Source organism: Lysobacter yananisis, from assembly GCF_031199375.1.
In the GTDB taxonomy this organism is placed as follows: Bacteria; Pseudomonadota; Gammaproteobacteria; order Xanthomonadales; family Xanthomonadaceae; genus Lysobacter; species Lysobacter yananisis.
This window is the reverse complement of record NZ_CP133568.1, coordinates 3,326,577-3,441,919: the sequence shown is the minus strand read 5'-3', so window position 1 is coordinate 3,441,919 and position 115,343 is coordinate 3,326,577. Positions and strand designations below refer to the sequence as shown.

The following is a 115,343-nucleotide window of genomic DNA, read 5'->3' as shown; positions in this document are numbered from 1 at the left end:
CGCTTCGAGCGGCAGGCCGCGGCGACGCCGCACGCCATCGCCCTGGAACATGCCGGCGGCCGACTCGACTACGCCGCGCTCAACGCCGCCGCCAACCGGCTCGCGCACGTGCTCGGCGCGCGCGGCATCGGCGCCGGCGACCGCGTGGCGATCGCATTGCCGCGTTCGGCCGAGCTGCCGATCGCCCTGCTCGCCGTGCTCAAGAGCGGGGCCGCCTACGTGCCGGTGGACCCGGACTATCCGGCCGAGCGCATCGCCTACATGCTCGACGACGCCAAGCCGGCGGCGGTGATCGTCGACGCCGCGACCGCCGCCATCGTCGGCCCGCGCGCCGGCGCAGTGCGGCTCGACGACCCGCAGACCCGCGCGGCGATCGAACGCGCGCCCGCGCACAACCCCGGCGACGACGCCGGGTGCGCGCCGATCCAGTCTCGCGGCGCCGCTTACACCATCTACACCTCCGGCTCGACCGGCCGCCCCAAGGGCGTGACCGTCGAGCAAAGCGCGCTGGCCAATTTCCTGCGCTCGATGGCGCGCAGCCCGGGCATGGCCGCGGGCGAGCGCCTGCTCGCGCTGACGCCGATCTCGTTCGACATCGCCGGTCTGGAGCTGTACCTGCCGCTGTGGGTGGGCGGTTGCGTGCGCCTGCTCGACCGCGAGACCGCCGGCGACGCGCAGCGGCTGGCCGCGCAGATCGAACAGGCGTCGCCGCAGCTGATCCAGGCCACGCCCGCCACCTGGCAGATGCTGCGCAGCCACGGCTGGCGCGCGCGCGCGTCGATGCGCCTGCTGTGCGGCGGCGAGGCGCTGCCGCCGGACCTGGCCGACTATCTCAGCGCCGACGCCGGCGCGCTGTGGAACGTCTACGGCCCCACCGAAACCACGGTGTGGTCGCTGCTCGACCGGGTCGAGCACGGCGCGCCCGTCGGCATCGGCCGCCCGCTCGACAACACCCGCGTCTACGTGCTCGACGCGCATCTGCAGCCGGTGCCGGCGGGCGTCGCCGGCGAGCTGTACCTCGCCGGCGACGGCCTGGCGCGCGGCTATCACGAACGCGCCGCGCTGACCGCCGAGCGCTTCGTCGCCCATCCGTTCGAGCCCGGCGCGCGCATGTACCGCACCGGCGACCTCGCCCGCTTCCGCGCCGACGGCCGCCTGGATTGCCTGGGCCGGGTCGATAGCCAGGTCAAGCTGCGCGGTTTCCGCATCGAGCTCGGCGAGATCGAAGCCGTGCTCGCGCAGACGGGCTATCCGCGCAACGCGGTGCTGCTGCGCGAAGACGCGCCGGGCCACAAGCAACTGGTGGCGTACGTCGCCAGCGCCGAGACCGTCGATGCGGCCACGCTGCGCCGGCGACTGGCCGCGCACCTGCCCGACTACATGCTGCCCGCCGCGGTGGTGGCGCTCGACGCGCTGCCGCTGACGCCCAACGGCAAGCTCGACCGCAAGGCCCTGCCGGCGCCCGAGTTCGCCGCCGGCGCCGGCCGCGGCCCGCGCGACGCGCGCGAAGCGCTGCTGTGCGCGTTGTTCGCCGAAGTGTTGGGAATGGAACAGGTCGGCATCGACGACCACTTCTTCGCCCTCGGCGGCCATTCGCTGCTCGCCACCCGCCTGGTCAGCCGCATCCGCGCCGAACTGGCGGTGGAACTGCCGCTGCGCGCATTGTTCGAAGCGCCGACCGTCGAAGCCTTGGCGCAGGCGCTGCCCGGCGCGCACAGCGCGCGTCCGCCGCTGCGCCCGCAGGCGCGGCCGCCGCGGCTGCCGCTGTCCTATGCGCAGCGCCGACTGTGGTTCATCCAGCAGTTCGAGCGCCAATCCGGCCACGACAGCGCGCGCGAAGGCGCCGGCGCGGCCTACAACCTGTCCATGCCGCTGCGCCTGCGCGGCCGCCTGGACCGCGCCGCGTTCGACGCCGCCGTGGCCGACGTGCTGGCCCGCCACGAAAGCCTGCGCACGCTGTTCCCGGACCTCGACGGCGCGCCCTGCCAGCAGGTGATCGCCGCCGAAGACGCCGGCAACGCGCTCGAATTCGTGCGCGTGGACGCGCGCACGCTGGAACGCGAACTGCACGGCCGCGCGCTGCACGTGTTCGACCTCGCCGCCGAGCTGCCGCTGCGCATCAGCGTGCTCAGCGCCAGCGAAGACGAGCACGTGCTGCTGGTGGTGCTGCACCACATCGCCGGCGACGGTTCCTCGCTGGCGCCGCTGGCGCGCGATCTCGGCCGCGCCTATGCCGCGCGCCTGCGCGGGCAGGCGCCGGAGTGGGCGCCGCTGCCGGTGCAATACCCCGACTACACCCTGTGGCAGCAGCGCCTGCTCGGCAGCGAAGCCGACGCCGACAGCCTGATCGCGCAGCAGTTCGACTACTGGCGCGAACAACTCGCCGGCCTGCCCGAGCGCATCGAGCTGCCGACCGACCGGCCGCGTCCGGCCATCGCCAGCCTGCGCGGCCGGCAATGCAAGCTGCAGATCGACGCATCGCTGCACGCGCGCCTGCTGGGTCTGGCGCACCAGCACGAAGCGAGCCTGTTCATGGTGTTGCAGGCCGGCTTGTCGGCGCTGCTGCACCGGCTCGGCGCGGGCGAGGACATCGCGGTCGGCAGCGCCATCGCCGGACGCAACGACCAGGCGCTGGACGAACTGGTCGGCTTCTTCGTCAACACCCTGGTGCTGCGCACCGACCTGTCCGGCCGCCCGGACTTCGCCACCCTGCTCGGCCGCGTGCGCGCCACCGCGCTGGCCGCCTACACCCACCAGGACGCACCGTTCGAACGGCTGGTGGAACTGCTCAACCCGGTGCGCTCGACCGCGCACCACGCGCTGTTTCAGGTCGGGCTGGTGTTGCAGAACATCGAACAAGCCGTGCTTGAACTGCCGGGGCTGGAGGTATCGGACCATCCGGCCGACTTCCGCACCGCCAAGTTCGACCTGTTCTTCAGCCTCAACGAACGCCACCACGCCGACGGCGCGCCGGCCGGAATGGCCGGCACCCTCGAATACGCCAGCGACCTGTTCGACGAGTCCAGCGTGCTCGGCCTGTGGCAGCGCCTGCTGCGGCTGCTCGACGCGGCCTGCGCCGATCCGGCGCGCAGGATCGCCGACATCGACCTGCTCGACGCCGACGAACGCGCCGGCCTGCGCCAGCGCGCCAGCGACGGCGTCGCCGCGCCGGCAGCGGCCAGCATCATCGAGCTGTTCGAACGCCAGGTCGCGCGCGATCCCGACGCGCCGGCGCTGCTGTACCGCGACCAGCGCTGGAGCTATGCCGAACTCGACCGCCGCGCCAACCGCGTCGCCCATGCGCTGATCGCGCAGGGCATCGGCGCCGAGGACCGCGTCGCCATCGCCCTGCCGCGTTCGCCGGACATGGTGGTCGCCGCGCTCGGCGCGCTCAAGGCCGGCGCGGCCTATCTGCCGCTGGACCCGGATTATCCGCCGGATCGATTGGCCTACATGCTCGCCGACGCCCGGCCGGCGCTGTTGATCAGCCGGCGCGAGATCGAAGCGCGCCTGCCCGAGCACGGCGTCGCGCCGTGGCTGCTCGACGCCGCGCAGACCGTGCAGGCGCTGGCCGCGCAAGCCGTGGACGCGCCGCGCGGACGCATCGTCTCGCCGCAGCAGGCCGCCTACGTCATCTACACCTCCGGCTCCACCGGCCGGCCCAAGGGCGTGGTGGTGAGCCATGCCGGCGTGCCGAGCCTGCTGGCCGCGCAGACCGCCGCGTTCGACCTCGGACCCGGCGCGCGCGTGCTGCAGTTCGCCTCGCTGAGCTTCGACGCCGCGTTCTGGGAACTGTGCATGGCGCTGCTGTCGGGCGCCGCGCTGGTGATGGGCGACGCCGAACAGGTGCGCCCGGGCGAGGCGCTGACCGCGCTGATGCGCGAGCACGGCGTCACCCACGCGACCCTGCCGCCGGCGGCGCTGCCGGTGCTGGAACCCGATGCCGTGCCGCAGTTGCGCGACCTGATCGTCGCCGGCGAAGCCTGCGCACCGCCGCTGGTGGAGGCCTGGTCGCGCGGCCGCCGCATGACCAACGCCTACGGCCCGACCGAAACCACGGTGTGCGCGACCATGAGCGCGCCGCTGGCCGGCGCGGTCGATGCGCCGATCGGCGCGCCGATCCGCGGCGCGCGCGTGTACGTGCTCGACGCCGGCCTGCAGCCGGTGCCCGCCGGCGTGGCCGGCGAGCTGTACCTGGCCGGCGCCGGGCTGGCGCGCGGCTATCTCGGCCGCGCCGCGCTGACCGCCGAGCGCTTCGTCGCCGATCCGTTCGCGCCCGGCGAGCGCATGTACCGCAGCGGCGATCTCGCCCGCTGGAACCGCGAGGGCCAGCTCGAATTCCTCGGCCGCGTCGATCATCAGGTCAAGATCCGCGGCTTCCGCATCGAACTGGGCGAGATCGAATCGGCGCTGCAACGCCATCCGGCGGTGGCGCAATCGATCGTGGTCGCGCGCGAGGACGTGCCCGGCCACAAGCAGTTGGTCGGCTACGTGGTGCTGGAACGCGAACCCGACGCGCGCGACGAAGACCGCGAGGCGCGCCAGATCGGCGAGTGGGAAACCATCTACCAGGACCTGTACGGCGACAAGGCGCTCGACGGCGCCTACGCCTTCGGCGAGAACTTCCACGGCTGGAACAGCAGCTACGACGGCAGCGAGATCGCGCTGGAACAGATGCGCGAATGGCGCGCGCGCACGGTCGAGCGGATCCTCGAACTCAAGCCCGAGCGGGTGCTGGAAATCGGCGTCGGCAGCGGCCTGATCCTGTCGCAGGTGGCGCCGCACGTGCGCGCCTACCACGGCACCGACCTGTCGGCGGCCACGGTCGAGCGCCTGCGCGCGGAAGTCGCGCAGCAGCCGGCGCTGGCCGGCAAGGTCGCGCTGTACGCGCGTCCGGCCCACGACATGGACGGCCTCGACGCCGGCCTGGCGCCGGGCGAGCGCTTCGACGCGATCGTGATCAACTCCGTGCTGCAGTATTTCCCCAACGGCGAGTACCTGGCCGAAACCATCCGCCAGGCGATGCGCTTGCTCGCGCCCGGCGGCGCGCTGTACCTGGGCGACGTGCGCAACCTGCGCCTGCAGCGCAGCTTCGCCACCGCGATCGCCCTGCACCAGAGCGACGACGACACCGACACCGCCGCCGTGCTGCGCCGCGCCGAGCAACTGCGGCTGGCCGAGAAGGAACTGCTGGTCGCGCCGGAATTCTTCGCCGCGCTGGCCGCGGACCTCGATACGGTGTGCGCGGTCGACATCCAGACCAAGCGCAGCGGCTACGGCAACGAACTCAGCCGCCACCGCTACGAAGTCGTGCTGCGCAAGGGCCCGCTGCCGCTGCGTTCGGCGGCCGCGTGGCCGGCCGTCGCGTGGACGCCGGCGTTGCAGGACGGCGACGCGCTCGCGCTCCTGCTGCGCGAGCGCGGCGACGGCCTGCGCCTGACCGGGGTGCCGAACGATCACCTGCAGCCGGAAACCGACGCGCTGCGCGCGCTGGTCGAGGGTGAACCGGTGGCCGCCGCGCGCGCGCGCCTGCTCGGCGCCGGCGACCGCATCCAGGCGCGCAGCGAAGCGGCGATCGCCGCGGCCGCGGCGCTGGGCCTGCGCGCCGCCAGCACCTGGGCCGGCGACGGCGCCGACGACCGGCTGGAGCTGCTGTTCTGGCGCGAGGACGGCCGCACCGTGGCCGACCTGCACCGCCCGCTGGCGGTGCGCGAGCTGTCGGCCTGCAGCAACGAGCCGTCCACGTTCGACCAGTTCGCCGACCTGCGCCGGCACATCGCCGCGCAGTTGCCGGACTACATGCAGCCGCTGCTGGTGCTGCTGCCGCAGATGCCGCTGACCCCGAACGGCAAGATCGACCGCAAGGCGCTGCCGGCGCCCGACCTCGGCGCCGGCCAGCACCGCGCCGCCGGCAACGAGCGCGAGCAGACCCTGGCCGCGCTGTACGCGCAGGTGCTGGGCCTGCCGCGGGTCAGCGTCGCCGACAGCTTCTTCGACCTCGGCGGCGACAGCATCTTGTCGATCCAGCTGGTCGGCCTGGCGCGCAAGGCCGGGCTGCTGATCACCCCGCGCGAAGTGTTCCAGCACCAGAACGTGGCGGCGCTGGCGCGGATCGCGCGCGCGGCCGACGCCGATGCGCCGGCGCTGATCGACGAGCCGGTCGGCGCGCTGGCGCCGCTGCCGATCCTGCAATGGTTCCTCGACCGCGAGGCGCCGCTGGACGGCTTCAACCAGCGCGTGCTGTTGCGCGTGCCGGGTGGGCTGTCGCAGCCGCTGCTGCACGATGCGCTGGCGGCGTTGCTGCGCCATCACGACGCGCTGCGCCTGCAGCTGCGCCGCGAAGACGGCGCCTGGACGCTGCGCGTGCCGGGGCCCGAATCGGCCCGCTTCGGCCTGCGCCGCGTGGACATCGCCGGGCTCGATCCGGCCGCGCTGCAGACCGCGCTCGACGACGCGGCCGCGCAGGCCGCGCGCGCGCTCGCCGCCGACACCGGCGAACTGCTGCAGGCGGTGTGGTTCGACGCCGGCGACGATGCCGGCGGCCGCCTGCTGCTGTGCATCCACCATCTCGCCGTCGACGGCGTGTCCTGGCGCATCCTGCTGCCCGACCTGCGCGACGCGGTCGCAGCCCTCGCCGCCGGCCGCGAGCCGGAATTCGCCGCGCGCAGCCATTCGCTGCGCGCGTGGACCGCGCAGTTGCGCGAGCAGGCGAACTCGCCCGCGCGCCTGGCCGAGCTGCCGCATTGGCGCGCGCTGGCCGAAGGCATCGACCCGCCGCTGTCGCCGGTCGCGCTGGATCCGGCCCGCGACGTCGGCGCCGCCTGCGGCCACCACACCCTGACCCTGCCGGCCGCGGTCGCCGCGCCGCTGCTGACCGCGCTGCCGGCGCGCTTCCACGCCGGCATCAACGACGTGCTGCTCAGCGCCTTCGCCCTGGCCTTGGGCGACTGGCGCCGCCGCCACACCGGCCAGTCCTGCGAGCGCGTGCTGCTCGACCTGGAAAGCCACGGCCGCGACAGCGCGCACAGCGAGCTCGACCTGTCGCGCACGGTCGGCTGGTTCACCAGCCTGTATCCGCTGCGGCTGGACCTGGACGGCATCGACCAGGCCCAGGCGCTCAGCGGCGGGCGCGAGCTCGAACGCACGCTCAAGCGGGTCAAGGAACAACTGCGCGCGGTGCCCGACCACGGCCTGGGCTATGGCGCGCTGCGCTGCTTCAACCCCGACGCCGCGCAGGCCCTGGCGGCGCTGCCGCAGCCGCAGGCCAGCTTCAACTACCTCGGCCGCTTCGCCGTGGGCGGCCAGGCCGCGGGCGGCGCCAGCGACCCCGGCCGCGGCGACTGGAACGCCGCCGCCGAAACCCCGGCGCCGGCCGGCGGCGAAGCGCTGCCGATCGCCCACGCCATCGAACTCAACGCACTGACCCAGGACCGCGACGACGGCCCCGAATTCGTCGCCACTTGGTCGTGGCCGCGCGCGCTGTTCTCGCAGGAACAGATCGAAGACCTCGCCCAGACCTTCGCCCGTGCCCTGCGCGCGCTCGCCGCGCTCGCCGCCGACCCGCACAGCGGCGGCCTGAGCCCGTCGGACGTGGCCCTGGCCGCGCTCGACCAGGACCGCATCGAGCGCTTGGAACGCGACTATCGCGACGCCGGCGGCGTCGCCGACCTGCTGCCGCTGACGCCGCTGCAGCACGGTCTGCTGTTCCACACCCTGTACGAGCACGAAGGCCCCGACCCGTACGTGGTGCAAGTGCGCTTCGACCTCGACGGCCCGCTCGACCCGACCCGCCTGCGCGACGCCGCGCGCGCGCTGATGCAGCGCCATCCGCACCTGTCGGCCGCCTTCGTCCACCGCGGCCTGGAACAGCCGGTGCAGGTGATCCCGCGCGAGATCCCGCTGGACTGGCGCCGCGTCGACCTGTCCGCGCATCCGGCCGACGCGCGCGACGCCGAGGCCGCGCGCATCGCCGAACGCGACCGCGCCCGGCGCTTCGACCTGGCCGAGGCGCCGCTGCTGCGCTTCACCCTGCTCGCGCTCGGCGACGGCGCCGACGGCCGCGCCCGCCACCGCCTGCTGATCGCCAACCACCACATCCTGCTCGACGGCTGGTCGCTGCCGCTGCTGGTGCAGGAACTGTTCGCGCTGTATTCGGGTTCCGAGCCGCCCCGCGCCGGCGCCTACCGCGATTATCTGCACTGGCTGCACGCGCGCGATCCGCAACAGGCCGAAAGCGCCTGGCGCGAAGCGCTGGACGGCATCGACGAACCGACCCTGCTGCTGCCCTCGCAGCCGCACGCCTCCGGCCGCCAGGACGAGCACGAACTGCAACTGCCCGAAGGCCTGTCGCGCACCCTGGCGCAGTTGGCGCGGCGCCACGGCCTGACCTTGAACATGCTGGTGCAGGGCGCGTGGGGCCTGCTGCTCGGCCGCATGCTCGGCCGCGACGACGTGGTCATCGGCACCACGGTGTCGACCCGCCCGCCGGAACTGGGCGAGGTCGAGCGCATGATCGGCTTGTTCATCAACACCGTGCCGACCCGCCTGCGCCTGGACCCCAAGCGCAGCTTCGTCGACCTGTTGCTGGAGCTGCAGCGCCAGCAGACCGCGCTGATGGAGCACAACCACCTCGACCTGGCCCAGTTGCAACGCTACGCCGGCTTCGAGCGGCTGTTCGACACCTTGTACGTGTTCGAGAACTATCCGATCGATCACGACGGCCTGGCCAGCGCGCTGGGCGAGTTGAGCATCGCCGGCTTCGCCAGCAGCGACGCCACCCACTATCCGTTGAGCCTGCTGGTCACGCCGGGCCAGCGCCTGTCGCTGCGCTTCAACTTCGATCCGGCGCGGCTGGACGCGCTGAGCGTGGAACGCCTGGCCGGGCGCCTGTCGCGCCTGCTCGACGCGGTCGCCGCGCATCCGCAGCGCAGCCTTGAACACTTCGACCTGCTCGACGACCGCGAGCGCCGGCGGGTGCTGTACGACTGCAACGACACCGAACTCGAACTGCCCGCCGCGACCGTGCCGGAATGGTTCCAGCGACGCGTCGTCGCCGCGCCTGACGCGGTCGCCGTGGTCGAAGCCTCGCCGGCCGGCGCGCAGGCCGAGCTCAGCTACGCCGAGCTCAACCGCCGCGCCAACCGGGTGGCGCATGCGCTGATCGCGCGCGGCGTCGGCCCGGAAGACCGGATCGCGCTGGCGATTCCGCGCTCGTTCGACACCATCGTCGCCGTGCTCGGCGTGCTCAAGGCCGGTGCGGCCTATCTGCCGCTCGATGCCGATCATCCGCTCGAACGCCTGCAGTACACCCTCGCCGACGCGCGCCCGCGCTACGTGCTCGCCACCGTCGCCACCGCCGAACGCTTGCCGCAGGACGCGCCGACGCTGCTGATCGACGACGGCGCCGGCTTCGGCAACGACATCGCCCACGCCGCCGGCCACGATCCGTGCGACGCCGAACGCATGCGCGCGCTGTCGCCGCAGCATCCGGCCTACGTGATCTACACCTCCGGCTCGACCGGCCGGCCCAAGGGCGTGTGCGTCGCCCACGCCGGCATTCCCAGCCTGGTCCACAGCCAGGTCGAGCGCTTCGGCCTCGACGCCGGCAGCCGCGTGCTGCAGTTCGCCTCGATGAGCTTCGACGCGGCGGCGATGGAAATGCTGATGTGCTTCGCCGCCGGCGCCGCGCTGGTGCTGCCGCCGCCGGGCCTGCTGCTCGGCGACGCGCTCGCGCGCACCCTCGCCGGGCAGCGCATCAGCCACAGCCTGATCCCGCCGAGCGCGCTCGGCAGCCTGGACCCGGCGCAGTCGCCATGGCCGACCACGCTGATCGTCGGCGGCGAAGCCTGCCCGGCGCACGTGGCCGCGGCGTGGTCGCGCGACGGCCGCCGCCTGGTCAACGCCTACGGCCCGACCGAAATCACCATCTGCGCGGCGATGAGCCAGGCGCTGGACGAAGCCAGCCTGGCCGGTGCGGCGCCGCCGCTCGGCGTCCCGGTCGCCAACGCGCGCTTGTACGTGCTCGACGCGATGCTGCGGCCGGTGCCGGCCGGCGTCGCCGGCGAGCTGTACATCGCCGGCGCCGGCCTGGCGCGCGGCTATTTCGACCGCCCCGGGCTGAGCGCCGAGCGCTTCGTCGCCGATCCCTTCCACGTCGGCCAGCGCATGTACCGCTCCGGCGACCTGGCGCGGCGGCGCGAGGACGGCCAGCTCGACTACCTCGGCCGCGTCGACCAGCAGGTCAAGCTGCGCGGCTTCCGCATCGAACTGGGCGAAGTGCAGTCGGCGCTGGCGCAGTGCGGCTATCCGGGCAACGCGGCGATGGTGCGCGAAGACCGCCAGGGCCATCCGCAACTGGTCGCCTACCTGGTGTCGGCCGAACCGGTCGACGGCGACGCGCTGCGCAAGCGCCTGACCCAGCGCCTGCCCGAGTACATGGTGCCGGCCGCGTTCGTGGCGCTGCCCGCGCTGCCGCTGACCGCCAACGGCAGCAAGCTCGACCGCAAGGCGCTGCCGGCGCCGGAGTTCGCCGCGCAGGCGCTGTCGCGCGGCCCGGCCAACGCCACCGAGCAGCTGCTGTGCTCGCTGTTCGCCGAAGTGCTGGGGCTGGAACGGATCGGCGCGGAAGACAACTTCTTCGCCTTCGGCGGCCACTCGCTGCTGGCCACCCGCCTGATCGGCCGCATTCGCGCGACCTTCGACGTGGAACTGCCGATCCGCGCGCTGTTCGACGCGCCGACCGTGGAAACCCTGGCGCGGCGGCTGCCCTCGGGCGCGGCCGCGCGCGAACCGCTGTTGCCGCAGCCGCGGCCGGCGCGGCTGCCGCTGTCGTTCGCCCAGCAGCGGCTGTGGTTCCTGCACCGGTTCGAAGGGCCCAGCGCGACCTACAACATCCCGCTGGCGCTGCGCCTGGACGGCGAGCTGGACGGCGACGCGCTGGAAGCGGCCTTGAACGACGTGGTCGCTCGCCACGAAAGCCTGCGCACGCTGTTCCCGGCCGGCGAGGTGCCGCAGCAGCGGGTGCTGCCGGCAGCCGAGGCCGCGCTGCGCCTGCACCGCGCCCGCAGCGACGAGGCCGGCCTGCACGCGGCGCTGTCGGCTGCGGCCGCGCACCGCTTCGATCTCAGCCGCGAGCTGCCGCTGCGCGCGAGCCTGATCGAACTGGGCCCGCAACGCCACGCCTTGCTGCTGTTGCTGCACCACATCGCCGGCGACGGCGCTTCGCTGCAACCGCTCGCGCGCGACCTCAGCCACGCCTACGCCGCGCGCCGGCGCGGCCGCGCGCCGGCGTTCGCGCCGCTGCCGGTGCAGTACGCCGACTACACCCTGTGGCAACGCCGCACCCTGGGCGAGGAGACCGATCCCGAAAGCCGCCTGGCGCAGCAACTGCACTACTGGAAGCGCCAGCTGGCCGAGCTGCCCGAGCGCATCGCGCTGCCGAGCGACCGGCCGCGTCCGGCGCAATCGAGCTATCGCGGCGGCCATCTGCCGCTGTCGCTCGACGCCGCGCTGCACGCGCGGCTGGCGGCGCTGGCGCGCGGCCAGGGCGCGACCTTGTTCATGGTGCTGCAGGCGGCGCTGGCGGCGACGCTGGGCCGGCTCGGCGCCGGCGACGACGTCGCCCTGGGCACGCCCATCGCCGGCCGCAACGACGAGGCCGTGCACGATCTGGTCGGCCTGTTCCTCAACACACTGGTGCTGCGCACCGATCTGTCCGGCGATCCGGGCTTCGCCGAACTGCTCGGCCGCGTGCGCGAAACCAACCTGGCCGCGTACGAGCACCAGGACGTACCGTTCGAGCGCCTGGTCGACGCGCTGCAACCGGCGCGTTCGATGGCCCACCACCCGCTGTTCCAGGTGATGCTGTCGCTGCAGAACCACGCCAGCGGCGAGCTCGCCCTGCCCGGCCTGCGCACGCGCCCGGCCGGGTTCGACCTGGACATCGCCCAGTTCGATCTCAGCTTCGACTTCAGCGAAAGCCACGACGCGTCCGGCGCGCCGGCCGGCCTGCACGCCAGCATCGAGTACGCCAGCGACCTGTTCGAGGCCGACACCGCGCTGCGCATCGGCCGCTGCCTGCACCGCATGCTCGAAGCGGTCGCCGCCGATCCGCGCCGGCGCATCGGCGAGATCGAACTGCTCGACGCCGACGAACGCGACCGCTGGCTGCGCGACTCGCAGGGCCCGCAGATCGCGCCCTCGGGCTTGCTGTTGCCGCAGTGGTTCGAACGCCAGGCCGCGGCCACGCCGGAAGCGGTGGCGCTGGTCTGCGGCGAACAGTCGCTGAGCTTCGATCAGCTCAACCGCCGCGCCAACCGCATCGCCCACGCGCTGATCGCGCGCGGGCTCAAGGCCGACGATCGCGTCGCCCTGGCCTTGCCGCGTTCGGCCGATACGGTCTGCGCCATGCTCGGCGCGCTCAAGGCCGGCGCGGCGTACCTGCCGCTGGACACCGAGCACCTGGGCGAGCGCCTGCGCGAGCTGATCGGCGAAGCCGCGCCCGCGCTGCTGCTCGGCCACGCCTCGATCTGCGCCACGCTCGGCCACGCCGGCCCGGCGCTGCTGCTCGACCAGGACGCCGGCCGCGCCGAACTGGCATCGATGTCGGAACGCAATCCGCGCGGGCACGACGACGACGGCGCCGCGCCGCTGCATCCGCAGCAGGCCGCGTACGTGATCCATACCTCCGGCTCGACCGGCAAGCCCAAGGGCGTGGTGGTGCCGCACGCGGCCCTGGCCAATCTGTTCGAGCACCACCGCGACGGCGTGATCGCCGATGCCGCGCGCCATGCCGGCGGCGGCCGCGTACGCTTCGGCCTCACCGCCACCTTCGCCTTCGACACCTCGCTGGAAGGCCTGCTGTTCCTGTGCGCCGGCCACGAGCTGCACGTGTTCGACGACGTGCTGCGGCGCGAAGGCGAGGCCCTGCTGACCCACCTGCGGGACGCGCGCATCGATGCGCTCGACCTGACCCCGACCCACTTCGAACAGCTGCAGCGCCTGGGCCTGCTCGACAGCGGCGACGGCGACGGCGCCCGCGCCTACCCGAGCACGCTGATGCTCGGCGGCGAATCGGTCAGCGAGAGCCAGTGGCGCACCCTGCGCGGACACGCAACGGTGCGCGGCCACAACTACTACGGCCCCACCGAGTACACGGTCGATGCCGGCGGCCTGGCCCTGGACGACGGCGACGAACGCCCGAGCATCGGCCGGCCGCTGCGCAACACCCGGTTCCACGTGCTCGACGCGCGGTTGCGGCCGGTACCGGCCGGCACCGTCGGCGAGTTGTACATCGCCGGCGCGGGCCTGGCGCGCGGCTACCTCGGCCGTCCCGGCCTGAGCGCGGAACGCTTCGTCGCCGATCCGTTCGCGGCGGACCCTACCACGACCGCTGCGTTCAAGTCCGGCGCGCGCATGTACCGTTCCGGCGATCTGGCGCGCTGGCGCCGCGACGGCCAGCTCGAACTGCTCGGCCGCGCCGACCATCAGGTCAAGATCCGCGGCTTCCGCATCGAACCGGGCGAGATCGAAGCCGCGCTGGCGCAGATCGGTTTCGCCGCCAACGCGGTGATCGCGCGCGAAGACCGGCCCGGCCACAAGCAACTGGTCGCGTACCTCGCCGCGCCGGAACTGGCCGCGGCCGATCTGCTCCGGATCAAGAGCGAGCTGGCCGAACGCCTGCCCGACTACATGGTTCCGGCCGCCTTCGTCGCCCTGCCCGAACTGCCGCTGACGCCGAACGGCAAGCTCGACCGCAAGGCGCTGCCGGCGCCGCAGGCGGCCGCGGCGCCCGCGGGCGCGGACGAGAACGCCAGCGACCGCGAGAAGGTCCTGGCCGGACTGTTCCGCGAAGTGCTGGGCCTGGATACGGTCGGCCTGGACGAGGGCTTCTTCAGCCTCGGCGGCGACAGCATCAGCTCGATCCAGCTGGTCGGCCGCGCCCGCCAGGCGGGATTGCGCCTGAGCGCGCGCGAAGTGTTCCAACACCAGAGCGTGCGCGCGCTGGCCGCGGTGGCCAGCGAAGAACTCGCCGCCGCGGCCGCACCGGCGGTGGCGCCGGTCGGCGAACTGCCGGCCACGCCGATCGTGCGCGACCTGTTCGAGCAGGACGCGCCGTACGCGCAGTACCAGCAATCGATGCTGCTCAAGGTGCCGGAACTGCAGGCGCGCGCGCTGGCGCAGGCGCTGCAGGCGCTGCTCGATCACCACCACGCCCTGCGCCTGCGCGTGCTCGACCGCGAACGCCTGGAGATCGCGCCGATCGGCGCGGTGCGCGCCGACGATTGCCTGCTCGCGATCGAAGCGGCGACGCCGACAGCGGCCGAAGTCGCGGCGCAGGCGCAGGCCGCGCAGCGCCGCCTGGACCCCGCCGCCGGCCGCCTGTTGCAGGCGGTGTGGTTCCATGCCGGCGAACACTCGCGGCTGCTGCTGGTGGTCCACCATCTCGCCGTCGACGGCGTGTCGTGGCGCCTGTTGCTGCCCGACCTGCGCGCGGCCTACGAACAGGCGCTGGCGCAGGCCGACCGGATCGAACTGGAGCCGGCGCCGACCTCGCTGCGCGAATGGGCGCTGGCCCTGCCCGAGGCCGCGCAGCGCCGCCGCGAGGAACTGCCGCTGTGGCGCGACATGCTCGCCGGCGACGGCGGCGCCTGGCTGCCGCGCGCCTTCGATCCGCGCCGCGACACCATGGCGACGATGCGCACCCACGTCGCCAGCCTCGACGCGGACACCACCCGCATCCTGCTGACCCAGGCGCCGGAACGCATCAACGGCCGCATCAACGACGTGCTGCTCAGCGCCTTCCTGCTGGCCGCGCTGCAATGGCGGCGCGGACGCGGCGACAGCGAAGCGCGCGCCGCCGCGTTCGACCTGGAAGGCCACGGCCGCGAAGCGGCGGCGGTGGAAGGCCTGATCGACGGCGCCGACCTGTCGCGCACCGTCGGCTGGTTCACCAGCCTGTTCCCGCTGCGCCTGGACGCGGCCGACTTCGACCTCGACCAGGCGCTGGCCGGCGGCAAGGCGCTGGAACGCGCGCTCAAGTCGGTCAAGGAACAGTTGCGGCGGGTGCCCGACCAGGGCATCGGCTACGGCCTGCTGCGCCACCTCGACCCGTCCGCGCGCGCCGAACTGGCCGCGCTGGCGCCGCCGTCGCTGGGCTTCAACTACCTCGGCCGCTTCGCCGTCGCCGACGGCGCCGGCCGCGACGACGCCGACTGGAACCCGGTCGGCGAGGACGGCGGCTTCGGCGGCGGCGGCGACGCCGAACAAGCGCTGGCGCATCCGCTGGAACTCAACGCCCTGGTCCGCGACGAAGCCGACGGCCCGCGCCTGTACGCGAACTGGAACTGGGCCAGCGAACTGCTCGACCAAGCCGCGGTGGCGGCCTTCGCCGACGCCTGGTTCGACGCCCTGCGCCGCATCGCCGACTTCGCCCGCGACGCCGACGGCGCCGCGCTGACCCCGTCCGACGTGCCCTTGGTCGCGCTCGACCAATCCGACATCGAACTCTTGGAATCGCTCTATGCGCAACTCGAAGATTGAAGACATCCTGCCGCTGACCCCGCTGCAGCACGGCTTCCTGTTCCACGCCCTGTACGACGACAAGGTGCAGGACAGCTATGTGGTGCAGATGACCTTCGTCCTCGACGGCGCGCTCGACGCGGCCGCGTTGCGCGCCGCCGCCGACGCCTTGCTGCGCCGCCACGCCAGCCTGCGCGCGGCGTTCGTGCACGACAAGACCAAGGAACCGGTGCAGGTGATCCAGCGCGACGTGCGCGCGCCGTGGCGCGAGCTGGACCTGTCGGCGCTGCCGCCGCGCGAGCGCGAAGCGGCGCTGGCGCAGGCCATCGCCGACGACGCCCGGCAACGCTTCGACCTGGCCCGCGCGCCGCTGCTGCGCTTCGTGCTGATCCGCGAATCGGCCGAGCGCCACTACCTGATCTTCAACAGCCACCACATCCTGCTCGACGGCTGGTCCACGCCGATCGCGCTGCAGGAGCTGTTCGCGCTGTACCGCAACGGCGCCGACACCGAGGCCTTGCCGCGGGTGGTGCCGTACCGCGACTACATGCGCTGGCTCGGCGGGCGCGACCGCGACGCCGCGCGCGAGGCCTGGCGCGAGGCCTTCCTCGGCTTCGAGGAACCGACCCGGATCGCCGCCACCAGCACCGCGCCGGCGGTGCCCGACACGCTGCGCATCGACCTGCCCGACGAACTGATGCAGCGCCTGACCCGCCAGGCGCGCACGCTCGGCGTCACCCTCAACACCATCGTCCAGGCCGCCTGGGGCGTGCTGCTCGGCCGGCTGACCCATCGCCGCGACGTCGCCTTCGGCACCACCGTGTCGGGCCGCCCGCCGGAACTGGCCGGCGTCGAGCAGATGGTCGGACTGTTCATCAACACCTTGCCGCTGCGCCTGCAGTGGCGTCCCGACGAAACCGTGGCCGCGCTGCTGCAACGCCTGCAGCGCGAACAGTCGGCGCTGCTCGACCATCAACACCTCGGGCTGGCCGAGATCCAGCGCACCGCCGGCCACGGCGAACTGTTCGACACCCTGGTGATCTTCGAGAATTTCCCCGTCGGCGAAGACGGCGACGGCCCGGACGACCTGCGCGTGGCCGTGCACAGCCACAACGGCGGCGACACTTCGCACTATCCGGTCGGCCTGGCGCTGATACCGGGCCGGCCGAACCAGCCCTATCAACTCAAGCTCAGCTACCGCCCGGACCTGCTCGAACGCGAGCGGGTGCTGCGCCTGGGCCGGCGCTACCAGCGCCTGATCGAAGCCTTCGCCGCCGACGCGCAGCAACCGCTGGGCCGGATCGACCTGCTCGACGCCGACGAAACCCGGCAGGTGCTGCACGACTGGAACGCGACCGCGCACGAATGCGCGGACACCCACTTGGCCGCGCTGCTGTCGGCGCAGGCCGCGCGCACGCCCGATGCCGTCGCGCTGCGCTTCGAAGGCGAAACCCTGAGCTACGCCGAGCTGGAGGCGCGCAGCAACCGCCTCGCGCGCGCGCTGATCGCCCAGGGCGTCGGCCCGGAATCCATCGTCGGCGTGGCGCTGCCGCGTTCGCTCGAGCTGCCGGTCGCGCTGTGCGCGGTGCTCAAGAGCGGCGCGGCCTATCTGCCGCTGGACACCGACTACCCGCCCGAGCGCCTGGCCGACATGCTCGCCGACGCCGCGCCGGCCTGCGTGCTCGCCCGCGCCGACACCGCCGACGCCCTGCCGGCCGACGCGCCGCTGTGGCGGCTCGACGACGCCGCGCTGCGCGAGCGCGTGGCCGCGCTGCCGGCGCACGCCGTCGGCGACGACGAGCGCCGCACGCCGCTGCGGTCGGAGCATCCGGCCTATGTGATCTACACCTCCGGTTCGACCGGCAAGCCCAAGGGCGCGGCGATCCCGCACCGCGGCGTGGTCAACCGGCTGGAGTGGATGCAGCGCGAATACGGCCTGCAGGCCGACGACGCGGTGCTGCAGAAGACCCCGTCGAGCTTCGACGTGTCGGTGTGGGAGCTGTTCTGGCCGCTGACCCGCGGCGCGCGGCTGGTGCTGGCGCGGCCCGGCGGCCATCGCGAACCGCGTTACCTGGCCGAGCTGATCGAACGCGAGCGCATCACCACGGTGCACTTCGTCGCCTCGATGCTGGACGTGTTCGTATCCGAGGCCAGCGCCGCGCAATGCGCCAGCCTGCGTCGCATCGTCTGCGGCGGCGAAGCGCTGTCGGCCGACCTGCGCCGGCGCGTGGCCCAGCGTCTGGGACGCCCGCTGCATCACTCCTACGGCCCCACCGAAACCTCGATCGGCGTGGCCGCATGGCCGTGCCGCGAAATCGAAGACGGCCCGATCCCGATCGGCGGGCCGATCGCCAACACCCGTTTCTACGTGCTCGACAGCGCACTGCGTCCGGTCCCGCCGGAAACGCTGGGCGAGCTGTACATCGCCGGCGACTGCCTCGCGCGCGGTTATCTCGGCCGCGCCGCGCTCAGCGCCGAGCGCTTCGTCGCCGATCCGTTCGCGCGCGGCCAGCGCATGTACCGCTCCGGCGACCTGGCGCAATGGCGCGAGGACGGCGCGATCGTCCACCGCGGCCGCGCCGATCAGCAAGTCAAGGTGCGCGGCCTGCGCATCGAACTGGGCGAGATCGAAGCCGAGCTGGCCCGCGCCGGCTACCCGCGCAACGCCGCGATCGTGCGCGAGGACCGTCCGGGCCAGCGCCAGATCGTCGCTTACGTGTTCGCCGAAGCCGAAGCCGGGTTCGACGCCGACGCGCTGCGCGCGCAGCTGGCCGCGCGCCTGCCCGACTACATGCTGCCCGCGGCGCTGGTGGCGATGCCTGCGCTGCCGCAACTGCCCAACGGCAAGCTCGACCGCAAGGCGCTGCCGGCGCCGGACTACGCGCCGGCCAGCCTGCGCGAGCCGCGCGACGAACGCGAGCGCATCCTGTGCGCGCTGTACGCCGAAGTGCTGGGCGTGGAGCGCGTCGGCATCGACGACAGTTTCTTCGACCTGGGCGGACATTCGCTGCTGGCGATCCGCCTGATCGGCCTGATCCGCGCGCGCCTGCAGCTGGAGCTGCCGATCCGCGCGCTGTTCGAACACCGCAGCGTGGCCGCGCTGGCGCCGCAGCTGGACCGCAACCGCGCGCGCCGGCCGGCGCTGGCGGCGCAGCCGCGCCCGCAACTGCTGCCGCTGTCGTTCGCGCAGTACCGGCTGTGGTTCCTGCACCAACTCGAAGGCCCCAGCGCCACCTACAACATCCCGCTGGCCCTGCGCCTGCGCGGCCCGCTCGACCCCGACGCCCTGCAGGCCGCGCTCAACGACCTGCTGGCGCGCCACGAAAGCCTGCGCACGCTGTTCCCCGACGGCGACGCGCCGCGCCAGCACATCCTGGCCGCGCCCGGCGCGCACGACCGTCTCGACGACGCCGCGGCGTTCGTGTCGCTGGCGACCATCGACACCGCCGAAGCCGCCCTCGACGCCGACCTGCGCGAGGCGGCGACCTACGCCTTCGACCTGAGCTGCGAATTTCCGCTGCGTCCGACCCTGTTCCGGGTCGGCGCCGAAGACCACGTGCTGCTGCTGTTGCTGCACCACATCGCCGGCGACGGCGCTTCGATGGCGCCGCTGGCGCGCGACCTGTCGCAGGCCTATGCCGCGCGCCTGACCGGCGCGGCGCCGGACTGGGCGCCGCTGCCGGTGCAGTACGCCGACTACACCCTGTGGCAGCGGCAACTGATGGGCGGCGAGGACGACAGCGACAGTCTGCTGCGCCAGCAAATCGATTACTGGAAGCAGCGGCTCGCCGACCTGCCCGAACAGTTGTCGCTGCCGGCCGACCGGCCGCGCCCCGGCACCGCGAGCTACCGCGGCCGGACCGCCCATTTCGAGTTCGACGCCGGGCTGCACCGCCGCCTGCTGGCGCTGTCGCAACGCCACGGCGCGACCTTGTTCATGACCTTGCAGGCGGCGGTCGCCGCGCTGCTGACGCGGATGGGCTCGGGCACCGACATTCCGCTCGGCGCGCCGGTCGCCGGCCGCACCGATGCCGCATTGGAGAACCTGGTCGGCCTGTTCCTCAACACCCTGGTGTTGCGCGTGGACACCGCCGGCGATCCCAGCTTCGCCGCCCTGCTCGCGCGCGTGCGCGACACCGACCTGGCCGCCTACGAACACCAGGACCTGCCGTTCGAGCAACTGGTCGAAACCCTCAATCCGACCCGCTCGCTGTCGTACCACCCGCTGTTCCAGGTGATGGTGGTGCTGCAGAACATGAGCGTCGGCGAGCTGCGCCTGCCCGGGCTGCAGTGCGAGGCGCATCCGCTGGAAACCGACGTGGTCAAGTTCGACCTCAACTTCGCGTTCTCCGAGCGCACCGCCGCCGACGGCGCGCCCGACGGCCTGCAGGGCGCGATCGAGTACGCCACCGACCTGTTCGACGAAGCCAGCGTGCGCACGCTGTGGCGGCGTTTCGAACGCCTGCTGTGCGCGGTGGCCGAGGACGCCGAGCGCGCCATCGGCGCGATCGAGCTGATGGATCCGACCGAGCGGCAGCGCTTGCTGCACGACTGGAACGCCACCGAGCAAGCGGTCGTCGAAGCGCCGTTGCCGAGCCTGTTCGAGGCCCAGGCGGCGCGCACGCCGTCGGCGCCGGCGGCGATCTATCGCGACGAGGCCGGCGACGCGCAGCATCTGGACTTCGATGCGCTCAACCAGCGCGCCAACCGCCTGGCCAACGTGCTGATCGCCGAAGGCGCGGGCCCGGAGAGCGTGGTGGCGATCGCGCTGCCGCCATCGCCGGACCTGCTGGTCGCCCTGCTCGCCACGCTCAAGGCCGGCGCGGCGTATCTGCCGCTGGACCTGGGCAATCCGGGCGAACGGTTGGCGGCGATGCTCGACGACGCCAAGCCGGTCCGCGTGCTCACGCGCGCGGCCTTCGCCGCTCTGCTGCCCACCCACGCGCCGCTGTGCCTGCTCGACGAGCCGGCGCTGCAACAGCGCCTGGCGCGCAGCAGCGCCGCCAATCCCACCGACGCCGACCGCCTGCGGCCGCTGAAGCCGCTGCACCCGGCCTATGTGATCTACACCTCCGGCTCGACCGGCACGCCCAAGGGCGTGACGGTCTCGCACCGTTCGGCCGCGCATTACTTCGCGTGGAGCCGGCACGCGTACTTCGCCGCCAACGATGCGGCCGGCGGCAACGGTTCGGCCACCACCCTGTCGGCCGCGTTCGACGGCAGCGTCACCGTGCTGTTCGGCCCGCTGCTGGCCGGCCAGCCGCTGGCCCTGGTCGAGACCGATCAGGACTTCTCGCGCCTGCTGGCCGCGCAACCGGCCGGCGGCTATGAACTGCTCAAGCTCACTCCGGCGCACCTGAAACTGCTCAACGCCACCCTGGAACCCGGCGCTCCGGCGCCGGCGCGCACCCTGCTGCTCGGCGGCGAAGCGCTGGTGCCGGCCGACCTCGCGTTCTGGCAGCAGCGTTATCCGGACGTGCGCCTGATCAACGAATACGGCCCGACCGAGGCCACCGTCGGCTGCAGCACCTACGAGGTCGACGCCGACATGCGCGAGGCTTCCGCCGTATCGATCGGCACGCCGATCTGGAACGCGCGGCTGTACGTGCTCGACGAAAAACTGCGGCCGCAACCCTGCGGCGTGGCCGGCGAGCTGTACATCGCCGGCGCCGGCCTCGCGCGCGGCTATCTGAACCGCCCCGGCCTCAGCGCCGAGCGTTTCGTCGCCGATCCGTTCGCCGCCGGCGAGCGCATGTACCGCACCGGCGACCTCGCGCGCTGGCGCGAAGACGGCCGCCTGGACTGCCTGGGCCGCATCGACCACCAGGTCAAGATCCGCGGCTACCGCATCGAACTCGGCGAAATCGAGGCGGCGCTGGCGCAGGCCGGTTTCGCCCACAACGCGGTGATCGCGCGCGAGGACCATGCCGGCCACAAGCAACTGGTCGCCTATCTCGCGACCGACGACCTCGATGCGGCGGCGCTGCGCGCGCAGCTGGCCCAACGCCTGCCCGACTACATGATTCCGGCCGCTTTCGTCGCCCTCGACGCGCTGCCGCTGACCGGCAACGGCAAGCTCGACCGCAAGGCGCTGCCGGCGCCGCAACTGCGCAGCGCCAGCGAGCGCGCGCCGCGCGATGCCGCCGAAACGCTGCTGTGCGAACTGTTCGCCGAGATCCTGCACCTGCCGCAAGTGGGCATCGACGACAACTTCTTCGCCCTCGGCGGCGACAGCATCGGCTCGACCCAGTTGGTCGGCCGCCTGCGCCGCGCCGGCTGGTCGGCCAGCGTGCGCACCGTGTTCGAACACCAGAGCCCGGAGGCGCTGGCCCAGGTCATCCGGCCGCTGGCCGATGCCGCCAAGACCACGCTGGAGGCGGCGGTCGGCGAGTTGCCGGCCACGCCGATCATGCACTGGTTCCTGGAACAGGACGGCCCGCTGCAGCAATATCATCAGTCGGTGCTGCTGCAGATACCGGCGTTGCCCGAAGCGCAGCTGCTGGCGGCCTTGCAGGCGGTGCTCGACCACCACGACGCCTTGCGCTTGCGGCTGACGCCGGAACGCCGCTGGGACGTGCGCGCCGCCGGCGCGGTGCGCGCGAGCGATTGCCTGCAGCGCATCGAGACCGGCGACTCGCCCGAATCGGCGGACCGGCCGGCGTTCGAAGCGCGCATGCACGAACGCGCCACCGCCAGCGCGGCCGCGCTGGACCCGCGCGACGGCCGCATGCTGCAAGCGCTGTGGTTCGAACACGCGGGCCAGCCGCTGCTGTTGCTGCAGATCCACCATCTGGCCATCGACGGCATTTCCTGGCGCATCCTGCTGCAGGACATCAAGGACGCCGCCGACGCCATCGCCGCCGGCCGCGCCGTCGTCCTGCCCGCGGTGGCGACGCCGCTGCGCCACTGGGCGCTGCGATTGCCGCAGGCCGCCGCGCAACGCGCGCACGAATTGCCGCTGTGGCAATCGATGCTCGCCGGTCCCGATCCGGCGATCGGCGCGCGCGCGCTGGATCCCTCGCGCGACACCATCGCCACGCGGCGCAGCCTCAGCCTGAGCCTGGACAGCGAAGTCACCCGCACCCTGCTCACCCGCGCGCCCGAAGCCATCCACGGCCGCATCAACGACGTGCTGCTGACCGGCTTCGCCCTGGCGCTGCGCGGCTGGCGCGCGCGGCGCGGACTGGACGATCCGGACACCGTGCGTTTCGGGCTGGAAGGCCACGGCCGCGAAGAGATCGTCGCCGGCGCCGAGCTGTCGCACACCCTGGGCTGGTTCACCAGCCTGTTCCCGGTGCAACTGGCGCTGGACGCGGCCGACGCGCGCGCCGCCCTGGACGATGAGCGCGTGCTCGCGCGCTGCCTCAAGCAGGTCAAGGAACAACTGCGCCGGCTGCCCGACCACGGCATCGGCTACGGCCTGCTGCGCTATCTGCACGAAGCCGGGCGGCAGGCCCTGGCCGACCGGGCGCAACCGCAGATCGCGTTCAACTACCTCGGTCGTTTCGGCGCCGGCGACGCGGGCGAGGATTGGGGCGCCACCGACCGCGTCGCGGTGCAGGCCGGCGATCATCCCGAGCGGCCGCTGGCGCACGCGCTGGAACTCAACGCGATCACCCTGGACGGCGCCGCCGGGCCGGTGTTGAACGCGACCTGGAGCTGGGCCGGCGACGTGCTCGGCGAGGACGAGGTGCGCGAACTGGCCGAAGACTGGCACGCCGCCCTGCGCGCCATCGCCGCCTACGCCTCGCGCGCGCAGCGCGACGGATTCACCGCGTCCGATCTGCCGCTGGTCGCGCTCGACCAGGCCCAGATCGAGGCCATCGAAGCCGCGCAGCCGGCGCTGGCCGACATCCTGCCGCTGTCGCCGTTGCAACACGGCTTCCTGTTCCATGCCCTGTACGACGAACAGGCCCACGACAACTACATGATGCAGGTGGTGCTGCGCTTCGACGGCCCGCTGCGCGGCGACGCGCTGCGCAAGGCCGCGAACCGGCTGCTGCAACGCCACGCCAACCTGCGCGCCGCCTTCGTCCACGAGGGCCTGGGCGAAGCCGTGCAGGCGATCGCGCGCACGCTCGACGCGCCGTGGCGCGAGGTGGACACGGACGAAGCCGGCTTCGCCGAAGTGTTGCGCGAAGACCAGCGGCAACGCTTCGACCTGGCGCAAGCGCCGCTGCTGCGCTTCATCCTGGCGCGCACCGCGCCCGACCGGCACTACCTGGTGTTCACCAGCCACCACATCCTGCTCGACGGCTGGTCCACGCCGATCCTGATCCAGGAGCTGCTGGCGCTGTATGCGCAAGGCGAACACGCCGCATTGCCGCGGGTCACGCCGTATCGCGATTACCTCGGCTGGCTGGCGGGCCGCGACAAGCCGGCCGCGTTGGCGGCCTGGCGCGAGGCGCTGTCCGGGCTGGAAGAGCCGAGCCGGATCGCTCCGGCGAACACCATCGCGAGCACGCCCGAGCTGCTGCGTTTCCATCTGCCGCAAGACCTCAGCGCGCGTCTGGTCGAACAGGCGCGGCAATCCGGCGTGACCCTCAACACCGTGATCCAGGCGGCTTGGGGAATCCTGCTCGCGCGCCTGCTGCGCCGCGACGACGTGGTGTTCGGTATCACCTTCGCCGACCGTCCGGCCGAGCTGGCCGGCAGCGAGCAGATGGTCGGCCTGTTGATCAACACCCTGCCGCTGCGCCTGCGCCTGCGGGCCGCCGAACCCTTGCGCGACCTGCTGCGGCGCCTTCAGCAGCAACAATCGGCGCTGCTCGAACACAGCCACCTGGGCCTCAGCGAGATCCAGCGCGTGGCCGGCCTGGGCGAATTGTTCGATACCTTGATGGTGTACGAGAGCTACCCCATCGACGAAGCCGGCCTGCAGACCCAGTCGCAACAGCTCAGCGTCGGCTTCCACAGCCACCACGGCGGCGACACCTCGCATTATCCGCTCGGCTTGTCGGCGGTGCCCGGCGAGCGCATCCGCCTGGGCTTCAGCTACCGCAGCGACGTCTACGCGCCGGCGCAGCTCCAGCGTTTGGCCGACAGCTACACCCGCATCCTGGAGGCGTTCGCCGACCAGCCGCAGCGACCGTTGGCGCAGCTCGACGTGCTGCCCGCACCCGAGCGCCAGCGCCTGCTGCGCGACTGGAACCAGCGCGCCCTGCCGGTCGCCGAGCCCGACCTGGCGACGGTGCTGGAACGGCAGGCCGCGCGCAGCCCCGACGCGACCGCGCTGGTCTTCGGCGAGGAACGCCTGAGCTACGCGCAATTGCACGAGCGCGCGCAGCGGCTCGCCGCGGTGCTGCGCGCGCGCGGCATCCGCGCCGAGGATCGCGTCGCGGTCGCGCTGCCGCGTTCGAGCGAACTGATCGTCGCCCTGCTCGCCGTGCTCAAGGCCGGCGCGGCGTACCTGCCGCTGGACGTGGACTATCCGGCCGAACGCCTGGCCTACATGCTCGACGACGCCGCTCCGGCGATCGTGATCACCCGCCGCGACGCGATGCGGGCCGCGCCCGCCGACGCGCTGCTGCTCGACGACGACGCGGTGCGCGCCGCCATCGAGCGCTCGGCCATTGAGCGCGCGGCCGGCGACGGCGCGCCGCGGCCGGAACTGCGGCCGGAACTGAAGCCGGACCACCCGGCCTACGTCATCTACACCTCCGGCTCCACCGGCAAGCCCAAGGGCGTGGTGGTGAGCCATCGCCAGATCGTGCATTCGAACGCGGCGCGCTTGGACTACTACGCGGCCGCCGACGGCGACGCCGCCGAAACCGCGCTGCTGCTGCCGTCGGTGGCGTTCGACGCCTCGCTCGGCACGATCCTGCACGCGCTGAGCAGCGGCGGCACCCTGGTGCTGCCGGCGCCGGGCCAGGAACGCGAACCAACGGCGCTGGCCGAGCTCGTCGCACGGCACCAAGTGCAGGCCTGGCTCAGCGGCCCGGCGCTGTATCGCGCCGTGCTGGAGCAGGCGCCGGACCGCTTGTCGACGCTGACCCGCGTGGTGCTCGGCGGCGAATCGATCGCCCCCGCGCTGCTGTCGCAACACCGCGCGCAGGCCTCGGCCGATTGCGCGCTGTACAACGAATACGGCCCGACCGAGGCCAGCGTGTGGTCGAGCGTGGCGCGGTTGCCGGCGCGGGCCGGCGCCGACGACAGCGCCGCCGAACTGGCCTGCATCGGCGCGCCGATCGCCAACACCCGCTTGTACGTGCTGAGCCCGCAACTGCAACCGCAGCCGGTCGGCGTGGCCGGCGAGCTGTACATCGCCGGCGCTGGCCTGGCGCGCGGCTACCTCGGCCGCGCCGCGCTCAGCGCCGAGCGCTTCGTCGCCGATCCGTTCGCCGTGGGCGAACGCATGTACCGCAGCGGCGACCTGGCGCGCTGGCGCGACGACGGCCAGCTCGAATACCTCGGCCGCGACGACGGACAGGTCAAGCTGCGCGGCTTCCGCATCGAGCTCGGCGAAATCGAGGCGGCCATCGCCGCGGCCGGCTATCCGCACAACGCGGTCGCGGTGCGCGAGGACCGTCCCGGCCAGCGGCAACTGGTCGCCTATCTTGTGACCGGCGCCCTGGTGACCGGCGCCGAGGCGCTGGACGCCGAGGCGCTGCGCCGCGCCCTGGCCGCGAACCTGCCCGAACACATGGTGCCGGCCGCCTATGTCGCGCTGGACGCGTTGCCGCTCACGCCCAACGGCAAGCTCGACCGCCAGGCCCTGCCCGCGCCGGAGGCCGGCCGCGATCTGCGCCTGCCGCGCACCGCGCTGGAACAGTCGCTGTGCGACTTGTTCGCCGGCGTGCTGGGTCTGGACCGGGTCGGCATCGACGACAGTTTCTTCGCCCTCGGCGGCGACAGCATCAGCTCGATCCAGCTGGTCGGACGCGCCCGCCAGCTCGGCTTGCGCTTCAGCGCGCGCGACGTGTTCCAGCACCCCAGCGTGCAGGCGCTGGCGCGCGTCGCCGGCACCAGCGAGGCCGCCGATGTATTGCCGCAGCAGTCGCCGACCGGCGCGCTGCCGGCGACGCCGATCATGCAATGGCTGCTGGAGCGCGAAGGCTCTCACCGGCACTTCGCCCAGACCATGCTGTTGCAAGTGCCGCGGCTGCGGCACGAGCCCTTGCAGGCGGCGCTGCAGGACCTGATCGAACACCACCATGCCCTGCGCATGCGCCTGCGCGATGGCGCGCCCGAGATCGGCGAAGCCGGCAGCGTGCGCGCGGCGGACTGCCTGGACGCGGTGCCGCTGCACGGCCTGACAGCCGAGGCGCGCGAGCGCCTGATGCACGAGCGCATGCTCGCCGCGCAGCTGCGGCTGTCGCCGGACGACGGGCGCATGCTGCAAGCGGTGTGGTTCGACGACGGCGCCGATTCGCGCCTGTTCCTGGTGCTGCATCACCTGGTGGTGGACGGCGTGTCCTGGCGCATCCTGGTGCCGGACTTGCAGGCCGCATGGGAGGCGCGCGCCACCGGCCTCGCACCGGCGCTCGCGCCCGTGCCCACCTCGTTCCGCCACTGGGCCCTGGCCCTGCCCGCGGCCGCCGCCGCGCGCGCCGCGGAACTGCCGTTCTGGCAGGCGATGGTCGAAGGCGAAGATCCGTCGCTGACCCCACGCCCGCTCGACGGCGCGCGCGACACGCTGGCGACCCAGCGCCATCTCTCGCTGCGGCTGGAACCGGAAGTCACCCGGGTGTTGCTGACCCGCGCGCCGGAGCGCATGCGCGGCCGCATCAACGACGTGCTGCTGTCGGCGTTCGCGCTGGCGCTGGCGCAGTGGCGCCGTCGGCAAGGCCTGGGCGATGTAGAGCGCGTGCGCTTCGACCTGGAAGGCCACGGCCGCGAGGCCCTGACCGGCAGCGCCGCGGCCGAGAGCATCGACATCAGCCGCACCGTCGGCTGGTTCACCAGCCAGTTCCCGGTGCAGCTGTCGCTGGCCGGCATCGACCAGGCCGCGGCCGCGCACGGCGGCGCCGCGCTGGACGCCGCGCTGAAGTCGGTCAAGGAGCAATTGCGCGCCCTGCCCGACAACGGCATCGGCTACGGCTTGTTGCGCTACCACGGCGAACACGGCCGCGCCGCGCTCGGCGGCCACGCCGCCGCGCAGATCGGCTTCAACTACCTGGGCCGCTTCGCCATCGCCGAGCAAGGCCACGGCGCTTCGGACTGGGCCCAGGCCGAGGCGGCGGTTCCCAGCGCGGGCGAAGACACGCCGCTGGTGCATGCGCTGTCGCTCAACGCCACCACCGAGGACCGCCGCGACGGTTCGGTGCTGTGCGCCAACTGGAGCTGGGCCGGCGAGCTGTTCGACGAGCGCGCCATCGGCGAACTCGCCCAGCTGTGGTTCGGGCTGTTGCGGCGGATCGCGCACGACGCCGTCCACGACGAGCGGATGCTGTTCACGCCCTCGGACCTGCCGCTGATCGCGCTCGACCAGCAGCGCATCGAAGCGATCGAGGCGATCCAGCCGCCGCTGGCCGACATCCTGCCGCTGTCGCCGCTGCAGCACGGCCTGCTGTTCCACGCGCTCTACGACGACGGCGCGCCCGATGCCTATCTGGTGCAGCAGGTGTTCCGCTTCGAAGGCCGGCTGGACGCGGCGGCGATGCGGACCGCCGCCGACCGCCTGCTCGAACGCCACGCCAATCTGCGCGCGGCCTTCATCCACGACGGCCGCTCCGGCACCGTGCAGGCCATCGCCCGCGTGGTCCAGGCGCCGTGGCGTTTCGTCGACAGCGACGAGGACGGACTGCAGGCGCTGTTGCTGCTGGACAAGCAGCAACGCTTCGAACCCTCGCAGGCGCCGCAGCTGCGCTTCACCCTGGTGCGCACCGCGCCGGACCTGCACTACCTGGTGTTCACCAGCCACCACATCCTGCTCGACGGCTGGTCGATGCCGATCGTGCTGCGCGAACTGCTGGCGCTGTACCACGCGCGCGGCAGCGACGCCGGGTTGCCGCCGGCGCCCGCGTATCGCGACTACCTGGCCTGGATCGACGCGCAGGACCGCGAGGCCGCGCGCGCGGCCTGGCGCGAGGAACTCGCCGGCCTCGACGAGCCTACCCTGCTGGCGCCGCAAGCCTCGGCCGAGCCGAGCATGCCACTGACCCACCAGCACCTGTTCTCGCGCGAGCTGACCCAGTCGCTCAACGCCCAGGCGCGCCGCCACGGCCTGACCCTCAACACCTTGCTGCAGGCGGCCTGGGGCCTGCTGCTGGCGCAGACCACCGGGCGCGACGACGTCGTGTTCGGCATCACCGTGTCCGGCCGCCCGCCGGAAGTGGCCGGCGTGGAGCGCATGGTCGGCCTGCTGATCAACACCTTGCCGCTGCGCCTGCGCATCCGCCCGGAGCAGACGCTCGCGGCCTGGCTGGGCGACCTGCAGTCGCGCCAGGCGCGCCTGCTCAACGAACAGTTCCTGGACCTTCCGCAGATCCTGCGCGACAGCGAGCACGCCACGCTGTTCGACACCCTGATGGTCTACGAGAACTATCCGCTCGACCCGAACGACCGCCGCGCGCTGGAAGCCGACAGCGAACTGCGCATCGGCATGGCGCCGGGCCACGGCGGCGACCTGTCGCACTACCCGCTCAGCCTGTCGCTGCTGCCGGGCGAACGCCTGCGCCTGGACTTCAGCTACCGCCCCGACGTGTTCTCGCGAGCCGACCTCGACGGCCAGATCCGCCGCTACACGCGCCTGCTCGAAGTCCTCGCCGGCGACCTCGACCGGCCGTTGGGTCGCGTGGACCTGCTCGACGAAGGCGAGCGCGAACGCCAGCTGCAGACCGGCATCGCGCCGCTGCAGGCGCCGCCGCCCGGCGGCCTGCACGATGCGTTCGCGCAAGCCGCGGCGGCCGCGCCGCGCGAGGTCGCACTGGCCTGCAACGGCCAGACCCTGGACTTCGCCGAACTCGACGCCCGCGCCAACCGGCTGGCGCACGTGCTGATCGCCCGCGGCGTCGGCGCCGAGGACCGGGTCGCGCTGGCGCTGCTGCGCACGCCCGAGCTGATCGTCGCGGTGCTGGCCGTGCTCAAGGCCGGCGCCGCTTACCTGCCGCTGGATCTGGAGCAGCCTGCCGAGCGCCTGCGCGACATCCTCGACGACGCCCGCCCCGTACTGACGATCGGCACCGCCGCCGCGACCCGCGCGCTGGACGGCGCCGCGCCGTTGCTGTTGCTCGACGACGCCGACACCCGCGCCGCGCTCGCCACCGCGCCGCAGCGCGCGCCGGTCGACGCGGACCGGCGCCGGCCGTGGTCGCCGTTGCATCCGGCCTACGTCATCTATACCTCCGGCTCGACCGGCAAGCCCAAGGGTGTGGTGATCGGCCACGGCTCGCTGGCCAACCTGTTCCATCACCACAAGCAGCGGCTGATCGATCCCGAGACGGCCCGCGCCGGCGGCGCGCGCCGGCGCTTCGCCCTGACCGCCTCGATGGTGTTCGACACCTCGATCGAGGCACTGCTGTGGCTGGCCGCCGGCCACGAGCTGCACCTGATCGACGAGCAGGTACGCAAGGACACCCAGTGGCTGGTCGACTACGTGGTCGAGCACGGCATCCACGCGATGGACGTGACGCCCTCGCTGTTCGAGGTGCTGCTACAGGACGGTCTGCTCGAACGCGACGACAGCCAGTTGTGCTGCGTGATGCTCGGCGGCGAAGCGGTCGGCGAGGCGCAGTGGCGCACGCTGGCCGAATCGCCGCGGGTGCGAGGCTACAACCTGTACGGCCCGACCGAGTGCACGGTCGACGCCTGCTTCGCCAGCATCGACGCCGGCAGCCGCCCGGCCATCGGCGCGCCGCTGTGGAACAGCCGCGCCTACGTGCTCGATGCGCGCCTGCAACCGGTGCCGGCCGGCGTGGCCGGCGAGCTGTACCTGGCCGGCGCGTTCCTGGCGCGCGGCTACCTCGACCGTCCGCGCCTGAATGCCGAGCGCTTCGTCGCCGATCCGTTCGTCCATGGTGAACGCATGTACCGCAGCGGCGACCTCGCGCGCTGGCGCGGCGACGGCCAGCTCGAATACCTCGGCCGCGCCGACGATCAGGTCAAGATCCGCGGCTTCCGCATCGAGCCGGGCGAGATCGAGGCGCGCATCGCCGAGGCCGGCTACGCCCAGAACGCGGTGCTGGTGCGCGACGATCAACCCGGCCGCAAGCAACTGGTCGCCTATCTCGCCGCCCCCGAGGCCGGCTTCGACCTCGACGCGCTGCGCCGGCTGCTGGCCGCGCAACTGCCCGACTACATGGTGCCGGCCGCGTTCGTGCGCCTGCCGCAGCTGCCGCGCAACATCAACGGCAAGCTCGACCGCAAGGCGCTGCCGGCGCCGGACTTCGCCAGCGCCAGCGCGCGCGCGCCGCGCGACGCCAAGGAGCAGCTGTTCTGCACCCTGGTCGCCGAAGTGCTGGGGCTGGAGCGGGTCGGCATCGACGACAATTTCTTCGCCCTCGGCGGCGACAGCATCAGCTCGATCCAGTTGGTCAGCCGCGCGCGCAAGCAAGGGTTGGTGATCACCGCGCGCGATGTATTCCGCCAGCAGACCGTGGAAGTGCTGGCGGCGACGGCCGCGCCGCTGCCGCGCAGCGAAGCCGCGCCGGTGCAGGCGCCGACCGGCGCGCTGCCGGCGACGCCGATCATGCATTGGCTGCTGGACCAGCCCGAGCTGGCGCGCACGTTCAACCAGTCGATGACCCTGCCGCTCGGCGACGGTTCCAGCGAGGCCTTGGCCCAGGCGCTGCAGGACCTGCTCGACCACCATCACGCGCTGCGCCTGTGCGTGGAACGCGCCGATCGCGGCGGCGAGCGGCAACTGCGGATCGCGCCGCAAGGCGCGGTGCGCGCGCAGGATTGCCTGCGCGAGGTGTCGCTGGCGGGCCTGGATGCGGACGCACGCCGACGCGCGATCCGCGACGCCGAACGCAGCGCGCGCGACGGGCTCGACCCGCAGCGCGGCCGCATGCTGCAAGCCGTGCGCGTGCACGACGAGAGCGGCGCGCAGCTGCTGCTGACCATCCATCACCTCGCCGTCGACGGCGTGTCCTGGCGCATCCTGCTGCCCGATTTCCAGGCCGCCTGGGATGCGCGCAAGCGCGGCCTGGCGCCGCGCCTGGAGAATGCGGCGACGTCGCTGCGCCACTGGGCGCTGCAGCTGCCGGCGCTCGCCAGCGCGCGCCGCGGCGAACTGCCGCTGTGGCGGTCGATGTTCGCCGGCGCCGATCCGGCGCTGGGCGAACGGCCGCTGGATCCGCGGCGCGACACCGGCGCGACCCAGCGCACCCTGACCCTGCGCCTGGACCCGCACACCACCCAGCAACTGCTGACCGTCGCGCCGACCCAGATCCACGGCCGCATCAACGACGTGCTGTTGACCGCGTTCGCGCTGGCGCTGACCGACTGGCGCCGGCAGCGGCTCGGCGCGGCCCCGTCGTCGCTGCGTTTCGATCTGGAAGGCCACGGCCGCGAGGCGATCCTGGAAGGCGCCGACCTGTCGCGCACGGTCGGCTGGTTCACCAGCGAATTCCCGCTGCAGCTCGACCTGGCCGGCCTGGACCTGGACGATGCGCTGCGCGGCGGCCCCGCGCTCGAACAAACGCTCAAGCGGGTCAAGGAACAGCTGCGCCGCCTGCCCGACAACGGCATCGGCTACAGCCTGCTGCGTTACCTCGACGAGCACGGACGCAGCGCGCTCGCCGACGCGCCGTCGCGGCAGATCGGCTTCAACTACCTCGGCCGCCTGCCCGCGCTCGACGCCGCCGAACCGGCCGCCCACGACGATCCGCAACCCGAAGCGCCGCACGGCGACGACGCGACCTGGCCGCTGTGGCACGCGCTCGGCCTCGACGCGGTCACCGTCGACCACGCCGGCGGCCCGATGCTGCACGCGACCTGGAACTGGGCCGGCGAACTGTTCGACGACGACGCGATACGCGCGCTGGCGCAGCGTTGGTTCGAGGTGCTGCGCTGCATCGCCGAACGCGCCGGCAGCGCGCGCCCGGGCTTCACCCCGTCGGACCTGCCGCTGGTCAGGCTCGACCAGGCCCAGATCGAGGCGATCGAAGCCGGCCAGCCGCCATTGGCCGACATCCTGCCGCTGTCGCCGCTGCAACACGGCCTGCTGTTCCATGCGGTGTACGACGAAGACAGCGTCGACGCCTATCTGGTGCAGGAGGTGTACCAACTCGACGGGACGCTCGACGCCGACCTGTTGCAGACCGCGGCCGACCGCCTGCTGGAACGCCACGCCAACCTGCGCGCCTCGTTCCTGCACCATGGCCTGGCCGAAGCGGTGCAGGTGATCCCGCTCAAGCCCAAGGCGCCGTGGCGCTTCGTCGACAGCGACGAGGCCGGCGCGATCGCGCTGCTGCGCGAGGACCAGCAACAGCGCTTCGATCCGGCCAAGGGGCCGCTGCTGCGCTTCATCCTGGTGCGCACCGCGCCGGACCGCCACTACCTCGCCTTCACCAGCCACCACATGCTGCTCGACGGCTGGTCCTCGCCGATGGTGATGAAGGAGCTGATCAGCCTGTACCACGCGCGCGGCGACCGCTCGGCGCTGCCGTACGTGACGCCGTATCGCGACTACCTGGCGTGGATCGCGGCGCAGGACCGGCAGAACGCGCGCGACACCTGGCGGCGCGAACTGGCCGACCTCGACGGGCCGACCCTGCTGGCGCCGCAGGCCTCGCCGGAACCGGTGATGCCGCACACCCACCCGCACGAGTTCTCGCGCGAACTGACCCAGGCGCTGACCGCGCAGGCGCGCCGTCACGGCCTGACCATCAACACCCTGCTGCAAGCCGCATGGGGCCTGTTGCTGGCGCAGACCACCGGCCGCCAGGACGTCGTGTTCGGCATCACCGTGTCCGGCCGCCCGCCGGAACTGCCCGGCGTGGAGCGCATGGCCGGCCTGCTGATCAACACCTTGCCGCTGCGGCTGCCGCTCGACCCCGCGCAGACGCTCGGCCGCTGGCTGGCCGCGCTGCAGGACCGCCAAGGGCAATTGCTCGACGCGCAGCACCTGGGCCTCACCCAGATCCTGCTCGACAGCGGCCACGCCCAGTTGTTCGACAGCCTGATGGTGTTCGAGAACTATCTGCTCGATGCCGACGACCAGCGCCTGTCCGATCCCGACGGCCGCCTGCGCATCTCCATGGTCGACGGCCACGGCGGCGACAAGTCGCACTACCCGCTGACCTTGCTGTCGATGCCGGGCGAATGCGTGCGCCTGAATTTCAGCTACCGCCCCGACGTGTTCGGCAAGGCCGACATCCAGCGCTTCGCGCGCCGTTACCAGGCGATCCTGGAACAGCTCGCCGGCGACCTGAGCCTGCGCGTGGGCCAGCTCGACCTGCTGGAAGACAGCGAACGCATCCAGCTCGACGCCTGGAACGCCACCGAGCATGCGCTGGAGCCGGAAAGCCTGGCCGCCGCGTTCGAACGCCAGGCGCGCGCCACGCCCGACGCGCCGGCGCTGGTCGCCGACGCGCTGACCCTCAGCTACGCCGAACTCGACCGCCGCGCCGAACGCCTGGCGCGGACGTTGCTGGCGCGCGGGCTCGGCGCCGGCCAGGGCGTGGCGCTGCTGCTGCGCCGCTCGCCCGAATTGGTGATCGCCACCCTGGCCGTGCTCAAGGCCGGCGGCTGCTACGTGCCGCTGCACGAGCAGTATCCGGACGAACGCCTGGCCCTGATCCTGGCCGAGACCGACGCTGCGCTGCTGATCGCCGACGACAGCCTGGACGAACGCGATCTCGCCAGCGCCGGGCTCGCGCCGTCGCAGGTGCTGCGGACCGACCGGCCCGACGACGACGCGTCGCCGGCCGCCGACGCGCCGCTGCCGGCCGCGCATCCGCGCCAGTTGGCCTACGTGATGTTCACCTCCGGCTCCACCGGCCGTCCCAAGGGCGTGGCGGTGGAACAGGCCGACATCGTCGCCTTCGCCCGCGACCGCCGCTTCGCCCGCGAACACGAAGCGGTGCTGCTGCATTCGCCGCACGCCTTCGACGCGTCCACCTACGAGCTGTGGGTGCCGCTGCTCAACGGCGGCACCGTGGTCGTGTGCACCGGCGATTCCGGCGACGGCCGGCAGATGCAGCGGCTGATCGTCGAACACGGCGTGCGCAGCCTCTGGCTCACCGCGGGGCTGTTCCACGAATACGTCGAGTCGATGCCCGAACTGTTCGCGACGTTGCGGCAGGTGTGGGCCGGCGGCGACGTGCTTTCGGCCGACGCCATCCGCCGCCTGCAGGCGCGCTATCCCGCGCTGCGCATCGTCAACGGCTACGGCCCGACCGAGACCACCACCTTCGCGCTGACTTGCGCGGTGCCGATGCTGGCGCCGGAAGCGGCGAGCGTGCCGATCGGTTCGCCACTCGACAATATGCGCGTCTACGTGCTCGACGGCGCGCTGCGGCCGGTGCCGCCCGGCGTGCCGGGCGAGCTGTACATCGCCGGCGCCGGCCTCGCCCGCGGCTACCTCGGACGGCCCGAATTCACCGCCGAGCGCTTCGTCGCCAATCCCTACGCGCCGGCCGCGCATCGCGGCGAACGCATGTACCGCAGCGGCGATCTGGTGCGCTGGCGCGAGGACGGCCGGATCGAGTTCATCGGCCGCAGCGACCAGCAGGTCAAGCTGCGCGGCTTCCGCATCGAGCCGGGCGAGATCGAGAACGCGCTGCAGAACCATCCGGCGGTCGCGCAGGCCATCGTGCAGGTGCGCGAGGACGTGCCGGGCCACAAGCAACTGGTCGGCTACGTGGTGCTCAAGCAGGGCGGCGGCCGCCGCGACACGGCGCAGGAGACGCGCCAGGTCGACGAGTGGGAATCGCTGTACCAGGATCTCTACGACGCCGACACCGTCGACGAGGCCGCGCCGGAGTTCGGCGAGGACTTCCGCGGCTGGAACAGCAGCTACACCCAGGCGCCGATCCCGCTGGAACAGATGCGCGAATGGCGCGCGGCGACGGTGCGGCGCATCCTCGCCCTGCGCCCGCGCCGGGTGCTGGAGATCGGCGTCGGCAGCGGCCTGATCCTGGCGCCGGTGGCGCCGCAGGTGCAGGTCTACCACGGCACCGACCTGTCGCGCGCCACGGTCGAGCGGCTGCAGCGCCAGATCGCGCAACGGCCGGAACTGGCCGACAAGGTGCAGTTGCTGGCGCTGCCCGCGCATCGCACCCGCCAGGTCGTCGACGCGCTGCCGGTCGGCGAGGGCTACGACGCGATCGTGATCAACTCGGTGCTGCAGTACTTCCCCAGCAGCGATTACCTGCAAGAGGTGATCGAGCAGGCGATGCAACTGCTGGCGCCGGGCGGTGCGCTGTATCTGGGCGACGTGCGCAACCTGCAACTGCTGCGCAGCTTCGTCAACGCCGTGCAGCTGCATCAGGCGAGCGGCGACACCGACGCGAACACCCTGCGCCGGCGCATCGACCAGACCCTGCTGACCGAAAAGGAACTGCTGCTGGCGCCGGAGTTCTTCACCCAGTTGCCGCAACGCATCGCCAGCATCGCCACGGTCGACATCCAGACCAAGCGCAGCCGCCACGACAACGAACTGACCCGCCATCGCTACGAGGTAGTGCTGCGCAAGCACGGCCCCGGCGTGCGTTCGGCCGCCGATCTGCCGGCGCAGCCGTGGTCGCCGGCGCTGCTCGATCCCGGCGCCCTCGCCGCGCGCCTGGTGGAGCACCCCGAGGGCCTGCGCATCGTCGACGTGCCGCATCCGCTGCTGCAACCCGAGCTCGACGCGCTGCACCAGTTGCAGGCGGGCCGCCGCATCGCCGAGGTGCGCGCGCGCCTGCTCGCGGCGCAAAGCGGCGACCTGCCGCCGGCCGAAGTCCTGCACGCGCAGGGCGAAGCGCTGGGCTGGGAGGTCGCGGTGACGTGGTCGGATTTCGAACGCGGCCTGGAGCTGCTGTTCCTGCCCAGGCACGACGGCCAGGCGATCTGGACCGACATCCACCGCCCTGCCCACCCGCGCGACTTCGACGCCAGCGCCAACAGCCCCGGCAGCTTCGACCGCCTCGGCGAGTTGCGCGAGCACGCGCAGAAGCACCTGCCCGAGTACATGCAGCCGCTGCTGGTGCCGCTGCCGATGCTGCCGCTGACCCCGAACGGCAAGGTCGACCGCAAGGCCCTGCCCGCACCGGACTTCACCTCCAGCCAGCGCCGCGCGCCGACCACGATGCAGCAACAGGCCTTGTGCGAACTGTTCGCCGAAGTGCTGGAACTGGCCGAGGTCGGCATCGACGACGACTTCTTCGAACTCGGCGGCCACTCGCTGCTGGCCACGCGTTTGGTCGGGCGCATCCGCAACACGCTCGGGGTGGAAGTCTCGGCCCGGCTGCTGTTCGAATCGCCGACCATCGCGGCCCTGTCCGAACGCATGGCCGAACCGCTGCAGGCGCTGACCGCGCTGGAACCGATCGTGCCGATCCGTACCCAGGGCCAGTTGCCGCCGCTGTTCTGCCTGCCGCCGGGCGGCGGCCTGGGCTGGTGGTACCGCGGCCTGACCCGCTACCTCGACCCGCAACGGCCGATCTACGCCCTGCAAAGCGCGAGCCTGATCGATCCCGCCGCCGCGCTGTCGGGCAGCGTCGAAGAAGACGTCGAAGCCCACCTCGCGCAGATTCGCGCAGTACAGCCCGAAGGCCCCTACCACCTGCTCGGCTATTCCTACGGCGGCGCCACCGCGTTGGAAGTCGCGGTGCGCCTGCAACAGGCCGGCCACGAAGTCGCGCGCCTGGTGATCCTGGACTCGTGCATCCGCACCTCGATGCCCGGCTTCGACTCCGACACCGTGCCCAAGGGCGACTACCACGCCAGCATCCTGCAAGGCTTCCTGCAGAACATCGCCGGCTGCGAACTGGGCGACTTCGACCCCGAATCGCTGGACTACGAGCGCGCGACCGAGTTGCTCAAGTACAGCGTGTTCTCCGGCTTCGACGCCGCCCTGCTGCAGCGCTTCGTCGCCACCCAGAACAACGAAGCCAACCTGCTGAACTACTACCGCCCGAGCGCGAAATTCGACGGCAGCATCGTGTATTTCGTCGCCACCGAAGACCTGGGAGCCGAGGCCTACGTGCTCGAACCGGCGACGTTCAAGCACAACATCACCGGCGAACTGCGCAGCTACGACATCGACTGCCGTCACGACCAACTGACCCACCCGCAGAACCTGTCGCGGATCGGCCGCATCCTGGCGCAGGAGTACCGCCTGTGACGTGACGCGCATAACACCGCCGGAAACACGACTGCGGCACCATCGTCGCAAGCCCGTTCCCCTCCCCGCATCGCCATTCATATTCAACCGGAGTACGCCATGACCAACCCCTTCGAAGACAACAACGGCACCTTCCTCGTCCTGGTCAACGACGAGAACCAGCACTCGCTGTGGCCCGAATTCGCCGAAGTCCCCGCCGGCTGGCGCACCGTGTTCGGGCCGGAGCAGCGGCAGGCTTGCCTGGATTACGTCGAACAGAACTGGACGGATATGCGGCCGGCCAGTCTGGCGGCGCTGGACGACGCGCGGGTGGGTTGAGCGCGGCCGGCCGGCTCGCAATCCCGATCGGCTAGATTGGAAAGACGAAGGGCCTGCTTCTGGCAGGCCCTTTTTGTTGGTGGGCGCGGCCTGGGCGCGAGTACCGGCTTCGCCATCGGCATCCGGGATCGAACGGGGCGGCTCGCCTCGCAACCCTCGCCCCCAGGGAAGCTAGCCCTGGGCAACGGCGAGCCCTAGCCCAGCCTGCCGAGGCCGGGATTTGCGATGGCTTCGGCGCTTGGCCTATGATTCGCGCGCCGCGCAACCCGCGCGGCGCATCCACGCACACGTGCCCGGCGGCCTCAGGCCCGAGCGGCAGACGGCGCTTTCCCTCTCGGAGCCCGTCATGCGTCTGTCCCTTTCCGATCCGTTCGCCGCGACCATTCCCGCGGCGCCCAAGGCGCACGCACGCGCGCGGCTGGCTGCGAACACGCGCCGCGGCAGCGCGCTCGCGCTCGCCTTGTCCACCGCCTTGGCGCCGGGCCTGCGCGCCCGCGCCGCCGAAGCCGAAGCGGCGCCCGCCGCCGACGCCGCGACCGGCACGGCGGTCACCCTCGACGAAGTGGTGGTGCGCGGTCAGCGCCGCCGCGAGGCCGGCGCCGCGCTCAAGCTCGATGCGCCGGCGCTGGAAACGCCGCAGGCGGTGTCGACCGTCACCCGCGAAACCCTCGACGCGCAGGGCGTGCGCCGCCTCGGCGAAGCGCTGCGCAACGTCGCCGGCGTCACCAGCAACGACGTCTACGGCTTCTTCGACGGTTTCAACATCCGCGGCTTCAATGCCTCGGCCGACGCGACCTATCTGGACGGCCTGCTGTGGTCGAATTCGATGGCGACGACCGAACTCAGCGGCCTGGATCGCGTGGAGGTGGTCAAGGGGCCGGCTTCGGGCCTGTACGGGCAAGGACCGCTGTCGGGACTGGTCAATCTGGTCAGCAAACGGCCGCAGGAGCAGCGCTTCGTTACGCTGGATCTGGCCGCCGGCTCCTACGGCCTGCGCGAAGTCGGCATCGACGCCAACAGCCCGCTCGATCGCGACGGCCGGGTGCTCGCGCGCTTGAACGCCGTCTATCGCGACCAGGACTTCTTCGTCGATTTCTCCGGCGCGCAGCGCAAGTATCTGGCGCCGTCGCTGACCTGGAACATCGGCGACGCGACCTCGATCACCGTGCTCGGCACCTGGCAGCGCGACCGGATCAATCCGTGGTCGCCGATCCCCGCCTACGGCAGCGCGCTCGCGAATCCGCACGGCCGCCTGCCGCGGCATCTCGCGATCAACGAGCGCGACGCGCCGGCGGAGCAGAACCGCGATTACGACGCGCTGGGCTACAGCTTCGAACACCGTTTCAGCGAGCGCCTGGTACTGCGCCAGTCGGTGCGCTACTCCGAATTCCACGACCGCTGGGACCATTGGCTGTTCGTCGCCGGCGTCAGCCCGGACCTGCGCACGTTCGGGCGGTTCTACTACGGCCCGTATGAGGAACGGGGCCACGATCTGCGCTCGGACACCAACCTGTCCTGGACCATGAGCACCGGCGCGGTGGAGCACCGCTGGTTGCTGGGCTACGACTACAGCGAACGCCGGTCCAGCTACACCAACACCTTCGATCCGGGACCGTACGATCTGGACGTGTTCGCCCCGGTGTACGGCCGCAGCGGCTTGCGGCCGGCGTTCGTCGACGACACCCGCTACGACCAGGCCGCGCGCCAACGCGGCATCTATCTGCAGGATCACGCCAAGATCGGCGAACGCACCACGCTGACCTTGGGCGGGCGCTGGGACGTCGCCTCCAGCGGCGTCGGCTCCGGCCGGGTCGAAGACCGCCAGTTCAGCCCGCGCGCGGGCCTGACCTACGCCTTGCGCCCGGAGCTGGCGATGTATCTCAACCATTCGCGTTCCTTCGCGCCGCAAGGCAGCTACCGCAGTTTCGACGGCAGCGCCTTGCCGCCCGAACGCGGCGTCAACAACGAGATCGGCCTCAAGCTGGCGCCGCACGACGGCCGCATCGTCGCGATGCTGTCGATGTTCGAGCTGACCCGCCAGGACATGGCCAGCGAAGATCCGCAACATCCCAATTTCTACGTGACCCGCGGCGAGCAGCGCAGCCGCGGCCTGGAGCTGGAAGGGCAGTGGCGGCCGCGCGCCGATTGGGAATTGAGCTTCGCCTATGCCTGGACCCAGGCCGAAATCGTCCGCGATCAGGCCCTGCCCGCGGGCGCGCGCCTGGCCGGCGTGCCGCGCCACAGCGCCAATCTGTGGGCGCGCTACACCGTGCCTGCCGGCCCGCTCAGCGGCTTGGGCATCGCCCTGGGCGCGCACGCCGAGAGCGAGCGCCTGGCCAACAACTACGAACCGCTCGATCCGGTGTACCAGCGACCGTTCCGGCTCAAGGGCTACACCACCGTCGACGCCGCGCTCTCGTACGAAGCCGCGCGCTGGGATGCGCGCCTGAACTTCAAGAACCTGTTCGACAAGCGCTACATCCCCGGCGGCGCCAGCAGCGACCGCACCGCGTTCGGCGAGCCCAGGACGGTGGTGGCCAGCGTGCAGTGGAAGTTCTGAGAACCGCGGCGCTGGGGTGTTGCCCGGCTCGCCGCGCTTGCCGAGGCCACGACGTCATCGGCGCCGGCCTTGCGATTCCCGCGCAGCGAGTCCTAGCTTGTCCACGTCCGTGGAGAAACCGTTGGCGCCCACGGGTGGCCGCACAAAAAACAGGCCCAGGCGGGTTCAGCCGCCTGGGCCCGGGCCGGACGCTATCTGGCTTGCCGCGACCTTCCGACGAATCGAGTCGGATCGCGCGCTCAGTCGTCCGAGAAGCAACCCAGGGACAACTTCACGTACCAGTAGCCGCTCGACGGCTGGAATTCCTCGACCAGGATGGTCTCTTCCTGGGTGGATTCGCCCCAGCCCAGGTAGCAGCTGCGGTTCGCGTAGTAGGAGGCGGCTTCATAGGCTTGGTCGCGGTCGTGACCATAGCCCTCGCCGATGACTTGATAGTGGTGCCGGGCCGCGAGCGCGGCGCCGCTGAACACCATCGACATCAGAACGGCGGCGCCGACGGCGCGATACTTGTTCATCTTCATACATGCTCCTTGCAGGTGAAGTTCGAAGGCTGCGGAGTAAACGTGACGGACGTATTAATCCGATCGATGCAGATGGCGTAAACCGAGACCCATGCCGCTATCTGCTGCGTTTCGCCCGGATGCGGGCGCGGCTTTCGTGCCGTTGCGCCGGATCGGTCGATGACGGACGGGGCGGTCAGCGACGAACGGGATCGTGTTCTCTCCGCGCTGGAACCGTAGCACGCGCTGCGATCTCGAGGATGCCCCTATCGCTTCTTCCCGCGCGTGACCCAAAGCCGCTCAGGCCTCGCCTGCAACTCATCGTCGTGATGGGATGATGCGGACGCCAGCATGGGCGGAGGCCTTACTCGCACCTGCTGCGCACTCTGCGTCAGCTAGCGCCAATCTCGCCTCAAGTAATCCGTGGGCTCCCACCGACTCGCATCGCGGGGTCTATGCCGAGCGCGATCATGGAAAGAAGGAGTTCGAACTCATCAGCCAATTCCAGACTATTGGCCGACTCGGGCAGAAACGGCGCGGAATTCCGTATCGAATCCCTTGCGCCGACCAGGCTCGCCAACACCTGCTTCGAAACCACGTATTCGTCGGCAAGCAGAGAGGCCTTTCTGCTGATGTGCGCAAACAGCAACGAGAACGCCTCAGCATCAAAGACCTCCGCCGCTCGCAAGCGATGCACCGATCGCTCGAAAAGCTCATTGAGTTCCAGGTCGAATTCGTGCATCTCTTTGCCTTCGCTTCGGTTGCGCATAGGGTTGCCACCAGCGCGCACGGGGCCGTTTTTGGCATACTCGGCGCCATCGATTTCGCATGGACACTGAGAAGAATGACGGACGATAGAAGTTGGTACGGGCCGACAATAGCGATACTGTACTCGCTGCTTTTCGTAAGGGATCTGGAAAAGCATCTCCCGAGAACTTTGCACATGGCCCGGACAGGCTTCGGCAAGTTCTCGCCCGAAGATGTGAAGCTAGCCATCGAGAGGGTGCTGAACTCTTCGGTCGACCTAGCTGAGCTGGCCGACGGATTGGGCGACCTGCCTTATTCCAACGCAACTCTTCGTGAGTATTTCGCAAAGGTCTTGCAGAACCTCTAGGCGGGCGACAAGGCGCAACCGGGGATGGCAAGGGGACGTGCGAGGGGAAAAATTCGCAGCCCCGGACCAAACCAGGCGATCAATCCGGAAGGTGCTCCAGGACCTTCGAAAAATATCGGCGGATATCCTCGTCCGAGTGAAGGACACCTTCGAGCTTTGTCAGATCCTCCGATGAGTTGAGCGCCATCTCAATCGCGTGCCGCATCTCCTCCGGGGAAAAAATAATCCCCTCCCCATTCTTCACCTTGGCAAGAGTTCTTGGAAAGAAGCTTTCGAGATCTCTAACACCGATAAGACCATACACCAGCAAGGTAAAGATCCCTCGCCATCTTTCTTCAGTGCGCATCACCACCTCCCGTCCGTTAAATTACGGCTACAAATGAATGACTGGGCTTCATTCCCGGAACCATGCCGACTCGAAGCCACGCTCCGGATTCCGGACGAGGAAATCAGCGGAGTGGGATCTGGCGAAGTCCAGCCACGCATCGAAGCCTGGGAACTCTCGGTAATATCTAAATCTCTCGTCGGATTCCCAAGGATTTGCAAGCACCACCCTGGAACCGCCGTCTGCAACGAAATAGGCAAGCAAATCCTGCTGCACAGCCTGCGCGAAAGGCACCAGGGCCAATCCGAACATGTCCAGTGATTCCTGGGCCGCCCAAGCCAGATTGCCAGAGAATATCCATGGCGGAAGGCCCGGTATGGCTGCGACATCCGGGGGGCATGCATCCACGAGAGCTCTGTACGCGGCGGGATAGATAAATCCGACCGGCAGTTCACTAACCGCAAGGTAGTGGCGATTTTCCATGAGCCGGCCGCCTGAGCAAGGCCGAGTCGCAAAGCGGATTCGGCTTGAATGAATCGTCAGGCCTTAGCTTGCCCTGGCAGCACGTGAGAGCGCAACTCTTGATCAAGCCAATGGCTGACGCTGAAATAGCGCGGCAGCTGACCAGCCACGCTGCATGAAGCCTCGCGTTATGTCCGCCAGGTCTCCGAAGCCGTACTCGCTGGCGCCCGACATCGCGCGTGGCGCCTCCCGCATCCGCGTGTTTCGTGGGCGCGATGGAAGCGCTGTCTCAGGCCGACTTGGCCGAACCGGCATGAGGAACGCCCGAATGAGGATCGGATCCGAGTATAGGAGAAGGCCGGATTCGGGTTCGCCACGCCATACTGCCGCTAGCAACGCCTGCAGAATCAAGACGGCTCAAATAATCAGTTCGAAAGGCCCCGCAAAATCCTGGAGAAAAAGTCCCGAAGAACCTCGTCTGAATGCGGCAATCGCCCCCAAGCCTGCAGGTCTTCCGAAGATCGAAGCGCTTCCTCTATGGCAAACTTCAACTCCTCCGGAGAATAGATGATGCCAGATCCGGTTTTGACCATATGCAGAGTTTTGGCGTACTGATCATCCCAAGACCGTACAAAATTGAGCGTGTAGAGAAGCAGAATCATCGGCCCTCTCCATTTCGTGTCATCCATAATCAACTTCCCCTATCTCGATTCGAGTTTTGCGAACGCCCATCAAGCCTACACCGATCGACTCCAGGCACTGCCTCCCGACATACATTTGCCCACACGATCAAGCGCTTGCGCATGAGACAAAAAAAATCGAGTCGCCGGTCGCGCCCGACACCCAGCGCTCGGACCTCGCAGAACTCCAAATGATGGTCAGCGAAGAACAGCGCCACCTCCCGCGATTTCAGCCGGCGCCCCACCCTCACCCCGTCGCACGCAGCAAGTAAGGCCCCGTCCGACTGGCGCCGATCCGCGCAACCTCCTCAGGCACCCCAGCCGCCACGATCGCCCCACCCTCCTCGCCCGCGCCCGGCCCCATATCGATCACCCAATCGCTATCGGCCACCACCCGCATCTCGTGCTCGATCACCACCACGGTGTTGCCGCCGTCGACCAAGCCGTGCAGTTGCGCCATCAGCTTGTCGACGTCCGCCGCATGCAGGCCGGTGGTCGGTTCGTCGAGCACGTACAAGGTATGGCCGCGCTGGCTGCGGTGCAGTTCGGTCGCGAGCTTGATGCGTTGGGCTTCGCCGCCGGAGAGTTCGGTCGCCGGTTGGCCCAGGCGCAGGTAGCCCAGGCCGATGTCGCGCAGCACGGTCAGCGGGCGGGCGATGCTGTCTTCGTCGTGGAAGAACGCCAGCGCTTCGGCCACGGTCATCGCCAGCACTTGCGCGATGTTGCGTTCGCGCCAGGTCACTTCCAGGGTTTTTTCGTTGTAGCGCTGGCCGTGGCAGGTCGGGCACGGGGCGTAGACGGTCGGCATGAACAGCAGTTCGACCTGGACGAAACCTTCGCCTTCGCAGGTTTCGCAGCGGCCCTTGGCGACGTTGAAGGAAAACCGGCCGGCGTCGTAGCGACGCGACTTGGCCAGTTGGGTCTGGGCAAACAGCTTGCGCACTGGATCGAACAGGCCGGTGTAGGTGGCGAGGTTGGAGCGCGGGGTGCGGCCGATCGGTTTCTGGTCGACGTTGACCAGGCGCTTGATCGCGTCGGCGCCGCGGCCCAGGCGCCCGGCGGTGGGGCGCACTTCGCTGGGTTGCGGCGGGCCGTCGTCGCTGGCTTCGTCTTCGGGCTCGTGGCCCAGGCGCGCGCCCATCAGTTCGACCAGGGCCTGGCTGATCAGGCTGGATTTGCCCGAACCCGATACGCCGGTGACGGCGGTCAGCACGCCGAGCGGGATGCGCGCGTCGATGCCGTGCAGGTTGTTGCGGTGGATGGCGTGCAGTTCCAGCCATTGCGCCGGCGCGCGCCGCGCCTGGCCGCGCTCGCGGGTTCGTTCGCCGAACAGATAACGCGCGGTCTGCGAGTTCGCGACCTTGCGCAGGCCATCCGGCGGGCCGCTGTAGAGCACTTGCCCGCCCTCCTCGCCCGCGCCGGGGCCGACGTCGACGATCCAGTCGGCGCGCCGCATCATCTCCAGATCGTGCTCGACCACGAACACCGAGTTGCCGGTGCCCTTGAGCTGGTCCAGCGCGTGGTGCAGCGCTTCGCTGTCGGCCGGGTGCAGGCCGGCGGAGGGTTCGTCGAGCACATAGACCACGCCGAACAGATTGGAGCGGATCTGGGTCGCCAGACGCAGCCGCTGCAATTCGCCGGGCGACAGCGTCGGCGTGGTCCGGTCGAGCGCGAGGTAGCCCAGGCCCAGCGCCTGCAGCGCGGCGATGCGCTCGACCAGATCGTGGGCGATGCGTTGCGCGGCGATGCGCTTTTCCTCGGACAGGTCCGGCGTGCGGCGCACGTCGGTGCCGCCGGCATGGGCGGAACCGCCGCGGGCGACGCGGCGCGCGGTGTCGCCGCGGCTGGCGGCGCGGCTGCGGGTGGCGCCGCGCGCCGGCGCGTCGAAACGACCGGCCGCGGCCGGCGCCAGGGTCTGCGCGATCGCGTTCAACGACAGCCGCGACAGGCTGCCGATGTCGAGGCCGGCGAAGGTCACCGACAGCGCTTCGGGTTTCAACCGGCGCCCGTCGCACACCGGGCAGGCCGCGCCGGTCATGAAGCGGGCCACGCGCTTCTTCATCAGCGCGCTCTGGGTGGTGGCGAAGGTGTGCAGGATGTAGCGGCGCGCGCCGGTGAAGGTGCCCATGTAGCTGGGCTCGGCCTTGCGCCGCAGCGCGGCGCGGGTCTGCGCCGGGGTCATGCCGGCGTAGACCGGCGCGACCGGCTGCTCTTCGGTATAGAGGATCCAGTCGCGGTCTTTCTTCGGCAGTTCGCGCCAGGGGATGTCGACGTCGTAGCCCAGCGTCACCAGGATGTCGCGCAGGTTCTGCCCGTGCCACGCCGGCGGCCACGAGGCGATCGCGCGTTCGCGGATGCTCAGCGACGGGTCCGGCACCATCGAGCGCTCGGTCACTTCGTAGACGAAGCCCAAGCCATGGCAGTTCGGACACGCGCCCTGCGGCGTATTGGGCGAGAAGTCCTCGGCGTACAGCATCGGCTGGTTCGCCGGATAGGTGCCGGCGCGCGAGTACAGCATGCGCAGCAGGCTCGACAGCGTGGTGACGCTACCGACCGTGGAGCGGACGTTCGGCGTGCCGCGCTGTTGTTGCAGCGCGACCGCCGGCGGCAGGCCCTGGATCTCGTCGACGTCGGGCACGCCGACCTGATCGATCAGCCGCCGCGCATATGGCGACAGCGATTCCAGGTAACGGCGCTGGGCCTCGGCGAACAGCGTGCCGAAGGCGAGCGAGGACTTGCCCGAGCCGGACACGCCGGAGAACACCACGAACGCGTCGCGCGGGATGCGCACGTCGACGTCCTTGAGGTTGTGTTCGCGGGCGCCGCGCACGCGGACGAAGGCGGCGTCGCCGGTTTGCGGGGAACGGGAATTGGAGGCCATGGGCGGTGGCGCGACAGCGCGTTGCATCGGGGGCGCATAGTGTGGACCCAACGACGTCGACGCGGCATCGCGCCGTGCCCTTTCACGCCGCCGAACGCGCCTCGCCGGACGCGACCTGGCCCAGGATCGTCGCCAGCGCGCGGCATCCGGCCTCGTCCAGCGGCAGCACCGGATGCCGCGGCGCGCCCACGTCGAGCCCCTGCAATTGCAATCCGGCCTTGACCGTTTTCGGCAGCCCGCCCTTGAGGATGAACTGCAACAGCGGCAGTTGCCGGTAGAACGTCTGGCGCGCCGCGGCCAGATTGCCGGAGCGCACCGCGGCGTACAGGCTCAGGGTCTGCTCGGGGATCAGGCAGGCGGCGGCGGTGCACCAACCGGTCGCGCCGGCGGCGAACGCCTCCAGCGCCAGCGGATTGCTGCCGTTGAAGAACGGCACCGTGCCGCCCGACAGCTCGTGGATGCGGTGCATGCGCTGGATGTCGCCCGAGCTCCCCTTGATCATGCAGACGTTGTCGATCTCGCGGACCATGCGGATCATCAGCTCCGGCGACATGTCGATGCCGCTGGTGGCCGGATTGTTGTAGGCCATGATCGGCAGCCGCGTGGCCGCGGCGATGCGCGCGTCCGGCGACAGCCTCTATTTCGACGCGCAGATCCCGCACCGGGTCCGCAGCGCCGGCGCGCAACAGGCGCAGGTGCTGATCGTCGTGCACGATGCGCAAGCGGAGGCGCAGCGCGACTGAAGCGCGGCGGCGGGACGACGGCGGCGCGTCGGCGGCTTCGCGACATGTCCGCCGAGACTCGCGCGGCCTCGCTTCACCCGCGCTATGTCGCGGCGCTCAATCGCAAGCGCCGCCGGCGCCGACCGGGCGCTTGAACATCAACATGAAAGCGTCCAGCCGCGCACCGCTTTCCCGCCCGGCGAGCTTCAAGGCCAGCGCGCCGGGTTCCAGCAACAGGTTGTCGCCGCCTTGCGCGGTGCGCCAGGTCCACTCCGCGCCGTTGGGCAGGTTCCAGGTCTGCGCCGGAGCGTAGGCCGAATCCTGCGGCCGCTGATAGGACAGATAGAAGCTGTCGGCCGACGGGTTCGGCGCCTGGGTCCTGCCCAGCAGCGCATAGCAGCCGCGCACCGGAACCGGCAGGCGATAACTGGCCACGCCGGTGTTGGCCGCACTGCCCTGCGGCAAGCCGACCGCGTGGCCCGACACCGCGCGGATGTCGGGCGTCTCGACGAAACCGTCGGCGATCTCGCTGGCGCCGTAGCTGGGCGGCAACTTGTTCCGGCCGACCTTGCTCAGCCACAGGTATTCGAGCTTCGCCCCCGGTTCGCGCGCATACACGCGCAAGGTGTGGGTCGCGTCGCCTGACAGCGCGAACGCGGTCGCGGCATGGGTGGGGCCGGCGCTGACCGGTTCGTAGTTCCAGACGTTGCGGCCGGTCAGGTGCCAGTCCAGCAGCGGCCCGCCGTCGATCTGGACATAGAAGCTGTCGTCGTTGGCCGATCGCGCGAACGCGGCGCCGCCCAGGGCGTAGTCGCCTTTTTGGCCCGAGGCGATGTCGAACGTCCAACTGGCGACATTGGCCGGCGCATAGCCGGCGGTACTGACCAGATGATCGCCGAAGGCGCCCGCGTCCGTCCGCCGCGTCATGCTGCCGGACAGGGTCGCCGCCGAGGGTTTGAACATGAAACCCAGCACCTCGTTGCCGGCGTTCACCGTCGGCGCGACCCGGCCCGACGCCGTCGGCCGCGGAAACTCGCACGCGGTCCGGTACAGCAGAAGATCCGAAGCGGGCGGCAGGATTTCCGCGCCGTCTTGCGTCTTCCTGGTTCTATCGCCGTTCGACGGTAGCGTTTCCCAACGCAGGTAGTAGTGGAGCCTCGACAGGACCGGGTAGTTGTGCACTTCGACCGGCGGCGGATAGACGATGGGGCTGCGCCGCACCAGCATCTTGGCCGGGGTCGGCTCCGGCGTTTGGTAGGTGCTGGCGGAATCGTTGCTGTCGCCGGTGGCCGGTCCGCTGACGCACAACGGGGTGTTGGGCGCGGTGTAGATCAAAGTCGAGCCCGGCGGCGAAAACAAAGGGGTCAGGGTCGTGTCGTCGATGATGTACGGGCCGCTGCTCGGATCCTTACCGTTCGATGTCTCGATCTGCACGTCGACCGTGCTCACGCCGTCCAGCGGATCGTCCGTGGCGAAACTGTTGTCGGCCTTGTTGGCTTCGCTACTGATCGTGCCGCCGCCGCTGAACTGCCAGCGCGAGACCGAACGGGTCAACTGCACGCTGCGCCAGGCGCCGGTCGCTGCGACCGGCCGCGCGACATGGATCTGCGATTTTCCGCCGGCGTCGTACTTGTGGTACGCGAGCATCGGCACGCCGTTGCGATCGAACGACAGCGCCGGCTGGCCGTTGGCGAGGCCGCCCTTGCGCGGGATGTCGTCGACCGTCGTCAGCGTCGTGGCCGGCGTCACCGGCAACGCCACGGATCGACCGAACGCGTCGGTCCAATTCGCCAGATCGGCGGTGCGCATGTAGGACAGCCGATAGTTGTCTTCGGCCAGACCGATGTCGCCCTTGTCGGTCAGCCCGCGCCACATGAAGAAGCAATGCAGGTAGCCGCCGTGGACGACGCATTCGGGATAGGCGCTGTACGCGCCGCTCCACGAAAACAGCGCGGGGCCTCCGGTCGCCGAGGAAAAGGTGCGGGTCGCGGCGTCGTAGCGCGCCAGGTACAGGCTTCCGGCCTTGAGGCTGTCGTCGCTGTGGTTGCGATAGGAAAACAGGAACTCGCCGTTCGGACCGGTCAGAAAGGTCGGATAGGTCAAACGGGTTTCCTGCGCGGGGTTCAGCACGCTCGCAACCCGCTGCATGAAGCCCGCGCTCATCTGCGCAGCCGCCGTCATCGGCTGCGCGGAGCGGTAATAGATCATCGTATTGGAGTAGTGCATGTTGCCCGACAAGTGCACGTAACCGGCCGAATCGATCTTCATCGCCAGATAGTTGTGGCTGTCCCAGCCGACCGCGCGGGTGTCGCTCAACGTGGTGCGGAACCAGGTGTCCGAATCGAGATCGCGGGCCGCGAGCGTGATGTGCCGGTCGACGCCGTTGTAATAGGCCGCGAGCTGGAACGTCTGCGTGGTGACCAGGGCGAAGCCGACCGGATGCCCGGACCACACCGTGTCGACCGGCGTGGCCAGGCGCTGGTTCTTGCCGAGCACATCGTCCGGGAAGTCGCCGCTCGCCGAAGCGGATGCGGCGAACAGGCTGGCGAACAGGCTGGCGAACAGGCCGGCGCACAGCGCCGCCGCCAGTACCCGCCACCGACGGCGGACGGATCGATGACGCGTCATGCAACACCTCCCTGGCGATCGTGCCGGTCGCGGGCGGCGGACGCCCGTCCTCGCTCGATACTATGCCAGCCGGCGCCCGAACGACCGCACCGCGGCCCGCGGCGATGCCGCGCCGGCCCGGTTCAGCGCTGCGACCGCGCTTTCGCGGCCGCCGCCCGACGCGGCGGGCGCGCCGGCGCCGCGGTCCCGCAACCTTGCGCATCGCCCGCGCAACAGTTGCGGGTGAGGAAGGCGATCAGCTCGTTCATCGCGGAAAAATCGGCGCGGTAATTGACGTAACGGCCTCGCGCTTCGCCGAGGATCAACCCCGCGGCGACCAGTTCCTTGAGATGGAACGACAGCGTGGCGCCAGGCATCGACAGCGCCTGCGCCAGTTCGCCGGCCATGCGGCCGCCGTGCCCGGCTTCCACCAACTGCCTGAAGATCGCCAGGCGCGAAGCGTGGCCCAGCGCGGCCAGCGACCGGCTTGCGTTCAATATTTCCATATTTCTAGAATAGTAGAACAACAGACCGCGAGCAATCCGCCATGACCCCGCCGCCCCTGCCCCTGCTCGACCCCGCCGCGCTGCAGATCCCCGAGCCCGCCCGCCTCGGCGCCGCCGCGCACGCGCCGCGCATCCTGATCCTGTACGGCTCGCTGCGGCCGCAGTCCTACAGCCGCAAGCTGGCGTTGGAGGCGCAGCGGCTGCTGCAACGCTTCGGCGCCGACGCACGCGTGTTCGATCCGCACGAATTGCCGATGCTCGACAGCGTCGCGGCCAGCCATCCCAGGGTGCAGGAGCTGCGCGAGCTGTCGCGGTGGTCCGAAGGCCAGGTCTGGGTCAGCCCGGAGCGGCACGGCGCCGTCACCGCCGTGTTCAAGAACCAGATCGACTGGCTGCCGCTGGAAGACGGCAGCGTGCGCCCGACCCAGGGCCGCACCCTGGCGGTGATGCAAGTCTGCGGCGGATCGCAATCGTTCAACGTGGTCAACGCCTTGCGCGTGCTCGGGCGCTGGATGCGCATGATCGTCGTGCCGAACCAATCGTCGGTGGCGAAGGCGTGGCAGGAGTTCGACGAGGACGGGCGAATGAAGCCTTCGTCCTACTACGACCGGGTGGTGGACGTGATGGAGGAACTGGTCAAGTTCACCCTGCTCACCCGCGGCCACAGCGATTACCTCACCGATCGCTACAGCGAGCGAAAGAACGACGCGGCCGCGCATCGGCTCGCCGCCGCGGCGGGCGCCATCGAAGCGACCGCGGCGAACGCAACGACCCTGCCTGCATCCGCTCCCGCACCGACCGCCAAAACCGCCTGCTGCGCGGGCGCTTGCACCTGAGGCTCGTATGCGCGCCGTCATCTATCACAACCCCGACTGCGGGACCTCGCGCAATACGCTGGCGCTGATCCGCCATGCCGGCATCGAGCCGCAGGTGATCGAGTATCTGCGCCATCCGCCCGAACGCGGCCGCCTGCTCGAACTGATCGCGGGCGCCGGGCTGAGCGTGCGCGAGGCGATCCGCACCAAGGGCACGTCGTATTTCGAACTCGGTCTGGACGACCCCGACGCGACCGACGCGGCCCTGATCGATGCGATGCTCGCCCATCCGATCCTGATCAACCGCCCCTTCGTGCAGACCGATCTGGGCATCCGCCTGTGCCGGCCTTCGGAAGCGGTGCTCGCGCTGCTGCCGCCGATCGCCGCCCCGTTCGCCAAAGAGGACGGCGAAATCGTCATCGACGGGCACGGGCGACGCCCGCCGCGCAAAGAACCGTGAGCGCAATGGGCGCGGCCGGCGCAGTCGACGCCCCACGGACCAGCCGCTGCCACGGAAGCATGCGCCACGCGCGCTTGAGATGGCCGGCCCTCGCGGTCCACGCCGCACCGGCATATCCGCCGACGCCTGCGTTGCGGCAGCGGCGATCGATGCGCATGTCCGCGGTCTCGCGATAGCGCTACCCCTGCTCACGTCGCCGCCAACCCGCCGACGGATCCTCGCTGCCCTGTTCGTACTCGAACGGCCAGTGCATGTGCGCTGCACCTGACTACATTCGATCCGGCCGCGATTCGTTGTACGGCCGTGAGTTTTCGCCGACGCATCGCCGACGCATCGTTAACCGATCAGCCCGCACTGTCTGGATAAGCATCCGATATTCGTCGCCTCGCTACGCCGCGCGTACACGCTCGTGGGTTCGTGCGTGCGCGGCGTCGTGGCGAACGCGCGCCGCGCCCGGAATCGGGCGCCCCTGTCGGAATCCGGGGCTCCGCCGGTCGCTGGAGCCCGCTCATCGCCAGCCGCTACAGGATCGTCCCCATGGCCAGCAAATCCCGCTCCACGCCACGCAACCGCAGCGCCGCAAGCAAGACGGGCGAGCGCCCCCCCGCAGACGCGAACGCCGCACGATCGACCGCGACGCACGGCGCGACGAAAGCGCCGGATCGCCGCCCCGCCGCCGGCAAGCGCGCTGATTCGCGCGCTGATTTGCGCGGCACCGGCGACGAACTGCACCAGCAAGCCGCTGGCGAACACCAGACCTTGACCACCAATCAAGGCGTGCCGTTGTCGGACAACCAGAACTCGCTGCGCGCGACCGAGCGCGGCCCGACCCTGCTGGAAGACTTCATTCTTCGCGAGAAGATCACCCATTTCGACCACGAGCGCATTCCCGAGCGCATCGTCCACGCGCGCGGTTCGGCTGCGCACGGCTATTTCGAGCTGACCCGTTCGCTCAAGAAGCACACTACCGCGCGAATCCTGACCGAAGTCGGCGAGCGCACTCCGGTGTTCGTGCGTTTTTCCACCGTGGCCGGCGGCGCCGGCTCGATCGATACCCCACGCGATGTGCGTGGGTTCGCGGTCAAGTTCTACACCCAGCAAGGCAACTGGGATCTGGTCGGCAACAACATCCCGGTGTTCTTCATCCAGGATGCGATGAAATTCCCGGACGTGGTGCACTCGGTCAAGATGGAGCCCGACCGCGGGTTTCCCCAGGCCGCCAGCGCCCACGACACGTTCTGGGACTTCATCTCGCTGACGCCCGAAGCGATGCACATGATCATGTGGGCGATGTCCGACCGCGCCATCCCGCGCTCGTTGCGCATGATCGAAGGCTTCGGCGTGCACAGCTTCCGGCTGGTGGACGCGAAGGGGCGGTCCACCTTCGTCAAGTTCCATTGGCGGCCCAAGCTCGGCCTGCAGTCCACGCTGTGGGACGAGGCGGTCAAGCTCGCCGGCGCCGATCCCGACTTCCACCGGCGCGACCTGTTCGAAGCCATCGAACGCGGCGATTACCCCGAGTGGGAGTTGGCGGTGCAGCTGTTCGACCAGGAACAGGCCGATGCGCTGCCGTTCGACCATCTGGACCCGACCAAGCTCATTCCCGAGGAAACCATCGGCCTGACCGTGATCGGCCGCATGGTGCTGGACCGCTGGCCGGACAATTTCTTCGCCGAAACCGAGCAGGTCGCCTTCTGCCCCTCGCACGTGGTTCCGGGCATCGATTTTTCCAACGATCCGCTGCTGCAGGGGCGTCTGTTCTCTTACCTGGACACCCAGCTCTCGCGCCTGGGCTCGCCCAACTTCCACCAACTGCCGATCAATGCGCCCAAGTGCCCGTTCGCGAACCTGCAGCGCGATGGCCATATGCAGATGGGCGTGCCCAAGGGCCGGGTCAACTACGAGCCCAGTTCGCTGGACCCGACTTCGCCGCGGGCGACGCCGTCGGGCTTCCGCAGCGCGGCGATCGCCGCCGACGACGGCGTCAAAGGACGCGTGCGCCCCGCCAGCTTCGCCGACCATTACAGTCAGGCGCGGCTGTTCTTCCGCAGCCAGACCCCGCCCGAGCAGGCGCACCTGGTCTCGGCCCTGGTGTTCGAGCTGTCGAAGGTGCAGACGCCGCACGTGCGCGAGGCCATCGTCGGACATCTGCGCCACGTCGATCCCGACCTGGCCCGGCGCGTGGCCGACGGACTGGGCCTGCAACGGCTGCCGCCCGCGCCGCCGGCCGCCGTGGAGCCGGTCGACCTGCCGCTGTCGCCGATGCTGCAATTGATCGGCAAACGCAAGGACACCCTCGCCGGACGCTGCGTCGGCGCGCTGGTGGACGAAGGCTCGGACGAGCCCCTGATCGCGGCCTTGCGCGAGGCGGTGGAAGCGGCCGGCGCCCAGTTCAAGATCGTCGCGCCGAAGCTGGCCGGGGCCAAGCTCAGCAATGGCCGTTCGCTACCGGCCGACGGCCAGCTTGCGGGAACGCCGTCGCTGATCTTCGACGCGGTTGCGGTGGTGCTCTCGGACGCGGCCGCGGAACGCCTGGCGAGCGAAGCGGCGGCGCTGGATTTCGTCCGCGACGCATTCGGCCACCTCAAGGCATTCGCGGTCGATGCGGGCGGACGTGCGCTGTTGCGCGCCACGGGCATCGAGGCCGATGCCGGCGTGGTCGCCGCGCAACACGCGGACGCCTTCGTCAAGCTGGCCAAGAACCGCCAGTGGGACCGCGAGCCGACGCTGCGGACCCTGGCCTGACACCGCGCGGCGCGGCCGGCGTGCGCGGTCGGCTGCGCCGACCCTGGACGCACGCCCCGCGCAGGTGCTTGGCCCATGCCTGAAGGCCCCACGATCGTCATCCTGAAAGAAGAAGCCGCGGCGTTCGACGGGCGCGTGGTGGAGTGCGTGGCCGGCAACAGCACCCAGGACATCCAGCGGATGCGCGGCCGCAGAATCCGCGCGATCCGCTCCTGGGGCAAGCATTTCCTGCTCGAGTTCTCCGGTTTCAGCCTGCGCGTGCACCTCATGCTGTACGGCAGCTACCGCATCAACGAACGGCGCGAGGCCGCGCCGCGCCTGAGCCTGCGATTCGCCGGCGGCGACGAGCTGAATTTCTACGCGTGTTCGGTCAAGTTCATCGAAACGCCGCTGGACGAGGTCTACGACTGGTCGGCCGACGTCATGAACCCGCATTGGGACCCGAAGTCCGCGCGCGCGAAGCTCAAGCAGATGCCGCAGGCGCTGGCCGCCGATGCGTTGCTGGACCAGAACGTGTTTTCCGGTGTCGGCAACATCATCAAGAACGAGGTCTTGCACCGGATACGCCTGCATCCCGAGAGCCCGGTAGGCGCGCTGCCGCCGCGCAAGCTCGGCGAGCTGATCGCCCAGGCCCGCGATTACAGCTTCGACTTCTATCGCTGGAAGAAGGCTTACGAGCTCAAGCGGCACCTGCAGGTACACACCAAGACCCACTGCCCGCGCGACGGCGCCCGGCTGAGCTTTCGCAAGCATCTCGGGCGCTACAAACGGCGCGCGTTCTTCTGCCCGCTGTGCCAGCGACTGTACGCGCCCGCGGCGGACACCGCCGGCTAGCGCACGGCCCGTCGATCTTGTCGACCGCACATTCTTCGTCGAAACCGCCCGGGCGCCCGGGCTGCGGGCGGTTCGCGTTTTCGCCATTCGAACGCGGACGGCAACCGACCGGGCAAGCCGCCAGCGTGAGCGGCTTCCTACTTCGGCGCTGAACGGTTAAGCGCCAGCGGCGAATGAAAAATCGTCGCGCGCGAATGCCGCTTTATTCACGTTTCGGCGACTTCGCGCTGCTTACGGTCGCCCACCTGGGGGACATCCTCTTCAACGCTAAGGAACGCTCACGATGGGTATGCAAGCTTTCGAGACCACGCAAGAAATCGCATTGGTAGTGGACGCCGACGCCGAACTGGCGCATTGGCGTTCCGGCTTTCGCGAATTGCCGCATTGCCGGTCGCTACGCTGGGATGAGGTCAAGCCGGCGCTGAAGCTCGGCATCGATGCCTGCCTCAAGGCCAATGGCCGCGACCTGACCGAAATGGTCGAGGAACTGGAGACCCGTTACCAACGTACCGGCAACGAATCGCGCCTGAGCTGGAGCCAGGCGCGCGAAATCGTCGCCATCGTGTGGGTGCGCATCTGGGAGCAAAGCAGGAGCCGGCCTGCGACCGCGGCGCTGGCGCCGGTCCCGGCCGGCAGGATGTCGATGGGCCTGCGCGCCCGCTGATCCAGACAGGACGATCGCGTTGCGGCGCCGGCGACCGGCGCCGCGGCGCATGGCGGTCCCCGCACGCCGCGAGGATGGCCGGGTTTCAGCGCTCGCCGTCCCCGCCGGGCGCGTCGCCCTCGCCCCCGCCCTCGCCCGCACTGGTTGCGGCATACCAGGCTGCGTAAGGGCTGCGCTGGATCGCGCGCCGGTTGTAGTCGGGCGCTCCGTCGGTCCACCACACCGGGCCGCGCTCGCCGAGCGCGCGCTTGGCCTGATCGACGCGCCGGCGCGCTTCGCGCAGCGCGTCGGCCCGCCCCGCCGCGGCGGCGACCGCGCGCCGGGCCGCCATCAGATCGCCGACCGCCTGCGTCTTCTGCGCTACCGACAGATGCGGCGACGTCGCCCGCCACAGCCGGCCTTTGACCACGATGTAGCGTCCGTCCGGCGTGGTCAGCACGCGCGGCCGCCTCAGCGCTTCAGATCCACTTCGCCGACCTTGTCGGCGTATTCGCGCTTGGGATCCATGCCCAGCAGCAGCTTCATGCCGGCGAGCAGGCTGTTTTCGTTCAACCAGACCTCCGCGCTGCTCGCATCGAACCGCAGCAACGCCAGGTTCGGGTCGTCCTTGCCGCCCTCGTACCAGGCCGCGATGAACGGGTTCCACAAACGGTCGATCACGGCGCGATCGATGTCCAGGTGCAACTCGCCCTCGATGCTCGCGAACACAGAGTGGTCCTTCGCCACGAACGCCGCGACGGCGCGGGCCGGCCGCTCCAGGCGGCGGACCAGTTCGTTGTCGCGCGCAGTGAAGATCCACAGCGGCGAACGGTCGCCCTCGGCCAGCGCGGTCATCGGCCGGCTGTGGCCGTTTTCGCCTTCGACGCCCAGCATGATCGTGCGGTCGTCGTGCAGGTGCTTCCACAGTTTGCGTTCCAGCGCTTGGGAATCGGTCATGTCGTTCTCCTGAAAGCGCCGGCAGACGGCTCTATCGCATGTCCAGGCTGCCTGGGCGCGTGGTGGGATGGGTCTGAAGCGGACACCACGAGACTGGCAGCGGCGGCGTTAACGGCGCGCCTGAGCCGCGCGAAGAGGGCGCAAACCCCGCGCTCGCACGGCCGGTGGCCAACCCGGGCGCGATCGGTTGCGCCGAGTCCCGTCGATGGCGCGCCGCCGCCCGGTCAGGCGCGCTTGGTCGCCCGCGAACGCGCCGCCGGCTTGGCCGGCTTCTTCTTCGCGGCCTTGGCGGTCTTGGCCGCGCGCTTGCCGGCTGCCTTGGCCGGCGCTGCGGCGCCTTTCTTCGCCAGGCTGCGCTTGAGCAGCTCGGCGAAGTCGATGACGTTGGTCGCGGCGTTCTCCGGAAGCTTCGACTCGTCGGCCTGCTTGCCGCGCACCACCTTCTTGGCCTTGACCCGTTGCTCGATGACCTTGTGCAGGCGCTGGCGGAAGTCGTCCTTGTAGGATTCGGGTTTCCACGGCGCGGTCATGGATTCGATCAACTGCTGCGCCATCTCCACCTCGCGCGCGGAGATCTTCCATTTCGCCAGGCCGCCTTCGGGCAGCTTGTAGTCTTCCGGGTCGACCAGTTCCTGGGCGTAGCGCAGGATCAGCAGGACCAGCGCATTGCCCTTGGGCGCCAGCGCGGCCAGGTACTCGCGGGTGCGGATGACCACCCGGCCGATGCCGACCTTGCCGGTTTTCTCCAGCACCTCGCGCAGCAGCACATAGCCCTTTTCGGCCTTCTTGCCGGGCTCGAGGATGTAGGGCTTGTCGTAGTACTCGCTGCCGATCTGGGCCGCATCGACGAAGGCGTCGATGTCGACGGTTTCGGTGTGGTCCGGCGCGGCGGCCGCGATGTCGGCCGCTTCCAGCACCACGTAACTGCCCTTGTCGTATTCGAAGGCCTTGACGATCTCCTTCCACGGCACTTCCTCGCCGGTCTCCTCGTTGACCCGCTCGTAGCGGATCGGCGCCTTGTTGCGGCTGTCGAGCATGCGGAAATGCAGGTCGACCCGGCGCTCGCCAGCCATCAGCTTGACCGGGATGTTGAGCAGGCCGAAGGAGATCGTGCCGGTCCAGATCGGGCGCGCCATGGTGCGGACTCCTGACAGTGGGCGGTGAAGTGGCCGGACTGTGCGCCGGCCCGGGTTCAATCGCGGTGAAAACGCGAGTGCGCTCAATCGTCCGGCCGCAGCCGCTGCAGGCGTTCGGCCAGGCGGTCCAGGTCCTGGCGTACCGCGTCGATCCCCGCCCATGGATGCCGGCGCAGGCGCTTGACCCGCGCCTGCGCGGAGCGGATGTCGAACGCGTGGCCGCTCTTGACCCGGCCCAGTTCCTCCCAGCGCAGCGGCATCGCCACCGGCGCGCCCTCGCGCGCGCGCAGCGAGAACGAGGCCACGCTGGTGGCGCCGCGGCCGTTGCGCAGGTAGTCGACGAAGATCTTGCCGTTGCGGAATTTCTTGGTCGCGGTGGCGATGTACCTGAGCGGCTCCATCTGCGCCAAGGTCTCGGCAAAGCTGTGCGCGAACGGTTTGACCAGGTCCCAATCGCAGCCGGGGTTCAGCGGCACCACCACATGCAGGCCCTTGCCGCCGGAGGTGCGCACGAACGACTGCAGTTCCAGCTTGGCCAGCAGCGAGCGCAACTGGCGCGCGGCGGCGATCACCTCCGTCCAGGGCACGCCGCTGCCGGGGTCGAGATCGAACACGATGCGGTCGGCGCGATCGGGCCGCTGCGCCTTCGCGCCCCACGGATGGAACTCCAGCGCGTTGAACTGGACCAGGTTCATCAGTCCGGCCAGATCGCGCACCACCAGGTAATCGGCGCGCTGGCCCGATTCCTCTTCCAGGCTGACGCTGTCCACGTCGTCTAGCCCGGCGGTGTGGTGCTTCTGGAAGAAGCACGGCCGCGCCGCGCCCTGGGTGCAGCGCACGATCGACAGCGGCCGGTCGACGATGTCCGGCAACAGCCAGTCGGCCATCGCCAGATAGTAGGCGGCGACGTCGCGCTTGCTCGCGCCGATGTCGGGATAGACCACGCGTTCGGGGCTGGTGAGGCGGAAGTCGTCGAGGTCGGCGGCAGCCTGGGACTTGCCGGTGCGCGTCTTGCCGGCTTTGGCCTTGCCGGCGCTGGCTTTGGCGGCCTTGCGGGTCATGGCGGTTCGCTTCGGTGGCGGTTCGGAGTCGGAGTGGAGCCGGGTCGCGGCGCCCGGACCGCGGTCGCCGTCGGCCAGCGCGTCGGGCGTCTTGTCCTCGCGCAACGTCTTGAACGAGGCCTGCCGCAGCAGGCCGTGGCCGCCGACGCCGCGATAGAACGCCTCGACCACCAACGCCGGCGCGAACCAGCGCGCCGCGCGCAGGTCGGTGTCGTGCGGCGGCACGTGCACCGTCGGCGCGGCGGCGCCCCTGGGCAGGCGCTTGCTGATCCGCGCCAGCAAGTCGGCGGAAAAACCGCTGCCGACGCGGCCCGCGTAGGACCAGCCGTGCGCCGGGTCCGGCCGCGCCAGCAATAGCGCGCCGAACCCGCTGCGCGCGCCCTTCGGCGGCGTGTAGCCGACCACGGCGAATTCGTCGCTGGCCAGGCGCTTGCTCTTGCGCCATTCGTCGCTGCGGCCGCGATGATGGGCGCGGTCGGCGCGCTTGGACACGATGCCTTCGAAGCCCTGTTCGTCGGCCAGCGCGTAGGCGCGCTCGCCGTCGCCGAGGATGTGCGAGCTGTAGCGCAAATGCGGCCCGGCCCGCTGCAACAGCTGTTCCAGCAGCGCCTTGCGTTGCAGCAGCGGTGCGGCGCTGAGGTCCCAGCCGTCCAGGTGCAGCAGGTCGAACACCACCAGCGACAGCGCGCCCTGTTTCTCGCCCGACAGCGTCGCCTGCAGCAGGTTGAAGTCCTCGCGCGCGCCGCGGCCGGCGATCAATTCGCCGTCCAGCGCCGCGCAGTCCAGGCCCAGCGCTTCGACCGCGGCGGCGATTTCGGGAATCTTCCGGGTCCACTCCAGCGCGTTGCGCGACCACAGCCGCGCGCGGCCGGCGGCCACGCCGACGCCGATGCGGTAACCGTCCCATTTGAGTTCGTGCAGCCATTGTTCGCCCGAAGGCGGCGCTTCGACCAAGCGTGCCAACTGCAGCTCGAACGCGCCGCCGTCGAACGGCGCCCGCCGCGCGCCGGGCAGCTTGCGCGCGGCCGCGGCCCAGTCGCGGCGCCGCTTGCGCGCCGGCGCGACTTCGGCCAGGCGGCGCTTGCGCGGCTTGCCGCGGCCGGCGCGCTGCGCGTCGGCCGGCGGCGGCGAGGCGACGTCGGCGAGCAGGTCGTCGGCTTCGAGCGTGCCGGCGTATTCGTCGCGGTCCTTGAACAACAACCATTGCGGCTGGCGCGCGGGCTTGCCCGAGCGCACCAGGTGCCAGCCGCCCTTTAGCTTGCGTCCGAACAGTTCGAAGCGCAGGTGGCCCTTGGCCAGTTGCGCCTGCGGATCGCCGTCGGTCGCCCACACCCCGGTGTCGAACCGCGCGACGTGGCCGCCGCCGTATTCGCCGTGGGGAATCTCGCCTTCGAAACCGGCGTAGCCGAGCGGGTGGTCCTCGACTTCCACCGCCATGCGCTTGACCGCCGGATCGTAGGACGGCCCCTTGGGCACCGCCCAGCTCTTGAGCGCGTCGCCGACCTGCAGGCGGAAGTCGTAGTGGCGATGGCTGGCGTGGTGCAGCTGGACGACGAAAATCGCGCGCTCGCCGCGCGGCGGCGCGCCCGGTTCGGGCTCGCGGGTGCGGTCGAAGCGCCGCTTGCGCCGGTATTCGTGCAGGCTCATGCGCGCCGGTGCCGTTGCGATCGCCGGCGCTCAGGCCGGCCAAGCCCGAGCGCGCCGCAGCGAAACGGCGGCGGCGATCGAAGCGACCGCATTGCAGATCGGGGCGTAGCGCGGCATGTCGCATCCTCCACATCGCTGGGGCCGGAACGCGGCGCGAGCGGTCCGGCAGCGCGCCGGGCCGGGGCTCGCGGCGCCGTCGCCCCACGCTAGGCATCGCGGCGCTAGCGCCGCGTCGTCGCCGTCGGGCCGCGGCCTTGATCGCGCGCTAACGAATGCCTGCCGCCCGCGTCATTCCAGAAGCAAAACTTTTATCCATGGCGCTGCGATTGATTGCTTTGAGAGAACCTTCACGGCCCAACCCAACGCCGGGGCTGCACAAACCCGACAAATCTCGACGCGATTTTTTTGAAGGCTTCAAGCGCAAAAAAAAGCCGCCACCGACCTTACGGTCGGCGGCAGCTCTTTTTATTCAAAAACAGCTTGTTTTATGCTGCGACCTGGCGATTACACAGCATCAACAACCCGACATCCGAACCATGTAAACCTCAGAACGGAATATCGTCGTCCGCGAAATCGTCGCCGAAATCGTTCGACTTCGCCGGCGGCGCCTCGCGGCGCTGACCGGAGTCGCGGCCGCCGCCGTAACCACCGCCGCTGCCGCCGCCACCGCCACCGCCACCGCCGCCATAACCGCCGCCGCCCGCGGCACGGGCCGGACGTTCGCCGCCGCCACCACCGCCACCACCGCCGCGGAACTCGCCTCGGCCGCCGCCTTCCGAACGACCGCCGCCACCGCCGCCCTCACCGCCGCCACCGAGCATCTGCATCTCGTCGGCGATGATGTCGGTGAAGTACTTCTCGACGCCGTCCTGGCCGGTGAACTTGTCGTAGCGGATCGAGCCTTCGATGTAGACCTGGCGGCCCTTGCGCAGGTACTCGCCGGCGATCTCGCCGAGCTTGCCGAACAGCTTCACCCGGTGCCACTCGGTGCGTTCCTGGTTGTTGCCGTCGCGGTCCTTGCGGACGCTGGTGGTGGCCAGGCTGATCGTGGTCACGGCCATGCCGCCCTGGGTGTACTTGGTCTCCGGATCGTTGCCGAGGTTGCCGACCAGGATGACTTTATTGATGCCGCGTGCCATGGGGTTCCTTGCTGACTGCCGTTCTTGGACGGCCTAAGAGTGGATTATAGCCCCTCCCCCCGCCATCGGCCGGGCGGCCGCGGGCGGGTCGGAACACCCCGCGCCCGGCCCCCGGGATTCGGCTGGAACGCTTGTGGGGCAAGGCCTTGGACCGGCGACCGCCGCGCCCGTGCGGGCCGTCGCCGGATCGGACTTGCCCCCGGCGGACCAGCCGGGCGCCGCGCCCTGAGAACGTCCGCCGGCTAGTCTCGGCCCGATGCCGCCGCCCGGCGGCCCTCCACGGGACGCCCCCATGCACGGCGACACCCCGCCGATCACCGCCGAGGTCCTCTCGACCCCGTCGTCAATTGCGCCATCGTCAAGCTGTCTTCCCGTGCCTTCCCCGGCGTGCTGCTGCAAGGCGACACGCTGTACACCATGTATTGCCGGGCCCAGCACGCGCTCGCCGGCCTGGATCCGGCGACCCACGAGGACGAATACGACACGCTCGCCGATCTGGTCGAGCATCTGGGCGAGTGTCTTGGCGTCTACGAGCGGACGCTGGCGCGGTGCGGGTATTCGTTGCCGTACTACACCGGGGCGTAAAGGCCGCAGGCGGGTGTCGTCGCGGTCGCCAGGTTCCGCTGTGGGGGGCTGGTGCGCGGTCGCGGCTTGCGCCGCTCCTACAGGGCGGCATCCGGTGGTGAGATGGCACATGAAAGGCACCCGCATGTGACCCATCAACGGGCATCGGTAGCCGCTCGCTAAACTTTTTCGAAAATCTGCCGAGTAGCTCCCAATATGGGCCTTCCGAAGCGGGAAGGCCGTCCACAGGGAGCAACACGGCATGTCGGCAATCGTTTCGGGGACCGGTCTGGGTCTGTTCAACGGCTCGCTGGGCCAGATCGGGCGCGGCCTGGGCGGCAGCGCGCGGCTCGGCCAGGGCCAGGACGAGCAGTACGTCAATATCGCGACCGGCAATCTGGTGCTGCGGACCCAGGACGAGTTCCTGACCTTCCGCGGTCTCGGCATGGCGGCGGTGCGGACCTACAACAGCCGCGGCCAGCTCTCCGACAGCGGCGCCGATGCCTGGATCACCGGGTTCGAGCGGCGGGTGGAGTTGGTCGGCGGCGCCGTCGATACGGCCGGCAGCGTGATGCGCCGCTATACGGGCGATGGGGCGTACCAGGACTTCGTCCACGTCTCCGGCCAGCTGTACCGTTCGACCGCGGGCGACGGCGCCCACGACACCCTGGTCCGCGACACCAGCGACAACAGCTGGGGCTGGACCGAAGGCAGCAGCCGCCGCGCGGAGCGCTACGCCAACCACGCCGACGCCACGCTCAAGGGCCGCCTGATCCGCATTCGCGACCTGAAATCCGATCAGGCCACGGCGATCTACTGGAACGTGCTGTACGACGCGGCCGGCCGCATCGTCGAGATCGCCGCGGGCGAAAGCGGCAGCGCCGATGCACTGCTTTACGCCTACGACGGCAACGGCCGGCTGAGCTCGCTGTCCACGCGCAGCGACGGCACGGTGCGCGAGCAGACGCTCTACCGCTACGACAGCGCCGGCCGGCTGACTTCGGTGCTGACCGACCTGACGCCCGACGATCCGGCCGGGGATCGCGACAGCTGGGACGCCGTCAACTTCGCCAACAACGACGGCTATTGGCTGCACACCGTCTACACCTACGCCGACGCCAGCAGCCTGCGCATCGCCCAGGTGCGCCAGAGCGACGGCACCGTGGTGAGCTACACCTACGACGCGCAGGGCCGGGTGCGCACGCTGACTCGCGGCGATACCAACGCGGACGACAGCGACGGGGTCGGCCAGACTCTGACCTTCAGCTACGACGACGCCAACCGCAGCACCGAGGTCGCCGATTCGACCGGGCGCTCGTGGGGTTACGCCTACGACTCCGCGGGCCAGTTGATCGAAGTGCGCGCGCCCGCGGTCGCCGGCCTGCGCGAGCTCACTCAGTACAGCTACGACGCGGCCGGCAACGTGGTGCGGATCAAGAGCGTGCGCGGCAGCGCGGTGCTGGCCGAGACCGTCTACCAGTACGACGCCAACGGCAACGCGCTGTGGCAGTGGGACACCGTCGATCCGGCCAGCGGGACGGCCGCGACGGCGATCCAGCGCACCTGGACGGCGACGAATCAGCTCGCCAGCCAGACCGTGTACACCGGCCTGGACCCGGACCGCGAACTCGCCACGCAGGCACCGAGCGGTGGCTCGACCACGTACTACGTCTACGACACCGTGGACCGCCTGCGCTTCGTCGTCGGCGCCGACGGCGCGGTGCGCGAGTTCGAGTACGAAACCGTCGGCGCCGGCGCGGGCCAGGTGGCGAAGGCGCGCCAGTACCTCGGCGCCGCGTACTCGGGCGCGGCCACGCTGGCGGCGCTGAGCGCGTGGGCCACGGCCGCGCAACGCGCGCAGGGCACGCTGGTGGAATCGAGCTACGACCTCAAGGGCCGGCTGGCCGGCACCAAGTCGTACGCCCAGGTCGACGCGTCCGGCAACGGCGTGGAGAACGACGCCGCCGAGCTCGTGCAGTACCGCTACGACGCCCACGGCCAGTTGCTGCAGCGCCGGGTGCTGCGCAGCTCCACCGTCGCCGTCGACGATGCCCGCGACGTGGTCCAGACCACCAGTTACGCCTACGACGGCGCCGGCCGCCTGCTGTCGGAGATCGTCGCCGAGAAGACCGGCAACGGCGCCGAACAGGTCCGGCGCAGCGTCAGCCAATGGAGCTACCTGGCCTCGTCGAACACGGTGCGGATCGTCGTCGAAGGCGGCGCCGTGAGCGACGGGATCGCCGGCAACGACCGCGTCCGCCTGGAAGTGCGCGACGCCAGTGGCCAGTTGTTGCGCGTCCCACCACCAACACCCTGACCTACGACGCGCTCGGCCGCCTGATTTCCCAACAGGAAACCACCCGCCTGAGCACCGGTAGCATCGACGACCGCGTGCGCTACTACGCCTACAACGGCGACGGCCAGGTGCAACTGCGCCGCGAAGGCACGATAAAGAACGGTCAGTTCGTCCAGGACGGCGCGGTCAAGCCGAACTACCTCTACGCCTACGCCGGCGGCCAGCAGATGGCCCAGATCACCGAAGGCAGCCGCATCGTCAGCCTCAACGGCGTCGGCATGTACCAGGCCGGCGGCGCCAAGGTCGTGGCCCTGGCCGGCGAAACGCTGCGCACCCTGGCCCAGCGCATCTACGGCAACGACCTGCTGTGGTACGTGCTGGCCGAAGCGAACGGGCTGGGCGAACCGGATCAGGAGATCGGCGGAGGGCGGGAACTGACCGCGCCGCGGGTGGATGTGAGTCGGAACGATGCGAATACGTTCAAGCCGTACGATCCGGGGGAAGCGATTGGGTCGACTATGCCCGGATTACCGTACATTCCGCCGGCGCCGGGCGCGAAGTGCGGCGCGATGTCGAAGGTCATCTCCGTCATCGTCACCGCGGTCGTCAGCTACTTCGCAGGCGGAGCGGGCGGCGCCGCCGCCGGCAACTACGCGGGACAGATGAGCCAGCTGATGTTCAACGGCCAGTACGACTGGGGAAGAGCCTTACGCTTGGGCCTCAACCCCTTCGGCGGCAACAGTTCGGATCTGGCTCGCTCAGTTTACGATCCCGGCTCGCATGGTGCGCCAGGCCGAATCGACTACAAGAGCATCGCGGTGTCGGCAGCCTCCGCTGCTGCGACGAACGGGATCTCGCAGTACGCCAGCTATCTCGGATTGAGCACGGCTTCCTCGATAGCGCTGCAAACTGTCGCCACCACAGCAGCGAACTATCAGTTCAATAAATGGGCGGGATACGACGTCAGTTGGAGCAATCGCCAATTAGGTGCCAACTTGCTGAGCGCCGGTATTTCGGCGGGCATTGCCACGAAATGGGGAACCACAGCGGATGCGTTCGCTGATGGAAAACCGTTAACAACTGCAGGCATTGCCATCAGCAATGGTCTGGTACGCAGCGCGGTCGGGAAGCTTGTCTCGAACATCCCATTCAACTGGAGCGACATTGCGACATCGGCTATCACCGACTTTGCAAGGGATGGACTTACAGCTGCCCTCCGAAGCCGACTTAGTGACACCGTATCCAATACTCCCCCCGCTTCCGCTGAGGAAAGTTGGACTCCACTGTCCCCCTTCGCGACAGGTAGCGGGCTAATTCCCGCCCCCGAGTCCGACCTCATGCCCTGGGAAGGCCTAGGAGGCTTCGACCTCGGAACAGGCCTGTCTTTTGCCTCCGGAACGCCGTCGTCGGCAACCCTGCAAGTGGATCAAGATTCACGACCGGCTGTACCTAAAACGCAGAAAGACTTCGGCACCCATGCAAATGGCGCCGGAGCGAATGGACAGTCGCAGGGCAAGCAATACATTTCCGATCTAAATTCGTACCTCGTCGGCCGTGGCATGCGCCCAATGGATAACGACATAACCCCCGAAGGGGCTGCAATTCGTTATCTCGACCTGACTGACGGAGAGCAAACCCACGACATTGGAGAGAGGGTGACGGTAACGGCACCGGGCGCGACCGAGCCTGCAACATTCACCGCGCTGGACTATCGGAATCTTGGCAGCGGCATCGGTTATGGTGTAACCAGAAACGACTTCGCGTACGAGTATGCGGAACGCACCGGAGAGCTCCCGGTCTCTTGGTTGGAGCAGAAGGAGCGCCGCGACGCCGAGCTCCGCTACACTTATTTCCAAGTAAAGCAACACGTGGACGACAGACAGTGGCAGATGGTGAATACCTTCTTCATCGGCCCGTTGAAAGCCGGCACTTTGATGGCAGTGAGTCCGTTAGCGGCCGCTGGATATGGCTTGTATGAAGCTACTAATTTGTGGTCGGATGGACACAAGAAGACGGCTGTAGTCGTCGGCGGCCTTTCGGCACTGGGGCTAAGAGCATCTCTTGTCGGCACTGAAGTCAAGGAGTTCTTCGCTGGGTATAGCGCAGCTCGATTCCAACTCCCTGTGCGAGCAGATAGTGCCGTCCTAAAAACTAGTCACGAGTTCTTCGCCGCGTACCCGATTGAATCGTTCAAGGGCTCGCTGGAGGCGAGGTCCGCTTGGAAAGTATATAAGGATACGAGTACCGACCCGACCGAGATCGTCATGGGGAGATTGGAAGACACAGCCGTGGGAGCTGAACTCGGCATGCAGCGCTTGAATGCGCCCGCGTGGAATCCTCAGATCAACGATGCATGGGTGCAAGGAGGCATCGATGCGAGCAGAAAATTTTATTTGGCATCCCCAATACGCTTCAACACCCTGCGCTCAGGCGACCCGCTATACCCAACAACGGTATTCATGAGGGAGCTGAAAATGTTACGAGGAGCCGGCTATTCCAGACAGGGTGATTACATGATTCCGCCATCCAACCCACCGCCGCCGCGAATCATCCAGGGAACGGTTGCCGCACCGCTGCCCAAGCCTGCATATACGCCAGACTCTCCACTTAGAGGTGTTAGCTGGTACCCGTTCTATGGAGAGACTGAGCAATGAGCGAGCTGAGTGGGTTGAAAATCCTAAACGACCTAGCGACGACCAGTTTGCGGTTCAGGCCGAAAACTGATGAACCAGTACAGATGCTGCGTTCGCTCACCATGTGCGTCCAGGAAATGACAAGAGAAGAGCTGCTCCTGCTTCGACAGAAAATAGATACAAAACTTGGCTTTAAGCTAATGTACCTGAGCGTCCTAGCAGCGGAAAAAAGCATCAATACCGGCCAAGCCGACTGGTTAAAGTCCGCAGTTTGTGCGCATGTAGTGGAGGGAATGAAAGGTGACTATCGTGAAAACACTCTCCGACTTGGCGCCGTCGAATACTCAGCCTGGAAATTAGGGATACCTGTATCTACCTTGTTGGAGCCTTTCAAAGTCATCCTCAGCGACAGTGAGCTTGAGCAGTTGCAGCAGGCCTTAGGAAGTGGGCGAGGGGAAAATTCCCTTTGGGCAGTCGGAATGAAAGAGGAAATCATCGACGGGCTCTCCGTCTTTGTTTCAGAAAACCCCACTCCTTAAAATAAACTTGGCAAAAGGAAAACAGGGGTCAGAGTGCACTTTCCACCCATCCTCATAGGACGCACACACCTTGCGCGGCCGGCCGATCGTCGCCGGCCCCGCTCGCCGCTGCAGTTGGGCTTCAATCATTTCGCGAAATCGATCAGAGCCCAACGCATGCTGGCGCTGAAGCCGTAGCCGAATCAGCTGAAGTTCTTCCGCAGTGGTCGAACTTCCTACAAGTTCGCGATAGACCTTCCGTCGGGTCGTCGTCCAGACTCAACCCCAGGTGGGACGGATGCGGCCTGATCATTGCGTCATGCACCCCTTCAGCATTCCTCTTTTGCCATGGAATATCCTCAGAATATGCCCAAGTGCTGACGCGACTGAGACGCCGCCGATGGCAAAGGTGGCAAGCCGCCGCATCCCAATCGCAACACAATTTGCCTGACGCTCCGGGCTGTGAGCCTCGGGCGCAAACCACGACGACTCGCGCGCAAGCCGGCTGGCTTGCGCGCAAGGGTTCTGGACTTGCGATCGCGAGGCTTTGCGGGGCGCACGCAAGATCCAATATCTTGCGGTTGGCTCGAAAAGTGTCGCGGGTAAAGCGATTCGTCCCGGTCGCAACGCAACAGGACTCGAACTCGCAACGCTGTGGGTCTTGCGGCCGGGTGTTTTGGGCTTGCGACGGGATCGCGCGGGCCGAGGCTGAAACTCGGCGGCTTTCGTTCGAGGCGAATTGGGTTACATACACCCCGTGGCGACACGCATTCGCGCCATCGAGGCTTTGGCGGGAGATCGAATCGCTTGCGATCTGGACGGAGCCGAAGGTCGCCGCCGGCCGGGCGGCGACCGGTGGGCGGTGAAGGGGCTTAGTCGGAGCGGATCGTTTCGAGGTTTCCGTGGACTTGATCGGCCCAGAGGCGGAACACGCGGGCCAGGGCGCGGCGGCGCGATTGTTCGGGTTTGCGGATTTCGGGCGATGGGGTGGCGGGGTCGATGGTTTGGGCGATGCCGATCAGTTCGTCGCGGAAGGCTTGCAGGCCGTGGTAGGCATCGGCGGGCAACAGGACGTAATCGGCGGGGGTCGCGGGCGCGGTTCTTCGGGGCATCGGCGGTACTCCTCTCCATGAGCCAGTGGCCCGCGCTGCGCGAAGGCGCAGGCGGGATGTCGGGAGGCTAGAAACCGCAAACAGACGGCGGGCGTATTCCCCTTGCGGGTGTTGTATTAGCCGCCCTCCCGACGCAAGCACACGCGCCGGCCATGCCCGAACTACAGGCATAAAAAACCCACCGGAATCTCGGAGGTGGGGGCCGCTGTTTGAGGAGTTTCTAGGCTCCGGCGCCAAGACTGCTACTCGCAAAAACACTTGTCAACAGCCGCTCGCAGGGCTTTTCGAGCTGTGTGCAATGCTGATGCACGCAATACGCATCACACCGAAAGCCGCAGCAGCATCGCGAGCGACCCCGCAACCTTAGAGCGCGCTCGGGTGAAGTAACGGCGTAGTTGAGTCGACGCGGTCGCGGCTTGCGCCGCTCCTACAGGGGGCGGTCGCGACTTACTCGGCGCTTGCAGCTCCGACAAAGAAAAAGGGCGTCCTCGCGGACGCCCTTTTCGTTCTGCGATGGTTCCGCCCTGCTCTGCCGCTCAGTAATAACCGGCCAAGTTGAGGAACCACCCCTTGTTGTCGTATTCCAAATCCGTCATGTCGTCGCTGAAGTCGGTGAAGTTGTAGCCCACGCCGACCTTGAAGTTCTCGCTCAGCTGACGGTCCACACCGACCAGCCAGCCGCGACGGTCGCCGCCGTCCTTGACCGACAGCCAGCGGTATTCGGCCATCGCGTCCCACTTGGCGATCAGGTGGTAGCGCACCTGGCCGGCCAGCAGGTCGGCGCGGCTGTCGAGCCACAGGCCTTCGCTGCGGCCCATGCGGTAGTCGCCCCAGCGGCTGGCGGCCTTGCCGGCCACTTCCCACTTGTCGTCGATGCGGTAGATGCCTTCGAACGACAGCACCTGCGAGCGTTGGTCGTAGCGGTTGCCGCCTTCCTGGCCGATGGTGGCCAGGTCGTACAGGTACACGTACTTGCCGAACGCGGCCCAGCGCGAGTTGTCGTGCGGGCGGTAGGCGAAGCCGAGGTTGCCTTCGACGGTCTTGGCGCCGCGGCTGACGTCGATCTGGTCCTTGATGTCGGAGTACAGGAAACGCGCGGCGATGCGCCAGTCTTCGTTGATCTTGTAGAACAGGCGGTTGGCGGTGGTCCAGGCTTCGCGGCGTTCGGCGCCGCTGTCCTTGCGGTATTCGACCTTGCTCGACCAGTCGGTGCGCTGGTCGGTGCGGCCGCCGCTGAGGCTGTAGGCGCGGCGGTCGATGTGGCCGGAGGGGCCGTCGACGTCGCCGTCCATCACGCTGAAGCCCAGGTTCCAGCCTTCGGCGGGATAGAAGTCCATGCCGAAGGTGTGGCCGATGCCCTCGCTGGAATCGCGCGGGTCCTTGAGGAACACGCTTTCGTTGTAGAGGTTGGTCTGGTTGTTCAAGCGCCAGCGCTGGCCGATGGTCCAACCGGTCTGCAGCACGTTGTCGAACAGCGGGTCGCGTTCGGTGCTGTCGGCGCTGAAGGTGTAGCCGCCGTAGATGGTGTGGTCCGGGGTCAGGCGGTATTCGGCCTCGGCCTTGCCGGCGCTGCCGCGGCTGCCGTTGCTGTATTCGGCGCTGACGCTGGAGCGGTCGCCGAACAGGTAGCGCGCGCCGATCGTGCCCAGGTCGTTGCGGTCGTAGCGCCCGCCGTCGTCGTCGACGGTGTACTGGCCGGCGACGTACAGCTCCAGGCTGGAACCGATGCGGTGGGTGTAGCGCATCGCGAACAACATCGCGTCGAGGTCGGGCACGGTCGAGCCGGCGCCGCGCTCTTCGCGGATGCGGCGCAGTTCGGCGCCGAGCTGGTCGTCGTTGGTGATGCGCCAGTCCATCGTCAGCTGGCTCTGTTCCAGCGCCTCGTCGCCGCGTTCGCGGCGGGTGTGGCGGCCGAACAGGCTGAAGTTCTCGGTGAAGTAGCCGAGGAATTCGGCGCCGTACTCGCGCACGGCCTGGCCCTGGTCGTAACGCGAGATCGAGAAGCCCGGATCGACGTCGCGCCACCACGCGCCCGCGCTCCAATCGAGCTGGGTCCAGCCCAGTTCCTTGAAGTTGGCGCGCGCTTCGATCTTGTCGGCGTCGCCCTTGCGCGGGCCGTCGATCGGGTTGACGCGGACGAAGTCGATGCCGCCGTTGCTGGAATACCACAGCGGCGCCGCGGTGGATTCGCTGCGGCTCTTCTCCAGTTTCAGGTAAGTGCCGCGGCCGGCCTGCAGGGTCAGGTCCACGCCCTTGAGGGTGTAGTCGTCGCCGCTGCGGTTCTCGTCGATGTAGGTGCCGCCGACGGCGAGGTGGTCGCCGAACCACTGCTTGCCGCGGAAGCCGGCGCTGACGTCGTCGGTCTGGAAACCGGCCGGGACGTATTCGTAGTCGACCAGCAGGCGCTGGGTGTAGCCGTCCAGCGGGGTGTCGCGGGTCAGCGTGCGCACGTTCTCGCGGGTGATCTGCGACAGCGGGCGGGTCAGCAGGATCCGGCCCTGCATGTTGTTGATTTCGTAGTCGGCGCCGCGCGTCAGGTCCACGCGCGATTCGACCCGGCCGGTGCTGACGTCGCGGATTTCGACGGTGACCTTTTCCGAACCCGGCAGCAAGTCGGTGTGGCGCAGCATGTACAGGCTGTTGCCGGTGCCGAGGAACTCGGTGTGGCCGAGCGCGCTCTGCGCTTCGGAACCGAACACGCGCAGCTCGCTACGCGGATCGCCGAGCACGGTGGTGTTGCGGCTGCGCCAGGCCAGCGCCGCGCCGTACAGCGAGCGGTTGTACTGGGCGTACTCGGTGCCGGTGATGCCGGTGTTGAAGTTGCCCCAGATCGCCTGGTTCTGGTCCCAGTCCACGCGCAGGTACAGCTTGCCCTGGGTGTCGACGTCGCGATAGGTGTTGGAATCGTCGCCGTAGACCGGGTAGTACAGGTTCGGGTCGAGGCGGCGGAAGATGTCCTGCGCGTCGGCGTCGAAGAAGCCGTTGAACAGACGCTTGATCTCGTTCTCGCGGGTGTCGGCCTGGGCGGTGATCAGGTACTTGCCCTGCACCTTGCCCTTCAGATAGAACGCCAGCCGGCCTTCGCTGATGAAGCTGTCGTCGTAGCGGCCGCGGTCGCCCGCGGCCATCGGCTCGATGTTGCCGCTGACGCTGTTCTTGGACAGGGTGACGTCGGCCAGCGCGACCAGGAAGCTGTACTTGCCGGTGACGTTGACGTCGAGGTTCTTCTCCAGCGTCGTCCCGCCCTGCCCCTTGATCTTGACCGCATAGGTGTGCGGCCCGACCGGCTCGAGGAACTCGGCGGCGAACTTGCGCTCCAGGTCGATCGGGAAGGTCTGGTCGTTGATGGTGAGCTGGGTGTCGCGCGGGATGTCGCGGCCGTAGATGCGCACGCGCGAGCCGTACACCGGGATGTTCTGCAACCGGATCGCGTTGGTGCCGTAGATCGAGCTGGTGATCGCCAGGTCCTGGGCGTTGCGCTCGTCGATCGGCTGGCCGAGGCTCTTTTGCACCTGGTCGCGCTGGATCTGCACGCCGCGCTCGTACTCTTCCGGCTTCAGCAACTGGATGCGCTGCGGCTGGATTTCGTCGAACACTCCGCTCTTGCCGTAGGCGCGGGCGATGTAGATCAGCTCGTCGCCGGCGAGCAGGTTCAAGCCGGCCGGCAAGGCGCCGTCCCACTCCTGCTCGGCCACGTTCTCCACCGGCACGTCGATGGTCGCCAGCGGCGTCACCAGGTCGGTGTCGCTGCCGCGGTACACAGTGACCTGCAGCTTCTCGATGAAGGACGCGTAGTTGGTGTAGGCGTGGAAGCGCACCGGCTTGATGATGCGGCCGTTCTCGAACGGCGCGGTCGAACCGGACTGCACGTTGAGCACCGGCGGGCCGAGGGTGGGATCTTCGGTGGCCCAGATCACGCCGCCGTTGGGCAGGTCGATCTGGAACTTGCCGGCGATCTTGGCCGTGCCTTCGGTGAGGTTCTCGCGCACCACGTCGACGCGGCGGTTGGCCTGCAGCGCGGCGGGGTCGTCGCCTTGCGCGACCGGCTTGTCCTCGCCGCGGGTGCGCACGCGGAACAGCAGGCCCTCGTCGCTGCGGCACTCGTTGCCCTGGCACTGCGCCGGGACCTCCGCCGCGCCCGCCACCGCCTCGCGCGCGGGCGCGGGCTTGTCGAGCGAGCTCAGGTCCACCGGCACGGCGCCGGCGCGGCCGCCGTCGCCCTGCTTCAGCGGCAGGCCCGGCTGGCCGGACTTCTGCGCGTACGCGGGGGCGGCGGCGCCGGCGGCGAACACGCCGCCGGTCAGCAGGCCGATCAGGGTCATGTCCAGAAGCTTCATCTTGATCTTCATGGCCATGTCCTCAGCGGTTGCCCACGCCGACGGGCGCCTGGGTGTCGTCTGTAATGTCCACTCGCACTTTCTGCCTTACCTCGGGCTTGAGTTCGGCCGAGATCGCTTCGAACACGGCCTTGGCTCGACGCAGTCCCAGTTGGACGTTGTAGGCGGCGGCGCCGCGTTTGTCGGCGCGGCCGACGATGCCGATCGCGCCGCTGCCCTGCTGGTTGAGCGCCTTGGCGATTTCGCCGATGAGCGCGCGGTATTGCGGCTTGATCGTGGCCTGGTCGGTGTCGAACAGGACCTCGCCCAGGCGGATCGCCGGGTCCAGGCTGACCAACGTGGCGTCGGTACCGGCGACCACATCCACCGACACCTTGCTCGCCAGCGCCGGATCGCCCTCCAGCTGCTTGAGCAGCGCGGCCTGCACCGCGCGGGCGCGGGCGAAGGCGAGCGCCTCCTCCTGCGCCTGCGCGCTGACGGTGACGCTGCCGCCGCCGGCGTCGCGCAGGCGTCCGGCGATCTGCGCGAACATCGGCGCGTAGCTCTCCTTCACCTTGGCGCTGCCGGACTCGAACATCACCTCGCCCAGTTCGACGTCGGTCTCGGACTTCGCGCCGGAGACTTCGCCCGGCGGCAGCTTGACGCCGAAGTCGAAGCGGGTCGGGATGCCCTGGGTGATGCGGCGCACGCGCGGGTTCTCGGTGGTGAACGCCGAGCCCGGCGGCAACGTGGCCTGATCGACCTTGAGGATGAAGTTGCGGCCGCGCGCGGAGTTGCCGCCTTCGATGCCTTCCAGGTGGAAGCGGCCGTAGGCGTCGGTCTCCATGATCAAGCCCTCGACCGAGGCGATGCGCACGCCCGGGATGCCGCGCTCCTCGATCCCGTTGTTGCGGATCGTGTAGGAGACGACGTAACCGGTCGCGGCCTGGGCGACCTGGCGGGTCACCTGCAGGTCCTGCCCGCTCAGCCCCTTGGCCGCGTCGCCGCGGGTGCGTTCGACCGTGGTGCGGCCGTCGGCGCCCATGCGCACGGTGGTGCCTTCGTCGGTGGTGAGCACGAAGTCGTCGGTGAAGGCCAGTTCGTTCAAGGTCTGGCGCACCACCACTTCGCGCGCCGGCGCGGCGGCCGAACCGCGGCCGTCGATCCGGCCCAGGGCGATGCCGTGCAGCATCGGCGCGCTGGCGTCGGGCTCGGCGACCGGGCCTTCGCCGCGATCGACGGTGGTCGAACCGGCGACGTAGGCGTTCGGGGCGAAGCCGCCCTGCACGCGCACGCCGCTGGCCTTGGCCGGATCCTGCCAGCCGTCGCCGTCGCGGTCGTCGAACACGGTGCCGACCAGCAGGCTGTCTTCCAGCAGCGGGTCGCCGGCCATGGTGACTTCGGCGGTGGCGTCGTTGGAGATCTTGGTGCCCTTGTCGTCGTAACCGGCGACCTGGTTCTTGTGCGTGCCCTTGCCCACGCCGGCGCCGACGCGCAGGAAGTAGCTCACGGTGGCCTTGCCGCCGATCGCCACGTCGATGCCGCCGATGCGCAGCGGGTTGGCGCTCATCACCACGCCGTTCTTGTTGTCATCGTCCACGCTCAGCGAGTTGTCGACGAAGGTGAAGCCGGCCGGCGGAATGTCGACCAGGGTGGCGTTGACCGCCGGCGAGTCGCCGACGTTCTCGACCAGCACGCTGTAGCGGACCAGGTCGCCGATCTTGACCTCGCGCACCGCCGAGGTCTTGACCAGGCGCAGCACCGGCGCGTTGGCGATCACCGTGATGGTGACCGACGCGGTCGCGCACACCGGCGTCGGCGAGGAGGTGTCGCAGACGCGGTAGGTGAAGGTGTCGGTGCCGGCGAAGAACTGCTTGGGCGTGTAGGTGCACGCACCGGCCGCGCAGGTCACGGTGCCGTTGGCCGGTTCGCCGACGATGGTCAGCGAGGCCGGATCCAGCGGCGCGCCGGTCACCGTGTCGTTGCCGATCACGTTGACGGTCACCGGGGTCTGCTGGTTGGTCTGGGCGGTGTCCGGATTGGCCGTGACCTTGTTCGGCTGCACCGTCACGCTGACCTTCGCGGTCGCGCAGTTGGTCGGGTTGAGCTTCTCGCAGATCGTGTAGGTGTAGCTGTCGTCGCCGGCGAAGTTGCTGCGCGGCGTATAGGTGATGGTGCCGTCGCTGTTGACCACGGTGGTGCCGTTGGCCGGATCGGTGCTGACGGTGATGATCACCAGGTTCGGATCGATCGGCGCGCCGTTGAGCGTGTCGTTGGCGATCACGTTGGTGCTCACCGGCGTGTTCTGCGGGGTCACGCCGGTGCCGCCGGCCGGGTCGTCGGTGGCGGTGATCGCCGGCGCCGACACGGCGATGGTGACCGTGGCGGTGTCGCAGTTGCTCGGGTTCAGCACTTCGCACAGCTGGTAGGTGACGGTGTAGCTGCCGGCCGGGGTGTTCGGCGCGACGTCCACGCTGCCGTCGGCCTTGACCGTCAGCGGACCGTTGCTGTTCGGCTTGACGGTGACGTCGGCCGGATTGACCGCGCTGCCGCCGAGGGTGTCGTTGCCGAGCACGTTGACCACGTTGGTGCCGCCGGTGGCGCCGTTGACCGGCGTGGCGACGATGTCGTCGACCGCGTCGATGGGAGCGGCGTCGACGGTGACGGTGACGATCGCGGTGGTGCAGTTGCCCGGATCCGCGGTTTCGCAGATGCGGTACTCGATGTTGTAGCTGCCCTTCGGCGTGCCCGGGGCGACGTTCACCGCGCCGGTGGCCGGATCCAGGGTCACCTTCGGATCGGAGGTGGAGACCTGGGTCAGGATCACCGTCGTGGTCGTGGCGGGCTGGCCGTTGAGGGTGTCGTTGCCGAGCATGTTCGGCACGGCCACGCCGCCGGCGGCGCCGTTGGACACGGTGCCGGCGTCAGGGGTGGCGACGATCTGGCGACGCTGCACCTGGGTGGTGCTGGTCGCCGTCACCGGCGTGGTGATCTCGGTCGAGGTCACGCCGGCGTTGTTGACGATGCTGCCGCCGATCGCGTCGGCCTGGGTGACCGTGTAGGTACCGGTCACCGTGCACACCGCGCTCGCGCCGGTCGGCGCCATCGCCGGGCAGTTCCAGCTCGACGGCGTGGTCTTGCTGTCGGTGATCACCACGTTATTGAGAGTGACGTTGCCGGTGTTGGTGGCGGTCAGCTCGTAGGTCAGCACGTCGCCGATGGTGATGCTGCCGCTGTTGTCGTTGTCGGCGTAGGCCGGCAGCGCGCGCTTGGCCAGGGTCATGGCCGGATTGCGGGTCGCGGTGATTTCGACCGTATCGGTCGCCGACGTCGTGGTGCCGTCGGTCGCGCTGGCGATATTGACGACCTTGCCGGCGTCGAGGTCGGCCTGGGTCACGGTGTAGTTCGCCGTGCAGGTCAGCGTCTGGCCCGGGGCCAGACCGCCGGCCGGCAGCGCCGGACAGGTCACCGGGGTCTTGTCGTCGTTGACCGAAACCGGCGCGGTGATGGTCACGTTGCCGCTGTTGGTCACGCGGTAGCTGTAAGGCAGCACGTCGCCGACCGCCGCGTAGGTCGTCGCCGTCGACGACTTGTCGATGGTCATCGCCGGGTTGCGAGTCGCGATGATCTCGACCGTATCGGTGGCCGAGGTCGTGGTGCCGTCGGTCGCGCTGGCGATGTTGACCACCTTGCCGGCGTCGAGGTCGGCCTGGGTCACGGTGTAGTTCGCGGTGCAGGTCAGCGTCTGGCCCGGGGCCAGGCCGCCGGCCGGCAGCGCCGGACAGGTCACCGGGGTCTTGTCGTCGTTGACCGAAACCGGTGCGGTGATGGTCACGTTGCCGCTGTTGGTCACGCGGTAGCTGTACGGCAACACGTCGCCGACTGCCACGTAGGTGGTCGCCGTCGACGACTTGTCGATGGTCATCGCCGGGTTGCGGGTCGCGGTGATTTCGACCGTATCGGTCGCCGAGGTCGTGGTGCCGTCGGTCGCGCTGGCGATGTTGACGACCTTGCCGGCGTCGAGGTCGGCCTGGGTCACGGTGTAGTTCGCCGTGCAGGTCAGGCTCTGGCCCGGGGCCAGGCCACCGGCCGGCAGTGCCGGACAGGTCACCGGAGTCTTGTCGTCGTTGACCGAAACCGGCGCGGTGATGGTCACGTTGCCGCTGTTGGTCACGCGGTAGCTGTACGGCAGCACGTCGCCGACCGCCGCGTAGGTGGTCGCCGTCGACGACTTGTCGATGCTCATCGCCGGGTTGCGGGTCGCGATGATCTCGACCGTGTCGGTGGCCGACGTCGTGGTGCCATCGGTCGCGCTGGCGATATTGACGACCTTGCCCGCATCGATGTCGGCCTGGGTCACGGTGTAGTTCGCCGTGCAGGTCAACGTCTGGCCCGGGGCCAAGCCGCCGGCCGGCAGCGCCGGACAGGTCACCGGAGTCTTGTCGTCGTTGACCGAAACCGGCGCGGTGATGGTCACGTTGCCGCTGTTGGTCACGCGGTAGCTGTACGGCAGCACGTCGCCGACCGCCGAGTAGGTGGTCGCCGTCGACGACTTGTCGATGGTCATCGCCGGGTTGCGGGTCGCGATGATCTCGACCGTGTCGGTGGCCGAGGTCGTGGTGCCGTCGGTTGCGCTGGCGATATTGACGACCTTGCCGGCATCGAGGTCGGCCTGGGTCACGGTGTAGTTCGCCGTGCAGGTCAGCGTCTGGCCCGGAGCCAGACCGCCGGCCGGCAGCGCCGGACAGGTCACCGGGGTCTTATCGTCGTTGACCGAAACCGGGGCGGTGATGGTCACATTGCCGCTGTTGGTGATCCGGTAGCTGTAAGGCAGCACGTCGCCGACCGCCGAATAGGTGGTCGCCGTCGACGACTTGTCGATGCTCATCGCCGGATTGCGGGTCGCGGTGATTTCGACAGTATCGGTCGCCGAGGTCGTGGTGCCGTCGGTCGCGCTGGCGATGTTGACGACCTTGCCGGCATCGAGGTCGGCCTGGGTCACGGTGTAGTTCGCCGTGCAGGTCAGGCTCTGGCCCGGGGCCAGGCCACCGGCCGGCAGCGCCGGACAGGTCACCGGAGTCTTGTCGTCGCTGACCGAGATGGCCGCCGTCAGCGTCACGTTGCCGCTGTTGGTAACGCGGTAGCTGTACGGCAGCACGTCACCGACCGCCGCGTAGGTGGTCGCCGTCGACGACTTGTCGATGCTCATCGCCGGATTGCGGGTCGCGATGATCTCGACCGTATCGGTCGCCGAGGTCGTGGTGCCGTCGGTCGCGCTGGCGATGTTGACGACCTTGCCGGCATCGAGGTCGGCCTGGGTCACGGTGTAGTTCGCCGTGCAGGTCAGGCTCTGGCCCGGGGCCAGGCCACCGGCCGGCAGCGCCGGACAGGTCACCGGAGTCTTGTCGTCGTTGACCGAAACCGGCGCGGTGATGGTCACGTTGCCGCTGTTGGTCACGCGGTAGCTGTACGGCAGCACGTCGCCGACCGCCGCGTAGGTCGTCGCCGTCGACGACTTGTCGATGGTCATCGCCGGATTGCGGGTCGCGATGATCTCGACCGTGTCGGTGGCCGAGGTCGTGGTGCCGTCGGTTGCGCTGGCGATATTGACGACCTTGCCGGCATCGATGTCGGCCTGGGTCACGGTGTAGTTCGCCGTGCAGGTCAGGCTCTGGCCCGGGGCCAGGCCGCCGGCCGGCAGCGCCGGACAGGTCACCGGGGTCTTGTCGTCGTTGACCGAAACCGGTGCGGTGATGGTCACGTTGCCGCTGTTGGTCACGCGGTAGCTGTACGGCAACACGTCGCCGACCGCGGCGTAGGTGGTCGCCGTCGACGACTTGTCGATCGTCATCGCGCGATTCTGAGTCGCGTTGATGGTGACGCTGTCCGTCAACGATTGCACCGCGCCGGACTTGGCGCTGGCAATGTTGGTGACCAGGCTATTGTCGATGTCGGCCTGGGTCACGGTGTAGTTCGCCGTGCAGGTCAGCGTCTGGCCCGGAGCCAGGCCGCCGGCCGGCAGCGCCGGACACGTCACCGGGGTCTTGTCGTCGTCCACGGTGATGGCCGTGGTCAGGGTCACGTTGCCGGTGTTGGTGACGATGTAGCGGTACGGCAGCACATCGCCCACCGCTGCGTAATTGGTAGCAGTAGAAGACTTGGCGATGCCCAGGCCAGGATTCTGGGTGGCACCGACGACCACCGTGTCGGTCGCCGAGGTCGTGGTGCCGTCGGTCGCGCTGGCGATGTTGGTAACGCTACCCGCGTCGATATCCGCCTGGGTGACCGTGTAGCTGGCCGTGCAGGTCAGCGTCTGGCCCGGGGCCAGGCCGCCGGCCGGCAACGCCGGACACGTCACCGGAGTCTTGTCGTCGCTCACCGAGATGGCCGCGGTAAGCGTCACGTTGCCGGTATTGGTGACCCGATACGTGTAGTTGAGGCTATCGCCCACCACCGCATAGCCGGTCGAAGTGGTGCTCTTGTCGATGCCCAGCCCCGGGTTGCGGGTCGCGGTGATTTCGACCGTGTCGGTAGCCGAGGTCGTGGTGCCGTCGGTCGCGCTGGCGATGTTGACGACCTTGCCCGCATCGAGGTCGGCCTGGGTCACGGTGTAGTTCGCCGTGCAGGTCAGGCTCTGGCCCGGGGCCAGGCCGCCGGCCGGCAGCGCCGGACAGGTCACCGGGGTCTTGTCGTCGTTGACCGAAACCGGCGCGGTGATGGTCACGTTGCCGCTGTTGGTCACGCGGTAGCTGTACGGCAGCACGTTGCCGACCGCCGAATAGGTGGTCGCCGTCGACGACTTGTCGATGGTCATCGCCGGGTTGCGGGTCGCGGTGATCTCGACCGTATCGGTCGCCGAGGTCGTGGTGCCGTCGGTGGCGCTGGCGATGTTGACGACCTTGCCGGCATCGATGTCGGCCTGGGTCACGGTGTAGTTCGCCGTGCAGGTCAGCGTCTGGCCCGGGGCCAGACCGCCGGCCGGCAGCGCCGGACACGTCACCGTCGTCTTGTCGTCGCTCACCGAGATGGGCGCGGTGATGGTCACGTTGCCGCTATTGGTCACGCGGTAGCTATACGGCAGCACGTTGCCGACCGCCGAATAGGTGGTCGCCGTCGACGACTTGTCGATGGTCATCGCCGGGTTGCGGGTCGCGGTGATTTCGACCGTATCGGTCGCCGACGTCGTGGTGCCATCGGTTGCGCTAGCGATGTTGACGACCTTGCCCGCATCGAGGTCGGCCTGGGTCACGGTGTAATTCGCCGTGCAGGTCAGCGTCTGGCCCGGGGCCAGGCCACCGGCCGGCAGCGCCGGACAGGTCACCGTCGTCTTGTCGTCGCTCACCGAGATGGGCGCGGTGATCGTCACGTTGCCGCTGTTGGTCACGCGGTAGCTGTACGGCAGCACGTTGCCGACCGCCGAATAGGTGGTCGCCGTCGACGACTTGTCGATGCTCAGCGCCGGATTGCGGGTCGCGGTGATTTCGACCGTATCGGTCGCCGAAGTCGTGGTGCCGTCGGTGGCGCTGGCGATGTTGACGACCTTACCCGCATCGATGTCGGCCTGGGTCACGGTGTAGTTCGCCGTGCAGGTCAGCGTCTGGCCCGGGGCCAGACCGCCGGCCGGCAGCGCCGGACACGTCACCGTCGTCTTGTCGTCGCTCACCGAGATGGGCGCGGTGATGGTCACGTTGCCGCTGTTGGTCACGCGGTAGCTGTACGGCAACACATTGCCGACCGCCGAGTAGGTGGTCGCCGTCGACGACTTGTCGATGGTCATCGCCGGATTGCGGGTCGCGGTGATCTCGACCGTATCGGTCGCCGACGTCGTGGTGCCATCGGTGGCGCTGGCGATGTTGACGACCTTGCCGGCATCGATGTCGGCCTGGGTCACGGTGTAGTTCGCCGTGCAGGTCAGCGTCTGGCCCGGGGCCAGACCGCCGGCCGGCAGCGCCGGACAGGTCACCGTCGTCTTGTCGTCGCTCACCGAGATGGGCGAAGTGATCGTCACGTTGCCGCTGTTGGTCACGCGGTAGCTATACGGCAGCACGTTGCCGACCGCCGAATAGGTGGTCGCCGTCGACGACTTGTCGATGGTCATCGCCGGATTGCGGGTCGCGGTGATTTCGACCGTATCGGTCGCCGAAGTCGTGGTGCCATCGGTCGCGCTGGCGATATTGACGACCTTGCCCGCATCGATGTCGGCCTGGGTCACGGTGTAGTTCGCCGTGCAGGTCAGCGTCTGGCCCGGGGCCAGGCCACCGGCCGGCAGCGCCGGACACGTCACCGTCGTCTTGTCGTCGCTCACCGAGATGGGCGCGGTGATGGTCACGTTGCCGCTGTTGGTCACGCGGTAGCTGTACGGCAACACATTGCCGACCGCCGAGTAAGTGGTCGCCGTCGACGACTTGTCGATCGTCAGCGCGCGGTTCTGGGTCGCGTCGATCTTCACCGTATCCGTGGGCGACGTGGTGGTTCCGTCGGTCGCACGCGCGATGTTGGTGATGCTGCCGGCGTTGAGATCGGCCTGGGTGACGGTGTAGTTGGCCGTGCAGGTCAAACTCTGATTCGGCAGCAAACCGCCGGCCGGCAGCGCCGGGCAGGTCACCGTGGTCTTGTCGTCGCTGACCGAGAGGGCCGCGGTGATCGTCACGTTGCTGGTGTTGGTCACCACGTAGGTGTACGGAATCACCTGGCCCACGGTCGCGTACGTCGTCGCCGTCGACGACTTGTCGATGGTCATCGAGCGCGTCGGCGCAATGGTCACCGTGTTGGTGTCGCTGGCGTTGGGCAGGGTCCCGCCGGTCGGCGTGCCGCTGGCGGTAGCGGTATTGACCACCGAGCCCGCGTCGACATCCGCCTGGGTCACCGTATAGACATTGCCGCTGGGCGTGCAGCTTGCGCTCGCGCCGGGAGCGACGGAGGCGATGGTGCACGAGAGCGACGGCAGCTTCGGATCGGCGACGCTGACGTTGTTGATCGTGACGTTGCCGGTGTTGGTGACGCTGAAGGTATAGGTCACCGTGTCGCCGGCGCGGGTCGGCGTCGAGGTCGTCGCCTTGTCCAGCGTCCAGCTCGCAGTCGCGACCGGCGTCGGCGTGGCGGTGGCGGTGTTGTTGGCGGTGTTCGGGTCGCTGGTGGCCGCGCTGACCGCAGCGGTGTTCGGGTACGGTCCGGTCTCCTTCACGCGGGCGACGATGGTCAACGTCGCGTTGGCGTTGCGCGCGAGCGCGCCGACCGTCCATGCGCCGGTGCCGCTGTTGTAGGCGCCTTGGCTCGCCGAAGACGACACGAAGGTGTAGCCCGCCGGGAGCAGGTCGTTGACGAGGACGCCGGCAGCATCGGACGGACCGGCGTTGTTGTTGACCGAGATGGTGAAAGTGACGTTGCTGCCGATCGCCGGGCTGGCCGGAGCGACCGACTTGGTGAGCGCGAGATCCGCCAAGGCCGTGACCGTATCGGTATCGGTGACGGTGCCCGGCGGGGTCGGGTCGGTGGTGTTCGGCGGCAGCGTCGCGGTGACGGCGTTGGTCACGCTGCCGCTGGTCGCCGTGACATTGGCGACGACGGTAAAGGTGAGGCTGCCGCCCGCGGGCAGGCTGGTCACGGTCACGCCGCTCTCGAACGTCGCCACGGTGACGGCCGGGCACGCAGCGCCGCCGGCGAACGCGCAGGCGACGCTGGTCTTGCTCAAGCCGGTCGCGGCCGGATCGCGAACGACCGTGCCGTTGGCGGCGCTCGGACCGTTGTTGGTGAGCACGATGATGTAAGTCGTGGAGCCGCCCGCATTCACGCTGTTGGCGCTGTTGGTCTTGGTCAACACCAGGTCGGCCACCGCCGCCAGCGTGTTGTTGTCGGTCGCCGAGCACCGCCCCGTCCCCGCTTCGAACACGCCGCCGTTGCTCGTGCACGCCGTATCGACGTTGGTCACGTTCGCCGGCGGCGCGATGGTCGCGGTGTTGCTCAGCGTCGTGGGGAAGTTCTGCGCGGACGCGGGCAGGCCGGCCAGGGCCAGCGCCGCGGCGAACCACATCCTCATCCCGGTGCGAGTCTTGCGCGGGCCAGCATCGGGGTCGCGCGGACGCGGCGACGGGCTGGACGGGATGAGGATGTTGGCGATTTTCATGCGGTAGCCCAAACAGGAGTTCGGTAAGCGCCGGGACGCGCGGGCGTCCGCCGGGCGGCGGAAGCCTGTGCGCGTCTTGCGGCTGTTCGACGTGCTTACTGCGGGTTTGCCTTGGTACTGCGGTCGTGCGGTGCTGCGGCGGGCGCTGCGGCGAACGCGATCGCGTTCGAGCCGCGACGCTCGCCCCCGTGCTCGCTGCGCCGGAACTGCGCGCGCGCTGCGAAGCCAGCTGGGCGGCGCCTGCCGCAGCCGCCGGACGCATGCGTCGGCGCTGCAGCCGCTACTGCCTGGCTGTCGCTTCGGTTACGGCGGGAACCGCCCGGCGCATGCCCAGTTCGGGCTACTGCACGACGAGCAGAAAGAAGCCGCCCAATGGGCGGATGGACCAGCGACATCCCCTGGGATATCGGTGCTCAGCCAATGACACGCCATGACGTGCCCCCCTTGCTCCCACACCTGGCCACGCCTCGGCGCTGTAGCTAGTGCGCCTTTTCCGTGCCTGGAGTGGAACCCCTACCGCCAATACGTGATTCGTACTGCCTTACAGGACAAGACCGCAAATAGTGTGCCATCCATCACATTGCTGTTTCAATGAAGATCACAATAAAAATGCGATGGGCAAAGCACAAATCACGTCATGAAGGGGCAAAAAGTGACGAATCGCGACACTTTAGGCCCCACATTCCTGCAGGCGCGCCGAACCGCCCTGACTTTCCTGCCACCAACAGACAACCAACTAAAAGTGTCTTTTCGCGTCGGAAATTAGCCGTCTTAGCGCAGAAGACATGTGAAATTCACATGCGACTTACATCGCAAATAATCGCTAAATGCGGGTAAAAAGCGGCTTTGGCGTGATTTTCGATTCAGCGCGTTCAGTCATGGACGCCACTTCGGCGTGGACCGGCCGATCGGCCCGGCGTTCGCGGCGGACTGAGATGGTTTGCGCCCAGGCCCTATAATTCGCGTTTCTTCGATCCGACCGCCCCATGCCTTCCAGCGCTACGACCCTGTCAGTCCCCGACCTGGCGAACATCCAGTCCCTGGCCCGCGACGACATGGGCGCCGTCGACGCCCTGATCCGGCGCCGGCTGGCCTCGGACGTGGTGCTGATCAATCAGGTCGCCGAGTACATCGTCGGCGCCGGCGGCAAGCGCCTGCGGCCGATGCTGCTGCTGCTCGCGGCCGGCGCGCTCGGCCACCGCGGCCCGCAGGCGCACCAGTTGGCCGCGGTCATCGAATTCATCCACACCGCCACCCTGCTCCACGACGACGTGGTCGACGAATCCGACCTGCGCCGCGGCCGCAAGACCGCCAACGCGGTCTGGGGCAACGCCGCCAGCGTGCTGGTCGGCGATTTCCTGTACTCGCGCAGCTTCCAGCTGATGGTCGAACTGGAACAGTTGGAGGTGATGAAGATCCTCGCCGACACCACCAACCGCATCGCCGAAGGCGAAGTGCTGCAGTTGCTGCACGTGCGCAATCCCGACACCGACGAGCCGGCCTACCTGCGCGTGATCGAGCGCAAGACCGCGGTGCTGTTCGCCGCCGCGACCCGCCTGGGCGCGCTGCTGGCCGGCAGCGACGCCGCCGTGCAGCAGCGCCTGCACGACTACGGCATGGCCCTGGGCTACGCCTTCCAGATCGCCGACGACGTGCTCGACTACGCCTCCGATGCGCAGACCCTGGGCAAGAACCTCGGCGACGATCTCGCCGAAGGCAAGGCCACGCTGCCGCTGATCCACGCCATCGCCCACAGCGACGAAGCCGTGCGCGCGCGCCTGCGCGCCGCGGTCGAACACGGCGACAGCGACGCGATGCCCGAAGTGCTGGCGGCGATCCACGCCACCGGCGGCCTCGACTACAGCCGCCGGCGCGCGCGGGACTACGCCGACGCGGCCGAGGCGGCGCTGGACGGGTTGGACGACAACGATTACGTCGCGGCGCTGCGCGGGCTGGCGCGGTATGCGGTGAGCCGCGATCACTGAAAGGCGGCGCGATCGCCGCGATGTCGGCGCGCCCCCTGTAGGAGCGGCGCGAGCCGCGACCGCGACAACGCAACTACGCTGAAACCTGCGCCGCAGGTGCTTTATCGCGGTCGCGGCTCGCGCCGCTCCTACAGGCAGATCGCGCAGCCGCGTTTATGCGCGCGATCCGTCCCGTCGTCGGGCAGATCGCGCGCTTGCGCGCTGCGATTCACTCGCGCACGCCGAAGCGCTCGACGAAGAACGCGCGCATCGCCGCGAACGAGCGCTTGGCCGCGCGCGCGTCGTAACGGCAGTTGTCTTCCGGCGGGTTGCCGGCGTTCTCCGATTCGGCGAAGCAGTGCCGCGCGCCGCTGTAGTTCACCAGTTGCCAGTCGGCGCCGCCTTCGTCCATTTCCCGTTCGAAGGCGACGATGTCCTCGTTCGGCACCGACTTGTCGGCGGCGCCGTTGAGCACCAGCACCGGCGTGTTGATCTTGACCCCGTTGCCCGGCAGGTGCGCCTTGAGCCCGCCGTGGAAGCTGGCGACGCCGGCGAGGTTGACGCCGGTGCGCGCCAGCTCCAGCACGCTGGAACCGCCGAAGCAGAAACCCAGCGCGCCGATCCGCGCGGCGTCCAGCGGCGCGGTCTTGTCCTGCGCCTTGAGCGCCGCCAACGCCGCGGTCGCGCGCTTGCGCAGGGTCACGCCGCCGTCGGCATAGACCTTGCCGACCGCGGCCTTGGCTTCGTCCTTGTTCTTCGGCCGCACGCCCTTGCCGTACATGTCGGCGACCAGCACCACGTAGTCGTCGCCGGCGATCTCGCCGGCGCGTTCGATCGCGTTGTCGGTCACGCCCATCCAGTTGGGCACCAGCACCAGGCCGGGACGCTTGATCGCGTTGACGTCGTCGTAGACCAACACCCCGCTGAAGACCTCTTCGCCGATCTTCCATTCCACCGGCCTGGACTTGATCGCGGCGAAGGCGGGCGTGGCGCACAGGGCGAGCAGCAGGACGGCGACGGGACGGCGCATGGCGGGGCTCCTGGATGGGCGTCGGCGCAGACTAGCGCGCCGCAGTGGCGGAAGCGTGAAGTCTGGAAGTGAGCGCAGAGAAGTGAGGAGCGAGCAAAAGCTGCCTTTGCTCACTCCTCACTTCTCTGCGCTCACTTCTCGCTCTCAAGCGATGCCGATGCCCGCGATGGCGCTGATGGCGTCCGGGTCGAACCCGGCCAGTTCGGCGAAATGGCGGCCGCGGGCGACGTAGTCGCGATACGGGCCGAAGCTCGGCGCGCCCGGCGACAGCAGCACCACGCCGCCTTGCGCGCCGAGCGCGGCGCGGGCCTGGGCCATCGCCTCGGCGAGATCGCGCGCCGCGCTCAAGGCGAAACCGCCCTCGCCCGCCACCGCGGCGAGCAAGGCGTGGATGCGCGGGCCGTTCTCGCCCATGGTGACGATGGCCAGCGGCGCGCGCGTGCGCATCGCCTGCGCGAAACCGTGCCAGTCGATGCCGCGGTCGTGGCCGCCGACCAACAGTGCGATGCGCTTGCCCGAGTAGCAGTCCAACGCCGCCAAGGTCGCGTGCGGCGTGGTGCTGATCGAATCGTTGACGTAGCCGATGCCGTCGCGTTCGCCGATGGGCTGCAGGCGGTTCGGCAGCGGCTTGAAGCTCGCCGCGGCCGGCGCCAGCGCTTCGGCGTCGAGGCCGAGCGCCTCGATCGCGGTCAGCACCGCGCACAGATTGCCGCGGTTGTGCCGGCCCGGCAGCGGCAGCGAGGCGGTGTCCATGACTTCGCGCTCGCCGCGCCACAGCGCGTCGCCGCGCAGGTGCCAACCGGTCGCGTCGCCGAACCAGCGGATCTCGCTGTCGGGCAGCGACAACGCCGACAGCACCGGATCGGTGGCGTTGAGCACGGCGATGCGCGGCCGGGCGTCGGTCAGCAGGCGCAGCTTGTCCTCGACGTAGCGCGCCTGCGAACCGTGCCAGTCCAGGTGTTCGGGATACAGGTTCAGCGCCACCGCCACGTCCGGGCGCGCGCCGCCGAGGGCGACGTCGCCGGTCTGGTAGCTCGACAGTTCGATCGCCCAGAACTCGGGCGGCTGCGGCGGGTCCAGCGCTTCCAGCAGCGGCAGGCCGATGTTGCCGGCCAGCGCGGTGCGGTGGCCGCCGGCGCGCAGCAGGTGCGCCAGCAGCGAGGTCGTGGTGCTCTTGCCCTTGGTGCCGGTGACGCAGAGCGTGCGGCCGCCGTCGCGCGCGGCGGCATGCTCGCCGAACCACAGCGCGGTGCCGCCGATGAAACGCGCGCCCTGCTCCGCCGCGGCCACGGCTTCGGCGCGATACGGGCTGATGCCCGGCGATTTGACGATCCAGTCGAACCCGCCGAGGCGCTCGGCGCTGGCCTGGGTTTCTATCGTCAGCCACGGGTCGTGCAGGCCGCGCGCGTCGGCGGCCTCATCGACCGAACAGAACAGCGTCAGCGCCAGCGACGGCAGGCGCGCGCGGATCGCGCGGTAGGCGGCGCGACCTTCGCGCCCCCAGCCCCACAGCGCGACGCGCTTGCCGTCAAGCTGCGAGATACGCACGCAGACGCTCCCACAGCGCGGGCGGCACGCGGTGTTCGCCTTCCAGCGCCAGCAGCGGCTCGATGCGCAGTTCCTCGCCGGCCAGTTGCGGCCGGATCTCGCGCGCGAAGCGCTCGACCAGCGCGTCCTCGCGCCATTCGGCGCGCTCGGCCAGCGCCGCCATCGCCGCGCGCGACTCGCGGCCTTCGCCGACGCATTCGAACGGCTTGTGGTTGCGGTACTCCAGCAGCGCGTCGAAACCGTCGGTCTGGGCCGGATCGTCGAGCAGGTTGCGGCCGAAGATCGACACCAAGCGGGGCTTGGTCATGAACGGCGCCAGCGCCAGGAACACGAAGTGGCATTTGGGGCACACCCCGCACCAGCGGCTCGCCGGCCGCTCGCCGAGAATGTGGAAATTGCGGTTGCAGCTGCTGAAATGCGCGTCGTAGCGATCCCCGCGCGCGAACTGCCGCGCCACCGCCAGCTCGCTCAGCGGCCGCAGCAACGAGTAGTAGCGCAAGTCCGCGGCCACGTGCGTCTGCAAATACTCGCCGAACGCGCGCTCGCAATCCCAGCCCTTCGACCACTGGTGGTTCACCTCGCCGGTGCCCTCGATCATGCTGCCGTAGCTGGCCGAGCGCTCGTTGGAGAACACCACCTGGTCGACGCCGCGCAGCAGCGCGGCCAGGGCCATGATCGCCGAGTTCACCACGGTCACCGGGATGTGGCCGTTGTACGCGCCCTGGCGGTTGTATTCGAACAGCTGCGGCGCCAGCGCGCGGCCGAGGTTGAGCGTGTCCAGGCCGGTGCGCGCGGCGCAGGCGGCGATCAGCTGCGAGCCGCCGATCCAGGTCACGGTCTGCTCGACATCGAGCGCGCGCAGCGCTTCGATGCTGACCAGCGAGTCCTTGCCGCCGCCGATGGCGACCAGTGCGTGTTCGCTCAAGCCCAGCGCCGGCGCCGCCGGATCGGCAGCGGCGGCCACCGGGAACGTGATCTTGCCGTGCAGGTTCAAGCCGTTGCGATAAGCGAACTCGCCCAGGCCGTTGACGTAGATCAGCTCCAGCAGCGCCGCGGTGTCGGCGTCGACGGCGTAGGAATCGATGCGGATCTGTTCCGGCACCGCCGCCTTGTAGTAGCTCACGCCGGCGATCAGGTGCAGCAACCGCAGCATGCGTTCGACCGCCTGCGCGCGCGCGCCGTCGAGCGCGAACGGCGCGCCGGGCACGGTGACGGTTTCGACCAGCTCCGGGCCGTCGTCGAAGGCGTAGACCAGTTCGGCCACGCCGGTCGCGGCGTCCAGGCCGCAGCGCACGAAACGGAAGGCGCGCACGGCGTCGCGTTGGAATTGCTCGCTCACAGGTTCACTCTCGGAATCGAAACGGCCGCGCACGGCGGATGGGGCATGGCCACGAGGGCGGGAACGGCGTTCATCCGAGCACCTCCTCGACCGGCAGCGCGCGCAGGTTGTAGCTGTTGGCCATGGCCATGCCGTAGGCGCCGGCGTCGGCGACCAGGATCGTGTCGCCCTCCTCGGTCGCCTTGGGCAGCAGGCGCGCGCGGCCGAGCACGTCGCTGCTCTCGCACACCGGGCCGACCACGTCGAAGGCGGCGGTGTCGGCGTCGTCGAAGCGGCCGAGGTTGTGGATGCCGTGGTAGGCCTCGTACATGGCCGGGCGCATCAGCGCGTTCATGCCGGCGTCGCAACCGATCCGGCGCACGCCGTCCTTCTCCACCACCTGGGTCACCGACAGCAGCAGCACGCCGCTCTCGGCGACCAGGTAGCGGCCCGGCTCGACGATCAGGCCGTAGCGCGGATACGCGGCCTTGATCTCGTCCAGCCCGGCGCGCCAGGCGCCCAGGTCGAACTCGCGCGCTTCCGGCGTGTAGGCGACCGGCAGGCCGCCGCCGATGTCGATGGTCTCGATCGTGCCGACGCTGTCGGCCAGCCCGGCCAGGCTGGCGTAGACGCCGCGCCAGTGCTGCGGATCGTCGATGCCGCTGCCCAAATGCGCGTGCAGGCCGCTGATGCGCGCGCCGAGCTTGCGCGCCTCGTCGACGAAGGCGTCGAAGCGCGCCAGCGGCAGGCCGAACTTGGCCGCGACGCCGCCGGTGCGGACTTTTTCGTGGTGGCCCTCGCCGTGGCCCAGATCCAGGCGCAGCCACAGGGTGCGGCCGCGGAACGTTTCCGGCCAGCGCTTGAGCGCCTCGACGTTGTCGAGGGTGACGATCACGCCGCGCTTGAGCGCCGCCTCGTACTCGTGGCGCGGGGCGAAGCTCGGGGTGAACAGCACCCGCTCGGGCGCCATGTGCGGGATCGCCTGGAACACCCGTTCGATCTCGGCCAGCGACACGCACTCCAGGCCGAAGCCTTCGCCGACGACGGCGCGCAGCACCGCCGGATGCGAGTTGGCCTTCATCGCGTAGAAGCAGCGGTCGACCGCCGCGGTGCCGATCAGCGCGCGGGCGCGTTCGCGCACGGTCGCCAGATCGTAGACGTAACGCGGGGTGCCGGCCGCGGCCATCGCCAGCAGGCGCGGACGCTGCGCCTGCCACCACGGCGCGGCGCGCTGCGGCTTGCCGTCGGCGATCTCGCGCCAGCTCGGGCCGAACACGCTGTCGTCGCGCACCGGCATCGCGCCGCTGCGGATCAGTTCGTGGTGCAGGTGCGGCAGCAGGCCGTCGGCGTCGGCTTCGTCGATGACGAAGGTCAGGTTCAAGTCGTTGGACGACTGCGAGATCAGGTGCACGCGCTCGCGCCCGAACGCGGCCCAGATGTCCGACAGCCGGTGCAGCAGCGAACGCATGCCGCGGCCGACCAGGGTGATCGCCGCGCACGGCGCGATCACCTTGACCCGGCACACCTCGGCCAGGTCGGCCGACAGCGCTTCGAGCACGTTGCTGTTGACCAGGTTCTCGCTCGGGTCCAGCGACACGGTGACGTTGGTTTCCGACGAACCGATCAGGTCGATGGAAAGCCCGTGGCGCTTGAAGCGCTCGAACACGTCGGCGAGGAAGCCGACCTGCTGCCACATGCCGATGCTTTCCATCGACACCAGCACGATGCCGTTGCGGCGGCTGATCGCTTTCACGCCCGGCACCGTGGCGGCGCTGGCGTCGATGCGGGTGCCCGGCAGGTCGAAGCGCTCGGTGTCGAGGATCGCCATCGGCACGCCGGCGTCGCGGCACGGCGCGATCGAACGCGGGTGCAGGACCTTGGCGCCGGTGGTGGCGATTTCCTGCGCTTCGGCGTAGTCCAGCCGCGCCAGCAGGCGCGCGTCGGGGACTTCGCGCGGATTGGCGCTGAACATGCCCGGCACGTCGGTCCAGATCTCCACCCGCTGCGCCTTCAGCAGCGCGCCAAAGTACGCGGCGGAGGTGTCCGAGCCGCCGCGGCCGAGGATCGCGGTGCCGCCGTCGCCGTGGCGGGCGATGAAGCCCTGGGTGATCAGCATCCGCGTCGGCTGCGCGCTGAAGCGCTCGACGAAGCCCGGCTCGGCGTGGTGGCGGCAGTTCACCGACAGGCGCTGCGCCCATTCGCTGGCGTTGGGCAGCGAGACCGCGTCGAGCCACTCGCGCGCGTCGCACCAACCGAAGTCGTGGCCCTGCGAACTCAGGTAGGCCGCGCCCAGGGTCGACGACAGCAGTTCGCCCTGCCCCAACACTTCGGCCTGCCAGTCCAGCGCGCGGACCGCCGCGCGCGGATCGGTTTCCAGCGCAACCAGTGTCGCCAGGCGCTCGCCGAGCACCGTGTCGGGATCCAGGCCGAGCTCGGCGCAGAACGTGCGGTGGCGCTCGACCAGTCCGGCGAAGCGCGCGGGGATGCCGCCGTCGTCGCCGGCCGGCGCGTAGGCGATGGCCTGCAACTCGTTGGTGACGCCCGACAGCGCGGAGACCACCACCAGCACGCGGCGGCCGTCTTCGCGCAGACGTTTCCCAGCCAGGCGTCCGATCGTGTCCCAACGGTTGCGGCGGGATACCGAAGTACCGCCGAACTTGAGCACCACCCAGCCTGTCTGTTGCGTCTCCACGTTTTCCTCGGTTGTCGGTTCCACTGTGATGGGCCCGGCGCGGCGGCCGGGGCAGGTCGATCCGCCCGCGGCGGCCGATGAACGGACGCGGCGGGATTCCACACTTGCGGGTCTGGCGTGCCTAGAATTACGCGCCTTGCGGCCGGCGCCCGCGTCGCTGCGGCGCCGGCCCGGCAGCCGGGCACGAACCAGCGATTCTAGTCCAACCCGACCGTCGCCGAACGCCCGGCGCGCAAGTCTTTCGCCAACCTGCCGAAACGCTCTCTTTCCAACCCCTCTTCCCGCCTTCGGCCCCGCCCCACGCCACGTGCCGCTCGCCACCCGCACGGGCCTCACGGAACTTCCCTGGAAATGACGCAACGCCGCTATCTGCAACTGGACGTCTTCGCCGACCGCCCCGGCGCCGGCAATCCGCTGGCCGTGGTCCTCGACGCCGAAGGCCTCGACGATGCCGCGATGCAGGCCATCGCCCGCTGGACCCGGCTGCCGGAGACCACCTTCGTGTTCGCCCCGACCCAGCCCGGCGCGAGCTACCGCATCCGCATGTTCAGCCCGCGCCGCGAAGTGCCCTTCGCCGGCCATCCCAGCGTCGGCACCGCCTGCGTGGTGCTGGAGGCCGGCCTGGCCGCGCCGGTCGACGGCGTGCTGGTGCAGGAAGGCGTGGCCGGCCTGCTGCCGCTGTCGGTGTCCGGCGAAGGCGAGGCGCGCACGATCGCCGTGCGCACGCCGCGCGCGCGCGTGGTCGAGACCGCCGCTGCCGCCGACCCGCGCCTGGCCGCGGCCCTGCGCGGGCTGCCGTTGGGCGCGCTGCCGCCGGCGCTGATGGACGGCGGCCGCCGCTGGTGGCTGGCGCAGCTGCGCGATGAAGCCGCGCTGCGCGCCGCCCAGCCCGATTGGGCGGCGATCGGCGGCCTCGCCGAAAGCACCGAAAGCATGGGCCTGTGCGCGTTCGCGCGCGCCGACGCCGGCCAGGACTACGACCTGGTGGTGCGCGCCTTCGTCGGCGCGCCGGCGCAGTTCGAGGACGCCGCCTCCGGCGCGGCCAACGCCACGCTCGCCGCGTGGCTCAAGCACAACGACGCCCTGCCCGGGCGCGACGGCCGCTACACCGTCAGCCAGGGCCGCGAGGTCGGTTTCGACGCGCGCCTGCAACTGCGCGTGGACGCCGACGGCGAGGTCTGGTCGGGCGGCCGGGTCAGCAACGTGGTGCGCGGGCAGATCGACTGGCGTTGAGCGATTGGTGCTGACCGACTGGCGTTGATTGATGTGCGCCGAGCGGTTGGTGCCCAACGCTCGTCCCGCGCGCGCCGGCCTGTCCGCCGGCGCGCGCGACCGCTCTCCAGGTCACAAGCCCATCGAACTCATCCAGGCGTGCAGGGCCTTTCGTTGGGCCTCGGCACCGGCCTTGACCCCACCGCCGAACCCGGCGAACAAATCGCCGCAGCAATCGGTGTTGCGCGGCACGCAGATGTGCGGGATGACCTGCGACTTGGGGATCTCGTACTCGCGCATCAGCCAGCCGATCAGCGCCGCCGAAGTGCGCGCCTGCTGCTCGGCGATGCGGTCGCCGACCGCGGCCACGTGCTCGATCCCGATCGAGCGCGCGTTCATCAGCGCATTGCCGGCGTGCCAGGCGCGCTCGCCGTCGCCGACCATCTGCACCAGCGCGCCGTCGCGGCCGATGAGGTAGTGCGCCGAGGTCTGCGGGGAGCCGTGCTTGAAGTGGCTGATCGTGCCCTCGATGTTCCGCGAGGTGGTGTAGTGGACCACGATGTGGTCGATGTCCTGGCCGTTGCGGCTGGAGTGGTGCGAGGTCGGCTCCCATCGATTGACTGTGGGCTTGCCGGGGCCGCTGCCGGCGCCGGCCGCATGCGCCGCCGCTTCGGCGTTGTCGCAGCCTGCGCAGACATGCGGGGCGTCGAAGGCCGCATCGTGCGGCCCCGCGTTCGGTGTGAGATTGGTCATGCCGTTTCCCTCCCTTGGTCGAATGCTCCGAAGCAGGCGCGAGTGCCTGCAGGTGGGGACAACGCCGGGAATCGGAGCCGACGGCCAGCCATCGCGCGCCGCCGGTCGGCGCTTTCGCGAACCCGCACGCGCTGGCACGCCGGGCGAGAAACGGACGGATTTCGATGCGTGGGTTTGCGCCACGCCCGCGTTGCGGTCTCGATAGGCGCAGCGACGGCGCCGCGCCGCCGCCGTCAGCCGCCCTCGGCCCGCGCCACCGCGCGCCGGCCCAGCCACGCCGCCGCGAACGCCGGCAGGTACATCAGCAAGCCGTACACCGCCGCCGGCACCGCGATCGCCGGCGACTGCAGCAGGGTCAGCGCGATCACGATCGCCAGGGTGCTGTTCTGCACCCCGACTTCCATGCCGACCGTGATCGAATCGCGCAGCCCGAGCCGGGCGATGCGGCCGAGCAGGAAACCGCCGCCGATCGCCGTCGCACCCATCGCCAGCGCCGCCGGGCCGAGTTCGCCCAGGCTACGGGTCAGCACTTCGCGCTGGGTGATGCAGATCGCCACGATCAGCAGCAACAACAGGCCGAGCGCGAAGCGGCTGACCCACGGCTCCACCCGCAGCGCGAACGCCGGCGCGAACCGGCGCAGGGCCATGCCGGACAGCACCGGCGCCAGCACCAACGCGGCCAGATGCAGCACGGTCTGCGCGAACGGCAGGCGGATGCCGCGGGTTTCGCCGCCGAACCAGTGCAAGGCCAGGTCGACCAACAAGGGCACGCTGAGGAAGGTCGCCAGCGCGCTGATCACAGTCAAGGTCACCGCCAGGGCGACGTTGCCGCGGGCCAGGTAGGTCAGCGCGTTGGAGCTGCTGCCGCTGGGGCAGGCGGCGACCAGCACGAAGCCGACCGCGAACTCGACCGCGCCCGGGCCGCCGGCGCGCGTCACCCACCAGGCGGTGGCGAAGCCCAGCAACGGCAGCAGCAGGTAGTGGCCGACCAGGCCGACCGCGACCGGCCGCGGCCGCCGCAGGATCTGGCGGAAATCCTCGCCGCGCAGGGTCAGGCCGATGCCGCACATGATGATGGCGATCGCCAGCGGCAGGCCGATCTTGAGCAGTACGCTGTCCTGCACGAATCCCTCCTTCGGTGGATGTCCGCGGCGCGGGCGGCGGCGACCGATCCGCGGCCGACCCGAGCGATCCTAGCCGCTGCGCCCCCAGCTTGCGCGCACGGGCGGACACCGGCGCGGCACTGGGCCACAATCGTGCGCATGCCTGCCCGTCCGCCCCGCCCCCGCCGCGCATGACCGAGCCCGCGCCCCTGCCCGCCGATCCGTGGCTGCGCGACCTCTCGCCCGAGGTGGTCGCGCACCTGCAGGCGATGTCGGTGCGCCGGCGCCTGCGCGACGGCGAGCTGCTGTACGCGCGCGGCGACGCGGCCGAGGGGCTGTACGGCGTGGTGTCCGGGCGCATCCGCCTGAGCGTGCCGACCGCGGGCGGGCGCGAGATGCTGATCGTGCAGTTCGAGCCCGGCAGCTGGTTCGGCGAAGTGTCGATGTTCGACGGCGAACCGCGACCGCAGGACGCGCGCGCGGTCGGCGACAGCGAGATCCTGCTGCTGCCGCGCACGCGCTTCCTGGCGCTGCTGGAGCAACACCCCGAGCTGTACCGCGGCTTCACCCGGCTGCTGTGCCGCAAGCTGCGCACCGCGCTGGACTACGTCGAAGACGCGCTGACCCTGCCGCTGGCCGCGCGCCTGGGCAAGCGCCTGCTGGAACTGGCGCGGGTGTATGGGGTCGAGCGCGAGGAAGGCCGGCTGATCGACCTGCCGCTGCCGCAGGACGACCTCGCCAACATGCTCGGCGCGACCCGCCAGAGCGTGAGCAAGCAGCTCAAGGCCTGGGAGCAGCGCGGCTGGATCGCGCTGCGCTACCGCCATGTGGTGGTGCGCGATGCGCAGGCGCTGGAACGCGCGCTGGCGCAGGACGCCGCGCGCGGCGCGCGCTGAACCGCGCGCGCCGCGGGCGCTACGCGAATCCTGTCTTCAGCTCGACGCCGGCGCGTTGATCACCGCTTCGACGCGGTGGCCGTCGGGATCGATCAGGAAGCATGCGTAATAGTGCGCGCCGTAATCCGGACGCAGGCCCGGCGCGCCGTTGTCGCGGCCGCCGCCGGCGAGTCCGCCGCGGTGGAACGCATCGACCTCGGCGCGCGAGGCGGCGGCGAACGCGAGATGGGTCCCGTCGCCGGGCGCGGCGGCTGCGGGCGTGAGGTTCAACAGCAACAGGTCCTGGTTGTCGACGAGCCCGTAACCGATCGACTCGTCGCCGTCGAACACGCGGCGGTAGCCGAGCGCGCCGAGGACCGCATCGTAGAACGCGCCGGCACGGGCGAGATCGCGCACGCCGAGCGAGAGGTGATGGAACATGGATGGGCCGCGCGACAGTGAGATCGGCGCAGCTTAGCAGCCGCCCCTGTAGGAGCGGCGCAAGCCGCGACCGCGATGACACAACTGCGCCGAAACCTTCGCGGTGGTTGCGTTGTCGCGGTCGCGGCTCGCGCCGCTCCTACAGTCGGACCTCGCGGCCGCCGGAACGATCCGGCGGCCGTGCGTTCCTCAGAACCGCGCGTCCAGGGTCAGGAACAACTGCCGCGGCGCGTTGGCGTGGAAGGCGTAGGTCTTGCCCTGCGGGTCCGAGGCGCTGAACGCAGTCAGGTTGCTCGCGGTGCGCTTGTCGGTGAGGTTGCTGGCGTTGAGCGAGACCGACCACTGCCGCAGCGGGCCCATCGCGTCGAAGGTGTAGCGCAGCGCCGCGTCGAAGGTGGTGTAGCCGCCGAAGCCGTTGTCGTTGAGGTAGGTGTAGTAGCGCTTGCCGGTGTACTTGCCGCTGACGCTGGCCAGCCACGGGCCGCGGCTGTAGCTGACCTCGCTGGAGAACATGGTGTCGGGCACGTCGACCACGCGCTTGCCGCTGGTCGGCACGACCTTGCCGCCGTCGATATAGTTGTCCTGGTAGGTCGATTTGTTCCACGACAGCGCGTTGTACCACTGCAAGCCGTCGATCGGCTTCCAGATGAACACCAGCTCGCTGCCGTAGCTGTCTACCGAACCGACGTTGAAGAACTTGGTGATGCACTCCGGACGCGTGCCGGCCTCGATGCTCGAACACGGGTTCAGCGACAGCAGGCGGTTGTCGAAGCGCACCTTGTACACGCTCAACGAGGCCTGGTAGGTCTCGCCGACCTGGCGATAACCGGCCTCCAGGGTCTTGGACTCTTCCGGCTTCAGATCGGCTTTCTGCGCGTCGAACGCGGCCTGGCCGATCGCCAGCGGACCGCCGGCGCCGCCGCCGACGAAGGCGGCGACGTTCTCGGTGTAGGCGGCGAACAGTTCGCGGCCTTCGCCGAGCTTGTAGCCGACGCCCAGCTGCGGCAGGAAGCTGTCCTTGGTCTCCAGCCGGCCGCTCGCGTTGGGCACTTCCATCATCTTCGACGGGACCTGGGTCGCGCGCATGTCGACCTGGGTGCTCTTGGCGCCGACGTCCACGGTCAGGCGGCCGTCGAGCAGGCTCATGGTGTCCTGCAGGTAGGCCTGGCGGGTGTTGATGCGGTACTTCTGGAAGAACAGGCGGCGGTCGGGATCGTTGAGGAAGCGGTCGTCGTTGATCGGCCCGTCGATGAAATAGAAATTGCGCTGCACGTCGTGGTGGTTGCTCTCGTACCAGAACCCGCCCTGGATGCGGTGGATGCCGACTTCCCAGTTCAACGAGGCCATCGCGCCGTAGCGGTTGATGCCGTAGTTGGTGCTGCGGATCGAGATCGGGATTTCCTTGGCCGTGTTCGGGTACGACCAGTTGCCCGGCGACCACCAATGGCCCTGGCCGCGGTCGTCGTGGTAGTAAGTCTGCGCGTTCAGGCGCAGGCCTTCGCCGAGATTGAACTCGCCGGCCAGCGCGGCCAGGTGGTCGGTGCGCAGCGCGCGGCTGGCGTAGTAGGCGTCGTCGATGGTCGCCGCCGGCGATTCGAACTTGCAGCGGCGGTCGCCGGCCTTGTTGGCCGGCCACGGCTTGGGCGCGCAATAGGCGGCGCTGAGCGCGCGCTGCCAATCCGGCTTGTACAGGTTCCAATCCCAGTCCGCGCCGCGCGCGAGCAGCGCCTTGGACAGATAGGCGTAGTTGGCCTGGCTGGTTTCGGCGCTGGAGACGAAAGCGCTGATGCGGTTGCCGTCGCCGAAGGTGTACAGCGCCTTGAGGTTGACCTGGTTCTGGTCCTGGTTGTCGTGCGGGCGCGACCACATGTCGGCGCTGAGCAGCGAGCCGGACAGGTACATCGAGAAACCGCCGTGCTCGCCGGTGTCCAGGCGCGCGTAGGTGCGGCGGGTGCTGTCGCTGCCGAACGTCTGGGCCACGCGCAGGCCGAACTCGGCCTCCGGATCGGCCGAGAAATACTGCAAGGTACCGCCGAGGTTGCTGGTCGAGGCGGTGCCGAGCGAGCCGATGCCCGCGGCCAGTTCGGCGCCGGCGAGGTTCTCGCCGATCAGCGCGCGGCTGATGCCTAGGCCGTTGTAGTTGCCGTAGCTGTTGTCGCCGAGCGGGATGCCGTCGAGGGTGTAGCCGAGCAGGCGCTGGTTGAAGCCGCGCAGGCTGATGGTCTGCGATTCCTCGTTGGCGCCGTAAGCGTCGTTGGACTGCACCGAGATGCCCGGCAGCTTGTTGAGGATCTTCTGCGGGCTGGTGCCGGCGACGGTCTTCTCGATGTCGGCCAGTTTGACCCGCTGCACCTGGCGGGTTTCGCCCAGGCCGATGACCGAGACCGCGTCGAGCGTGGTGGCGTCGCGGGCCTCGCCCGCGGCCGTGGCGTCGGCGCTGTCGGCGGCGGCGCCGGCGGCCGCATCGGCGGCGTGGACGGGCGCGGCGGCCAGGGCGGTGGCGATCGCCAGCGCGAGCGCGGCGAAGGTGCAGGGGTACGGCTTCATTGCGGATCTCCGGGGGAGCGGGGCAAAAATCCGCGCAAGCATGGGCAATGCAGATGACGCGCTGATGGCGGCCATCGCCGGCGCCGGCGCCGCCCGCGCCGGCTAAGACCAATGGGCTAGCCGCCGCGGATGGTTGATGAAGCGGCCTTTTTCCTGCGCGAATCGGCAGTTTCGCGGCAGCGCGGCGTGCCCGCCCCGGTCCCTAACCCTAAGGTGTTATTGGCCCTCTCCCCGCCGCCGCCCACCATCGGCGCCGGGTGTGGGGACGCCCTTGCGCGCCGTCGACGTCCTACTGCACGGAACGCGCTCCCACCCCGATCTTCGCAACAGGAGCCGATGTGAGCGCCATCACCACCACCGATGCACCGGCCGCGGCCCCGGGCATGACCCCGGGCCAACGCCTGAAGTCGATCTTCTCCGGCTCGGTCGGCAACCTGGTCGAGTACTACGACTGGTACGTCTACAGCGCGTTCTCGCTCTATTTCGCCCACGTGTTCTTCCCGTCCGGCGACCGCATCTCGCAGGCGCTCAACGCCGGCGCGATCTTCGCCGTCGGCTTCCTGATGCGCCCGCTCGGCGGCTGGGTGTTCGGCCGCTACGCCGACCGCCACGGCCGCCGCGCCGCGCTGATGCTGTCGGTATTGCTGATGTGCGCCGGCTCGCTGATCATCACCTTCACCCCGGGCTACGGCACCATCGGCGTGTTCGCGCCGATCCTGCTGGTGGCCGCGCGGCTGATGCAGGGGCTCAGCGTCGGCGGCGAATACGGCAGTTCGGCCACGTATCTCAGCGAGATGTCCTCGCGCGAGAACCGCGGCTTCTGGTCGAGCTTCCTGTACGTGACCCTGATCCTGGGCCAGCTGCTGGCGCTGCTGGTGTTGATCGTGCTGCAGCAGTTCGTGCTGAGCGAAGAACAGCTCAGGTCGTGGGGCTGGCGCATCCCGTTCGGGATCGGCGCGATCGCCGCGATCACCGCGCTGTACCTGCGCCGCAACATGCAGGAAACCGAGTCGTTCACCAAGCTCAAGAACAGCGATACGCCGGCCAGGCGCGAAGGTTCGCTGCGCACGCTGATGCGGCACCCGCGCGCGGTGCTGACCGTGGTCGGCCTGACCATGGGCGGCACGCTGGCGTTCTACACCTACACCAACTACATGCTGAAGTTCCTGACCATCAGCACCGGTTTCGACAAGGAGACCGCGTCGCTGATCAACGCCGCGACCTTGTTCGTCTACATGCTGATGCAGCCGCTGGTCGGCGCATTGTCGGACCGCATCGGCCGGCGCCCGATCCTGATCGCGTTCGGCGTGCTCGGCACGATCCTGACCGTGCCGGTGATGCACTGGATCCGCGGCGCGCAGACGCCGATGGAGGCGTTCTGGCTGATCATGATCCTGCTCAGCGCGGTCAGCGGCTATACCGCGATCAACGCGGTGGTGAAGGCCGAGCTGTTCCCGGTCGAAGTCCGCGCGCTCGGCGTCGGCCTGCCGTATGCGCTGACCGTCGCCCTGTTCGGCGGCACCGCCGAGCCGGTGGCGCTGTGGTTCAAGAAGATCGGCATGGAAACCGGCTTCTTCTGGTACGTCAGCGCCTGCATCTTCTGCTCGCTGCTGGTCTACGCGCTGATGCCCGATACGCGCAAACACTCGACTATCGACCGCGACTGACCCCCGCCGCTCGCTCCTCACTCCTCTCCGCTCACTCCTAAGCCCCGGTGCCCCTCATGAAAAAATCCGGCTCGCACTTCTATCTCTGGGTGGTCGGCGCGATCATCCTCGGCGGCCTGATCGGGCATTTCTTCCCCGAGTTCGGGGTCAAGCTCAAGCCGCTCGGCGATGGCTTCATCGCCCTGATCAAGATGCTGATCGGCCCGATCATCTTCCTGACCGTGGTGCTGGGCATCGCCGGCGTGGCCGACGTCAAGAAGGTCGGCCGGGTCGGGGTCAAGGCGATCCTGTATTTCGAGGTCGTCTCCACCATCGCCCTGGTGATCGGCCTGGTGGTGGTCAACACGCTCAAGCCCGGCGCCGGCTTCAACGCCGACCCGGCCAAGCTCGACCCGGCGCTGGTGGCCAAGGCCACCGACTACGCGCACAAGGCCGAGCAGCAGAGCACGGTCGACTTCCTGCTGCACATCATCCCCAAGACCTTCACCGACGCCTTCACCGGCGACGGCAGCCTGCTGCAGGTGCTGCTGCTGGCGGTGCTGTTCGGCTTCTCGCTGCTGCACATGGGCAAGACCGGCGAGAAGGTCATGGACCTGCTGGAGCCGCTGTCGAAGGTGTTCTTCGGGATCATGAGCATGATCATGAAGCTCGCGCCGATCGGCGCCGGCGCGGCGATGGCCTTCACCATCGGCGAATTCGGCGTCGGCGCGCTCGGCCCGCTGATGAAGCTGATGGGCAGCTTCTACCTGACCTGCGCGCTGTTCGTGCTGATCGTGCTGGGGCTGATCGCGCGCTTCACCGGCTTCAGCATCATCCGCTTCATCCGCTACATCCGCGACGAACTGCTGCTGGTGCTGGGCACGTCGTCGTCGGAATCGGCGCTGGTGCCGCTGATGCGCAAGCTCGAGCGGCTCGGCTGCTCCAAGCCGGTGGTCGGCCTGGTCGTGCCCAGCGGTTATTCGTTCAATCTCGACGGCACCAACATCTACCTGACCATGGCGGCGATCTTCGTCGCCCAGGCGCTCGGCGTGGAGCTCACCCTGACCCAGGAAATCACCCTGCTGGCGGTGGCGATGCTGACCTCCAAGGGCGCGTCCGGCGTCACCGGCGCGGGTTTCATCACCCTGGCCGCGACCTTGCACGTGGTGCCGGCGGTGCCGGTCGCGGGGCTGGCGCTGATCCTGGGCATCGACCGCTTCATGAGCGAGGCGCGCGCGTTGACCAACATCATCGGCAACGGCGTCGCCACGGTGGTGGTGGCGCGCTGGGAGAACGAGCTCGACCGCGACCAGCTCAACCGCGAGTTGCTGAATCCGCCGAGCGCGACCGAACTCGACGCCGACCTGCCTTCGGACCACCACGGTCCGCTCGGCGAGAAGGCCTGACGCCGCCCGGGCGCAGCGCCGCGCCGTGACCGCGGCGACCCACGCGGGCCGCCGCCGCTTCCCCTTCCCTTCCCCCTTCCCTTCCCTTCCCCCTGCCGGGCGCGCGTGCGCCCGGCACGGAGCCCTGCTGCCAGGACGGCGCCGACGACCTGGAGCCCGACCATGCGCAACGCCCGTTTCGCCTTCGCCGCATCCCCCATCGCCCTGGCCTTGTGCGCGCTGCCGCAGGCCGCGCCGGCCGCGAGCTTCGACGACTGGCCGACCAAGCACCGCTTCGGCGACGGCAGCGAAATCTCCGCCACCGCCAACTGGGCTTACGACGTGGTCGACTTCGACGGCGACGGCTACGGCACCGCCGCGACCCGGCTCAAGGACGACGGCCACTACCGCCGGCGCGAGTTCGGCGTGAACCTGAAGAAGAAGGACGTCTACGACTTCACCGCGGTGTTCGACTTCGAATCCAAGCTCTGGCTCGACGTGGCCGTGCGCCTGGAGACCAAGGCCGCGTTCGGCGCCGACTACGGCAAGGTCCGCATCGGCTACTTCAAGACCCCGGTCAGCATGGAGAGCGTCGCCGCCTCGCGCGCCGGCAGCCTGCTGGAATTGTCGGCCGCTTCGCAGGCGATCTACGAAGGCCGCCGCACCGGCGTGGAGTGGTCGCTGGAACGCCCGCGCTACGCGCTCGGCGCCGGATATTTCTTCGGCCACGACCTGCAGGGCGACAACCCCGGCACCACCGCCGCCGGGCGCGCGGTGTGGACGCCGGTCAAGGAGCAGGACCGCGTCGTGCACCTGGGCCTGACCGGCTCGGTCGAGAACCCGCACGGCTATCGCGACGGCCGCGGCGCGTACTTCGGCCCCGCCGCGCGTTTGCGCGCGCGCCCGCTCAACGGCCTGACCGCGACCCGCCTGGTCGATTCGGGCAGCCTGCGCGACACCGACAAGATCGTGCGCAACGGCCTGGAGGCCTTGTGGATCGACGGGCGGTGGTCGCTCCAGGCCGAGTACCTGCGCGCGACCGCGCAACGCGACAACGGCCAGCGCGACTTCAGCGCCGACGGTTACTACCTCACCGGCAGCTGGGTGCTCACCGGCGAGACCCGGCCGTACGCCGGCAACAACGTCGGCAACGTCAAGCCCGCGCACGGCTACGGCGCGGTCGAGTTGCTGGCGCGCTACGGCGAGCTCGACCTCGACGACGGCGGCATCGCCGGCGGCAAGCAGCGCGACTGGACCCTCGGCGCCAACTGGTACCTGACCAGCCACTTCAAGTTCCAGGCCAATTACGTGCACGTGGAGGCGGACAAGGGCCTGCTCTCGGCCGATCCGGATGCGGTGGAGCTGCGGGCGCAGTTGCAGTTTTGATGGTGGGAGCGGGACCGGGGACCCGGGACCGGGGACCCGAAAAGCACGAACCGGATCGCGGTTGGGGCGCGATCGGCGACCGTGGTTCCACCGCATCCTCATTCTCGTGCGAGTAGCCTCGCGCGAATCCCAGATCCCAAGCCCCACTCCCGGTCCCCGGTCCCCGGTCCCGGGTCCCCGGTCCCCGCCCCCCAGCCCCTCCCATGCTCCACACCCGCCGCCGCCAACTGCGCACCGCCGTCTGGATCGTCCTGATCCTGGCCGGCATGCTGCTGTCGGCGCTGGTGGCCGGGCGCATCGCCTATTCGCAGGCGCTGCAGCGCCAGGCCGGCGAGGCCAGCGCGCTGTTGGCGCAGCGCGCGCAGGTGATCGAGCAGCACATCGACCGCTACCGGATCATGCCGGCGGTGCTGTCGCTGGACCCGCAGTTGCGCGCGACCCTGGCCAACCCCGGCGACACCCTCCAGCGCCAGCGCGCCAACGAGCGGCTGGTCCAGCTCAACTTCGCCAACCGCACCAGCACCCTGACCCTGATCGACCGCAGCGGCACCGGCATCGCCGCCAGCAACTGGGACCAGCCCAACAGCAACGTCGGCTACTCCTACGCGTTCCGCCCCTACTTCCAGCTGGCGATGGCGCACGGCGCCGGCGAGTTCTACGCCATCGGCGTCACCACCGGCGTGCCCGGCCACTTCATCGCCCGCGCGGTGCGCGACGAACGCGGCGGCGCGGTCGGCGCGGTCGCGGTCAAGGTCGAACTCGAAGACATACGCTCGGACTGGAGCGAGCGCGGCGACGTGGTCCTGCTCAGCGACAACCACGGCGTGGTGTTCCTGTCGGCGCAGCCGCAATGGCGCTACCGCATGCTGCATCCGCTGCCGCCGGACTGGCAGCGCGAACTGCGCGACACCCGCCAGTACCAGAGCCAGCGCCTGCGCCCGGTCGCGTTCGACGTGCAGCGCGAGATCGACGGCGGCGCGCGCGTGGTGCGCTGGCGCGAGCCGCGCCTGCGCGAGCCGATGCTGTGGCAGTCCATGCGCCTGGCGCGCGAGGACTGGACCCTGCACCTGCTGCGCGACGTCACCCCGAGCATCCGCGCCGCCTGGATCGCGCGCGCGGTCGCCGCCGGCGCCTGGCTGCTGGCGGTGGCGGTGGCGCTGCTGCTGATCCAGCGCGACCGCATCGCCGCGCTGCGCCTGCGCAGCCGGCAGGAGCTGGAGAAGATGGTCGAACACCACGCCGAAGCGCTGCGCAACGCGCAGGACGGGCTGGTGCACGCGGCGCGCCAGGCGAGCATGGGCGAAGGGCAAAGCCTGGAACATCTGCCTCAAGGCGTCAGCGTGGTCGATTCGCAGCTTCGCTTGGTCGCCTGGAACCAACGCTACGGCGAACTGTTCCGCTATCCGCCCGAGCTGCTGCAAGTGGGACGGCCGATCGAGGACCTGATCCGCTTCAACGCCCGCCGCGGCCTGCTCGGCGCCGATCCGGAAGACGCGATCCGGCGCCGCCTCGACCACCTGCAGCGCGGCCAGCCGTATCTGCACGAACGCGAGCGCCCCGACGGCACCGTGATCGAGATTCGCGGCAATCCGATGCCCGACGGCGGCTTCGTCACCAGCTACGCCGACATCACCGCCTACAAGCAGGCCGCGCGCGACCTGCGCACGCTGGCCGACAGCCTGGAGCGCGGCATCGAACAACGCACCAGCGACCTGCAGGCGGCCAAGGGCGAGGCCGAGCGCGCGAACCGTTCCAAGACCCGCTTCGTCGCCGCCGCCGTGCACGACCTGCTGCAGCCGCTGAATGCCGCGCGCATGTACCTGTCCTCGCTGCGCCGGCGCGTCGACGACGAGCAAGGTCGCGAACTCGCCGACCACATCGAGGCCGCGCTGGCGGCGCAGGACGACATCCTCTCCAGCCTGCTCGACATCTCGCGGCTGGAATCGGGCGCGCTGGAAGTGCGGCGCGCGGCGCTGCCGCTGGCGCGGGTGTTCGCCGCGATCGACAGCCAGTTCCGCATCCTCGCCGAATCGCGCGGCTTGCGCCTGCACGTGCTGCCTACGCGCGCGTGGGTCGACAGCGACGAAGTGCTGCTGCGGCGGATCGTGCAGAACTTCGTCTCCAACGCCATGCAGTTCGCTCCGCGCGAGGGCCGCATCGTGCTCGGCGCGCGGCGCTTGCGCGAAGGCGTGCGCATCGAGGTGTGGGACAGCGGGCCCGGCATCGCCGAGAACAAGCGCGAGCTGATCTTCGAGGAATTCCAGCGCCTGGACACCGGCGTGGAAGCGCCGCAGCGCGGCGCCGGCCTGGGCCTGGCGATCGTGCGGCGGGTCGCGCGCCTGCTCGGCCATCGCGTCGCGGTGCGCTCGTGGCCGGGACACGGCAGCGTGTTCTCGGTCGAGGCGCCGTATGCGCGCTTGCCTGCCGTTCCGGCGAGCGTCGCCCAGCCGACCGCCGCCGCGCCCGCGAACGCGGCGCAGTCGGCGCAGTTGGCGCAAACCGCGGCCACCGCCGATCCCGACTCGCCGCTGCGCGGCCGCACGGTGTGGGTGATCGACGACGACCTGCATTCGCGCCAGGCCGCGCTGGGCCTGCTCGGCGACTGGGGCTGCGAAGCCAGCGGCGCCGCCAGCGCCGCCGAGGCGCTGACCCGCGCCGGCGCGCAACCGCCGCCGGAACTGTTGCTGCTGGACTACCGCCTGGGCGAGAGCACCGGCTTCGAACTGGGCACGCAGCTGGAAGCCCAGTGGAAACGCTTGCCGCCGGCGGTGCTGATGTCGGCCGACGTCGATCCGACGTTGCGGCCGCGCGCGGCCGAGCGCGATTGGCATTTCCTGCCCAAGCCGCTGAAGCCGGCGGCGCTGCGGGCGCTGGCGTCGCGGTTGTTGGCGCGCGGCGAGTGAGGTGTCGGCGGAATCGGGTTTTCGGCGCGACCTGAAACTCCGCGGTCGCGGCTCGCGCCGCTCCTACAGTCGCCACGTTGCGGCGTCGCAACGGCGTGTTTTATCCGACGCTACGTCGCGGCATGCAATCCCTATGCAGGAGCGGCGCAAGCCGCGACCGCGCCAGCGCATCCACGACGCATGCCGCAACGCAGTCAGCTCAACCCGCCGACCCCATCGTGCAATTCGCCGCCGTCCTCTTCCAGCGACAGCCCCTTCACCAGCACCGCCGCCTGGGTGCGCGAATGGCAGCCCAGCTTGCGCAGGATCGCGGTGACATGGATCTTCACCGTGTTCTCCGCCAGCGACAGCTCGTAAGCGATCTGCTTGTTGAGCAGCCCATCGGCCAGCCGCAGCAGCACCCGCATCTGCTGCGGCGTCAGTTGCGCCAGCCGGTCGGCCAACTGCGCGTCGCCTTCGTCGCGCTCGGCCTGCTGCGGCGAGAACCAGACCCGGCCGGCCAGCACCGCGCCGACCGCTTCGGCCAGCACCGCCGCCGGCGCCGACTTGGGCACGAACCCGGACGCGCCGAACTGCTGCGCGCGGCGGATCGTGCGCGGGTGCTCGTTCGAGGAAATGATCACCACCGGCAACTCGGGCCGCTCGCCGCGCGCGTACACCAGCGAAGAGAAGCCCATCGCGCCGGGCATCATCAGGTCGAGCATGGCCAGGTCGAAGGCCTCGCCGCTGCCGATCGCCGCTTCCAGCGCGCTTTGGCTGGCGACCTCGACGATGTGCGCGCCCGGCGCGATCTCGCCCAGCGCATAGCGCAGCGCCGCCCGGAACATCGGATGGTCGTCGGCGATGAGGATGCGCAGCGCGGCGTCGGCCATGGGGGATCCCGGTGGAAAGCGGGTCCGATCCTACACGCTCCGGCCGCGGGTCGGGGCGGCCGGGACGCTCCGGCGCCGGGCTCGCTCTTGTGGGAGGGACTTCAGTCCCGATGCTTTCCGCTCAGGTCGCCGCGATCTGAGCGGAAAGCATCGGGACTGAAGTCCCTCCCACAAAAGCAGCCCCGCGAAGCGCAAAAACGAACAGGGCGGCCGAAGCCGCCCCGTTCATGCATCGATGCCGCGAACCGCTCAGCCCAGCAGGTGGGCGACGCCGGCGCGCTCTTCTTCCAGCTCGGCCAGGGTCTTGTCCATGGCCTTGCGGCTGAACTCGTCGACTTCCAGGCCTTCCACGCGGGTGTACTCGCCGTTGGCGGTGATCACCGGCACGCCGTACATCACGCCTTCGGGGATGCCGTAGCTGCCGTCCGACGGCACGCCCATGGTCACCCACTTGCCGTCGCTGCCGAGCACCCAGTCGCGGATGTGGTCGATCGCGGCGTTGGCGGCCGAGGCGGCCGAGGACAGGCCGCGCGCTTCGATGATCGCCGCGCCGCGCTTGCCGACCTGCGGGATGAAGGTGTTGGCGTTCCAGTCGGCGTCGCCGATCTTGTCCTTCAGCGAGGCGCCGCCGGCCTTGGCGAAGCGGTAGTCCGGGTACATGGTCGGGCTGTGGTTGCCCCACACGATCAGGTTCTCGATGTCGCCCACGGCCACCCCGGCCTTGGCGGCGAGCTGGCTCAGCGCGCGGTTGTGGTCCAGGCGCAGCATCGCGGTGAAGTTCTTCGCCGGCAGGTCCGGCGCCGACTTCATCGCGATGTAGGCGTTGGTGTTGGCCGGGTTGCCGACCACCAGCACCTTGACGTTGCGCGAAGCGACCTTGTTCAGCGCGGCGCCCTGGGCGGTGAAGATCTTGGCGTTTTCCAGCAGCAGGTCCTTGCGCTCCATGCCCGGGCCGCGCGGACGCGCGCCGACCAGCAGGGCGATGTCGGCGTCCTTGAACGCGACTTCGGCGTCGTCGGTGCCGACGATGCCGGCCAGCAGCGGGAACGCGCAGTCTTCCAGCTCCATGATCACGCCCTTGAGCGCGGCCTGGGCCTTCTCCAGCGGCAGCTCCAGCAGCTGCAGGATCACCGGCTGGTCCTTGCCGAGCATTTCGCCGGAGGCGATGCGGAACAGCAGCGAGTAGCCGATCTGGCCGGCAGCGCCGGTGACGGCAACGCGGACGGGAGTCTTCATCGAGGTGTTTCCTTCGCTAGTGAACGTTGGGGCGGGCGCGGGCCCGCGAGTGTGTAAACAGGACGCGCGCGGTCACAGCCGATAGCCGAGCGGCGCGAGCTTGTCCTTGATCCGATCGGGTTGGTAGCCGTAGACGATGTCCTGGCCGACGATGGTGACCGGCACCCCGCGCGCGCCGACCGCGGCCATCGCGCGCTGGCCCTGCTCGGTGTCGACGTCGATCAGGGTGTAGCGCACGTCGGCCAGTTCGAAGTCCTTGCGCAGTTTTTCGCAGTACCCGCACCACTCCGCGGCGAGCATGACGATGCGCTTGTCGCCGGTGGCGTGGCGCGGATCGTCCGCCGCCAATTGCGCCGGCGCCGAACCGAACCACTGCTGCGGCAGGCCGCCGCTCATGGCGAACTTGGCGCCGGCCGCGCCCACGGCGAGCGCGGCGACGACGCACAACACGGTGGTCACGCGCATGACGTCGTCCTTCTCGTCGCGGGCGGGCGGCTTCGCCGGGCTCAGGCGAGCTCGGCGAAGAACTCCTGGAAGCGCTGCAGGCCCGGCGCCAGCTGCGGCGTCGGGCAGGTGTAGCTGATGCGCAGCGCGCTGGGTTCGCCGAACGCCGAGCCCGGCACGCAGGCCACGCCCTTGGTTTCCAGCAGCGCGTTGCAGAAGTCCATGTCGTTGCCGATCTTCAGGCCGCTGGGCTGGTGGGTCTTGCCGAAGGCGACGCTGATGTCGGGGAAGACGTAGAACGCGCCCTGCGGACGCGGGCAGATCACGCCGGGAATCGAGTCCATCGCCGCCATGACCTGGTCGCGCTTGGCCTGGAACTCGGCGCAGCGCTGGGTCGGCACGTCCTGCGGGCCCGACAGCGCGGCCACGGCGGCGGCGGTGACGATCTCCGGCACGTTGGTGATGTGGTTGGAGTTCATCGTGGTCACCGCCTGGGCGATCACTTCCGGCCCGGCCATGAAGCCCACGCGCCAACCCGGCATGCCGTAGGTCTTGGACAGCGAGTCGATGAAGATCACCCGGTCGCGCAGCTCGGGACGCGAGTGCACGAAGTTGTGGTAGCCCAGGCCGTCGAACACCATGCGGTTGTAGATGTCGTCGGTGATGACCCAGGTGTCCGGGTACTTGGCGACGACCGCGGCCAGCGCGTCGATCTCGTCCTTCGAATAGACCATGCCGGTCGGGTTCGAGGGGTTGTTGAACAAGAACACCTTCGGCTTCTTCGCCAGCGCGGCGTCGAGCTGCGCCGGGGTGAGCTTGTAGTCCTGCGAAGCCGGGCACGGCAGCAGGTCGATCTTGGCGTTGACGATCTCGGCGATGTCGAGATAGCTGGTCCAGTACGGGGTCGGGAAGACGATGGTGTCGCCTTCGTCGAGCAGCGCCTCGGCGATGTTGTAGATCACGTGCTTGGCGCCGATGCCGGTCGCGCAGTTGACGCGGCCGTAGCCGGTCAGGCCGATCTTGCCCATGTGCTCGATGAAGGCGTCCAGCAGCGCGTCGGCGCCGCGGTTGCTGCCGTACTGGCCGCTGTCCTTGGCCAGCGCCTCGCGCACGGCGGCGTAGACGTGGTCGCCGGGCAGGAAGTTGGGGACGCCGATGGAGAAGCTGATGATGTCGCGGCCTTCGGCCTTGAGCCGCTTGGCCTTTTCGGCAACCTGCATGATCGCGCTGGGCTTGGCGCGACCGATGCGCCGGGCGAGCTGGGGCATCGTGTGAACCTCGTGGGGTGGTTACGACGGAGCGAGGATGGACGGCGCCGGAAGCAGCGGCGCGGCGCGCGGGGCGCCTCGCGGGCGGCCTTGCGGAAAGGGCCGCGATTACCGCTGGTTCGAGCCGCAGAATGGTATCACAGCGGTCGCCGCGGACCGGCCCGCGCGCGGCCGCGGGGCGCCGGCGCGGACGCCGCCGGCCGTGCCCGTCCGGCCGGTCGGCTTTGCACGATTCGCCTCTTGAAAACGCGACGGCGTTCGGGTTTAGTGTGCCGGCTCGAATCGCCTGCGCACGCAGGAGGCGGACGCGGGGGACGCGGCCGCCGCCGTTCGGGCCACTCGGGGATTCCAAACGTTTTCGTCAGGGACATCGGCATCAGGGGGCCGATTCGATGAAACCATTCGCCAGCAAGCTGGCCGGCGCCGTCGTGGCGCTGGCGATCGCGTGCGCGCCGCTGTCGGCCGCCCATGCCCAGAACCGCACCGCCACCGACGCCCAGGGCCAGGCGCTCAAGGTCGAAGGCAGCGTGGTGCTGATCGAACCGGACATCGAGCTGAGCCTGGTCTCGGCCGGCGGGCTCGCCGAGCCGCGCAAGGAATGGTCCGACGCCGCGCGCAAGCTGTACCCGCAGGCCGTGCGCGAATTGCTGGCCGGCTCCAAGGCCGAGCGCCGCGACGATTACGACGTGCCCGACGACCTCGACCCGAACTCGCAGATGGGCCAGATCGTGCGCCTGAACCAGGCGGTGGCGCTGAGCATTTCCCAGTACAGCCTCGGCGGCGCGCTGGCGACCAAGAAAGACGCCAAGACCGGCAAGCCGCGCATGGACTGGAGCCTCGGCCCGGGCGTGGCCGGGCTGCGCGAGGCCACCGGCGCCGACTATGCCCTGTTCACCTACATCCGCGACTCCTACGCCACCGGCGGCCGCACCGCGGTGCGGGTGCTGACCATGCTCGCCGGCGCGGCGCTCGGCACCTACATCGACGTCGGCGGCGGTTCGCAGGTCGGCGTGGCCACGCTGGTGGACCTGCGCACCGGCCAGGTGGTGTGGTTCAACCAGATGGTCAAGGGCAGCGGCGACCTGCGCGACGAGAAGGGCGCCAAGGGCACCGTCGCCAGCATGCTCAAGGGCATTCCGCTGTGAGCCGCGCGGCGGTGCGTCCGCCGCGCCGGTCCGCCCCCGCCCCGCTCCGCTTCGTCGCACCACGCCTGGCCTGCCTGCGCCTGGCGCTCGCCTGCGCGCTCGCCGCGCCGGCGCTGGCCTCGGCGGCCGCGCCGATCGAACCGATCCGGCCCGGCGAACGCCCCGGCGCGGGCAGCACCGAGGCCGAGCTGTGGTACGGCATGGACCAGGCCGAGCGCGACATCAAGACCGCGCCGGCGCTGGTGCGCGACCCCGCGCTCAACGCCTACGTGCAAGGCGTGGCCTGCAAGGTCGCCGGCGAGCATTGCGCCGACCTGCGCGTCTATATCGTCGACGTGCCCGTGTTCAACGCCTCGATGGCGCCCAACGGCGCGATGCTGGTGTTCACCGGCGCGCTGTTGCGCATGCAGGACGAATCCGAGCTGGCGCTGGTGCTGGGCCACGAGTTCGCCCACTACCGCCAGCGCCACGGCCTGCGCGGCTGGACCAAGGCCAAGAGCACCAGCGCGGTGATGGCGTCGATCGCGATCATCCCCAGCGTGGTCGCGCTGGCCGCCTCGCTCGGCGGGCTGGCCAGCGTCAGCAAGTTCTCGCGCGACATGGAGCGCGAGGCCGACCAGGTCGGTTTCGACCGCGTGGTCGGCCTGGGCTACGACCCGCAGGCCGGCGCGCAGGTGTGGGGGCGGATGCTGCGCGAGGAGAAATCCAGCAAGCGCTCCAAGCCGTGGCCGGTGTTCGCCAGCCACCCCAACACCGCCGAACGCCTGGAAGACACCGCCGCCGCGGCCAAGGCCCACGCCGGCGCGCCTGGCGAGGTCGGCCGCGACGCGTATCAGGCGGCGATGCGGCCGTGGCTGGACCGCTGGCTGGCCGCGGAACTGTCGCGGCGCACCTACGACACCTCGATCCAGGTCATCGCCGACCTGCGCGAGGAAGCCCAGCGTGCCGGCGACCAAGGCAACCAGGGCCTGTACGGCTACTACCTCGCCGAAGCCTACCGTCGCCGCGGCAAGAACGACGACCGCCAGCGCAGCGCGCAACTGTTGAGCGAGGCGGTCGCCCACGCCGACGCGCCGCCCGCGGCCTGGCGCGAACAGGCCTACGCGCTGCGCGAACGCAAGGACGCGGCCGCCGCGATCGACGCGTTCCGCCGCTACCTCGCCGCCGCGCCCGACGCCGAAGAACGCCCCTTCATCGAAAAAACCATCGCCGAACTGGAGACCGCCCCGTGACTTTGCGCCTCAAGACTTTCGCCGCGGCCCTGGCGGTCCTCGCCCTGGCCGGCTGCGCCGCCAACACCCTGCAGCGCGCCGGCGCCTCGACCGTGTTCGACCTGCGCCTGGACAGCACCCTGGACTGGGCCCGGATCAAGGGCGCGCGCCAGGAAACCTGGACCATCGACGGCACCCGCCTCAACCAGCTGCGCATCTACTCCAACATCAAGCCCGGCGAGCACGTGTTCATGGCGCGCAAGGAAAAGGCGTCCAAGCCCGACGGCCCGTGGTTCCGCAGCGGCATGCGTCCGGACGAACTGCGCGACCTGGTGCTCGACGGCCTGCGCGAGGAAGGCGCGGTCAACCTCGACAGCGGCGAACTGCACCCGCACCGCTTCGGCGCCGTCGACGGCCTGCGCTTCGACTTCGCCATGAGCAACGCCGACGGCCTGAACTACAAAGGCACCGTGGCCGCGGTGGAACGCGAGGGCAAGCTGACCTCGCTGGTATGGATGGCGCCGAGCGAGCACTACTACAGCCGCGACGCCGCCGCGGTCGGACGCATGCTCGACACGATGCAGTTCGTGCGCTGAGCGCCCCGCCCGCAGACCTGTCGGCTCATGTGGGAGGGCCTTCAGGCCCGACGCTTTCGGCTCAGCTCGCAGCGTCCCGGCGACAATCGACCGCGCCGCGCAACGCCCCCCCAAAAAAAAGACGGCCTCGCGGCCGTCTTTTTTTCGCTCCGGCCGCCGCGAACCCGCGGCGGCCGCAACACTCACGGACGCGCGTTCGCGTCCAGCACCTTGTTCCACTCGGCCACGCGCTCGGCCTTGGCGGCCAGCACCGCGGCGGTGTCGCCCTCGATCTTGACCGAGTTCAGCTTGTCGCCCTGCTGCACGGTATCGACGATCTCCTGGCCTTCCAGGACCTTGCCGAACACGGTGTGCTTGCCGTCGAGCCAGTCGCAGACGATGTGGGTGATGAAGAACTGGCTGCCGTTGGTGCCCGGGCCGGCGTTGGCCATCGACAGCACGCCGCGCTGGTGGCCCAGACCGTTGCGGGTCTCGTCCTCGAAACGGTAGCCCGGGCCGCCGGTGCCGGTGCCCTGCGGGCAGCCGCCCTGGATCATGAAGTTCGGGATCACCCGGTGGAAGTTCAGGCCGTCGTAGAAGCCGCGCTGGGCCAGGTTGACGAAGTTGGCGACGGTCAGCGGCGCCTTCTCGGCGTTGAGTTCGACGCGGATCGGGCCGCGCGAGGTGTCGAAGGTGGCGATCAGGCTCATGCAACGTGCTCCAGGTGATGCGATGGGGATGGGGTAAGGCGTCGCCGGCGGAGATGGCGACGGCCGTGGCAATCCACAAGGGTACCGAAGCGACGGACCGCGCGCCGGCCCCCGAAGCCCCGGAGGGTCGGCGCAAGCCGCGATCGCCGCAAGCCCGGCCCGGGCAACCGCTCCGACCGCGCCGAGGCCCGCCCCGCCGGCCCCAGTTTTCGCGCCAACTGGCGAGATTGCGGGGCCGCGCTTGCAGCCCGAAGCGCGCAAACCCCGCGTTTTACGCCCACTTCGAAGGGCAGCGGCTCGCCCCGCCCCTGCACGGCCGGCCCGAAACCGCGCCCGGCCTGTTCAGGCTCCTGAGCCGCTGAACAAAAATCCCCGCCCGCACAGGCGCTTGCCGCATTTGCCCCGTATAATGGCCGGCTTCCTTCCAACGTCTAGGCGCCTTCCGGCGTCCTCTCGCATGTCCATCGAACGCCTGCGCAATATCGCCATCGTCGCCCACGTCGACCATGGCAAGACCACCCTCGTCGACCAGCTGCTCAAGCAGTCGGGCACCCTGAACGAGCGCGCCGTGGTCCCGGACCGCGTGATGGACAGCAACGACCTGGAAAAGGAACGCGGCATCACGATCCTGTCCAAGAACACCGCGATCCGCTGGACCAATCCGAACACCAACGAAGTCTGGCGCATCAACATCGTCGACACCCCGGGCCACGCCGACTTCGGCGGCGAGGTCGAGCGCGTGCTGTCGATGGTCGACTCGGTGCTGATCCTGGTCGACGCGATGGACGGCCCGATGCCGCAGACCCGCTTCGTCACCCAGAAGGCCTTCGCGATGGGCTTCAAGCCGATCGTCGTGGTCAACAAGGTCGACCGCCCGGGCGCGCGCGCCAGCTGGGTGCTGGACCAGACCTTCGACCTGTTCGACCGCCTCGGCGCGACCGACGACCAGCTCGACTTCACCACCGTCTACGCCTCGGGCCTGCAGGGCTACGCCGGCATGGACGAGAGCGTGCGCGGCGGCGACATGACCCCGCTGTTCGAGGCCATCTGCAACCACGTGCCGGCGCCGCCGGTCGATCCGGACGGCCCGTTCCAGATGCGCGTGACCTCGCTGGACTACAACAACTACGTCGGCGTGATCGGCGTCGGTCGCATCCAGCGCGGCAAGGTCAAGACCAACCAGCAGGTCACCGTGATCTCCGCCGCCGACGGCAAGCCGCGCAACGCCAAGGTGCTGCAGGTACTCGGCTTCATGGGCCTGGAGCGGGTCGAAGTCGGCGAAGCGCAGGCCGGCGACATCATCGCGTTCTCGGGCATCGAGTCGCTCGGCATCTCCGACACCATCTGCGATCCGTCCGCGGTCGAGCAGCTGCCGGTGCTGACGGTGGACGAACCCACCATCTCGATGACCTTCCAGGTCAACGACTCGCCGTTCGCCGGCGTGAAGGACCGCAGCGGCGGCAAGTTCCTGACCTCGCGCCAGCTGCGCGACCGCCTCACCCGCGAGACCCAGCACAACGTCGCGCTCAAGGTCGAGGACACCCAGGACGCCGACAAGTTCAAGGTCTCCGGCCGCGGCGAGCTGCACCTGTCGATCCTGATCGAGAACATGCGCCGCGAAGGCTACGAGCTGGCCGTGTCGCGTCCGGAAGTCATCATCAAGCAGATCGACG

At 69.7% G+C, this 115,343-nt stretch carries 56 protein-coding genes and 1 pseudogene (2 of these 57 cut by a window edge); 27 read left to right on the top strand and 30 right to left on the bottom strand.

Features of this window, described 5'->3' with window-relative positions; all coding sequences use genetic code 11:
• From RDV84_RS14440 to RDV84_RS14425, 4 genes are all read left to right on the top strand, one after another.
• On the top strand, positions 1-15,540 hold the 3' portion of the coding sequence (locus RDV84_RS14440) for a non-ribosomal peptide synthase/polyketide synthase (protein ID WP_309150738.1). 12,309 nt of this gene lie to the left of the window's left edge; 15,540 of the gene's 27,849 nt are visible here — the last part of the coding sequence; the start codon falls outside the window, past its left edge; it ends in the stop codon at positions 15,538-15,540.
• Positions 15,521-37,732, top strand: coding sequence for a non-ribosomal peptide synthase/polyketide synthase (locus tag RDV84_RS14435; RefSeq protein ID WP_309150737.1), 22,212 nt, complete (start codon positions 15,521-15,523; stop codon positions 37,730-37,732). The genes RDV84_RS14440 and RDV84_RS14435 overlap by 20 nt, the downstream gene beginning before the upstream one ends.
• A gap of 99 nt (positions 37,733-37,831) precedes the next feature.
• Positions 37,832-38,050, top strand: coding sequence for an MbtH family protein (locus tag RDV84_RS14430; RefSeq protein ID WP_057948463.1), 219 nt, complete (start codon positions 37,832-37,834; stop codon positions 38,048-38,050).
• Positions 38,051-38,396: 346 nt separating this feature from the next.
• A complete protein-coding gene (locus RDV84_RS14425; RefSeq protein ID WP_309150736.1) occupies positions 38,397-40,610 on the top strand; it encodes a TonB-dependent siderophore receptor in 2,214 nt (737 codons plus the stop codon).
• 239 nt (positions 40,611-40,849) lie between these two features.
• Here RDV84_RS14425 and RDV84_RS14420 read toward each other — a convergent pair whose 3' ends face one another.
• The 7 genes from RDV84_RS14420 to RDV84_RS14390 form a co-directional block, all read right to left on the bottom strand.
• Positions 40,850-41,131, bottom strand: a complete 282-nt coding sequence (locus RDV84_RS14420; protein WP_057948465.1) for a hypothetical protein — start codon at positions 41,129-41,131, stop codon at positions 40,850-40,852.
• A 391-nt stretch (positions 41,132-41,522) separates the two neighbouring features.
• On the bottom strand, positions 41,523-42,035 hold the full coding sequence (locus RDV84_RS14415) for a hypothetical protein (protein ID WP_250449502.1): 513 nt from the start codon (positions 42,033-42,035) through the stop codon (positions 41,523-41,525).
• A gap of 268 nt (positions 42,036-42,303) precedes the next feature.
• Positions 42,304-42,570 carry a hypothetical protein gene (locus tag RDV84_RS14410; protein WP_250449501.1) on the bottom strand — a complete coding sequence of 89 codons (267 nt, stop codon included), beginning with the start codon at positions 42,568-42,570 and terminating at the stop codon, positions 42,304-42,306.
• Positions 42,571-42,618: 48 nt separating this feature from the next.
• Positions 42,619-43,032 carry a hypothetical protein gene (locus RDV84_RS14405; RefSeq protein ID WP_309150735.1) on the bottom strand — a complete coding sequence of 138 codons (414 nt, stop codon included), beginning with the start codon at positions 43,030-43,032 and terminating at the stop codon, positions 42,619-42,621.
• Positions 43,033-43,436: 404 nt separating this feature from the next.
• A complete protein-coding gene (locus tag RDV84_RS14400) occupies positions 43,437-43,673 on the bottom strand; it encodes a hypothetical protein (RefSeq protein WP_250449499.1) in 237 nt (78 codons plus the stop codon).
• A 265-nt stretch (positions 43,674-43,938) separates the two neighbouring features.
• On the bottom strand, positions 43,939-46,572 hold the full coding sequence (gene uvrA / locus RDV84_RS14395) for an excinuclease ABC subunit UvrA (protein WP_309150734.1): 2,634 nt from the start codon (positions 46,570-46,572) through the stop codon (positions 43,939-43,941).
• 82 nt (positions 46,573-46,654) lie between these two features.
• A complete protein-coding gene (locus RDV84_RS14390; RefSeq protein ID WP_309150733.1) occupies positions 46,655-47,161 on the bottom strand; it encodes a dihydrodipicolinate synthase family protein in 507 nt (168 codons plus the stop codon).
• Here RDV84_RS14390 and RDV84_RS14385 point away from each other — a divergent pair.
• A complete protein-coding gene (locus RDV84_RS14385) occupies positions 47,160-47,315 on the top strand; it encodes a cupin domain-containing protein (RefSeq protein ID WP_309150732.1) in 156 nt (51 codons plus the stop codon). The genes RDV84_RS14390 and RDV84_RS14385 overlap by 2 nt on opposite strands.
• 96 nt (positions 47,316-47,411) lie before the next feature.
• On the opposite strand, the gene RDV84_RS14380 is transcribed toward RDV84_RS14385, so the two are convergent.
• Positions 47,412-49,922, bottom strand: coding sequence for a BNR repeat-containing protein (locus RDV84_RS14380; RefSeq protein ID WP_309150731.1), 2,511 nt, complete (start codon positions 49,920-49,922; stop codon positions 47,412-47,414).
• 122 nt (positions 49,923-50,044) lie between these two features.
• Positions 50,045-50,407 carry an ArsR/SmtB family transcription factor gene (locus RDV84_RS14375; RefSeq protein WP_057948474.1) on the bottom strand — a complete coding sequence of 121 codons (363 nt, stop codon included), beginning with the start codon at positions 50,405-50,407 and terminating at the stop codon, positions 50,045-50,047.
• Positions 50,408-50,448: 41 nt separating this feature from the next.
• Between RDV84_RS14375 and arsH the strand changes: the two genes are divergently transcribed.
• The 5 genes from arsH to RDV84_RS14350 all read left to right on the top strand — a co-directional run bounded on the left by arsH (position 50,449) and on the right by RDV84_RS14350 (position 55,925).
• Positions 50,449-51,243, top strand: a complete 795-nt coding sequence (arsH, locus tag RDV84_RS14370) for an arsenical resistance protein ArsH (protein ID WP_309150730.1) — start codon at positions 50,449-50,451, stop codon at positions 51,241-51,243.
• 7 nt (positions 51,244-51,250) lie between these two features.
• Positions 51,251-51,682: an arsenate reductase (glutaredoxin) gene (arsC, locus tag RDV84_RS14365; protein ID WP_309150729.1), complete on the top strand. Its 432-nt coding sequence runs from the start codon at positions 51,251-51,253 to the stop codon at positions 51,680-51,682.
• A 705-nt stretch (positions 51,683-52,387) separates the two neighbouring features.
• The gene (locus tag RDV84_RS14360; protein ID WP_309150728.1) at positions 52,388-54,427 is read left to right on the top strand and encodes a catalase; all 2,040 of its coding nucleotides are present in this window, start codon (positions 52,388-52,390) and stop codon (positions 54,425-54,427) included.
• Positions 54,428-54,502: 75 nt separating this feature from the next.
• Positions 54,503-55,261 (top strand): DNA-formamidopyrimidine glycosylase family protein, encoded by a 759-nt coding sequence (locus RDV84_RS14355; RefSeq protein ID WP_309150727.1) that lies wholly within the window; start codon positions 54,503-54,505, stop codon positions 55,259-55,261.
• A gap of 283 nt (positions 55,262-55,544) precedes the next feature.
• Positions 55,545-55,925 (top strand): hypothetical protein, encoded by a 381-nt coding sequence (locus tag RDV84_RS14350; protein ID WP_250449490.1) that lies wholly within the window; start codon positions 55,545-55,547, stop codon positions 55,923-55,925.
• An 85-nt stretch (positions 55,926-56,010) separates the two neighbouring features.
• Here RDV84_RS14350 and RDV84_RS14345 read toward each other — a convergent pair whose 3' ends face one another.
• From RDV84_RS14345 to ligD, 4 genes are all read right to left on the bottom strand, one after another.
• Positions 56,011-56,364, bottom strand: a complete 354-nt coding sequence (locus tag RDV84_RS14345; RefSeq protein ID WP_309150726.1) for a hypothetical protein — start codon at positions 56,362-56,364, stop codon at positions 56,011-56,013.
• Positions 56,365-56,375: 11 nt separating this feature from the next.
• Positions 56,376-56,861 carry a pyridoxamine 5'-phosphate oxidase family protein gene (locus tag RDV84_RS14340; RefSeq protein WP_057948479.1) on the bottom strand — a complete coding sequence of 162 codons (486 nt, stop codon included), beginning with the start codon at positions 56,859-56,861 and terminating at the stop codon, positions 56,376-56,378.
• A gap of 224 nt (positions 56,862-57,085) precedes the next feature.
• On the bottom strand, positions 57,086-57,997 hold the full coding sequence (gene ku, locus RDV84_RS14335) for a non-homologous end joining protein Ku (protein WP_057948480.1): 912 nt from the start codon (positions 57,995-57,997) through the stop codon (positions 57,086-57,088).
• 83 nt (positions 57,998-58,080) lie between these two features.
• Positions 58,081-60,705, bottom strand: coding sequence for a DNA ligase D (gene ligD / locus RDV84_RS14330; RefSeq protein ID WP_309150725.1), 2,625 nt, complete (start codon positions 60,703-60,705; stop codon positions 58,081-58,083).
• A 272-nt stretch (positions 60,706-60,977) separates the two neighbouring features.
• On the opposite strand from ligD, the gene RDV84_RS14325 reads away from it, so the two are divergent.
• Positions 60,978-61,247 (top strand): hypothetical protein, encoded by a 270-nt coding sequence (locus RDV84_RS14325; protein WP_309150724.1) that lies wholly within the window; start codon positions 60,978-60,980, stop codon positions 61,245-61,247.
• A gap of 3 nt (positions 61,248-61,250) precedes the next feature.
• On the opposite strand, the gene ssb is transcribed toward RDV84_RS14325, so the two are convergent.
• Entirely contained in the window at positions 61,251-61,844 is a 594-nt protein-coding gene (gene ssb / locus RDV84_RS14320; RefSeq protein WP_309150723.1) for a single-stranded DNA-binding protein, read from the bottom strand.
• 354 nt (positions 61,845-62,198) lie between these two features.
• On the opposite strand from ssb, the gene RDV84_RS14315 reads away from it, so the two are divergent.
• The 4 genes from RDV84_RS14315 (at position 62,199) to RDV84_RS14300 (ending at position 67,876) form a co-directional block, all read left to right on the top strand.
• Complete coding sequence (locus RDV84_RS14315) at positions 62,199-62,429, top strand: DUF6959 family protein (RefSeq protein WP_425606387.1); 231 nt, start codon at positions 62,199-62,201, stop codon at positions 62,427-62,429.
• A 241-nt stretch (positions 62,430-62,670) separates the two neighbouring features.
• Positions 62,671-64,725: a hypothetical protein gene (locus RDV84_RS14310; protein WP_309150721.1), complete on the top strand. Its 2,055-nt coding sequence runs from the start codon at positions 62,671-62,673 to the stop codon at positions 64,723-64,725.
• Positions 64,726-64,799: 74 nt separating this feature from the next.
• Positions 64,800-67,358 carry a hypothetical protein gene (locus RDV84_RS14305; RefSeq protein WP_309150720.1) on the top strand — a complete coding sequence of 853 codons (2,559 nt, stop codon included), beginning with the start codon at positions 64,800-64,802 and terminating at the stop codon, positions 67,356-67,358.
• Positions 67,355-67,876 (top strand): hypothetical protein, encoded by a 522-nt coding sequence (locus RDV84_RS14300; protein ID WP_309150719.1) that lies wholly within the window; start codon positions 67,355-67,357, stop codon positions 67,874-67,876. The genes RDV84_RS14305 and RDV84_RS14300 overlap by 4 nt, the downstream gene beginning before the upstream one ends.
• A gap of 851 nt (positions 67,877-68,727) precedes the next feature.
• Here the strand turns inward: RDV84_RS14300 and RDV84_RS14295 are convergent.
• From RDV84_RS14295 to RDV84_RS14285, 3 genes are all read right to left on the bottom strand, one after another.
• Positions 68,728-68,922: an XAC0095 family protein gene (locus tag RDV84_RS14295; RefSeq protein WP_309150718.1), complete on the bottom strand. Its 195-nt coding sequence runs from the start codon at positions 68,920-68,922 to the stop codon at positions 68,728-68,730.
• Between the two features lie 581 nt (positions 68,923-69,503).
• Positions 69,504-73,316, bottom strand: a complete 3,813-nt coding sequence (locus RDV84_RS14290) for a hypothetical protein (protein ID WP_309150717.1) — start codon at positions 73,314-73,316, stop codon at positions 69,504-69,506.
• Between the two features lie 10 nt (positions 73,317-73,326).
• A complete protein-coding gene (locus tag RDV84_RS14285; RefSeq protein WP_309150716.1) occupies positions 73,327-83,406 on the bottom strand; it encodes a DUF7507 domain-containing protein in 10,080 nt (3,359 codons plus the stop codon).
• Positions 83,407-84,392: 986 nt separating this feature from the next.
• On the opposite strand from RDV84_RS14285, the gene RDV84_RS14280 reads away from it, so the two are divergent.
• Positions 84,393-85,391: a polyprenyl synthetase family protein gene (locus tag RDV84_RS14280; protein ID WP_309150715.1), complete on the top strand. Its 999-nt coding sequence runs from the start codon at positions 84,393-84,395 to the stop codon at positions 85,389-85,391.
• A 208-nt stretch (positions 85,392-85,599) separates the two neighbouring features.
• On the opposite strand, the gene RDV84_RS14275 is transcribed toward RDV84_RS14280, so the two are convergent.
• The 4 genes from RDV84_RS14275 to RDV84_RS14260 form a co-directional block, all read right to left on the bottom strand.
• A complete protein-coding gene (locus RDV84_RS14275) occupies positions 85,600-86,400 on the bottom strand; it encodes a dienelactone hydrolase family protein (protein WP_250449465.1) in 801 nt (266 codons plus the stop codon).
• 144 nt (positions 86,401-86,544) lie between these two features.
• On the bottom strand, positions 86,545-87,948 hold the full coding sequence (murD, locus tag RDV84_RS14270; RefSeq protein ID WP_309150714.1) for a UDP-N-acetylmuramoyl-L-alanine--D-glutamate ligase: 1,404 nt from the start codon (positions 87,946-87,948) through the stop codon (positions 86,545-86,547).
• Positions 87,929-89,287 carry a UDP-N-acetyl-alpha-D-muramoyl-L-alanyl-L-glutamate epimerase gene (murL, locus tag RDV84_RS14265; protein ID WP_309150713.1) on the bottom strand — a complete coding sequence of 453 codons (1,359 nt, stop codon included), beginning with the start codon at positions 89,285-89,287 and terminating at the stop codon, positions 87,929-87,931. The genes murD and murL overlap by 20 nt, the downstream gene beginning before the upstream one ends.
• A 70-nt stretch (positions 89,288-89,357) precedes the next feature.
• On the bottom strand, positions 89,358-91,958 hold the full coding sequence (locus RDV84_RS14260) for a bifunctional aspartate kinase/diaminopimelate decarboxylase (protein ID WP_309150712.1): 2,601 nt from the start codon (positions 91,956-91,958) through the stop codon (positions 89,358-89,360).
• A gap of 351 nt (positions 91,959-92,309) precedes the next feature.
• Between RDV84_RS14260 and RDV84_RS14255 the strand changes: the two genes are divergently transcribed.
• Positions 92,310-93,191, top strand: a complete 882-nt coding sequence (locus RDV84_RS14255; protein ID WP_309150711.1) for a PhzF family phenazine biosynthesis protein — start codon at positions 92,310-92,312, stop codon at positions 93,189-93,191.
• Between the two features lie 111 nt (positions 93,192-93,302).
• Here the strand turns inward: RDV84_RS14255 and RDV84_RS14250 are convergent, their stop codons facing one another.
• Together RDV84_RS14250 and RDV84_RS14245 are read right to left on the bottom strand one after the other, a co-directional pair.
• A complete protein-coding gene (locus RDV84_RS14250; protein WP_057948509.1) occupies positions 93,303-93,923 on the bottom strand; it encodes an N-acetylmuramoyl-L-alanine amidase in 621 nt (206 codons plus the stop codon).
• 233 nt (positions 93,924-94,156) lie between these two features.
• On the bottom strand, positions 94,157-95,047 hold the full coding sequence (locus RDV84_RS14245; protein ID WP_309150710.1) for a bile acid:sodium symporter family protein: 891 nt from the start codon (positions 95,045-95,047) through the stop codon (positions 94,157-94,159).
• Between the two features lie 170 nt (positions 95,048-95,217).
• On the opposite strand from RDV84_RS14245, the gene RDV84_RS14240 reads away from it, so the two are divergent.
• Positions 95,218-95,922, top strand: a complete 705-nt coding sequence (locus RDV84_RS14240; protein WP_057948511.1) for a Crp/Fnr family transcriptional regulator — start codon at positions 95,218-95,220, stop codon at positions 95,920-95,922.
• A 36-nt stretch (positions 95,923-95,958) separates the two neighbouring features.
• Here the strand turns inward: RDV84_RS14240 and RDV84_RS14235 are convergent, their stop codons facing one another.
• The gene (locus tag RDV84_RS14235; RefSeq protein ID WP_309150709.1) at positions 95,959-96,342 is read right to left on the bottom strand and encodes a VOC family protein; all 384 of its coding nucleotides are present in this window, start codon (positions 96,340-96,342) and stop codon (positions 95,959-95,961) included.
• Between the two features lie 189 nt (positions 96,343-96,531).
• Positions 96,532-98,889, bottom strand: coding sequence for a TonB-dependent receptor (locus RDV84_RS14230; protein WP_309150708.1), 2,358 nt, complete (start codon positions 98,887-98,889; stop codon positions 96,532-96,534).
• 338 nt (positions 98,890-99,227) lie between these two features.
• Between RDV84_RS14230 and RDV84_RS14225 the strand changes: the two genes are divergently transcribed.
• The 4 genes from RDV84_RS14225 to RDV84_RS14210 all read left to right on the top strand — a co-directional run bounded on the left by RDV84_RS14225 (position 99,228) and on the right by RDV84_RS14210 (position 106,209).
• Positions 99,228-100,556 (top strand): MFS transporter, encoded by a 1,329-nt coding sequence (locus RDV84_RS14225; protein WP_241833816.1) that lies wholly within the window; start codon positions 99,228-99,230, stop codon positions 100,554-100,556.
• Positions 100,557-100,612: 56 nt separating this feature from the next.
• On the top strand, positions 100,613-101,941 hold the full coding sequence (locus tag RDV84_RS14220; RefSeq protein ID WP_250449454.1) for a dicarboxylate/amino acid:cation symporter: 1,329 nt from the start codon (positions 100,613-100,615) through the stop codon (positions 101,939-101,941).
• Positions 101,942-102,103: 162 nt separating this feature from the next.
• On the top strand, positions 102,104-103,306 hold the full coding sequence (locus tag RDV84_RS14215) for an OprO/OprP family phosphate-selective porin (protein WP_309150707.1): 1,203 nt from the start codon (positions 102,104-102,106) through the stop codon (positions 103,304-103,306).
• Between the two features lie 203 nt (positions 103,307-103,509).
• A complete protein-coding gene (locus RDV84_RS14210; RefSeq protein WP_309150706.1) occupies positions 103,510-106,209 on the top strand; it encodes a hybrid sensor histidine kinase/response regulator in 2,700 nt (899 codons plus the stop codon).
• Positions 106,210-106,403: 194 nt separating this feature from the next.
• On the opposite strand, the gene RDV84_RS14205 is transcribed toward RDV84_RS14210, so the two are convergent.
• The 4 genes from RDV84_RS14205 to RDV84_RS14190 all read right to left on the bottom strand — a co-directional run bounded on the left by RDV84_RS14205 (position 106,404) and on the right by RDV84_RS14190 (position 110,029).
• Complete coding sequence (locus tag RDV84_RS14205; RefSeq protein ID WP_057948516.1) at positions 106,404-107,081, bottom strand: LuxR C-terminal-related transcriptional regulator; 678 nt, start codon at positions 107,079-107,081, stop codon at positions 106,404-106,406.
• Between the two features lie 249 nt (positions 107,082-107,330).
• Complete coding sequence (locus tag RDV84_RS14200) at positions 107,331-108,317, bottom strand: malate dehydrogenase (protein ID WP_309150705.1); 987 nt, start codon at positions 108,315-108,317, stop codon at positions 107,331-107,333.
• A gap of 72 nt (positions 108,318-108,389) precedes the next feature.
• On the bottom strand, positions 108,390-108,782 hold the full coding sequence (locus tag RDV84_RS14195; RefSeq protein ID WP_309150704.1) for a glutaredoxin family protein: 393 nt from the start codon (positions 108,780-108,782) through the stop codon (positions 108,390-108,392).
• 41 nt (positions 108,783-108,823) lie between these two features.
• Positions 108,824-110,029 carry a pyridoxal phosphate-dependent aminotransferase gene (locus tag RDV84_RS14190; protein WP_078999394.1) on the bottom strand — a complete coding sequence of 402 codons (1,206 nt, stop codon included), beginning with the start codon at positions 110,027-110,029 and terminating at the stop codon, positions 108,824-108,826.
• A 392-nt stretch (positions 110,030-110,421) separates the two neighbouring features.
• Here RDV84_RS14190 and RDV84_RS14185 point away from each other — a divergent pair, with 392 nt between their 5' ends.
• The 4 genes and pseudogenes from RDV84_RS14185 to RDV84_RS27355 form a co-directional block, all read left to right on the top strand.
• Complete coding sequence (locus RDV84_RS14185; protein WP_309150703.1) at positions 110,422-111,174, top strand: hypothetical protein; 753 nt, start codon at positions 110,422-110,424, stop codon at positions 111,172-111,174.
• Positions 111,171-112,406 carry a M48 family metallopeptidase gene (locus RDV84_RS14180; protein WP_057948521.1) on the top strand — a complete coding sequence of 412 codons (1,236 nt, stop codon included), beginning with the start codon at positions 111,171-111,173 and terminating at the stop codon, positions 112,404-112,406. The genes RDV84_RS14185 and RDV84_RS14180 overlap by 4 nt, the downstream gene beginning before the upstream one ends.
• A complete protein-coding gene (locus tag RDV84_RS14175; protein ID WP_082644593.1) occupies positions 112,403-112,981 on the top strand; it encodes a hypothetical protein in 579 nt (192 codons plus the stop codon). Before RDV84_RS14180 ends, RDV84_RS14175 begins: the two co-directional genes overlap by 4 nt.
• A 29-nt stretch (positions 112,982-113,010) precedes the next feature.
• A pseudogene (locus tag RDV84_RS27355) lies at positions 113,011-113,067 on the top strand (DUF6053 domain-containing protein); the annotation flags it as partial.
• Between the two features lie 96 nt (positions 113,068-113,163).
• Here RDV84_RS27355 and RDV84_RS14170 read toward each other — a convergent pair.
• Positions 113,164-113,670: a peptidylprolyl isomerase gene (locus tag RDV84_RS14170; RefSeq protein ID WP_057948523.1), complete on the bottom strand. Its 507-nt coding sequence runs from the start codon at positions 113,668-113,670 to the stop codon at positions 113,164-113,166.
• A 457-nt stretch (positions 113,671-114,127) separates the two neighbouring features.
• Here RDV84_RS14170 and typA point away from each other — a divergent pair, with 457 nt between their 5' ends.
• On the top strand, positions 114,128-115,343 hold the 5' portion of the coding sequence (gene typA, locus RDV84_RS14165; RefSeq protein WP_057948524.1) for a translational GTPase TypA. Its footprint extends 635 nt past the window's final position; only the first 1,216 of its 1,851 coding nucleotides appear in the window; its start codon is at positions 114,128-114,130; its stop codon lies off the right edge, out of view.

Excerpts from the sequence above, each read along its gene's own strand:
- RDV84_RS14420 (WP_057948465.1), bottom strand. The coding sequence starts at position 41,131 with ATGAAGATGAACAAGTATCGCGCCGTCGGCGCCGCCGTTCTGATGTCG.
- RDV84_RS14415 (WP_250449502.1), bottom strand. The coding sequence starts at position 42,035 with ATGCTTTTCCAGATCCCTTACGAAAAGCAGCGAGTACAGTATCGCTAT.
- RDV84_RS14285 (WP_309150716.1), bottom strand. The coding sequence starts at position 83,406 with ATGAAAATCGCCAACATCCTCATCCCGTCCAGCCCGTCGCCGCGTCCG.
- ligD (WP_309150725.1), bottom strand. The coding sequence starts at position 60,705 with ATGAGCCTGCACGAATACCGGCGCAAGCGGCGCTTCGACCGCACCCGC.
- RDV84_RS14280 (WP_309150715.1), top strand. The coding sequence starts at position 84,393 with ATGCCTTCCAGCGCTACGACCCTGTCAGTCCCCGACCTGGCGAACATC.
- arsC (WP_309150729.1), top strand. The coding sequence starts at position 51,251 with ATGCGCGCCGTCATCTATCACAACCCCGACTGCGGGACCTCGCGCAAT.
- arsH (WP_309150730.1), top strand. The coding sequence starts at position 50,449 with ATGACCCCGCCGCCCCTGCCCCTGCTCGACCCCGCCGCGCTGCAGATC.
- RDV84_RS14290 (WP_309150717.1), bottom strand. The coding sequence starts at position 73,316 with ATGAAGATCAAGATGAAGCTTCTGGACATGACCCTGATCGGCCTGCTG.
- RDV84_RS14355 (WP_309150727.1), top strand. The coding sequence starts at position 54,503 with ATGCCTGAAGGCCCCACGATCGTCATCCTGAAAGAAGAAGCCGCGGCG.
- RDV84_RS14405 (WP_309150735.1), bottom strand. The coding sequence starts at position 43,032 with ATGGAAAATCGCCACTACCTTGCGGTTAGTGAACTGCCGGTCGGATTT.
- RDV84_RS14230 (WP_309150708.1), bottom strand. The coding sequence starts at position 98,889 with ATGAAGCCGTACCCCTGCACCTTCGCCGCGCTCGCGCTGGCGATCGCC.
- RDV84_RS14275 (WP_250449465.1), bottom strand. The coding sequence starts at position 86,400 with ATGCGCCGTCCCGTCGCCGTCCTGCTGCTCGCCCTGTGCGCCACGCCC.
- RDV84_RS14425 (WP_309150736.1), top strand. The coding sequence starts at position 38,397 with ATGCGTCTGTCCCTTTCCGATCCGTTCGCCGCGACCATTCCCGCGGCG.
- RDV84_RS14170 (WP_057948523.1), bottom strand. The coding sequence starts at position 113,670 with ATGAGCCTGATCGCCACCTTCGACACCTCGCGCGGCCCGATCCGCGTC.
- RDV84_RS14350 (WP_250449490.1), top strand. The coding sequence starts at position 55,545 with ATGGGTATGCAAGCTTTCGAGACCACGCAAGAAATCGCATTGGTAGTG.
- RDV84_RS14210 (WP_309150706.1), top strand. The coding sequence starts at position 103,510 with ATGCTCCACACCCGCCGCCGCCAACTGCGCACCGCCGTCTGGATCGTC.
- RDV84_RS14380 (WP_309150731.1), bottom strand. The coding sequence starts at position 49,922 with ATGACGCGTCATCGATCCGTCCGCCGTCGGTGGCGGGTACTGGCGGCG.
- RDV84_RS14235 (WP_309150709.1), bottom strand. The coding sequence starts at position 96,342 with ATGTTCCATCACCTCTCGCTCGGCGTGCGCGATCTCGCCCGTGCCGGC.
- RDV84_RS14240 (WP_057948511.1), top strand. The coding sequence starts at position 95,218 with ATGACCGAGCCCGCGCCCCTGCCCGCCGATCCGTGGCTGCGCGACCTC.
- RDV84_RS14390 (WP_309150733.1), bottom strand. The coding sequence starts at position 47,161 with ATGGCCTACAACAATCCGGCCACCAGCGGCATCGACATGTCGCCGGAG.
- RDV84_RS14400 (WP_250449499.1), bottom strand. The coding sequence starts at position 43,673 with ATGATTCTGCTTCTCTACACGCTCAATTTTGTACGGTCTTGGGATGAT.
- RDV84_RS14220 (WP_250449454.1), top strand. The coding sequence starts at position 100,613 with ATGAAAAAATCCGGCTCGCACTTCTATCTCTGGGTGGTCGGCGCGATC.
- RDV84_RS14375 (WP_057948474.1), bottom strand. The coding sequence starts at position 50,407 with ATGGAAATATTGAACGCAAGCCGGTCGCTGGCCGCGCTGGGCCACGCT.
- uvrA (WP_309150734.1), bottom strand. The coding sequence starts at position 46,572 with ATGGCCTCCAATTCCCGTTCCCCGCAAACCGGCGACGCCGCCTTCGTC.
- RDV84_RS14255 (WP_309150711.1), top strand. The coding sequence starts at position 92,310 with ATGACGCAACGCCGCTATCTGCAACTGGACGTCTTCGCCGACCGCCCC.
- RDV84_RS14385 (WP_309150732.1), top strand. The coding sequence starts at position 47,160 with ATGATCGGCAGCCGCGTGGCCGCGGCGATGCGCGCGTCCGGCGACAGC.
- RDV84_RS14310 (WP_309150721.1), top strand. The coding sequence starts at position 62,671 with ATGTCGGCAATCGTTTCGGGGACCGGTCTGGGTCTGTTCAACGGCTCG.
- RDV84_RS14340 (WP_057948479.1), bottom strand. The coding sequence starts at position 56,861 with ATGACCGATTCCCAAGCGCTGGAACGCAAACTGTGGAAGCACCTGCAC.
- RDV84_RS14300 (WP_309150719.1), top strand. The coding sequence starts at position 67,355 with ATGAGCGAGCTGAGTGGGTTGAAAATCCTAAACGACCTAGCGACGACC.
- RDV84_RS14185 (WP_309150703.1), top strand. The coding sequence starts at position 110,422 with ATGAAACCATTCGCCAGCAAGCTGGCCGGCGCCGTCGTGGCGCTGGCG.
- RDV84_RS14195 (WP_309150704.1), bottom strand. The coding sequence starts at position 108,782 with ATGCGCGTGACCACCGTGTTGTGCGTCGTCGCCGCGCTCGCCGTGGGC.
- RDV84_RS14325 (WP_309150724.1), top strand. The coding sequence starts at position 60,978 with ATGCCTGCCGCCCGCGTCATTCCAGAAGCAAAACTTTTATCCATGGCG.
- RDV84_RS14215 (WP_309150707.1), top strand. The coding sequence starts at position 102,104 with ATGCGCAACGCCCGTTTCGCCTTCGCCGCATCCCCCATCGCCCTGGCC.
- RDV84_RS14435 (WP_309150737.1), top strand. The coding sequence starts at position 15,521 with ATGCGCAACTCGAAGATTGAAGACATCCTGCCGCTGACCCCGCTGCAG.
- RDV84_RS14200 (WP_309150705.1), bottom strand. The coding sequence starts at position 108,317 with ATGAAGACTCCCGTCCGCGTTGCCGTCACCGGCGCTGCCGGCCAGATC.
- RDV84_RS14410 (WP_250449501.1), bottom strand. The coding sequence starts at position 42,570 with ATGCGCACTGAAGAAAGATGGCGAGGGATCTTTACCTTGCTGGTGTAT.
- RDV84_RS14430 (WP_057948463.1), top strand. The coding sequence starts at position 37,832 with ATGACCAACCCCTTCGAAGACAACAACGGCACCTTCCTCGTCCTGGTC.
- RDV84_RS14190 (WP_078999394.1), bottom strand. The coding sequence starts at position 110,029 with ATGCCCCAGCTCGCCCGGCGCATCGGTCGCGCCAAGCCCAGCGCGATC.
- RDV84_RS14250 (WP_057948509.1), bottom strand. The coding sequence starts at position 93,923 with ATGACCAATCTCACACCGAACGCGGGGCCGCACGATGCGGCCTTCGAC.
- ssb (WP_309150723.1), bottom strand. The coding sequence starts at position 61,844 with ATGGCACGCGGCATCAATAAAGTCATCCTGGTCGGCAACCTCGGCAAC.
- RDV84_RS14205 (WP_057948516.1), bottom strand. The coding sequence starts at position 107,081 with ATGGCCGACGCCGCGCTGCGCATCCTCATCGCCGACGACCATCCGATG.
- ku (WP_057948480.1), bottom strand. The coding sequence starts at position 57,997 with ATGGCGCGCCCGATCTGGACCGGCACGATCTCCTTCGGCCTGCTCAAC.